Genomic DNA, 115,343 nt, shown 5'->3' with positions numbered 1-115,343 from the left:
ACATTTAATTTAAGAACCCAATATAAAATTTCTAATGCAACAACTATTATTGCTTCTTTAGAGAATATTACAGACCAACGTTACAGAACGTATTCCTCAGGAATAGCGGCTCCTGGAAGAAATCTAATTTTAGCCTTCAGATATAGTTTGTAAGCATGTAAAACAAAAAAGGTTTTAGTATAAACCAAAACCTTTATCTTATAGTGAGCCAATAAATTTATTTCCTTTTTATGGCTTTTTTTGTAATTACTTGTCCGTTAGAAAGTGTCACTCTAGCAACGTATGCAGATTGACTTAATCGCGATAAGTTATAAACTTCAACATTGTTATTTCCGTTTAATTCATACACTAGTCTTCCTAGCGTGTCTATAATATCAACGTGCTTAATAATTAGGTTGTTTCCAACTGAAAATTTCACATCGCCATCACCTTGTTCTACAATAATTAAGTCATTAGGGTCAATATCGTTTTCGCTTACAGATAACGCTTCAGCTTGAAATACAATTTCAAAACGTGCATTAAATTCACCAACCTCTGAAGTAAATACATAGTCATTCGAACTTAAATCATGAACAACATTTAGTAAGTTATCTTTTAGATAAACTGTATTATCATTCATAAAGTCACCTTCTAATTCGGCAATTGATAACGTATAAAGAGTTGCTTCGTCAATAATAGTAGAGAAACCTAATGGAATAATTTCCTCAAGTGTTAATGTACTAGGTGCTTTACCTTGAATTGCAAATTTCCTATCGCTTGTTTCATTGATAAGTGAATATAAAACAGCATTGGCATTAATTGATAACGTTTTATGAGCATCATAGTACATGCCGTCATAATCGTTAGTTGCTCCATCTACATAACCTACTAAAATCTGATTGAAAACACCATTATCCGATGTTAAATTTAATCGTATTTTGTTGTATACAGAAGAACTTGCGGTTCTAAAGAATTGCGCGTTATTACCCGTAACCCTCATGCTGTTATTAAATACAATGTCTGTTGTTCTAATGGTTCCACCTGCAGAAGTAGAAGTTGCGGCATCATCCATCGATACAAAGAATCCTTGACCAGATGGAATAAAGCGATCAGGAACAACCATATCCCCACCAGCCGTTTGACCAGTACCATTTATAATAGCATAATCACTTTGAGAATAGTTGAGCACTTCGTTACCATTAGTATTTCCATCGGCAGGAGTATTATGCGACCAGAAGAAAATGGCGCCACTAGTTGCGCCAACAGTTTGGTCAATACTTCCATTGGCAGCTAAAAATAAATCAGCATTGATAGCAGAAGGATAGGGGTTGCCTATAAAATTCCAGTTATTATCGTTAGTTTCTGCATCATTTCTATAAATAGGAACAGTAATGACCCCGTTATTAAATGGTCCATTGAAAGTATAAATATATTGCGCTGGACCAACAAAGCCAATTCCACTATGAGTTGACGCATAACCTACACCAGGTTGCATTACAATAGTTGGTCCTGAGGCATCCGTCCAATCATTTGCATCGTCGTCAATGTCATCTTGACCAGCAACTGCGGTATTATCGTTATTCGTTTCTTGTGTAGAGTCTCTAAAGTTTTGCCCGTTATACCAAAAACGTCTTGTTGGAGAGGCTTCGGACAGGCCGTCATTTACAAGTTCACCAAAAACAGGAGAGCTCCAATACGTGTACTCTTGATAAGTGGCCAAAAATGCAGTTTCTTTTTCTACAGTAATTTTACTTCTTGTAGTTGTAACAGCGCCATCAACAACGGCTGCATCATTTACTTGAACAAATGCTCCATCAGTTTTTACTACCAATTCACCATCAACAGTAAGATCATTTTGAACTCTTACATAAGTATTATTTTCAATACTTAAAGTATGTCCTGTATTCACAATTAATCGGCAAGCTTCAAAACTTGTTTGACCGTTGGTTCCAATACTTGTATCATAATTAGCGTTTATAATAGCTGCCGTGTTTATATTTGGAAGGCCATTACTCCATTCTAGAGTCCCAGCGTTATTGTACCAAATAGTACTATTTACACTAAATTGAACTGCTTCAGTTGCCTGAAAACAGGTCGTGGAATTTTCTCTAACTTCACAATAATATTGGTATCCATCTAAAGCATATCCATTATTAATAGTAAGAGTAGGTGAGTTGCTAGCAAAAGTATAGACAGGGCTATTAGGAATTGGTAACCAAGTAGAGGTTCCAGGCGCATTATAATACCAGAAATAAATCAAATTTAATCCATTTGGGACGCCTTCGGAAGCAGTAAAAGTGAAAACCCCAGAGATAGAATTACAATTAGCCATTATAGACGATGGCTGCGTGTCTACCGAAGGAGGAGGGTTGGTCAAAGAAGGTGCAACACCTACTACTCTGCATTCTGAAGCGGTTAAAGTATCTGTATTCCAAAATGATGCATTGTAAGGATCTGAAGGATCTAACGTTCCAGCATTACGTTTCATATAATAGCCAGTGTAATTTGGGGTTAAAACTTCATCAATTACAGAGTTGTCAAGAAGTCTTAATTGGACTCCATCGTTAGCGTTAAATCCGGTAAAAAAGATTTCATTATATGGGGTAGTATAAAAAGCATCAGAACATGCACTTGTCCCTATTTTTAATCTAAAAACCTCTCCTGGAGCCAAATTACCAGATGGTAAATACCAATTTTCAACATAAGGGAAATTGATTAAGTCGGAATAATTAGTAGTTCTAGAAATTTTATAATTGCTAAGGTCTTGAATAGAGTTCGTGCCATTATAAATAGTAACCATTCCACCATTACCTGGATTCTCGTCATATATCTCATATAAAATTAGATCTGACGCAGGAGTAGAGCCTTCACAGTCTCCAAATACAGAATCTATGATTGTAAAATAATTGGTACTTGTACACCCACTATCTGTTAATAAAATTTCCCCACTTACAGACGCAGTAGGAATTGTAACTTCTAAAGTGTTAGCATCAATAAATGTAACAGGTAATGAGTTACCCCCAAAGTCAATTGTTGTAGAGCCATCAAAATTATTTCCAGTTCCGCTAACCGTTACAATAGTACCAGCTGGTCCAGATTCAGGAAATAAAGATATGCTTGTAGTAGAGCATGTTGCATCTCCTTGAACTCGAAATGTATATGTGGCTTCAGACGTGTCAGGATCATTACTTAGTATAATTACTTCATCAGTTTTGGTGCCTACGGGATTAATAGGAGCAAACTCAACTTCAAATGAAACTGGTGAATCTGAAGGAGAAAGCGTGAATGGAAGCGTTGGAAGCCCAACTAAATTAAAATTAGTATCTGTACTTAAACTGATACTTGTTACATTTAAATCTGCTGTGCCTTCATTTCTAATATAATAAGTTTTTGGAAGTGAGGTACTATTAACCGGAGTTTGAGCAAAAATAGTATTGAAGCCATTATCAGCTGGAGATCCATCTGGTATCGTAGCAAAGGTGTTTCTTTCTACATCTATATCCGGAATAGGAGTTGTGCCAACACCCTGTAAATTAATGTTACAAGCTGCTTCATTAGCATCATTATTAGTAACTCTTAAAAAAGAAGTTCTGTTACCAGTAGCTGTTGGAGAAAATCGTACAGTCACAGTTTGTGTATTACCAGAAGTGATTATCAATGGAACTGTTATTATAGGAGAAACAATAGAAAAATCTCCAGGATTGGTTCCTCCAATAGGTAAAGAGGTTATAACCAAATCTAATGTACCTTCATTTACTATATCAAAAGTTAAGTCGGTATCAAATCCTATAGCCTGAGATCCGAAATCTATTGTAAAGCCCCCACATGCTTGATCTACTCCAGAACTGTCTTTGATTTGAATTTCAGGAGCAGAACATGGCGATATTAACGTATTTAATTTAGGAGAACCACCATCCATAACTTCTTGCCAGTTGACTCCTGTATTTGAGTTGTCTATAGTACCGTTTACGACATGAAGTGAGGCACCATTGCCATCTGCACCGTCTGCATCATCATAATTTACGCTATCAGCGATCGAAACACCATCTGAAGCAACAAGTTCAATATCTACACCAGCTGCGGAAGGACTGTTTGGTAGTATATTAGTTCCAGAAGGTGATCCGTAATCTGGTGTAAAAGTACATTCTGGAGAAGATGAACCATCATCCCCAATTAATACAGTAATACAAGAATTTGCAGGTATAGATGTACTTGCAGGGAATGTATATCTTACAATTCCATTAACGTCAACCGTATAGTTACTGATATCCTCTGCAGTACCATTAAGGTTACAAATTTCTATCCATTCATAATCATTGCCAGGTGTTGGCGTGTTGTACATAATTTCAGTAATAACGACATCAGCTAAAGGTGGATTATTAATAATTAATATTCCAGAATTGTTAACTGTAGCGTCCCAGAAATTTCCAAAATTATCAGATTGTATTCCACCATAACTATAATCACTACCATTCAATTGAAAACGACTCGCATAGTAATATGTTCCAGCGGGTAAAGATGAACCAATTTCAGCAACATATTGATCGTTATTTGCAAAGTCAGAATCATACGTAGCCGGAACCCATGTCCATCCTGCGCCTACGCTTGGGTTGTTATCGGTAGTATTATAACCAATCCACGCTAAGAGGTTAGCCCCTTGACCAGCAGAATCGGTTACACCAGGTTCGTATGCCTGAGCATATACATTGTGGTTGTCACCTACTGTAATGGTCGCTGTTTTTGGGAAATCAACATTGCAGAAGTTAACTTGATCAGGTTCAACAACTAATTCTACAGAGTCGTTACTCCAAATACCTCCAGTGCCACCATAGACATAGCCACAGCTATTAAGTTCAAATCGACTGGCATAATAGTATGTTCCAGGAACAGTAATTGCGGCACCTAAATCGGCTTGATATTCATCGTTATTACCTCCAATGTTGTTGTAGGTTGCAGGTACCCAAGTCCATCCTGCAGAACTTGGATTATTGTTAGTAGAGCTATATCCAATCCAAGCATTTATGCCAGCACCTTGGTTAAACGGTGTATCTGTAACTCCTGGCTCGTAAACTTGAGCATATACGTCAAAAGTATTTCCAACGGTTATGGTTTGCATCGTGTTAGGCGACTGAATGTTTGCAAAATCAACAGCATCTGTACATGATGAATTTACAGACCCATTAACGACAATATCATCTCCCGTACCTTCAAAACCACCTGATCCTCCTGTAGATTCAGCCCAACCGTATATTCTGTAAGTCACTGCCACAGCGTTGTTGGTTTGATTAACTGTAAAAGTAAAAGATTGAGATGAAGTGTTATCGGTAATTGCTTTTTCAGTATCAATATTAGCAGCATAGCCATCAAGAGAACTTCTTAAAGCGATACCTCTGGTTCCTGTACCTGAACGCTGAAAAATTACATCTATCGTTGTAACATCGAATGTATAAGATGCGTTAGGCGTTATCGTAAATTCCATATAATCATTACCCGAAATAGCATTAGCTATATTGGTAACGGCCCATGAGGTTGCATTGAATCTATTTCCATTATTAGATGCGGTTAAACCAGCTCCTCTTGTAATAGTTGAATTACTAAGGTTTGCATTATTGAAATTTGAATTAGCTGAAGCTTCGTTGCCGGCAAGACCATTAAAATCAAAAGTTAGGATTTGACTATAACTTGATATAACAAAGCATAAGCATGCTATTAAGATTAGGGAGTAATTCTTTTTCATAGGGATGAATTAATTTAAATACATTTTGCTCAAAAAGCAAACGTGCGAATTTACACAAAAATACTTACAAATGAGCGCTTTAAGGTACGGTATTTATTAACAAAAAGTTATATTTTCGCACAATGAATCTATCAAAAACATATACTTTCGATGAAGCGCAAAAAAGAATGGAACGCTATTGTGCTTATCAGGAACGTTGCCATAAAGACGTGACTCAGAAATTGTATGAAATGAGAATGATTCCAGAAGCTAGAGATCAAATTATTGTGCATTTGCTTCAGCACAATTTTCTAAATGAAGAACGGTTTGCTAGAGCCTTCGTGAGAGGAAAATTCAGAATTAAAAAATGGGGAAAGCAACGATTACAATTAGAATTAAAACGGAGAGATATCAATAAAACCTTAATATCTATTGCTTTAAATGAAATTGATGAGCAAGATTATTATGATACTTTTCATGCATTGGCAGAAAAAAAAGTAATGACAATTAAAGACTCTAACGTACAAAAAAAAAGAAAGAAATTGGCTGACTATCTTCTATATAGAGGCTGGGAAAGTCATCTTGTCTATGAGAAAATTAGAACATTAATTCCATAAAAAAACCACCTCTATAGAGGTGGTTTTTTTAGTTTAAAATGTTATTTGAAGCATCCTTTAAAGGTTAAATGATGCACCAATATTTATAGCAAATTGGTTGTGAATAAAATTTGCCAATTCTAATTTATTTTCGTCATACTTTGCAAGCGGAAATGTAGCTTCGGTGAATACACCAAAACCATCAGTAAAGAAGTAACGTGCTCCTACATGACCTCCGAAATTCTTTAAACTAAGACTTAAACCTGGGTATACATCAAAGTTTTCATCAATATTTAATACGTTACCGAGGTTAGCATTAAAGCGTGCTTTTAAATCGAAACGATCACCGAAATCGGCATCTAAAATATCATCAACTCCTAAAGCATAGGTTGAAGATACACCAATTGAGATGTTTTCACCTATTCCATAGTCATATGTAATATTGATTCCTGTTGCTTCGTCCTGAATACTAGCGCCAACTTGAAATTTTTGGTCTCCTTTTCCTTTATATGCTTGAGCATTTACAAATGAAACCGAAATTAAAGCGATAAATAATAGTAGTTTTTTCATAATCATCATTCTAAAATTTGAGACAGCAAATATATTATAAGTTTTTAATACAGAAGGGTTTTTATCAAAAACTCTTATCGGTTCTTGTAACAGCTTCTGCATTTTTCCAGTCAATCCATTTCTGACCTTTTATGCGTCTCATGAGGTTGTCAAAGTGACGCATAATTAGGACGTTGTATATTGCCTTTCCTAAGTTTTTTGGGTGCCTAGCTATAGCACGAAGGCTCATAGAAAACCCTGGTGTTAGGTATTTCATATAATGCCAATAACCTTCTGGCATATACAGCACTTCGCCATGGTTTAATTCACATTGCCAACCTTTGGCTTTTTTTAGCGCTGGCCATTTTTCGAAATCTGGATTAGAAAAATCGATATCTTCTCTTGTGATTAACGAATGTGGAATTTTATATAGATAATCGCTTTGTTTTTGATCAAATAATATACATAGCTTTTTACCTTCAAAATGAAAGTGGAAAATATTGGCTAAATCAATATCATAATGCATAAATGTATGTGAGTTTCTTCCGCCAAAAAATAACATGGGAAGACTTTTCATTAGTTTCAAACCAAAATCAGGATAGGTGTAATCTTTTTGTAATTGAGGTATTTCCTTTAGAACATTCCAAAGAAAAATGCGGTATTTAGTTGGTTTGCTTTTGAGTAAATCAACATATTCACTCATTTTCATTTTTGCATGCGGCTCATTAAATCCATCTTTATAATCTACTGGTCTGTCGTCATAAAGAGGCACAATTTTGTCGCCCGCTACGTCTTTCATGTAATCTAAACTCCATTTGGTGTACGCAGGCCAATCTTCTATAAATCGTTCTATTACCACAGGCTTTTGTGGTTTGAAGTAGTTTTTTATAAACTCCTCTTTGGAAATGTTTTTAACACGAGGAATATCTTGAAGATTGAGTTTCAAATGTCAAAAATTTTAGGTTTCAAAGTTAAGAAAACGTTATGAAACGGAAATAATTGTTTGTTAAAATTTCGTTAGTAGGGATTAGTTGTTTTTATCGATTTTGAATTTTCCAGAATTAGAAACGATTAATAAATATGGTAATCCAATCCCAAGGGCTCCAAAAAGAACATAGGATTCAAACTCTTGGCACCCCAACAATTTTAAAACAATGTAACCTATAATCATGATTAGAGCCATACCAAACATGGCATTTCTAAAAACACTAGCAACACCATCAATATCATACTTAGCTTGTTCTTCTTTTGACATTGTATTATAGCCTGCAATAAGAAAATATAGTTTACCATATTTTATGGCAATACCCAGCAGAATAAAAATAATGGCAACGAGAATCAGCATAACTTATTTAAGCGCTTTTGCCTTTTGCTTGGCATCTTCGTTACGCTCTATTTTATGTTCAGGTCGCGTCCATTTAGGTTTTTCACCTAATGCTTGGTATTGAGAGTCTTGAGCTTCAACCGTTTCTGGTTGCATTTTTTTGATGAATGGTTTTTGCGGATTTAAACCTAACAGTTTAAACATTTCCATATCTTCATTAACATCTGGATTAGGAGTCGTTAAAAGTTTATCACCAGCAAAAATTGAATTTGCTCCAGCAAAGAAACACATAGCTTGACCTTCACGTGTCATTTCGGTACGACCAGCACTTAATCTTACTTGGGTTTCGGGCATAACAATCCTTGTTGTTGCTACCATTCTCACCATATCCCAAATAGATACAGGTTTTTGATCTTCTAGTGGCGTGCCTTCTACAGCCACTAAAGCATTGATTGGAACAGACTCTGGTTGTGGATTTAAAGTAGATAGAGCAACCAGCATTCCTGCTCTATCTTCAGTTTTTTCTCCCATACCAATAATACCACCAGAACACACGGTTACATTGGTTTTTCTGACATTATCAATGGTTTCTAAACGATCTTCATAACCTCTGGTAGATATGACTTCTTTATAATATTCTTCAGAAGAGTCTAAGTTGTGATTATATGCATATAAACCAGCTTCAGCTAAACGCTGTGCTTGATTTTCGGTAATCATACCTAAAGTACAACACACTTCCATTTCCAGTTTATTGATGGTTCTTACCATTTCTAAAACCTGGTCAAACTCTACGCCATCTTTCACATTTCGCCATGCAGCTCCCATACAAACACGAGAACTTCCAGATGATTTTGCTCTTAAGGCTTGAGCTTTTACCTGCTGAACAGACATTAAATCATTACCTTCAATATTTGTGTGATATCGAGCTGCTTGCGGACAATATCCACAATCTTCTGGGCAGCCACCTGTTTTTATTGAAAGTAATGTTGATACCTGAACTGTATTAGGGTCGTGATGTTTCCGATGAATGGTTGCGGCATCGTATAACAACTCCATTAACGGTTTATTGTATATTCCTAGAATTTCTTCTTTGGTCCAATTGTGTCTTGTTTCATTCATAGATCAAAAATAAAATATAAAATGATACTATAATAAAAAGTATGCTGTAAATATGAATAGTTTTTTAACAATTTTAAATTCAAAAAAGCCCGCTATATAACGGGCTTTTTTATGGTTAATTTTTATCATCTTCTTTTTTCTCTGGAAGTGATTTTGGTTCTTCAGGTTTGGTCTTGTCTTTTCCTTTTAAGTACTCAGGTAAGTCCATACCAGCCATGTTAAACATGTCTTGTAATGGAGGAACAGATTTGTACATTCCTGATAAGAAATTGGCTGTAGATGACTTTCCATCTTCTCCATTTCCACCATTTTCCCAAACAGTGACTTTATCAATTTTGATATTTTTAATAGCTTCCGCTTGTGTTTTTACAAGCTCAGGCAATTTATCTGCAATTAATAATAATACAGCATCTTTACTACTATTTCCGGCAGCTTTAACAATTTCTTGTAAACCTGCAGCTTGCTTCGTTAAGACTTCAAATTGTCCTTGTGCTTCAGCTTGTGCCTTAAATAAAATTGCATCTGCTTCACCTTTAGCTCTACGACGAATCATTTCAGCTTCGGCTTCGGCATCAATTTCTACTTTTCGCTTGTCAATTTCAGCAGGAACAATAACATCTGCCATTTGAGAAGAACGCTCGCGTTCTGCTCTCGCTATTTCGGCATCTTTTTCAGCAGCATAAGATTCTTCCAAGGCTTTTGCACTTTGTACTTTTTCTGCCGCGATTGCAACACGTTCTGCTTCGGCCTCTCTTTGACGACGTAGTGAATCTGAGTTTGCAACAGCTATTTTTGCCGTGTTTTCTCCTTCTACTGCTTGTGCGTTTGCAGCAGCAACTTGTGTTCTTTCATCTTGCACTGCATTAGCTTCACCAATAGAACCATCTCTTGTTTTTTCGGCAACCGACTTACGTGCGGCGTTAATTGCATGTGCGGCTGCTTCTTTACCAAGTGCTTCTATATAGCCAGATTCATCAACGATATCAGTAATATTTACGTTAATAAGTTTAAGACCTACTTTCTTTAATTCGGACTCAACACTTTGAGAAATATTGGTTAAGAACTTATCTCTGTCACTGTTAATTTCTTCGATATCCATTGAGGCTACTACCAAACGTAATTGACCAAAAATAATTTCTTTAGCTAATTCTTGAACATCTTGTTGTGCTAAACCTAATAAACGTTCGGCAGCATTTTGCATAACGCCAGGTTCAGTAGAGACACCAATAGTAAAGCGAGAAGGAACATTAACACGAATATTTTGTTTTGATAGTGCATTAACTAAGTTAACTTCTATTGAGATTGGTGTTAAATCTAAGAATTCATAATCCTGAATAACAGGAAATATAAAGGCGGCTCCACCATGGATACATTTGGCCGATTGACCTCCACCTACTTTTCCATAAACCACTAAAATACGGTCGGAAGGGCAACGTTTATAACGTTTAATAAGAATAATTAGAAAGACAAATACAATAAGTATCGCAATAACGATAACTATTGGAAAGCCTAAATCAAAGTTTTGTTGTGTCAGAAGGTAGTTCATGTGTTTCTGTTTTAATTGGTTCTATAGGTTTCTTTGTTTGTTCGACTATTAATATGCCATTGGAGGTAACATCAACGACTTTAATAAGTGCCCCTGATTTGAGTTCTACAAGAGAATCTGAAAGTGCTTCAAGTTCACGTAATGAGCCTTGAACACGTACACTAACTTTTCCCATTCTTGTTCGGTTTGCACCAACGGTAAGATAAATTTCTCCTATGGCTCCTATCGCATTTTTGTAATCCAAGGTACCACTGTCTGCCAATTTCCGCATAGAAAAAAACATGGCAGCCATGATTGCCATCATAATTAATCCGCAAACTGTAGCAATGATAACACTTACAGATTTAGACATGCCAGCATTAAGACATGCAATACCTGTCCATCCAAAAATGGTAAAGAAACCTACGAGGTTTTTAAAAGTTATAAATTGAAATCCAATTCCTGTATCGGCATCGATATCAGAGTCTACATCTCCTATGTCGTCACCTCCATCAATACCTGCAAAGGTTGTGATAATAACGAACACAAAAAGTAACGAGCCAATGAGCGCAATAATCCAGAAGAATTGTGAGAATCCATCTAAAGCTGAAAACCATTCCATAATAGGTTAGTGTTAAAAATTAATACTGAAATATAAGACCTTTAAAAGAGTCTTACAATATATATCAAATGTTATTTTGACAATAAGATAGATACGGCATTTCCGCCAAAACCTACGGCATTAACCAGTACGTTTTTGATGCGTTGAGGTGTTTTGGCTTTTAGGTAAGGTATTGAAATAAACATCTCGTGTTGCAACATCATTATTGCCATTTCAATATTTAAAAGTCCGGAAGCACCAAGGCTGTGACCTATCTTCCACTTATTAGTAGTTAATGATGGTGTTTTGTTACAAAAAATTGTATTGATAGCATTTATTTCGGCCAAATCGCCTTTAATTGTTCCTGGAGTATGCGTAACAATAACATCAATATCATCTGGGTTTAAACTACCTATAGCCATAGCCATAGATTGTTGAAAGCAAAGTGCATTTGTTGATAGTGAGGCACTATGTTCTAAGATTTCGGTAGCATAACCCATTCCAATTATGGTGGCTATCGCATTTGGCGCGTTACCAGATTCCAAACATGCCATTGCCGCGCCTTCTCCAAGGATCATTGTATTGTCTTTTTTGTTAATATTAAGAGACTGGTTTGGATAGGGGTTGATATTGGTTTTTGCGTAAATTTTTAAGGCTTGCATTTGGGCAATAGTAAAAGGAGTTAAAGGCGCTTCGCTTCCTCCAACTAAAAATTTATCGCATAGTCCAGCACTAATCCAAGCAATGCCATTAAGCATGGCATGCAAAGCAGTGGAACACGTAATTGAATGCGAAATTTCTGGACCTTTTGTTTGTAAATCATGTGCAACCCATGAAGAAATATTTCCTAAAGTAGTTGTTGGAGAGGTTAAAGTATTTGCTTTTTTATTTTTAATAAATCCTTTATGATATTTTTCGAATAGGGCTGTAGCACCACGAGAAGAACCAATATTAATTCCGAAGTTATCACTCGACTTCCAGTTGGCTTTTTTTATAGCTTCTCTCGATGTATGAATGGCAAATAATACGGTATTGTCTAAATTTTTGTATTTAACGTTGGACTGCTTTAGCAACTCAATTTTCTGTTTAGTTTCAGAATCAATTTTAGCTATTAGTACATCTTTTTCTTCTATAAAAAAATGATTCTTGTTTATATAGTTTTTCCAAATCTCATCGGGATGTGATCCCAAAGGAGATATTGAAGAGATAGCTGTTATAGAGATTGGTTGTTGCAAGGGCAATTAAATTTTATGCAAAAATAGGATATTGTATATTTATGTAAACATAAAATGATGATAGTTTAAGTAACAAAACAGAATTAAATGATACCTATCAAATAAATCAATCATAATTATGGAACAAATACGTCAAAAAAGTTGGTTTGGCAGAAACTGGCTTTGGGTTTTACCTGTAGGAGGATGCCTAGGAGTTATATTGCTATTTATATTTGGAATAGGTGCGGCAATTTTTGGCGTGTCTAAAATTATAAAAGAATCTGCACCTTATGAATATGCCGTTGAATCTGCTAAAGACAATAACGAGGTTCAATTGGCTTTGGGAGAATCTATTGATACGGATGGTCTTTTTCAAGGCAATATTACCATTAATAATAGTACAGGAGAGGCCGATTTAAAAATCCCTATTAAAGGAGAAAAAGGAGAAGGAGTTATTGTTGTTCTTGCCGAAAAAGACAATGAAGGATGGCAATACGAAAAACTTTATGTAGTTATTAAAGACACTCAGGAAAAAATTAATTTATTAAAAAAGACTATGGAAGGGGATTAACCCATTATAAAATATCTAATACACCCTCAATAACTCGATACACTGTGTCTAGTTCCTTTTCTGAAATCACATAAGGCGCTAAGATGTAAATGGTATTTCCTAATGGTCTCAGGCATACACCATTTTGCATAAAGAAGTTGAAAAGTTTATCACGCAAATTTCCATAACGTTCCATTTCAATTTGAAGATCTAAAGCAAATATAATTCCAGTTTGCCGAGTAGATGCTACTTTTGGGTGTGTCTTGATATGATTATCGAATGCTTGATGAGATGTTATGATTCGTTTTATATCGTCTTGAATCTTATCAGAAGTTAATAATTCAATCCCTGCTAATGCAGCTGTACAAGCTATTGGGTTAGCAGAGTATGTATGGGCATGAAATAAACCTTTGCCAATCTCGTCACTATAAAATGCGTCATAGATGTTTTGAGAACAACTCGTTATTGCCATAGGTAATAGGCCAGCGGTTAGTGCTTTACTTAAGCAGATGACGTCTGGTTTGGTTTCCATATAGTCTGAAGCAAAATAGCGTCCTGTTTTTCCAAAACCAGTCATCACTTCGTCAGCAACAGTAATGATTTGATTTGATTTGCAAAACTTTAAAATTAATTCTAATCCATTGGCATCATGCATCTTCATGGCCGCTGCTCCCTGTACTAAAGGCTCGTACACAAAACCTGCTACCTTATGATTAGCTGTGATGTCTTCCAGTTGCTTTAAAATAATATCATGGTTATGACCATTAGGCGTTGGAATACGTTTAACGTCTAAAAAAAAATCTTCAAAAGGACCATTATAAACTGATAAGCCGGAAACACTCATTGCTCCAAATGTATCACCATGAAATCCGTCTTCAAATGCAATTAAAGTATGTCGTTTTTCACCTGTGTTAAAATGATATTGCAGTGCCATTTTAATTCCTATTTCGACAGATGTTGAGCCATTGTCACTAAAAAAAATCTTGTTTTGATTTTCTGGGAGAATAGCAATTAGAGCTTCTGAAAGTTGAACAGCAGGTTCATGGGTGAAACCACTAAATACAACCTGATCTAGTCTATTCATTTGTTCTGAAACCTTATTGACGATATCTTGATTGCAATGCCCATACATACAAGTGTACCATGAAGCAATTGCATCAATGTAGGTATTACCATCTTCATCAGTTAAGGTGCAATCTTTAGCTTTTGTGATAGCAATAGCTTCGGGATGCAATTTATGTTGAGTTAATGGATGCCAAATGTGTTTTTTATCTCTTTCTTTTAAGCTCATAATTTATCTTTAAATGTTTCGGCATATGCTTTTACTACATTTTTATCAAAATAAGGTTCTTCATTTATGCGTCCAATTACATTGACTTTGGTCATTTTTATAATGATATCTTCGGTTGTTTTGTGCTCATTTCCGCTGAAAATAACAGAAACATCAAACCCTTTTTCTAACAACAAATTAATAGTGAGCAAGGAATGGTTAATACTGCCCAAGTAATGCCTAGAAACCACAATAACTTTATAATTTGGTTTAATGAGATCCAGAATGGTATTGCTATGGTTAATTGGAACAAGTAGACCTCCTGCGCCTTCAATTACCAAATGGTTATCTGTTTGAGGCGGTTTTATGTTTTTTAGTTGTATTGAGACACCATCAATATCTGCTGCTGCATGTGGGCTCATTGGTGTGTGCAGAGCATATGTGTTTTTGTGAAAATGTGATTTAGAGTTAGAGACATAAGATTGTACTTTTTTAGTATCACAATGTTCTAATTCTCCAGCTTGTATTGGTTTCCAGTAATCAGCTTCGAGTGCTTCTGTGAGTATTGCTGAGGCTACGGTTTTGCCAACATCGGTTCCTATTCCTGTGATAAAGTATGTGTTCATTTTTGTTTAAATTCTGTACTACAAGTTTCGCATTTATATTTATAGCGCGTATGAAATGGAAGTGTTCCAAATAAAAATCCAACTAAAAAGGAAAAAAAGGACTTAAAATCTGTAATCGTAGAAAATAATTCTATTTTTTCGCTATTACAATTAGGGCAATGAATGGTATTTCCTTCATCGTCTAAGGAGTACCTTTTAATAGTACTCAAAATATGTTGCGCTTTCATGGCGTCTTCAGATAGCACTTTCAATTTTACGCCTCCAATAGCGTTGCTTACTAAGGGATCTGTATCAATTGTGAGATGATCTTGTAAAAAGACTTTTATGCCTTCAGCTTCCAACCGTCCTTTAATAATTTGAGCTTCAGTTGTGTATTGAAATCGTGCTATGGTTTTAAATTTCTGACTCATTTAGGGTTAAAACATGCGCTGTTCACAATGTTTTTACAAAGGTAGTAAGTATGCGCAAGACTTCCGATATTTCTTTTTCAGTATTAAAGGAATGTATGCAAAATCTTAAACGTTCTTTCCCTTTTGGAACAGTAGGAGATAAAATGGCTTTAACATTGAATCCTTTTTCATGCAACAGATTGGATATATGTTTAGCGTTATCATTTCCGGGGATGACGCAACATTGAATAGCAGAGTTGCTGTCTATAAAATGCTCTTGCATCTTTAGCAGAGCGATTTCAGATGTAAAGAACTTAATATTATTATGAAGTCTAAGTATATCATTAGAATGTAAAGAGGATGTATCAGATTTATGGTTTTGTAGCGTATCGTAGGCAGCTTTTATTAAGGCTAAAGTGTGTGGTGGAAGCGCAGTGGTATAAATAAATGGTCTTGAAAAATTGATAAGATAGTCTCTTAGTTTTTGACTACATAAAATGGCAGCGCCATGAGCCCCTAAAGCCTTTCCAAATGTTACAATTCTAGCAAAAACATGAGTTTCAAGTTGGTGTTGAGCAATGAGACCATTACCATTATTTCCAAAAACACCAATAGCATGTGCTTCGTCAACAACAAGGTGAGCATGATGTGCTTTGCAAAGTTGAGATAGATTAATTAAATCTGGAGCGTCCCCATCCATTGAAAATATAGATTCTGTAACAACATAAATACTGTTTTGAGATTCTGAAACAAACCGAGAATGCTCGTTAATAAGTTGCTCTAAATTTAAAAGATCATTGTGCTTAAATTTGTAGGCTTTAGCGTGGCTCATTGTGATACCGTCTCTAATTGAAGCATGGCAGTATTCGTCATAAAGGATAATATCATGTCGTTGAGGCACACAAGAAAAGAAGCCCAAATTAGCGTCATAACCAGAGTTGAAAATAAGGGCACTTTCAGCATTATGAAATGTACTTATATGTTGTTCTACTATGTCATATAATGGATGATTTCCAGATAAAAGTCTGGATCCTGTTGCACCGTTTTGAACAGTATGTTGTGTTTTTAAAATGTTTATCGATATGTCGTGTAGAGCTTTTGATTTCGAAAAACCTAGATAATCATTTGACGAAAAATCAATAAGATTAGCAGACGAACCTAGGGTTCGAAATGCGTTGTCTTCTTTTCGCTTATTAAGTTTATGCTGAAGTTTTTTAGGTAACATCATGTACAATTAATCGATATAAACTAGTTCTCCTTTTTCTCTTAAAATATCTTTGTTTACCCATTTGTAATCGCCTTTTTCTGTGGCGTCTAAAAGATCAATTATTAAGGCATCTGCAATATGTGATGCAACATTGAAAGCGTCTTTGACATTTTCAGTTTTGTAAACAGTTATTTTTTTATTTCTTTCATAAAAGAGGTTTAAAACTATTATTGGTAAAGAATTTGTTGTTTCTGCGGTAAGTGCTCTTAATGTGATGTCTTCGGTTGTATTAAAAACTGAGATGTATTCTAGGTTTTCTAATGTTCGCCAAGTACCAAAACGAATACCCAGAAATGAAATGGTTTTTCTGTAGGTATTAGATTTTAAATTAATGTCTGAGCCTTCCGTTTTTAAAAGAACTAAACCGAATAAAATGGGAACTAACATTCGAAGGTCTAATTTAATCAATCCATAAAGTCCAACCAATATTGCAGCAATTCCTGCTATAATCTTCCAAATAGGAACTTTTCTGGTGTAAGTAATAATTGAATCCATAAGGACAAAGATAGCTAATGAAATAGTTAATAAAGAGTGAATTAAAGAGAATAAAAATTGTCTTTTTTAAATAAAAAATTATTGTTTATCAATAATTTTTATATATTTGTTATCGTTAAACGATAATAAAATAGATTGTAATGAAAGATAATACCAACCTTTTAACTGTAATTACATGGGGTGTTTTGCTTACATCAATTTCGGTATTACTTAATGATATGCGCGAGTTTGACTTTAATCAGTTTAAAGAATTTCAAAATTGGGCGAAATCTGCAAATAAAAACGAAACTTGGCTCACGTCACAAAATGCCATTAAATGGAGTTATTATACTATTAGTGCAGGGATATTTTTTTGGAAAGGGTATCTCATTTATGGATTTTCCTATTTTTTATCTATTCTGAAAGAGATAGATAATGGGCATTACTTTAGTGATAATAATATTAGATATTTTAAAAAAATAGGAAACATCTTTATTCAATATACAATTAGTGTTTTGGTCTTGAGATTTCTATTAGCTGCCGTTGGAAAATCTACATTCGACTTTTTCGATGAACTCAAGACTGAGTTTATGTTCCTAATTCCTGCGGGTTTAGCATTTTACGTTCTTGCCGAAATTTTTAAACGCGGAAAACAGGCAAAAGAAGAAAATGATCTAACCATTTAAAATGAAATTTGCTATGGAAAGTGTTAAACATCAAAAAACGAATTGGAGTATCATAGATAAAATCGCTTTTAGAGTCTTTTTTTCGTATGTTATATTGTTCATTTTGCTGTTGTTTACAGCACTATTATTTGAAGGGTTTTTGAGATGGTTTGCTGATATTTTTCTAGGTTGGGGTTCAGATTTCAGTACGGAAAGCACAGGAAGTGGTGATCGCTCTTTCGACTATGTTCGCTTTGCTTTAAATTTAGTTTTGGCATTACTCGTAAGCATAATTTGGACTGTTGCTGATCGTAAAAGGCACTCGTATAACACACTTTTCTATTGGTTTCAAGTTATTCTTAGAGTGGCGTTGTTTATTGCGATGCTTTTTTATGGTCTAGCTAAAGTTTTTAACGGCCAATTTGGAAGCCCTAGCTTAGAATTATTAATGCAACCTGTTGGAGAAATGTCTCCTATGGGATTAGCATGGACGTTTATGGGTTATTCTCTGGCTTATAGTATTTTTATTGGTTTTATAGAAATTCTTGGAGGCGTTTTACTTCTTTATCGTAAAACACAAACAATTGGGAGTCTCATTATTGTTGGTGTAATGACCAATGTTGTTGTGATGAATCTTATTTATGATATTCCTGTAAAATTATTTTCAATGCACCTTACATTGATGGCTATTATACTCCTATGGCCAGATAGGTATCGTATAATTAATATGTTCTTTAAAAATAAAACGGTAGAAAAGATTGAATTCTATAAACCTTTAGCTAATGGAACTTTAAAAAAAGTAATACGAGGAGGTAGAGGGTTTGTTGTCGTCTTGCTTACATTAATTCTAATCGTTCAATGTTTCGTTCAATTTGAACTGAGGGAACAATTAAAATCGAAATCTGAGTTTTATGGTATTTGGGAATCGCAGTTATTTATAAAAAACAAAGACACAATACCACCACTTCTAACAGATACTTATAGATGGCGATATTTAATAGTAGATCTTAAGAAAAAGGCAGCGATAAAAAAGATGAACGATTCCATAGATAGATATCAATTTAAATTCGATACTGTACAAAAGAAGATTGTTTTTAATCGCGAAGCAGATTTAATTCCACAACATTTTTTTTATAATTTGAATGATGATACAACCTTAGAATTAAAGGGTGTTCTAGACGGAGATTCGCTACAAGTTTATTTCAAAAGAAAACCTGAATCTGATTTTAGACTCATCAATCGGAAGTTTCATTGGGTAAATGAATCTACTTATAACTATTAATACAATTGTAGAAATGACTATTGTTTATACATGCAACATATGAAGAAAGTTAAATTATTATACCGATTACTAATTTTTATAAACCTTGCAACGTTTGTTTTAATTGTGACGCAAATTTTTGGACTGGTAATTCCAGATATTGTTAATTCTAGTCAAACTAAAAATCATGTCTTAGGTGCGTTTAATAATCTTATTTTAACGGGGCTTTTAAGTGTTATTTTAATGGGGTCTTTTAAGATTCAACAAGGCATAAAACATATCATAAAAGATGGCTTTTTTAATCGTATTAGTGAACTTAAATTTAGAAAGGCAGGTTTAATTTTTGTGGGCTTTGCATTACTTAGGACTGCTTATATTATTTTAGCTAGAAACGAATTTAAATTGAACGAATTGATAAATAGTTTTATTATGGCTTTTTTGGTAGTTTTAGTTGGAATGGGCTTGTTAATCTTTTCTGATTTTATTAAAAATGGAGGCGTTATTAAAGAGGAAAACGATTTAACTATTTGATTATGAAAACAGGAACAGCACTTGCCGATATACTATTTTTGATATGTAGTATCTCGTTTTATTTATTAATTATCGCTTTTGGCTTTGCATTAGTTACCGAGGTCTTTACTGACGATGGTAAAATGGGTAATTTTTCTCCGAAATTTAATAGCTCACATGGGTATGAAATGCCTGTTAAGTTTGAAGTAAGACCTAAAAGCCCGATGTTTAATAATATACTTTTTACTAATTATGAAGAAGAGATTGATACTAATGGGAAGAAAAGATATTATACGATACCTCAATATGCTACTCCAATAACTATAAAGGATTCCTTAAATTTTAAGACTATTATAAGTATCAATAATTATGGAATGGAAGATAATTTCGAACTAACTTCTAAAGTGCTTAGGGGAGATGGTTATATACGTATAAAACCTAAAACAGCATTCGATAAAGTGCTTATTGTGCTTAGAACTTATATGGATTTTGTCATTTTAATATTTGTTTTCTTCTTTCTTAAGAATATATTTAAGATGCTAAGAATCGATATTCGGTTTTCTCAAAAGCTATATAGATTAATACAAATATTAGGAGTAATAATGATTGTTAAGGTGTTACTCTCCATAATAATTAATTCTGTTCTGGGGAGAGCATTAAAAGAGATTCGTATAACCCCTTTAGATGATGCCTTAAAATATATGGATATAACGATGAGTTCGCATTTAGGTTTTGATTTTTCATTCCTTTTAGTAGGACTTTCGCTTATTGTTTTGAGCGCGCTATTAAGGTCTGGGAATAAAATGCAACGAGAAAACAATTTAACCATCTAATTATGCCAATAGTTGTTAATCTTGATGTAATGCTTGCTAAGCGAAAAATGAAAAGTAAAGACTTGGCTGAGATTATTGGTATTACTACAGCAAACTTGTCGATCTTAAAATCTGGAAAAGCCAAGGCAATTAGGTTTTCTACTTTGGAAGCTATTTGCGAAGCTTTAGAGTGTCAACCTGCCGATATTTTAGAGTATGTCGATAACTGATATTACATATCATAGAGTAAAAACGGATGATGAATTAAATGCTATTTTAAGACTTCAAAGCGATAACCTGCCCAAAAGAATAACAGTTTCAGAACAAGAAAAAGAAGGCTATGTCACCATTCATCATTCCTTTGATATTTTAAAACGCATGAATGATTCTTGCGCGCATATTATTGCAAAACACGATGGTCATATTGTTGGGTATGCCTTATGCATGACTAAACAATTTAAAGATGAAATTCCTATATTAATTTCTATGTTTAACGAGATTGAGTCTATAATACCTAAGCGGCTAAATTATATTGTAATGGGACAAGTTTGTGTTTCTAAACCATATAGAAAACAAGGCATTTTTAGAGGATTGTATAGGTTTATGTCCAACGTTTTAAAGCCAGATTTTAAAGCTATAATTACCGAGGTTAATGTCAAAAATGTACGTTCGTCTAAAGCGCATCAAGCTGTAGGTTTTGAACTTTTAAAAACCTATGTTTCAAACAATGAAACTTGGGAACTTATTAGTTTACCAATTTCATAGATTTAAAATGACGATTTTATTATTGTCTTCTATTAGCCAATAGAGGAGGGGGTTCTCCTGTGAAAGGATTCCACCTACTAATAGATTTGGCTTCCATTCCTGCTGCATTAATGACTGCTCGATCGCCATAACGTTCTCGCATTTTATCTATGGCCTGACTTAAATGTAATAGCTTTTCGTCATCTTCAAATAAATGAATTTGATGACCACCTTCTACTAAATGGCTAAATTTCACACCAACTAAACGTACTAATAATCTACGGTTATAAAGTTTTTTGTATAAATCTAATACTACAGGAATAATAGAATGATCCATTGCGCTATACGGAATACGTTGCTGTTGCGTATAGGTTTGAAAATCAGAATAACGTATTTTAAATGTTACGCAAGCTGTTAATTTATTTCCACGACGTAATTGATATGCTAAATTTTCTGCCATAGCAATAACAATACCTTTAAGTTTTGAAACATCAGTTGTATCTCTATTAAAAGTACGTTCTGTAGAAATTGATTTGCGTTCATGATATTGAACTACTGGGCTATTATCTATACCGTTTGCTTTTTTCCATATAGAAAGTCCGTTTTTACCTAGCACTTTATGCATGAGTTCCATAGGCATATCTTGTACAGTTTTAATCCGTTTCACACCTAAATCACATAACGCTTTGTAAGTGACATGTCCAACCATTGGTATTTTTTTAACTGAAAGAGGAGCTAAAAATGGCTTTTCTGTTCCTGAAATAACACGTATTTCATTATTAGGTTTTGCTTCACCTGTGGCAATTTTGGATACAGTTTTATTGAGTGATAGGCCAAATGAAATAGGTAAACCTGTTTCTTTAATAATGCGTTGACGTAATTCTGAAGCCAATTTATGACACCCAAAAAACTTATCCATTCCGGTGAGATCTAGGTAAAATTCATCTATAGAGGTTTTTTCATATAACGGAACGGTTTCTTTTATTACCTCAGTTACATTTTGTGAGAATTTGGTATATATTCCAGAGTTTCCTCTTAGTATGATTGCTTCAGGGCATAGTTGTTTCGCCATACGCATGGGCATGGCAGAGTGTATGCCATATGTTCTAGCTTCATAGCTGCAAGATGCAACAACACCTCGATCACTTGTACCACCAATAAGCACAGGTTTTCCATTAAGCCTACTGTCTAAGAGTCGCTCGCAAGACACAAAAAAAGTATCTAAGTCCATATGTACTATAGATCGATTGTTACTCATAGCGTACTTTTAAATCTTCAAAATTTCTTTTCTTTTGGAATGTTGGATTTGAAGAGTCTATTGCATAACGCGGGTCTTCTATAATTGCAAGACGTTCCATGTTAGAGACTTCAATGTTAACGCATCCAAATTCTAGTATTACTTTTCCTGTAATCGAATAAATACCGTTGCCTCTAAATGGATATTTTGCAGCTATAGGAGGAAAATGAACGGTGTCTATAAAATCACCATCGTAATCCAAAAAAGTGCCAAAGTACATGCGTTTTCCATTTGAGGTAGTTGTGTTTTTTGTTGTAATTAGATAGCCTTCAATAGTGATTGTTTTATGTTGAAAACCTATTAAATGTTTAGCACGTATATGTGTTAAAGACGGTTTGTTTAGTAAATGAAATGGGTTACATAAAGGAAAGCCTAAGAGTTCTATTTCATCAAAAGCATTTTCTAAATCTGTACTTGACAGTTGAGGTGTTTTATAACTTATTTTTTCTGTTTTAAATAAGGTCATAATATGCTCCTGAATTACAGTTTTACTAATTTTTAGATGTGCTTCCCAAAGCAATTCTCGCTTATTTGTTTTAGTAAACCTAAACGCATTAATTTTAATTAAGATAGAGATTTGTTCTACGGAAATAGGAATGCGTTCAATAAAATCATCAAGAGTTTTATAAGTCCCATGTTGCTCACGTTCTGCAATGATTTGCTTCATAAGTTTAGATTCGAATGATTGCAAAAACATAAACCCTAAATATATGGTCTTGGCTTTAATAATAGCTTGAGTAAAACTTGTATTGATACATGGTGGCTTTATAATTCCTCCATGCATTCTTGCTTCATGTACATAGAGTTCGGTTCTGTAAAACCCTCCAAAATTATTAATGGTGGCTGTCATGTATTCTAATGGGAAATAGGCTTTTAAAAAAAGACTTTGATAGCTTTCTACTGCATAAGATGCAGAGTGACCTTTTGCAAAAGCATAGCCAGCAAAACTTTCAATTTGTCGCCAAACATCTGCAGTAAATGCTTCTGGTTCTCCAGCTGTTTTACAATTATCAAAAAACTGTTGTTTCACCTTCAAAAATTCTTCTCGTGAACGGAACTTTCCAGACATCCCTCGTCGTAACATATCGGCTTCTCCTAAAGTGAGTCTGCCAAAGTGATGAGCTACTTTAATAACATCTTCTTGGTAAACCATAACACCATAAGTTTCTGGCATAAGTTTAGATAGTACAGGGTGTGCTTCTTTGCGCTTTTCGGGATAACGATACCTTAAAATATACTCACGCATCATTCCGCTTTTGGCAACACCAGGACGAATTACCGAACTTGCTGCAACCAATCCTAAATAATTGTCAACCTGTAACTTTTTTAGAAGCATACGCATAGCTGGTGATTCTACATAAAAACAACCAATTGCTTTAGCATTCCGAAGTAAATATTTAATGCGTTCGTCTTTTTTAAAACGTTTTATATCATGAATATCTATTGGTGGTAATTGAGGGCGATTATATCTAACAATGGCAACAGCATCCTTTATCTTTCCTAGTCCGCGTTGACTTAAAATATCAAACTTATATAAGCCAATATCTTCAGCAACTACCATATCAAACTGTGTCGTAGGAAATCCTTTAGGAGGCATAAATGTAGCACCATAATAATGAATGGGTTTTTCTGAAATTAATATACCTCCAGCATGGATACCTAAATAATTTGGAAAACCTTCAATATAAGTACTGTATTTAATAACGAGTTGTGACAATTGATCGAGCTGATTGATATTATACTTCCCTCTAGTGAGTATATCCATTTCCGATTTAGGTAAACCAAAAACTTTACCTAATTCTCGAACCGATGCTCTAAATTTAAAAGTATTATAAACTGTTATAAGTGCTGTGTTTTTAAAAGTTTTGAAAATGAATTGGGTAATATCATCACGGTCTTTCCAGGAAAAATCAATATCAAAATCTGGTGGGTTTTGCCGAAAGAGATTAATAAAACGTTCAAAATATAAATCGAGTTCTATAGGATCTACATCTGTAATACGAAGTAGGTAGGCAATAATACTATTGGCCCCACTACCACGACCAACATAGAAATAACCTTTACTACGTGCGTATTTTAAAATTTTCCAATTAATTAAAAAATAGGATACAAACCCTTTTGCATTAATAATAGAAAGTTCTTTTTCTATACGTTTAAAAATAGTTGTATCTGGATCTTTGTAGCGATAGTGTAAACCTTCATAGGTGAGTTTTTTTAAAAGTTTAAAATCTAGAACTTCGCTATTAGTGTATGTTTTTTGATTGTTTGGTATTTGTTGCGAGAAGTCAAAATTAATAGAACATTTGTCCATTAACTGTTTTGTGTTTTCAATAAGTGTTGGAAACTCTTCATAGGTACTGCACAGCTGTTGGTAAGGCATCATCGTATGATTAGAATCTCCTTCTTCGGTCTTAGGAAGTTTACTTAGTAAAGTATTATTGTCAATAGCACGCAACAAACGATGAGTGTTGAATCCTTTTTTATTTTGAAAGGAGACTGTTTTTAAAATCACTAATTGATGTTGCAGTGTATTCCAACGAGAAAATTTAAGGTTATTAAGGTCTTTAGGGGTAACCCCTAAAAATTCATCGGTTTTTAAATTATAATCTACTCCTTTTAGATATGGATAAATGACATAACAGTCATTGATTTTTGTTTCTGGTCGGTCAGGAATTTTTAGCTCTTGATTGTATAAATGTTTAGATAAGTAATGATTAATATTTTGAAAACCATTATTGTTTTTAGCAATTAAAATAAATTGCTGTTCTGTACCATTTCTAAAATCTACGCCAAGAATTGGTTTAATATTATAGTTGCTAGAAAGACGTACAAAGTCTAAGCATGCAGAAGTATTGTTAATATCAGTAAGTGCTAAAGTATTTAAATTGTTTGCAAAGGCCATAGCAAGCAATTGTTTTGGTGCAATTGAACCATAACGTAGACTGTAATATGTGTGACAATTAAGATACATGACAAGGATTAACAAAATTAACTACTATTTGTAGTAATTGTTGCTTATATTTGTAGTAAATACTGTTAAAGTCATTTTAATAATGAAAAATATACAAGCAAATATTAGGCATTTACGTTCCTTGAAAAAGTTCTCACAAGAACGTTTTGCAGAAGAATTAGGTTGGTCAAGATCAATGGTAGGATCTTATGAAGAAGGACGTTCTGAGCCTCCAATTGAGCGATTAATTGAGTTATCTCGCTATATAAATATACCCATAGATATCTTAGTTAAAAAAGATTTAAGACAAGCCAAAGACACATCATTTATACAAATAGGAAATAAACGTGTACTATTTCCTATCACAGTTAATGAAGATAATGAAGATTTGATTGAAATTATTCCAACAAAGGCATCTGCAGGTTATCTTGAAGGTTATGATGATCCAGAATATATTGAGCAATTGCAAAAAATTAAACTGCCTTTTTTACCAACAGGAACACATCGTGCGTTTCCTATAAAAGGAGATTCTATGTTACCAGTAAAGGATGGAGCATTTATTGTTGCAAAATTTGTTGAATCTATTGATGAAGTTAAAAACGGAAGAACCTATATTGTATTAACAAAGAATGATGGTTTGGTATACAAACGTGTTTATATACCGAAAGACGATGAGGTTAATCTATTATTAAGTTCAGATAATACATCTTATGAACCGTATTTGGTTAGAAAAGAGGCTATTTTAGAGCTTTGGGAGTTTACGTGTTGTATTAATACGCAGGAGTATGATGAAAAGGAATTAAAGATGAGTAATATTATGGCCATGTTTCAAGAGTTACGCGTAGAATTAGAAGCTATAAAGCAGATGTAAGGATATTTAAGTGCTTACAGTGATTAACAAAATTTATATCCATATGAAAACACAAAACACAGAACATTTAGACTTCTTTATACCAGAAGTTATTGAAGGTGCGGCAGCACAATTATTTGATGCAGGAATTTCGGCTGGTTTTCCATCGCCAGCAGAAGACTTTAATGAGCAGCGTTTGTCATTAGATGCAGAGCTAGTCAAAAATAAGGACACTACTTTTTACGCTCGTGTGAGTGGGCAATCTATGATTGGTGCAGGATTAGAGGATAATGATTTATTGGTTATTGATAGAAGTATAGAACCAGCTAATAATAAAATAGCCGTTTGTTTTTTAGATGGAGAGTTTACAGTGAAACGTTTGCGGGTTTCAGATAATCAAATGTGGTTACAGCCCGAAAACCCAGATTATCCTATAATACATATCACCGAAGCGAATAACTTTGTGATTTGGGGTATTGTCACTAATGTGATAAAGAAAGTTTAAGAATATGCGCATAAAAAAACGCCAAACTAAAAGTTTGACGTTTTATATATGTGTAAATAAATATACTGTCTTAGTCTGCTAAAACAATAACTTTATTATCTTTCATTTCAATTGTTCCAGAAGTAATTGGTAGCCAAAATCCTTTATCTGTTTTATTGAATAAGGATTCAACATTTTCTTCTAAAGTAATGTTGCCGTTAATTTTCACATGACCTTCTTTTAATAAAGAGATAATAGGCGCGTGATTATTTAACATTTCAAATTCACCCATCACACCTGGTACTGTAACGCTAGTTACTTCTCCGCTAAATAGTGTAGCTTCTGGTGATACAATTTCTAAAAGCATGTTTTTATAATTTTAGATTAAGCTTCTGCAAGCATTTTTTCTCCAGCTTCAATTGCTTCTTCAATAGTTCCTTTAAGGTTAAATGCTGCTTCTGGTAAGTGATCTAATTCACCATCCATAATCATATTAAATCCTTTAATAGTTTCTTTAATATCAACTAATACACCAGGAATACCTGTAAATTGTTCTGCTACGTGGAATGGTTGAGATAAGAAACGTTGTACACGTCTTGCTCTACCTACAGCCATTTTATCTTCTTCAGATAATTCTTCCATACCTAAGATGGCAATAATATCTTGTAATTCTTTATAGCGTTGTAATAACTCTTTTACACGTTGTGCACAATCGTAGTGATCATTACCTAAAATATCGGCAGTTAAGATTCTTGATGTAGAATCTAATGGATCTACCGCAGGATAGATACCAAGCTCAGCAATTTTACGAGATAATACTGTAGTTGCATCTAAGTGAGCAAACGTTGTAGCAGGAGCAGGATCGGTTAAATCATCTGCAGGTACGTAAACCGCTTGTACAGAAGTAATAGATCCTTTCTTTGTTGATGTAATACGCTCTTGCATTGCACCCATTTCTGTTGCTAATGTTGGTTGGTAACCTACCGCAGAAGGCATACGACCAAGTAATGCAGATACCTCAGATCCAGCTTGTGTAAAACGGAAGATGTTATCTACGAAGAAAAGAACATCTTTTCCTTGTCCATCACCAGCTCCATCACGGAAATATTCTGCTATAGTTAATCCTGAAAGTGCTACACGAGCACGAGCTCCAGGAGGCTCGTTCATTTGTCCGAAAACGAAAGTTGCTTTAGAGTCTTTCATTGCAGATTTATCAACTTTAGATAAATCCCATCCACCATCTTCCATAGAGTGCATGAAATCATCACCATACTTGATAATTCCTGATTCTAACATTTCACGAAGTAAATCATTACCTTCACGAGTACGTTCACCTACACCAGCAAATACTGAAAGTCCACCATGTCCTTTTGCAATATTATTAATCAACTCCTGAATTAATACAGTTTTACCAACACCTGCACCACCAAATAAACCAATTTTACCACCTTTTGCATAAGGCTCAATTAAATCGATTACTTTAATACCAGTAAATAAAACTTCTGTAGACGTTGATAAATCTTCAAACTTAGGCGCTTGTCTGTGAATTGGTAAACCGTTATCGCCAGATTTTGGTAAATCTCCAATACCATCAATGGCATCACCAATTACGTTGAAAAGACGTCCGTAGATATCTCCACCAATTGGCATTTGAATTGGAGCACCAGTTGCAGTAGCTTCTGTTCCTCTACTTAAACCATCAGATGAATCCATTGCAATAGTTCGTACAGTATCTTCACCAATGTGAGACTGTACTTCTAATACTAATATAGAACCATCAGCTTTTTTAATTTCTAAAGAATCATAGATTTTTGGAAGTTCAGAACCAGCTCCGAATTCTACATCGATAACTGGACCAACTATTTGTGCAACTTTACCTGTAACTTTTGACATTACTTATGTGTTTAATGTTTAGATATAAATTTGATGCGAAAAACACCTGTTTTTTCGCGCTGCAAATATACAGGTTTTAATTTAAACTTAAAGCAAATTTTTACGGCTTTTTTATGTATAAAAAAACACCTTCATTTTCAAACGTTAAATGAAGGTGTTTTCTAATTAAATGTGTCTTTGTTTTTATTGTAGTGCAGGCGAATAGTTCGTTGGAAAATCCCCAACATTAACAAAATTACCTGAAGCCTCGAAGTTCGATCCGTAAGCGGCATCAATAGCTTTCATAAATTCATTTGCAATTAGAGCATATCCTCTAGCATTTGGATGAACACCATCTAAAGAGAATGCACCTCCAGTCACTAAGTCATCTGTTAAAATGAAATCGCCTGTAGCAATACCTCCATTAGCTAATTGATTAAGTAAGGCATTGGCATCTACAAATGCTAAACCAGCTTGAGTAGCACTAGCAGCAATAGTAGCATTATAACCAGAAGTAGCTTGTGCAATTTCAGCTTGTTCTGTAGGTAATAAAACCCATTTATCTTCTAAAGGTAACGATACACCTTCTACAGCAAATTGTCCAGCTAAAGTAGGTGGTAAGCCTTGTGTTCCTAAGAATGCAGCGAAATCTTCGTTAACTGTTCCAATAACTGCTGAACTAGGTAGTACCATTAAATCATTAGCATTAGCTTGTCTAGCTTGTCCATAAACAAATCCTAATAAACCAGCTACTTGCGGCGCAGCTGCAGCAGGTAATCCAAACGACTGAACAAATGCAGGGAAAGTTGGACTAGCAAGTAATACTCCAGTAATTTGAGTGGATAAATCTGCTAAACTTTCATCTCTAATAACAACTGCACTTGCTGCTGTTTCAGAAAATACAATTTGTCGTTCTGTAGCATTTGGAACCCCTTGCGTTTCTAAGAAAGCAAATACTTGATTCAATTGCCCGAAAATACCATTAAGTGTTGGTATCTGAGGTCCAAAACTAGGATTAGATGGATCAAGAGGATTATGAGGTACAGTGGTAAAGAATGGTATAGATGTTACATCAGGAACATTGGCAATAATACCTTGAGCACCTTGAGATGTCAGCGTTGTAATTAGCGTACCATAAGCAAAGTCAAAAGTTCCTTGGTCTGTTAAACCGCCAGAAGCTCCACCAGAAGTGGCATAACCTAATACATCATTATTTCCTATCCATAGTGAGAAAAATGAAGGCGACTGTGCCATTGCTAATTCTAACATAGAAGCATCTGTGTTTCCTGCAATTCTAATAGCATATGGATTAGCAGCAGCAGGAAAGTTTGCCAAACTGCCATAGCCGTTTGCTAGTAAATGAAAACTTGCAGCTCCAGGAACCCCTAGGTTATTAAATGGTCCTGTAGGATTATTTAAAGCAAAATCTGTAGTTGACATTGCCAATGGATTTAAACTTTCTAAAGGCACAGGACTTGAACCATTAAACACTAATCTAGGCGCAAATAAACGTTCGCCAGTTACAGGGTTTAGAACAGGATTTCCTGCTAATAAAAGGCCTCCAACATTATCGCTTGTTAATGGCTGTGTAAAATTTCCACCACCAACTAATGCGAATTTTTGAGATAAAGTGTTTGGATATGAGTTTTGCTGACCAGCAATAAACAATGCATTATCTGTAAATCCAGCTGTTAATGAGTTTCCTAAAGCAACGTAATTAGAAAAGTTTGCAGATCCAGCTGTTAAGGCTGGTAACTCAACGGCCGCTTCTGTTGTGTCGAAGTCTTCTTCATCATTACATGCCGTAAATCCAATAAGGATCGCAGACAATAGAATATATTTTATAGTTTTCATTATTGTAATTTTTATAAGTTATTAATTGTCCAAGATACATAGTACATAGATCCAATAAATCCAGTACCGAAGGCAGTAAAGTACTCCTTACCAGTTAAGTTCGTAGCACCAGCTTTAAAAGATGATTTTAAACTAGGAACTCTATAGTTTATTTGCGCATCTAAGACATGGAATTCAGGAACAACACCTTCTCCAAAGGTAGCTTCCCAGAAATAGTCATCACTAAACCTGTAAGCAATATTAAATCCAAAGTTTTTAAACAATTCGGTATTTCCAAATGATGCTTTAAATTTATGCTCTGGTGTATTAAAGTTTGTCATGAAATCTGGATTAGCTTCTTGATCAAAATCTTGTTTAGTGAATGTATAACTTCCGCCTAAATCAAAATTACCAAAAACTTTGGTCGATAAACCAAGAGAAGCTCCGTATGAATTTACATCGGCATCAGAATTTGTATACGTACTGTACGCTTGAGAGTCTCCATTTGCAATTGCAGCAACAGATAACGATCCGTCTCCTACAGTTCCGTAAAGTGGAGAAATAACAACTTCTTGAGAAATGAAGTCTTTGTATTTGTTATAATAAGCACTAAAGTCTACAATTAATTTATTGAACTTTCCTCTATATCCAGCTTCAAATGAAATTACCTGTTCTGGTTCTACTAAACTAGGATTACCTACTTCTAGTGCTGTTGGATCTCCTGTTTCTTGTAAAGCTAATACAGAGCTCAATGTATAAGAATTATTATAAGCTGCAGCTCCAGTTTGATTTACTGTAGCAGGTATTCCTAATGCTTGACCTGCGGCACTAATGCCATAGTCTCTTGTATATCTTTCTAAGTTGTCAGGAGCAGCACCAACTAAAATGGCTCTACCAGCATCTAAACCAATAAATAAATCTTGAGTTGTTGGGTTTCTAAATCCTGTTTGTACAGAAGCTCTAATATTATGATTTTGATTCACTGTAAGTCCAGCAGATAATCTTGGTGAGAAGAAACCATCAAAGAATTCAGATTTATCGTAACGAACAGATCCTGTTAGTTTTAAATCCATAGTTTCATTCAGCTCAAATTCTTTTTGTATTTGTGTGTAAATACCAAATTCTGAATAGTTAATAGGACCATCGGTATCTGTATATATTGTTCCTCCTGAATTTAGACTATAACGTCTGTAAGAACCACCAACTTGAATATTAGCAAAATCTGTTAGGTGACTAAAATTGTAGTTACCATCGGCGTGATAGTATTTAGAAGCATCTTGAAACTTTGATCCCGTCGTTAAATCTGGGTCGTTAATACTTCTATCAAATGCTGCTTGAAATTCTGGAGATCCAGGTTCGAAACGACCAGATTCTGCTTGAGCTCTTGCCGCAGCATGTGCCTGAGCGTCGGTAGCACCTCCTAATGTTTGTGCTACATAAGTGCCAATGTATTCCCCGAACCATTGTTCATCACTTTTCCATGCTCTGTTAATGTTAATACCAGTAAATACCATATCATATGAGTCTCCTGCTTTATCAGCAACTACATAACCTCTTAAGAAGAAATTGTCGTTTCTAACTTCTAGTTTGTGTTGCTCTTGGAAGAACCCATTAATATTATACCTATTTGTTCCTTGGTAAATTGTAGATCCTGTTCCTACTTTACCAACATAAGATAATTCTAGGCTATTGCCTTCAATTGGACGATAGTATAATCCCCAATCTGCTTTTACACTTTCGGCATTATAGTTAGTTAAGTCACGCTCGTTATAACCAGTTCTACTTACTTCAACATCTGGAACTATACCAACGCCTCCGGCTAATCCTCTAATGTTAGCAGAAACTTCATCTCCATATACATTAATACCATTATAGTTTATATTCGTTGCTCTTGTGCCTCCAACAAGGTCATTATCAACCTCACTAGTTGCTGCCCAATCGGTTCCTTTTAAGTAACCAAAATTAACTTTCGCTGCAAACTTATCGCTAAACTTATATGCTGCACGGAAGCCTAAATCTGTATAGTTATTATCTCCAGCGGCCTCTTGAGAGGTGATACCAGTTTTAATGTATCCGCTAATACCTTGATGGTCAAAAGGATTTTTACTTCTCATGAATAAAATACCATTAAATGCATTTGCTCCATATAGTGCAGAAGACGCACCTGGTAGAAGTTCTACACTCAACACATCGGTTTCTGTCATACCTACTAAGTTTCCAATAGGGAAATTTAATGCAGGCGTAGAGTTGTCCATTCCATCAACTAATTGCATAAAACGTGTATTAGCAAATGTGGCAAAACCTCTTGTGTTTATAGATTTAAAAGTTAAACTGTTAGTGTTAACATCAACACCTTTAAGGTCTTCTAATCCACCATAAAAATCGGCTGATGCTGTGTTTTTAATTTCTTTTAAACCAAAACGTTCAACCGTTACGGGAGATTCAAAAATACGTTCTGGAGTTCTAGATGCAGAAATAACAACTTCATCAAGTGATGTTCCTTCAATCATAGTAACATCTATGGTTTGAGGATTAGTTGTCACTTCTTTGGTAACGGTATCAAAACCAACACTACTTATTTGAATAGAAAAAGGAGGGTCTTGATTTACTACTAAGGTATAGTTACCATCAAAATCTGTAATTGCACCAGTCGTTGTTCCTACAACAAGAATATTGGCTCCTGCTAAGGGAATACCATTATTGTCAACGACTTTACCTTTAACTGTTGTTTGCGCAAAAGCAAATGCACAACAAAACAGCATCATAATCTTAAAAATTGTCTTCATTTTAGGGAATTAGTTAAATTTAGTAAAGCAATATAAATAATTATATGATACTGAAATGAAAAAAATCACAAAAATTATGCATGCATAATAGTTTTTAACTAAAAAAAGGGGTATTATTTGAATATTCCGTAAAAATAAAAAGCTGAAAATGTGAATTTTACATTTTCAGCTTCATTTATTAATGAGTCTAATGATAATCTTATTCTACTGTAACGGCCTTAGCTAAATTTCGAGGTTGGTCTACATTTTTTCCAAGCATTAAGGCAATATGATATGACAGTAATTGTAAAGGAATTGTTGTTAATAAAGGTGTTAGAGATTCAATAGTTTCAGGGACTTCGATAACATGATCTGCTAAACCTTTTACTTGTTTGTCACCTTCTGTAACAATACCAATAATTTTCCCTTTACGCGATTTTATTTCTTGGATATTACTTACAACTTTTTCATAATGGCCTTTTTTAGTAGCAATAACAACAATTGGCATATTTTCATCAATAAGCGCAATTGGACCATGTTTCATTTCAGCAGCAGGGTAACCTTCGGCATGAATGTATGAAATTTCCTTTAGTTTTAAGGCGCCTTCAAGGGCTACAGGAAAGTTATAGCCTCTTCCTAAGTATAAAAAGTTATGGACATCTTTATAAATAGATGCAATTGTTTTTACGTAAGCGTCAGATTCTAGAGCTGTTCTTACTTTTTCAGGAATAAGTTCCAATTCTATTAAGTGATGTCTATAATCTGTACTAGATATTGTTCCCTTAGCACGAGCCAAACGAAGTGCAATAAGTGTTAATACTGTAATTTGCGTGGTAAATGCTTTGGTAGAAGCAACTCCAATTTCGGGACCAGCATGTGTATAGGCTCCAGCGTGAGTTTCTCTTGCAATAGAAGAACCAACAACGTTACAAACGCCAAATACAAATGCGCCTTTAGATTTCGCTAATTTAATAGCCGCTAATGTGTCTGCTGTTTCACCAGATTGAGATATTGCAATAACAACATCATTCTCAGTTATTACAGGGTTTCTGTATCTAAATTCAGATGCATATTCAACTTCCACCGGGATTCTAGCTAAATCTTCAAAAATATATTCTGATACTAATCCAGCATGCCAAGATGTACCACAAGCCACAACAATAATGCGATGAGCATTGAGGAACTTTTTCATGTTGTCTTCAACACCAGCCATTTTTATAATGGCCTCATTGGTTAAAAGTCGCCCTCTAAAGGTGTCTAAAATAGCACTTGGCTGCTCGTATATTTCTTTTAGCATGAAATGATCATACCCTCCTTTTTCTATTTGTTCAAGATTTAATTGAAGTGCTTGAACGTAAGGGTCTACCAAAGAATCATCTTTAATTTTTCTAATTTTAACACCTTTATTCCGTCTTACTATAGCCATTTCTTCGTCTTCAAGATAAATAGCATTTTTAGTATATTCTATAAAAGGAGAGGCATCACTAGCTATAAAAAATTCATCTTCACCAATACCGATGGCAAGTGGACTTCCTAAGCGTGCTACAACAATTTCATTAGGTTTGTTTTTGTCGAAAACGGCAATGGCATAAGCACCTACCACTTGATTTAATGCGATTTGAACTGCTTTACCAAGTTTGATGTTTTCGTTTTTTTTGACATCTTCAATGAGATTAACTAAGACTTCGGTGTCAGTGTCTGATTTGAAGATGTAACCTCTTTTAATTAATTCTTTTTTTAGAGATTCATAGTTTTCAATAATTCCATTATGGATAATTACTAAATCTCCAGAATTTGAATAATGAGGATGAGAATTGACATCATTTGGGACACCATGTGTTGCCCAGCGTGTATGACCAATACCAAGAGAACCATGTGTTGAAATTTCATTTTCAAGCCTCGTCTCTAAATCGGCAACTTTGCCTTTAGTTTTAGATAATTTAATGTCTGTTCCGTCGTAAAGAGCAATACCAGCACTATCATAACCTCTATATTCTAATCGTTTTAAACCTTTTAGAATAATAGGATAAGCTTCACGATGCCCTATGTAACCAACAATTCCGCACATATTGATTTAGTTGTTTGGTTCAGTAAAAAATATTTCTAAATATAACTTTTTTTCCTCATTAGAAGTATTATTACCAAAAAGAACTGTACCTCGAGGTGAGATGATAGAACTAACAGGAACACCTTCAACAGCCTCGGTTCCATCTAAAACATCAAATAAAAACGTATTGTTTTCTAAATTTATGTTTCCAGATACAGATAAACCAAGTCTTACATTGGTAGAATCCCTTAACAGTAAATTATTTATGTGTTCTGTTATTTTGATTTTGTACTTAATACCGTCTTGGGTTGGATCTTCATCAACACGTTGTAATCTCCCTAGGTGGTTGATTCTCGAAAATGAAGGAAAAGCTGTGTTAGCATTATCTAGGAAATAATCTGTTAATGGTGTTCTGTTTTCTGCGTCGTACATATATAGACGATCGGGTTCATCACCATCCACTTGAGATTGGTCAACGAAAAACACAAGATTAGCTTCATTAACAAGTTTTTTACTACTTACAAATTTACCATCTGCATCTGTGACTACAAATTCATTTTTGAAAGTTTCGAAAACATTATCATTGGTGTCATCATCATCAAGGTCATCACCATTAAATAGTTTGATTTCGGCCACAGAGCCTTGACCTCCTTTTAAAATAAGGTTCTCATCACCTGTAGTTTCATTTCCATTTGGAATTGTAAAACTGTTAGAAATAAAATTCACGCGATTATTTCTAAAGTTTAATACATAAGTGGCACTCACAGGGTCGGCATCTTCAACATCGCTATCTCTTTTATAAAAAATGGTAATGTTAGCAGCTGGTGCTGTAATGTTTAATAGAGAAAGGTTTCCATTATTGCCAATAGCCTCTGCTTTGAAATAAATACCTCTAAAATAGTCATTAAAGTTATTGGCATTACTCAACTCTGGCTCTCCTTCCTTGTCAATAATTTTTTCACGCCAATATGTTGTGTCAAGTCTAGCTCTTAAAGCCGGCACAAGTCTACCTGTTAATTCACCAGCTTCATCTGTTAGTTTTATTTGTAGTGGGCTAGGAACAAAATTATTGAAATCTAAATCTGTTTCACCGTCGTCATCCACTAATAAGTCTATTGGAACAGCTTCTAATTGACTTTGATCAATAAAATCTAATCCCGTACTCATGTTGGCGTAGTATAATTGTGGATCATTAATGTCTCCTGAAGGGTTGAAATCTCTTAAAAAATAGTTGCTTTCAAAAAGTGATAATTTTATTCCAGAGCCACCAAATACCGAATCTAATTCGTACAACGTTCCTCCATCTTCTTCTAGTTCGGTAGGTGTACTAAAATAAGGAATGTTTAATACTACCGAATCAATAACAACATTGTTTCCAAATGTTGGATTAATAAGTGTAGATTCAACTTCTGTTACAAAACTAGAGGTTGTTAAGCCATTATTAATTTCGTCTTTATAAACCCCTAATAAATTAACGGGTAAACCATTTGTTTGAACGGGATCTAAGGATTTTGTGTACGCAATAACGTCAAAATCTCTAGATGTCGTATTAAAATGTGTTGCATTATCGTCATTGATAATATCAGAATCGATATCAGCAAAGTCTTTATCACAAGCTATAAAGCAGCTAACTAAAAAGCTTAGTACTGCTAAATTTCTTAGAGCAATTTTTCTATTTTTCATAAATTATGTTTACTAATCTAAAACTTTAGTATTGTAAAATTCTGTGTATTGGTCTGCGAAATCTTCTAATGGATAGTAGTCTAAAACAGGTTTGTCTGTAGCCCCAAGATAATCATCAAGCTCTTGTGGTAAATCGCTCGACCCTTTAATTAATGCATCTGAATGGTCTATAGCAATCTTCATAAGATTGTTATATGTCGGGTTAACCAAAGATTCTATCTTGCTTTCATCCACATTATCAAATTTCACTTTATTAATCATGTTCTTATCTAACGTTCCATCAAAACTTTGATTGTATACAGAGGTCACAATTTTACTTTCCGTAAATAAAGGTTCGTTTTTATAGAATTCTTTAAGGTACAATGGAAGCAATGATGCGAGCCAGCCATTAACATGAATAATGTCTGGAGACCAGTTTAGTTTCTTTACGGTCTCAATAACCCCTTTGGCAAAAAATATGGCACGTTCATCATTATCATCGAATAACTTTCCATCTTCGTCTGTTAACGTTGCTTTTCTTTTGAAATATTCTTCGTTGTCAATGAAGTAAACCTGAATTCTTTCCTTTGGGATCGATGCCACCTTTATAATTAATGGCATATCTAAATCGTTGATTACTAAATTAATTCCAGATAATCTAATCACTTCATGAAGCTGATGTCTCCTTTCGTTAATATTTCCATAACGAGGCATAAATATTCTTATCTGTCCTCCTTGTTTGTTTACCATTTTTGGAGCTTCAAACGACATTGAAGAAATCTCAGTTTCTGGTAAATATGGTACAACCTCAGATGACACATACAATATTCTCTTATCTTTCATAAATCTTGCGTTTTTGGAATTAAAAATAAAAAACATGCAAAATTACAAAAATTTATGCAAATTGCCAGTAAAATATTAAGTTTGCAGGCTGTTAAACTTTTGTTATTGTATGACAATTTTTAAAAATAAAACAGACCTAATAGCATATGTAGATACTATTAAGTCTAATAATAAAACACTCGGTTTTGTGCCAACTATGGGTGCATTACATGATGGACATGCCTCTCTAATTATTGAAGGCTTGAAACAAAATGACTTTGTTGCAGTTAGTATTTTTGTGAATCCAACTCAATTTGATAAGCAAGAAGATCTAGTAAAATACCCAAGAACTTTAGATAGCGATGTGGGCTTATTGTCTAAGATTTCCGAAGATGAAATCATTGTTTATGCCCCAACTGTAGAAGATATTTATGGAGATAATGTAGTTTCAACTTCGTTTTCATATGATGGTTTAGAGCATGAAATGGAAGGCAAATTTAGGGATGGGCATTTTGATGGTGTAGGAACGATTGTAAAACGTCTTTTTGAAATTGTTAGACCAGATAACTCATATTTTGGAGAAAAAGATTTTCAACAACTTATGATTATTAAAAAATTGGTTGAAAAATATGACATTCCGGTAAAAGTTAACGGTTGTAAGATTCATCGTGCTGAAGATGGCCTAGCCATGAGTTCTCGAAATATGAGATTAAAGCCAGAGTATAGAAATGCCTCACCATTTATCTATAAAACTTTAAAGTCTGCAAAAGAAAAGTTTGAGACAAAAAGTGCTAATAAGGTGACAGAATGGGTGAGCAAACAATTTGCGAAGCATGAATTATTAGAACTAGAATATTTTATCATAGCAGATGCTGAAACCTTAAAAACGGTAAAACGAAAATCAAACAAATCTTCATACAGAGCATTTATTGCAGTTTATGCAGATGATATTAGACTAATAGATAATATCGCTCTAAATTAATTATCTTTGCCACATGCAAATTCAAGTCGTAAAATCTAAGATTCACAGAGTAAAAGTAACGGGAGCAGAACTTAATTACATTGGTAGTATCACTATTGATGAAGATTTAATGGAGGCTGCGAATATTATTCAAGGTGAGAAAGTTCAAATTGTTAATAATGATAATGGAGAACGCTTAGAAACATATTGTATTCCTGGACCACGCGGTAGTGGTGAAATTACTTTAAATGGAGCAGCAGCACGTAAAGTTTCTGTTGGCGATACACTTATTTTAATCACTTATGCGTTTATGGACATTGAAGACGCGAAAGTATTTAGGCCTTCATTGGTGTTTCCTGATGAGGCAACTAATCTTTTAAAATAGACTTTTGGATAAAAAGACGAGTAAAATCCTGAAAATAACACTGCCTTTATTATTAGGAGTGGCTTTGGTTTGGTATTCTCTGTCTAAAATTTCAATTGAAGAACTCGTAACCTATTTCAAGAATGCCGATTATGGTTATATAGGATTAGGTCTATTCTTTGGCTTTTTAAGCCATTTGTCTCGTGCATATCGTTGGAAGTTTATGATAGAACCAATGGGGTATACGTTGAGATTACCCAATAGTATAATGGCTGTATTTGCAACTTACCTAGTTAATTATACCATCCCTCGCGCTGGAGAAATTACTCGAGCCACTATCTTAACAAATTATGAAGGTGTTCCTTTTGAAAAGGGATTTGGAACTATTGTTGCAGAGCGTATAGCCGATATGGTTGTAATGCTAGTGATAATTGCAGTAACATTGTTTTTGGAGTTTGATTTTATCTATCAGTTTTTTGTTGAACGCTTTGATCCTTCTAAAATTATAATTGGAATCATAGGTCTTATCATTTTTTGGGTCTTATTATTTTTATTCATTAAAAAAAGTCAGTCCAAATTTGCAATTAAAGTACGCACATTTTTAAGTGGTTTACTTGAGGGTATATTGAGTATTTTTAAAATGAAACACAAGTGGGCGTTTATTTTTCACACACTATTCATTTGGACCATGTATGTCCTTATGTTTTATATAACCACTTTGGCTATTCCTGCAACTTCCCATTTACCATTAGCTGCAATTTTAATTGGTTTTATTTCTGCAAGTTTTAGTATTGCCGCAACCAATGGTGGAATTGGATCTTATCCAGTAGCCGTATACGCGGCATTTTCAATTTTTAATATTGCTAAAGAACCAAGTATTGCTTTTGGTTGGATTATGTGGTCTTCGCAAACATTTATGATTATTGTACTAGGTGGTTTATCTTTAATTTATCTGCCAATTTACAATAGAACTAAATAATTTTTTACCTTGCTTTATTATTAAACCTAGCTTGTCATGAATAAAACTATACTATTTATACTCTGTGGCCTGTTTTTTCAAATAGCGTCTTCTCAGGTCATTTATGAGACTATTGAATCGTCTAAACTAGGAGAATCTAGAGAGATAAAAATACAATTACCAAGAAATTATGACCCCGAGGGAGACATTTTATATCCCTTAGTTGTTGTGTTGGATGGCGATTATTTGTTCGAGCCTATGATTGGTAATGCAGATTATCATTCTTATTGGGGAGATATGCCAAGGTCTATCGTTGTTGGTGTTAATCAAGCTAAGTCACGTGATTCTGATTTATCTTATAGTGACGAATTTGGTTTCCCTTCTGATGATGGAGGTGCGCAGTTTTTTGAGTTTATAGGACAGGAATTGATACCTTATATCAATGATAATTATTTAACGTCGGATTTTAGAATTATGGTTGGCCATGACCAAAGTGCTAACTTTATAAATTATTGGCTGTTTAAGGATAAACCATTGTTTAGAGGATATATCGCATTTAGTCCAGACTTAGCGCCAGATATGGCTACTCGTTTACAAGAAAAACTGTCAACAACCACAGAAGATACCTTCTATTATTTAGCAACTGCCGATAACGATGTTAAAAGCCTTAGAGAAGATATTTTAGAATTCAATACAGCTTTGGCTGGAATTGAAAACGATAAATTGCATTATAGATTTGACGACTTCACAGATGCAGATCATTATTCACTTGTTGGTTTGGGTATCCCTAAAGCTATCAATGAGATTTTTGGATTGTATAAGCCTATTAATAGGAAAGAATACAAAGAAAAAATGCTCACTTATGAAGGAAGTCCTTACGATTACCTCATGAAAAAGTATGAGGATATTGAATTTTTCTACGGGTTTGAGAAGAAAGTTGTAGAAAATGATTTAAGAGCTGTACTTGCTGCGGCCAAGAAGAAAAATGACGTTGAAGCGCTTAAGAATTTATCAAAATTGGCTCGTAAAGAATATCCAGAATCCATGATTAGTGCCTATTATGCTGGGCAATATCATGATATGAATGGTAATACAAAAAAAGCACTGCAAAGTTACCAGTCTGGTTTATTGCTGGAAGAATCTGAATTTATTTCTAAGGATATGTTGCTAGATTTAATCTATGACATTCAAGACCAAAATTGATTAATTTGTGCATTTCGTCGAATAAATTGGCATTTTAACTTAATTTAGGTATATTTACATTCCCTAAATTAACCTACTTAAGATGAAAAATGCCTTAATTTTTGTCTTCTCTTTATGTTTTTGTGTCCAATTATCTGCACAAATCGTTTATGAGAAATTTGAATCAAGAAAATTAAACTCTTCTAGAGATTTAAAAATCAAACTTCCCGATAGTTATGATCCTGAATCAGAATTAAAACACCCTGTTATTATTGTGTTTGATGGAGAATATTTATTTGAACCTGTATGTGGACAAGTAAGTTTTCAAACACATTTTGATGAAATGCCAGAATCTATTGTTGTTGGTATCGTTCAAGGCAAAGAACGCTTTTATGATAGTTATTTTGATGAGGTATCTGGACTTCCATTTGAGTCTGGAGATCGATTTTATAAGTTTATTGAACAAGAGTTAATCCCTTATATCGATGCTAATTACAATACCAGTAAGTTTAAAGTTGCAGTAGGGCATAACCTCATGGGGAATTTTATCAATTCATTTTTATTCCATGAAGAACCTGTGTTTCAGGCATACATTAATTTAAGCCCAGATTTTAAAGGTACTATGAGCCAAAATGTTGCTACGCGATTAGAATGGTTGGACGATGATATCTTTTATTATATGGCCACATCTGATAGGGATATTAAATCCATTAGAGATATCGTTAGAAGTACTGATCAAAGTTTAAAAACTATTGATAATCAAAAATTAACCTACTATTTTGATGAACTTAAAGGTGATTCTCATTATCAATTGGTGACTGGGGCGTTGTCAAAAGCAATGGATAGAATTTTCGAATTATATAAACCACTTGATGATAAAGAAATCAAAGAAAAAGTAATGCCATATGATGGAACACTAGACGATTACATTGTAGATAGATATAAACGTATCGATGATTTGTTTGGCATTTATAAACCTATTTCAGAAGAAGAACTGCAACAGCTTATAATAGCAGCTGAAGAACGCGATGATCTCGAATCAGTTTATAAAATTGGAAAACTTGCTAATAAACTAAACCCGAATTCATCATTTGGTACTTACCATATGGCTTTATACGCCGAGAAATTGGGGAAAACAAAAAAAGCACTAAAATTGTACGAATCTGCCCTTACTTTAGAAGATATGGCACATATTGATAGAGCGTTTATCATGTCTCATGTTGAAGGATTAAAAGTGGTTGATGACGATACAGAAACAGAAGAGGACGATGAAGAAAACTAAAATAAGTATATACTCGACAGACTATTTTTTTGAGTGGTTATATCGTAAAATAAAACACTTTTTATTTTCAAATATGCCTTCAAAAGTGATTGCTTTAAAAATAATGGCTCTAGCAAGTTGGTTTAAAGATATCAATTAAAATAGTTTAATTTAGCTGAAATTCTAATTTGAACCTTTCCGTTTTTCGCGGAAAAATAAATATGGCTAAATTAAAAACGACTTTTTTTTGTCAAAACTGTGGCTCCCAATATGCCAAGTGGCAAGGACAATGCACTGCATGTAAAGAGTGGAATACGATCACAGAAGAAGTAATTCAAAAACCCGAAAAAAGTGATTGGAAAACACCTTCAGATACTTCGAAACGTGTTTCAAAGCCGCTTAAAATTAATGATATAGATACGTCTCAAGAGGCGAGGCTTAACACCCTAGATGAAGAGTTTAATCGTGTTCTTGGAGGTGGTTTGGTTCCTGGGTCTCTAACACTTTTAGGTGGTGAACCTGGCATTGGAAAAAGTACTTTGCTATTACAAGTTTCGTTAAAATTACCTTTTAAAACATTGTACGTATCAGGTGAAGAGAGCCAAAAGCAAATAAAAATGAGGGCTGAACGTATTAACCCGAATACAAACAATTGCTACATCTTAACCGAAACAAAAACCCAAAACATTTTCAAACAAATTTCAACGCTTCAACCCGATGTTGTTATTATAGATTCTATACAAACCTTGCATAGTGATTACATTGAGTCATCATCTGGAAGTATATCACAAATAAAAGAATGTACAACAGAACTAATTAAATTTGCAAAGGAAACGGCTACACCTGTAGTTTTAATAGGGCATATCACAAAAGATGGGCATATTGCAGGTCCGAAAATATTAGAACACATGGTAGATACTGTTTTGCAGTTTGAAGGCGATCGTAATCATGTGTTTAGAATTCTAAGAGCACATAAAAATAGATTTGGTTCTACTAATGAACTCGGTATTTATGAAATGCAAGGTTCTGGACTAAGAGAGGTTTCTAATCCTTCTGAAATTTTAATTTCAGCCAAAGACGAGGAACTTTCTGGTAATGCTGTTGCGGCTACTTTAGAAGGAATGAGACCCTTAATGATAGAAGTGCAGGCTTTAGTGAGTACTGCGGTTTATGGAACGCCGCAGCGAAGTGCAACAGGTTTCAATGCTAAACGATTAAATATGCTTCTTGCTGTTTTAGAAAAGCGTGCAGGATTTAGACTGGGAGCTAAAGATGTTTTCTTAAATATAACAGGAGGTATTAGTGTTGATGATCCTGCTATTGATCTTGCTGTAGTTGCAGCCATTTTATCTTCTAACGAAGATGAGGCCTTAGAGAAGGATGTTTGTTTTGCTGCTGAAGTTGGTTTGTCTGGAGAGATAAGACCCGTTCAACGCGTGGAACAACGTATTTTAGAAGCCGAAAAGCTAGGCTTCTCAACTATTTTTGTGTCGAAATACAATAAAATTTCATTAAAAAATACCGTTATAAAAGTCCAACTTATTTCTAAAATTGAAGATTTGGTAGAGTTCATAGTTTGATGCTTGATTCTTTTTTTATAATTTTATAAACGTTATATCGAAAATTAACATATGTTAATTCATATGTAAAGAATACTGGTTAGGTTTGCAACTCCAGTTAATAACTAAAAATAATCCCTAATTAATAGCAAACTGAAAAGAAGCAAGCGTCTTAAAGGACCTTGCTTTTTTTAATTTATAATATCGCCTAAAAATTTATAACTTGGAGCAATTGAAACACGTTAATCGAACTTGAATGAAAAAGAAACATAAAATTTCAGAATATATTATTCAACTCACTTTAGTAGTGCTTGGTGTCTTCCTTGGTATTTTAGCTTCAGAGTGGAACGCTTCAAAAAATCTAGAGAATAATCATAAAGAGGTTTTAAAAAATATAAAATTAGAAATAAAATCTAATTTAGAAATTGTAAAAAACGCAAAGAAAAACAGAATTAAGTTTAATAAATCTCTTGACAGTTTACAGCCTTTACTAACTAATGATTTACTTAATGAGAATTTATTTGATAGAGAGTTTAATGAACGATTTCCTAATTGGAGAGGTGTAGGAAGTGGCGAATTATCTAATGCCATGTTCGAAATGGCAAAATTTAGCAATATGCTGTCTAGTATGGATGTTGCTGTCGCGACGCAATTATCTAGAACGTATGCAGCTCAACAAGGATTGAATAAAACAAGAGATACGTTTTTAAGTAAGTTTTTTGATTTTAATTCAACCGCAAAATATTCAGATGCCTTGCGTTTGATGTGGTCAATACGGCAAGAATTAGGTAGTTATGAAAATATGCTTATAGATGAATATACTAAAACTTTGGAGATGCTATAAATCTAAATTTACTCCAATAGGGATGTGACTTTTTAAAACTTTAGTGTCTAAATACTGAACACGAATTTCGTATGTATTTCCAATGAAAAACACTAAAAGAGTCTTATCCTTAATAGCATTATTAATTATTTTTAAGGTGGTGTTTTTTTAGTTGAATTTTATAGAATGCATCAGTATAAGATAACATCTTATCAAACTACAAGTATTACAGTCTCTTTTTTGCTTACAATAAACTTATAATTTTCTCAAAATTCCTTAATTTCGCGACTCGATTAGAATATTGATACTATGAGCGCTAACTTTCCTGAATATAAAGGACTTGACTTACCAAAAGTTGCAGAAGACATCCTCAACTATTGGCAAGAGAATGACATCTTTGAAAAAAGTATCTCTACTAGAGAAGGCAATACACCATTTGTCTTTTTTGAAGGGCCTCCGTCTGCCAACGGATTGCCTGGAGTACACCACGTTTTAGCACGTGCTATCAAGGATATTTTTCCGCGATATAAAACCATGAAAGGTTACCAAGTGAAGCGTAAGGCGGGCTGGGATACTCATGGCTTACCTATAGAACTTGGTGTAGAAAAAGAACTCGGAATTACCAAAGAAGATATTGGTAAAACCATTTCTGTTGAAGATTATAATGCCGCTTGTCGTAAAGCTGTAATGCGCTATACAGACGTATGGAATGACCTCACCCAAAAAATGGGCTATTGGGTAAATATGGACGATCCGTATATTACTTATGACCCAAAATATATGGAAAGTGTTTGGTGGTTATTAAAGCAAATCTACGATAAGAGTTTACTCTACAAAGGCTATACCATACAACCGTACTCGCCAAAAGCAGGTACAGGATTAAGTTCGCATGAGCTTAATCAACCTGGAACATATCAGGATGTGACTGATACAACTGTAGTTGCTCAGTTTAAAGCAAATGCAAATACGTTGCCTGACTTTTTACAAGATGAAGGTGATATCTATTTCTTAGCTTGGACGACGACACCTTGGACATTACCTAGTAATACAGCTTTAACGGTTGGACCAAAGATTGATTATGTGTTGGTTGAAACCTATAATCAGTATACATTTCAGCCAATGAATGTGATTTTAGCTAAGAAATTGGTTAACTATCAATTCTCTGGAAAGTTCAATTTGGTAGAAAACAAGGCAGATTTATTAGCCTATAATTCGGGTGATAAGAAGATTCCATATTATGTTGTGAAAGAATTTAAAGGCACAGATTTAGTTGGAATTACTTACGAGCAATTATTACCGTACGCACTTCCTAATGACAATCCGGAAAATGCCTTTAGAGTGATTTCAGGAGATTTTGTAACGACCGAAGATGGTACAGGAATTGTACACACAGCACCAACTTTTGGAGCCGATGATGCCCTTGTTGCGAAGCAAGCTACACCAGAAGTACCACCATTATTAGTAAAAGACGAGAATGGTAATTTAGTGCCTTTAGTAGACTTACAAGGTCGTTTTAGACCAGAATTAGATGAGTTTGCTGGTAAATATGTAAAGAGCGAATATTACAGTGATGGTGAAGCGCCAGAGCGCTCAGTTGATGTAGAACTTGCTATTAAATTAAAAGAAGAGAATAAAGCCTTTAAGGTTGAAAAATATAAACACAGTTATCCAAATTGTTGGCGTACTGATAAACCTATTTTATACTATCCGTTAGACTCTTGGTTTATCAAAGTGACAGATGTAAAAGATAGAATGCATGAGTTGAACAAAACCATTAATTGGAAACCTAAATCAACTGGTGAAGGGCGTTTTGGAAACTGGTTAGCAAATGCAAACGACTGGAATTTATCACGATCTAGATATTGGGGAATTCCGTTGCCAATTTGGAGAACCGAAGATGGTAAAGAAGAATTATGCATTGGCTCTGTTGCAGAGTTAAAATCTGAAATGGCAAAAGCCGTTCAAGCTGGGGTACTTTCAAAAGATATCTTCGAAGATTTTAAAGTTGGTGATTTTTCCGAAGAGAACTATGCTCATATTGATCTACATAAAAATATTGTTGATGAGATTATTTTAGTTTCTGAAAGCGGTCAACCTATGACCAGAGAAAGTGATTTAATTGATGTATGGTTTGATTCTGGGTCAATGCCTTATGCGCAATGGCACTATCCTTTTGAAAATAAGGAACTCATTGACGATAATAAGTCATTTCCTGCAGATTTTATCGCCGAAGGTGTCGATCAAACAAGAGGATGGTTCTATACATTACACGCTATTGGAACGATGGTATTCGATTCTGTAGCGTATAAAAATGTGGTGTCTAACGGATTGGTATTAGATAAGAACGGACAAAAAATGTCTAAACGACTTGGTAATGCAACCGATCCTTTTGAAACCCTAGGTAAATATGGTGCCGATGCAACACGTTGGTATATGATTATGAATGCCAATCCATGGGATAATTTAAAGTTTGATTTGGATGGTATCGAAGAAGTGAGACGTAAGTTTTTTGGAACCCTTTATAACACATATTCGTTCTTTACATTATATACAAATTTAGATAAATTCACCTATAGTGAAGCCGATATTCCATTGGCAGAAAGACCTGAAATTGATCGTTGGATTTTATCAGAGTTACATACATTGATTCAGAAGGTAGACGATTATTATGCCGAGTATGAGCCAACTAAAGCAGCAAGAGCTATTTCAGATTTTACACAAGATTACTTAAGTAATTGGTATGTGCGTTTAAGTAGAAGACGTTTCTGGAAAGGCGATTATCAATCTGATAAAATTTCGGCATATCAAACATTATATACATGTATGGAGACCATTGCAAAGTTGGGAGCGCCAATAGCACCTTTCTTTATGGATCGTTTATATATGGATCTTAATTCGGTAACACAAAAAGAGACATTCGAGAGTGTGCATTTAGCAGAATTTCCAAAATACGATGCGTCTTATGTTGATAAGAGCCTAGAACGTAAAATGGAAAGTGCTCAAACAATTTCTTCTCTTGTATTGTCGTTAAGAGCTAAAGAAAAGATAAAAGTAAGACAGCCGTTACAGAAAATTATGATTCCTATTGACAGTCAAACTCAAAAGGATGAAATTTTAGCGGTTTCAGATTTAATCAAGTCTGAAGTTAATGTTAAAGACGTTGAGGTTTTAGAAGATGCTTCAGATATATTAGTGAAACAGATTAAGCCAAACTTTAAAGTTTTAGGACCTCGTTTTGGTCAGGATATGAAGGCTGTTGCTCAGGTAGTTAACGAATTTACAGCAGAAGATATCAAAAAAATCGAGCAAAACGGCGTTTTAAACGTTGAAGTTAATGGAAAAAACATTACTTTAGAACAATCTGATGTTGAGATTACCTCTAAGGATATAGAAGGATGGCTTGTGGCAAGTTCAGGAGCATTAACCGTAGCCTTAGACGTTACTCTAACAGAAGATTTGAAAAAAGAAGGTATTGCTAGAGAGCTAGTCAATAGAATTCAAAATTTAAGAAAAGATTCTGGTTTTGAACTCACTGATAGAATTGCAGTACAGTTTAAAAAAGACGAACAAATTATTAACGCAATAAACACAAATTTAGAGTATATAAAAACCGAAACTTTAACCGAAAAATTAGAGATTTTAGATGACTTAAATAATGGTATAGAAATTGCTTTCGATGATGTAAATACCAAATTGTTTATTAAAAAAATGTAGAAATTATGCCTGATAAAATAAGATATTCAGATAAGGATTTAAACGAGTTCAAAGGACTTATTCAAGAAAAAATAGATAAGGCGCAACATGATTTAGAATTGATTAAAAGTGCCTATATGAACGATCATAATAATGGTACTGATGATACATCACCAACCTTTAAGGCGTTTGACGAAGGTAGTGCTGTTATGAGCAAGGAGTCAAATTCCCAGTTGGCAATTAGACAAGAAAAATTTATTCGCGATTTAAAAAATGCGCTAATTCGTATTGAAAATAAAACCTATGGTATTTGTCGTGTAACAGGGAAGCTAATAAACAAAAAACGTTTAGAATTAGTACCGCATGCTACGTTGAGCATTGAAGCTAAGAATATGCAAAAATAAATAGCATAAACTATAAATAAAACGTCTCATTCGAGGCGTTTTTTTATATATAACAATTGTATGGCCTCATTAACGTTAACAATAATAATACTATTTTTGTGATGCCTAAACCTAAGCAATGTCTTTAAAAAAAGCCACTTTACTTATCGTAATTATTTTACTTATTGACCAGATAAGTAAATTCTATATTAAAACACATTTTGCACTCAATGATAAATTAGAAATATTTAGCTGGTTTCAAATTGCATTTGTAGAGAATGAAGGTATGGCTTGGGGAACAAAAATTAGCGATTTTATTCCTTCAATTTCTGATAGAACGGCAAAAGTTTGTTTGACTGTTTTTAGAATTTTAGCCGTTATCGGAATAGGGTATTGGCTCAAAAAATCTATAATGAATAAGAACTCCAGAATTTTGATTTTTGCTATTGCTCTTATTCTGGCTGGCGCATTAGGGAATATTATTGACTCTGTATTCTACGGTGTGATTTTTGATTCCAGTCACGGTCAAATTGCTACTTTTATGCCAGAACAGGGTTATGACTCTTTATTTCATGGTCATGTGGTAGATATGCTTCACTTTCCTATGTGGAGTGGTGTATTACCAGATTGGATTCCGTTTTATGGAGGGCAATATTTTACCTTTTTTGACCCAGTTTTTAATATTGCAGATATGGCCATTAGTACAGGTATTGGGATATTAATTTTCTTTAATAAACGCGCTTTTAAATCTTGAGCCCCTTGAAATCACTGGAAGTTTGAGTTCTTGAGAAAGATTCTAATGAGGTGTCATCAAAACAAATTGAAATACTTCTTCTAAAAAATATTATATACACGCAACCTTTTTACAAAGCAAGAGTCTAGTAAGTGTAATGCTTATAATATTAACGGTTTTCGTTGTATTTTTCTAAAGTATGGTTGTTTAATTATGTCATTTTTATTATCTGAATGTAGGTTAAAGAAAAGAAAGATGGAGCTTCTTTTTAAAAAAGTAGTGCCTCTTATTTTCGTGCTTTTTTCTTCTTTGGTGTGTTCTCAGAATGAAGCGAATATTTGGTATTTTGGTAAATATGCAGGACTAGATTTTAATAATGGAAGTCCAGTTATTTTATCGAATAGCCAAATGAATGCTCGAGAAGGTAGTGCAGTGATGTCTGATTTTGAGGGTAATTTGTTGTTTTATACAGATGGTATTACAGTGTGGAATAGAGCACACGACATAATGTTTAATGGAGAAGGTTTAAAAGGTGGTTTAAGTAGTTTTCAATCGGCTATTATAGTACCTAACCCACAAGACACAAATATCTATTATATTTTTACCATCGATCATGAAACTGAACCTAATGGCCTGCAGTACTCTGAAGTTAATATGACACTAGATGATGGACTTGGTGGCGTAACATCAGCAAAAAATATTTTTTTACATAGCCCAACCCCAGAAATGATTACAGCCACTAAAAGTTCAACGTCTAATGAATATTGGATAGTGAGTCATAAATGGGATGCTAATGAGTTTATAAGTTATAATGTGTCGGCAGCAGGAGTAAATCACACTGCTGTAATCAGTCCGGGTGGAGCAAATATTGGAGCAAATGATCATTCTAATGCTTTTCAAGGATCAATGAAAATCTCTCCTGATGGTACTAAACTGGCAATAGGTAGTGTGCATTTAGCACTTCAGTTATTTGATTTTGATGCCTCAACAGGAGCGGTTTCTAACCCTATTACATTAGATAGTGACGACATTTATAGTGGCGTTGAGTTTTCTCCAAATAGTAAGGTACTATACTCCGTAGCAAATAGCTTTATATATCAGTACAATTTACAAGCGCAGCCTACATCTGGTATTATTAGCTCTAAGTTTCAACTTAATACAGATCAATTCATGTATTTTGGTGCTCAATTGGCTCCAGATGGTAAAATCTATATCGCCAATAGAGATAGTCCATATCTTTCAGTTATAGAATATCCAAATAATTTAGGTGGAATAGGTGCTAATTTCATAAGTGATCATTTATATTTAAATGGAGCAATCTGTAAGGAAGGACTCCCTAATTTTGTACCAACATTTTTTTTAGATCGTATTCGATTTGACCCAGCTTGTTTTGGTTCAAGTACGCAGTTTTCTTTAACAAATAATAGAGCGTTTGACACCATTATTTGGAACTTTGATGACCCAGCCTCAGGTGCTAATAATATATCAACAGATGTGACGCCTTCGCATGTTTTTTCTGCACCAGGAACTTACGAAGTTTCCGTTAACCTAATTAATGGTACTCAAACTTTATCGTTATACCAAACCGTCATCATATATGATACTCCTGTAGCACATCACGCAGAGGATTTATATGTTTGCTATGGCCAAGACATTGATCTAAGTATTCAAAATACATCTATTCTAAACGGACAGTCACCAACCGCAACTACCCTTACATATCACTTATCACAAATTGAGGCTGACAATAATACCAATCCTATTGGCACTAGTTTTGTAAACACTTCAAATCCGCAAATTATATACGCTAGATTAGAACTTACAGGTTTTCCATATTGCTATGATACGACATCGTTTCAAGTCAACGAAGTGGGTGATTTTTCTTCTTTATCAATGGCAGACACGTGGTATTTGTGCGAAGATGGTAGTGTAGAAATTATTGCAGATGATGGATATGATAGCTATTTGTGGTCAACGGGAGAAATAAGCTCATCAATTATAGTAGATGCTCCAGGTAACTACACGGTAACTGTTTCAAATAATTATGGAGATGTTATTTGCAATACAATGAAAACTGTAACAGTCATTGCCTCTAATGAAGCAACCATAACAGAAATAGAAACAATAGATTTAACAAACGGAACGAATGCAATTATCGTTAATGTTGAAGGTAATGGAGATTACGAATATTCTATAAATGGATTTGTTTTTCAGGACTCTAATACGTTTACCAATCTTAGCGCATATGACTATACTGTTTATGTAAGGGATAAACGAGGTTGTGGAATAGTGTCAGAATCAGTCTATCTCTTAGGATATCAAAAATATTTCACACCAAATGGGGATGGGTATCATGATACTTGGCAAATTATTAATGGATTTAGAGAGCCAATAAATAAGATATTTATTTTTAATCGATATGGTAAACTCTTAAAAGAGCTAAGTGCTACTGACATTGGCTGGGATGGCACTTTTAATGGGACGAAAATGTTAAGCAGTGATTATTGGTTTGTACTTGAAAGACAAAACGGGAAACGATATTCTGGGCACTTTACCTTGAAACGTTAAGTTATTTAAAAAGTGAAAATAGTATCGGCTGTCACGCAATAATCCAACCTAATATCATCTGGTGCAGTTTCAAAAACCTCAGTTTCAGCATCAAAAAAAGACAAGCCTATTTTAATCGTTTCAGGTTTACATTTGGCTAAAAATCTGTCGTAAAACCCTTTGCCATAACCAACACGATTGCCTAATCTATCAAAAGCTAATAACGGAATAAAGACGACATCAATTTGAGAAGTATCAATAGGAATACCGTTTATTGGTTCAGGAATATTCCATTCATTTTTTTTAATTTTTGTGTTATCGGTAAGTAAATAATGAGACATTTCTAGGGTAGAAAAATCGCTTTTAGAGATTACTATATGTTTGTCTTTACCAGCAAGAATGTTTAAAATATATGCAGTATTTACTTCCTTGTGTTCTTCAATAGACAAGAAAATGTGATAGAAATTAAAGTCCCAAATAGTCAAGGTAAGAAGTTGATTTGCAATTTGTAAACTTCGCTCCTCTATGTGTTCTTCTGAAAGTGTCTTCCGAAGTAATTTATATGTTTTTCGCAATTCGGCCTTAGTCATTCTTTAAAGCTGTTGAAATATGAAAAATAGCGTCCCCTTGATAAATAATTGGCGATTCGTTAATATTAAAGATATAGCCATCATTTGGTGCTTTGACGAAGTGATTAAAACTTCCATAAGGATCTGTAATATGACCAATAACATCTCCCTTAGAAACATGTGCGTTAATTTTCACTGAAGACTTAAACATTCCAGAGTAGTTAGCACGAATCCACTTACTGTTTGAAATAAATACACATGATTTTTTAGGCTCAGAAACCTTAAACTTGCTACTAAGCATATCTAGATGATTCAATACGCGCTTTGCACCATTAACACCAGTATTGGTAATAGTATTATCAATATTGAAGGACTTTCCTCCTTCAAAGAGTAAAACAGGAATGCCTAATTTGTAGCAGGTATTTCGAAACGATTTATTGAGGTTTTTAGAGTATAGAACAAAAGGAGCGCCAAATACTTGGGCTAGTTTTTTTAGATTCTTTTCACCTTTAATGATTCTTACCTGAGCAGCATTGAAGCGATCGGCTCCACCAGTGTGAAAATCCATTACCAAATCTGCATGAGGTAAAATTTCAGTGACTAATTTAAAGGCAACTCTACTGGCTAACGATCCTCCTTTTATTCCTGGAAATACGCGATTCAAATCACGACCATCAGGAAATTCACGATCCATATGTATAAACCCGAAAACATTAATAACAGGAACACAAATAATGGTTCCTCTTTTCGGTTTGTTAATCCCTTTAGCAATAATTTGCCTAACAATTTCAACGCCGTTAACTTCATCTCCATGAATACCAGCCGTAATTAAAACTGTAGGTCCAGGTTTTTTAGAACGCTCAATAATTACCGGAACATCAATGGTATTTTGTGTATGGAGTTTAGCCACATTGAAGCTAACTGTTTTACTTTTTCCTAAGGCAACATTTTCGCCTAAAATTTCTAATATGTCTTTGTCGCTCATTTATTTTCTATTACGTTCTATAAACGTGATGATGGCTCTAGCAATATTTTTTTCTGTTGCAGTTTCTATCCCTTCCAATCCTGGTGTAGAATTTACTTCTAATAGTAAAGGGCCACGTCCAGATTGCAACATGTCAACACCACAAACGGGTAATTTCAATGCTCTTGAAGCATTCATTGCTACGCGTAATTCATCGGTATTTAATTTTATGATGGAGGCAGTTCCACCACGATGTAAGTTTGATCTAAACTCACCTTCTTTTCCTTGCCTTTTCATTGCGCCAACTACTTGTCCGTCAACAACAAGTGCTCTAATATCTGCGCCTTTAGCTTCTTTAATATATTCTTGTACAATCACTCTAGCTTGGAGCCCATTAAATGCTTCCAAAACAGATTCTGCGGCATTTTTAGTTTCGGCTAATACAACTCCTAAACCTTGAGTACCCTCTAGAAGTTTGATAATTACAGGAGTTCCTCCAACATGCTCAATAACTTCTTCAACATCTCTAGAATAGTTAGTAAATACCGTTTTTGGCATCCCAATGCCTGCTTTGCTTAAGCGTTGCAGGCTTCTTAATTTATCTCGAGATCGCAATATTGCATCTGAAGTAACAATTGTAAAAACGCCCATCATTTCAAACTGTCGTACCAAAGCGCAACCATAAAAAGTAACTGAAGCACCAATTCGAGGTATGATAGCATCTACATAATCTAAATAACGATCTTTATAGTAGATGGTTGGCTTCTCTTTTTCAATAATAATATCGCATTTAAGAGGGTCTATAACCTCCATCTCGTGACCTCGATGTTCACCTTCTTTCACCAAACGTTGCGTAGAATATAACTGCGGATTTCTGGATAAAATAACAATATTCATAAGAGGTGTTTATAGTGTTTGACTTTTCGCATCAATCAAACTCAATTTACTATGTTGCAATATACTAAAATAGGTTAGTATTTAATTTTTACAGTAGGAGCTTTTCATTTACCTTTGAGTAATGCAAAAGCCTACATTAGAGATACAATTAAAAACCTTGCCTCACCAACCTGGTGTCTATCAATATTTTGATGCCGATGATAATTTGATTTATGTAGGAAAAGCTAAAAACATCAAGAAACGTGTGAGTTCGTACTTCACAAAAACTCACGATAATGGAAAAACGAGAGTTTTAGTAAAGAAAATAGCTAGCGTAAAACATATTGTTGTTGAAACAGAAACAGATGCTTTATTATTAGAAAATAACCTTATTAAGAAATACAAACCGCGTTATAATGTATTGCTTAAAGATGACAAATCATATCCATGGATTTGTATTAAAAAAGAACGTTTTCCAAGAGTGTTTTCAACGCGTCGCGTGTATAAAGATGGTTCGGAGTATTTTGGACCTTATACAAGCATGAAAACGGTTCATACCTTACTCGATTTAATTAAAGGACTATATCCATTACGAACGTGCAATTTTAATCTTTCTAAAGAAAAAATTGAAGCTGGTAAATATAAAGTCTGTTTAGAATATCACTTAGGAAATTGTAAAGGACCATGTGAAAACTTACAAACTGAAGAAGACTACAATAATAGTATTGTGGCCATACGAGAGATTTTAAAAGGAAATTTTAAAGATTCGCTGTCTCAATTTAAGTCCCAAATGAAACGGTTGGCTCAAGATATGCAGTTTGAAGATGCTCAACGCATTAAAGAAAAGATTGAGGTTTTAGAGAATTACCAAGCTAAGTCAACCATTGTAAACCCTAAAATTAGTAATGTTGATGTGTTTAGTATAATGAGTGATGAAAGCTATGCTTACATTAACTTTTTGCAATTATCTTATGGCAGCATAATTAGGTCACATACCTTAGAAATAAAAAAGAAATTAGACGAAACAGACAAAGAACTGTTGGAGTTATCGATTACTGAAATACGACAGCGATTTAACTCTAAATCTAAAGAGATTTATGTGCCATTTAAAGTTGATTTGGGAGATGAGATTAAAGTGACTGTCCCTAAATTGGGAGATAAGAAACACATTTTAGATTTATCGCTTAGAAATGCCAAGTATTATCGCATGGAACGTTTTAAGCAAGTAAAGATTATAGACCCAGATCGTCATGCTAATCGTATTATGGGCCAAATGAAATCTGATTTGCGTTTATCTGAAGAGCCTAGACATATTGAATGCTTTGATAATTCAAATATACAAGGAACCCACCCTGTTGCTGCCTGTGTAGTGTTTAGAGATGGGAAACCAAGTAAAAAAGACTATAGACATTTTAATATCAAAACAGTTGAAGGTCCAGATGATTTCGCATCGATGGAAGAAGTTGTGTTTAGACGCTATAAGCGTTTACTGGATGAGAAACAATCCTTACCTCAACTTATCATTATTGATGGAGGAAAAGGGCAACTATCTTCGGCTTTAAAAAGTTTAGATGCCTTAAAATTAAGAGATAAAATTGCCATCATCGGAATTGCAAAGCGTTTGGAAGAATTATTTTATCCAGATGACCCAATTCCGTTATATTTAGATAAAAAAAGCGAAACGCTTAAAATTATTCAACAATTAAGAAACGAAGCACATCGATTTGGTATTGAACATCACCGAAATCGTCGAAGTAAGAGTGCGCTTACAACAGAGCTCGAAACTATTCCTGGAATAGGAGAGCAAACGGTTGTAGCATTAATGAAGAAATTTAAGTCGGTAAAGCGCATTTCCGAAGCAAAAAAAGAAGATTTAGAAAAAGTTGTTGGTGTATCTAGAGCTCAAAAAATTATAGATTATTACAGTAAAAAGTGAAAAACATACTTGTTATCATATTCGTATTAGGTTTAGCGTTTTCAATGAAAGCACAAACTCACAATGAAACAGATAAACCAAAGATTGGTTTAGTGTTAAGTGGAGGTGGAGCCAAAGGGTTCGCTCATATTGGAGCGCTTAAAGTGATTGATAGTTTGGGTATAAAAGTAGATTATGTTGCTGGAACAAGTATGGGAGCAATAGTTGGGTCGCTGTACTGTGCTGGTTATTCGGGAAAGCAACTAGATTCTATTTTTGGAAGTCTAGATTTTGATAAAGTTATTAATGATAATTTACCACGATCGGCAAAGAATTTTTATGAACGAAATAATACCGAAAAATATGCCATAGCACTCCCTTTTAACAAGTTTAAATTAAAGTTGCCATCGGCCTTGTCGAGAGGGCAAAATGTTTTTAATTTATTATCTAAGCTAACACTTCATGTTAGTGAAATTGACGATTTTGATAATTTACCAATCCCATTTTTTTGTATTGCTACAAATGTGGAAACTGGAGAGCCAGTTATGCTCGATTCAGGAAATTTGCCACTTAATGTTACAGCGAGTGGAGCATTTCCGTCATTGTTTCAACCCGTAAATATTGATGGTCGATTACTTATTGATGGAGGAGTTGTAAACAATTATCCAATAGATGAACTTAGGGCAAAAGGAATGGATATCATAATAGGTGTCGACGTTCAAGATGGATTGGCCACACGAGAGGAGATGACCTCGGCTCCAGATGTACTTCTTCAAATCAATAATTTTAGAACAATTAATGATATGAAGTTGAAATCTAAAAAGACAGATATTTATATCAAACCCGATATTAAAGGTTTTTCGGTAGTCTCATTTAGTGAAGGAAAGAAAATTATTGAAAATGGAGAGGTAGCTGCTTTAGCACAATTAGAAGCACTGTCTACATTACCAAAAATGAGTTCGGAAGATAAAACAAAACAAGTTCGTGTAGTTAACAAGGATAGTATTCGCATTAATGATATCTATTTGAGTGGAAATAGTCAATATACACGCTCTTATATACTCGGAAAATTAAAGATAAAAGGAAATGAGAAGGTAAGCTATTCAGATTTTGATAGAGGCGTAAATAACCTTGTGGCTACAAATAATTTTGATGCCTTTCAGTATGATTTTAAAAAATCACCAAATAAAGAAGGCTATGATCTTAATGCTAAACTTGAAGAGAGTAGAGTATCTACGTTTTTAAAATTGGGTATACATTTTGACGATTTATATAAAAGTGCAGCTTTGGTTAATTTCACAAAGAAACGTTTGCTTTTTGACAATGATATGGCTTCACTTGATGTCATTTTGGGTGATAATGTGCGGTATAATTTTGAGTATCTTATTGATAAAGGATTTTACTGGAGTATAGGTATAAAGTCAAGATATAATCAATTTAAAAAAAGTATTAATGCCGAATTATTGCTAGATGACGCTCAAATAACGGCTACAGGAATAAATAAACTAGAAGTTAAATTACGAGATCAAACAAATCAGTTTTATTTGCAAACACTGTTTAGAAAAGATTTCGCGCTTAGCATTGGTGCCGAACATAAACGTCTAAATATTAAATCTGAAACTATAACAATAGATACCGAAACAGATGAGTTTGTCTTTGAGAATACAGATTATTTTAGTGTTTTTGGATCATTGAAATTGGATACTTATGATAATAAATATTATCCGTCAAATGGTATTTTTTTTAGTGGTAACTTTCATTCATACCTCTTTGCATCAAACTTTAATAAAGAATTTGACCGTTTTGCAATTGCTAAGGCCGAAATTGGATATGCTTTTAGCTTTTCAGATAAAATGAGTGTTAATCTTCAAACGAGTGGCGGTTTTAAACTAGGAGATAATTCTACGCAGACCTTAGATTTTGCCCTTGGTGGTTATGGCAATGACCTCATTAATAATTTTATTCCGTTTTTAGGGTATGACTTTATTTCGTTAACTGGAAATAGTTATGTAAAAGCATACGCGTGTCTAGATTATGAGGTGTTTAATAAAAATCACATAACACTAGAAGCCAATTGGGCCAATATGGATAATGATATTTTTGAATCGGGAGAATGGTTTACACTACCAGATTTTAGAGGTTATGGCGTGGGCTATGGAATTGAAACATTTTTAGGGCCAATCCAAGCTAAATTTAGTTATTCTCCAGAGCTACGTAAAAGTATTTGGTACTTTAATATTGGTTTTTGGTTTTAGAATATTAAGAATTTTCACGATATTTGAAACATGTCAAATCTATTCTTTAAAGATTTATTAAATTATCTTCATTTTCTTATCAAGAGAAATCCTGAATAAGCACACATATTTGTATCTTTATGTCAAGTCAAAATGTTTGAGACTTAGTAAACTCAAACCTTTAATTTCAACTATTTAATATAAATACGTATGCCTTTTTATCATAAATTAGGAAAAATTCCACCTAAACGCCACACGCAATTTCGAAAAGAAGATGGTAGCTTATATGCCGAACAATTATTTGGCACCATTGGCTTTGATGGGATGTCCACTAACAGTTATCACGAACAAAGACCAACACAGGTAAAAGCAATAAATAAACAGTACAGTGTTGCTCCAAAAATTGCAAAAGCAAATCACATACAATCATATCGTTTTAAAGGGTTTCAAGTCAAACCTGAAAACGATTATTTAGAGAGCAGAAAAGCAGTTTTAACAAATAGTGATTGTACAATTATTTTAGCGGCTCCAAAGCATTCTACTAGAGAGTACTTTTATAAAAACTCTGATGCTGATGAACTCATTTTTGTGCATAAAGGAACTGGAAAACTACGCACGCACCTTGGGAATTTAGATTTTAAGTATGGAGATTATCTTGTAGTACCAAGAGGAATTATTTACAAAATGGATTTCGATACCGAAGACAATAGGTTGTTTATTGTAGAATCTCGTAGGCCAATTTATACGCCTAAGCGCTATAGAAATTGGTTTGGGCAATTGTTAGAGCATTCACCTTTTTGTGAACGTGATTTACGTCAACCGCAAGAGCTTGAAACGTATAATGAAGCGGGAGATTTTTTAATTAAAGTTAAAAAACAAGATGATATTTTTGAAATGGTTTATGGATCTCATCCCTTTGATGTGGTAGGATATGACGGTTTTAATTATCCATATGCTTTTTCTATTCATGACTTTGAACCTATAACAGGTCGTATTCATCAGCCACCTCCTGTGCATCAAACCTTTGAGACAGATGCTTTTGTTGTGTGTAGTTTTGTGCCACGTTTATATGATTATCATCCAGATGCTATTCCAGCGCCTTACAATCATAGCAATATAGACAGTGATGAGGTGTTGTATTATGTTGATGGTGATTTTATGAGTAGAAATGACATAGATGCAGGTCATATTAGCTTACATCCAGCCGGTATTCCTCATGGTCCTCATCCAGGAGCTACAGAACGTAGTATAGGAAAGGTCAAAACAGATGAATTGGCTGTTATGGTAGATACGTTTAAACCATTACAAGTTACTGAAGAGGCTTTAAAAATAGCAGACGAAGATTATTTTAAATCTTGGTTAGAACACTAAAAAAGAGAATATGTCTTATAATAAATTACCCGCAGATCCAACTGCATTAATTTTAGGAATTGGAGCTATTTTAATTGGTTTTGCTGGTTGTTGTTGCTATGGTGTTTTTGCGATTGTACCGCTTGCACTAGGTATTATTGGGTTAGTTATTGCGAACAAGAGTTTGAAAGCATTTGAGCAAGACCCAGAAGCTTATAATCATCAAAGTAGAAGTAACGTGGCGACGGCAAAAATATTAAACATAATAGCTATTGCGTTTAATGCAGTGGTTTTACTGTTCTTTGTTGCAGCTGTTACATTTTTTGGAACCCTGTCTTCGCAAGATTTCTATGAAGAAATATTAAAACAACGTAATACAGACGATTTCGAATATGAATGGGAAAATGATACAATATATGATTATGAAGAAGATGATTACTATGAAATAGAAAGCGACTCGATTAATATAGATTCGATACAAATAAAAAATGAAAAACTAAATACGGCTAAAACCGCTCAAGATAGTTTAATTAACTAATAACAATGAACTCAAATTATATATTTGAGTCACTTCGACTAGAGAAGTATTAAAAATAAATATTATGGCAAAAGAAGTAAAAAGTGTCAATTATGGATTAGAGAAAATCTTTGAAGATGCTAAAGATTTTTTACCACTTTTAGGAACAGATTATGTAGAGTTTTACGTAGGAAACGCTAAGCAATCGGCTCATTTTTATAAAACCGCCTTTGGGTTTCAATCTTATGCATACAAAGGTTTAGAGACAGGATCAACAGATTCTGTTAGTTACGTTTTGAAGCAAGATAAGATAAGGTTGGTGTTAACAACACCTTTAAATAGTAAATCACCAATTAATGATCATATTGTTAAACATGGTGATGGCGTTAAAGTAGTAGCGCTTTGGGTTGATGACGCAAGAAAATCTTATGAAGAAACGACAAAAAGAGGTGCCAAATCTTATATGGAGCCTGTGGTAGAAACCGATGAGTTTGGTGAAGTTGTGAGAGCAGGAATTTACACTTATGGTGAAACCGTTCATATGTTTGTAGAACGAAAAAATTATAACGGAACATTCATGCCTGGATTCCAAAAATGGGAGTCAGATTATAATCCAGAATCAGTTGGATTAAAATATATAGATCACATGGTTGGTAATGTTGGTTGGGGACAAATGAACACATGGGTTAAATGGTATGAAGATGTTATGGGGTTTGTTAATTTCTTGTCGTTTGATGACAAGCAAATCCACACCGAGTATTCTGCGTTAATGAGCAAAGTAATGAGTAATGGAAATGGGCGCATTAAATTTCCAATAAATGAGCCTGCAAAGGCAGCTAAGAAATCTCAAATTGAGGAATATTTAGACTTTTATGAAGGTTCTGGTGTACAACATATTGCTGTAGCAACCGATGATATTATAAAAACCGTTGCTCAACTTAAGGCAAGAGGTGTAGAATTCTTACCACCACCACCTCAATCTTATTATGATATGATTCCAGAACGATTAGGAGTACATATGGATATGATGAAAGAAGATATTAAAGAGTTGCAAAGATTGTCAATTCTTGTAGATGCTGATGAAGAAGGGTATCTACTGCAAATTTTCACAAAACCAGTTGAAGATAGGCCTACACTGTTCTTTGAAATTATTCAAAGAATGGGAGCACAAGGTTTTGGAGCAGGGAATTTTAAAGCGTTGTTCGAGTCTATTGAGCGAGAACAAGCCAAAAGAGGAACCTTATAAATGATAATGTTTTAAACGCTGTCCTTTTTTGGATGGCGTTTCTTTTAAATCTAACAGAACTATAACACCTTTGTTTATAATGATTTCAATAAAATTTATATTTTTGGAATAGTAATTGTAATTCTTCTTAATGAACAATAAAATGTGATGCAGAAAGTTACATTTACAATACTATATATGATGAAAAACATACTACTTATAATTGGAATTCTATTTTGTTTGCAAACGTCTTCTGCCCAAAAGAAAAGTGCATTCAAAGATGGCGAATGGTTTAAATTTAGAATGAGTTATAGTGGATTTCTTAAAGCTGGAAATGCCACATTATCACTTAAAGAGACAACTTTGAATGGAAAACCCGTGTATCATGTGGTTGGAAAAGGATGGACTACAGGAGCAATTAAGTGGTTTTTTAAAGTAAAAGATAGATACGAAAGTTACTTTGATAAAGAAACAGGTGTTCCCTATAAATTTATTAGGAAAATAGATGAAGGAGGTCATACTAAAGATATTGTAATCAAATTCAATCAAGGCAAGAAAGAAGCCTTAGTAGAAAACAAAAAACATAAAACAAAGAAAAAAATTACGACTGAACAGGATGTTCAAGATATGGTATCGGCATTTTACTATCTCAGAAATAACTATGATACCGATAATATTAAAGTAGGAGAAGTTGTGTCACTAAATATGTTCTTTGATGAAGAGAATTATAACTTTAGGCTCAAGTTCTTGGGACGAGAAACTATTAAAACGAAATTTGGAAAAATAAAAACTCTAAAGTTTAGACCATATGTTATGGCTGGACGTGTTTTTAAGGAACAAGAAAGTCTAACGCTTTGGGTAAGTGCAGATGAAAATAAGATTCCTTTAAAAATCAAAGCAGATTTAGCCGTGGGGTCTTTAAGGGCAGATCTTGAAGATTATAAAGGGTTAAAACATTATTTTCCTATTCAATTTGACTAATCAACATGAATGACACTCAAAATTTTGACGAGATAATAAAACAACTTCAAGAGAAGTACACAAACATAGATCAAGATACAGATGATCACCTTTATGGCTTGCTTTATAGCAAGCCTATTACATATTGGGACTATATTCAAACTGATGCGTTACTCAATTTACAAATTCAACGAACAACGCTTCCAGATGAAATGGTCTTTATTGCATATCATCAAATAAATGAACTCATTTTTAAAATGATCTTATGGGAAATCCAACAAGTCGCAGAAAAAGAAGGCCTAACGGTCGAATTTTTTGAAAGTAAAATTATGCGTATTAGCCGTTATTTTGATATGCTCACAACGTCTTTTAATATTATGAGAGAGGGTATGGAGATAGAACAGTATATGAAGTTTAGATATACTTTAACTCCAGCGAGCGGATTTCAAAGTGCACAGTATCGTATGATTGAGTTTGCTTCAACTGAACTCATCAATCTTATAGACTATAGATTTCGAAAAACAATAGATCGTAATACTCCTTTCGAGCATGCCTTTGAACATTTATATTGGCAAGCAGCAGGAAAAGATTATGCAACTGGTAAAAAATCAACGCTTTTAGTCAATTTTGAAAAGCGCTATAAAGGAGATTTTATTCGATTCATGCAAACCTACAACACGAAAAACTTATGGACGCGCTTTAAAGAACTTCCTAAAGAAGATCAGCAAGACGAAGATTTAGTAAAAGCCATGAGACATTTCGATTACACCGTTAATATCACATGGGTTATGGCGCATTATAACGCTGCAAGACATTATATTGAAAGTGGAACAGGAGATGGTGAAGCAACAGGAGGAAGCGACTGGAAAAAATATATGCATCCAAAATACCAAAAACGAATATTTTTTCCTGAACTTTGGAGCGAACAAGAATTAGAAAATTGGGGAGAAAACATATAACAAATTAGCTTAATGCAACCAAAACAATTATTAATAGCACTTTTTATTTGTATTGGTTTTTTTTCATGTAAGGACGAGGAGAAAGAACCAAATTTAGAACAATTACAAACCTATGTTGAGCCAGAACCTCTAAAAGAATTTGGTTTTATACTTGAAGATTATATCGTTAAGAGGGATACGATAAAAAAAGGGGATAGTTTTGGGGAAATATTGGAACGTAACCACATTGGTTACCCAAGAATCTTCAATATTGCAGAAAAAATCAAAGATTCATTCGATATTGGAAAATTAAAAATTGGTAAGCCGTATACACTTTTTTGCACGAAAGACACACTTCAAACTCCAGAATACTTTATTTATCAACCTAACAGTATAGACTATGTGGTTATCAAAATGATTGATTCTGTGGTTGCATATAAAGAGAAAAAACCAATTACTATTGTTCAGAAGGAAGCCTCAGGAGTAGTGATGAATAACTTGTCTGAAACTATGGAAGCTCAAGGATTACCTTATCAATTAATTAATGATATGAGTGATATTTATGCTTGGACCATAGATTTTTTTAGACTACAAAAAGGAGATCGATTTAAAATTATTTATAATCAACGCTTCATTGAGGATACAATTTATGCAGGTATAGAAAGCATAGATGCGGCCTATTTTGAGCATAAAAGTGAGCCGTTTTACGCTTTCAATTTTCAGGTAGATAGCACTAAACAAATTTCAGATTACTTTGATGAAAATACAAAGAGTTTAAGACGTACATTTTTAAAAGCACCTGTTCAGTTCAGTCGAATTTCTTCGCGTTATAATCTTAATCGCCGTATCAAATATTATGGCTATAAACTAAGGCCTCACAGAGGAACAGATTTTGCAGCACCAATTGGAACGCCAATCTTAGCAACAGCCAATGGAACTGTTACAGAATCTACAAGACGAGGTGGAAATGGGAAATTTGTGAAAATAAAACACAATGGGACTTATAGCACTCAATACTTGCATATGAAAGCTCAAAATGTAAAAAAGGGTGATTTTGTAAAACAAGGAGATGTGATTGGATGGGTAGGAATGACAGGAAATACAGGAGGACCACATGTGTGTTATCGTTTTTGGAAAAATGGTAAACAAGTTGATCCATTTAGAGAAAAATTACCAGCAGCCGAATCTATTCCTGATTCACTTAAATCAAACTATACAGAGTTTATTAAACCTTTAAAATCTCAACTTGATAATATTCAATTTGAAGATAACAAAATACATTTACCAACAGAAGAAGATGTATTAACGTCCAAAATACAATAATGGCATTACAAACAGTCAACCCAACCACCACCAAAGCCTGGAGTAAATTACTAGCGCATTTTAAAACCATAGAGCATACGCATTTAAGAACATTGTTTGCAGACGATCTTGGCAGAGCCAGTAATATGACTGTGTCTTGGGAAGACTTTTATGTAGATTATTCTAAACAACGGATTTCAAAAGAAACAGTAGAGCTATTATTAGAACTGGCAGAGGAAGTAGGTTTAAAGGATGCCATAGATAAGTATTTTGGAGGAGATGTTATTAATCAAACTGAAGGCAGGGAAGTGTTGCATACTGCGTTAAGAGCATCTGAAAATGATGAGGTTGTAGTAAATGGAACTAATGTAATGCCTGAGATATTTCAGGTCAAAAACAAAATAAAAGATTTTTCTAATCGCGTTATTAATGGTGAACTTAGAAGTTATACTAATAAACCTTTTACAGATATAGTCAATATTGGAATTGGAGGTTCAGACCTTGGACCTGCTATGGTTGTAGATTCATTGAGCTTTTACAAAAATCACCTCAAAACACATTTTGTCAGTAATGTTGATGGTGATCATGTCAATGAGGTTATAAAAAATTTAGATCCAGAAACAACATTATTCGTTATTGTCTCTAAAACATTTACAACTCAAGAAACGTTGTCTAATGCCAACACCATTAGAAAGTGGTTTTTAGAGCAAGCCCCTCAAGATGCTGTATCAAAACATTTTGTAGCTGTTTCCACAAATATTGAAAAAGTAAAAGCTTTTGGTATTGATGAAAACAATATTTTCCCTATGTGGAACTGGGTTGGTGGACGCTTTTCACTATGGAGTGCTGTTGGACTTTCTATTAGTTTGGCCGTTGGGTTTAAGTATTTTGATGAGTTGCTTTTAGGAGCTCATAACATGGACATACATTTTAAGACTGAAGATTTCGAAAAGAATATCCCAGTAATTACGGCGCTTTTAAGTGTTTGGTATAATAACTTTTTTAATGCTGAAAGCGAAGCAGTAATACCATATTCTCAGTATTTAAATCAATTTGCTACCTATCTTCAGCAAGGTATTATGGAAAGTAATGGTAAAAGCGTTGATCGCAATGGCAATACTATTAATTATCAAACCGGAACCATAATTTGGGGAGAACCTGGAACCAATTCTCAACACGCATTTTTTCAGTTAATTCATCAAGGCACAAAATTAATTCCTGCCGAATTTATTGGTTTCGCAAAACCACTACATGGAAACCAAGATCATCATGACAAATTAATGTCTAATTTCTTTGCCCAAACAGAGGCGTTAATGAATGGTAAATCTGAGGGTACTGTAACTAAAGAATTACAAGATTTAGGACTTTCCAAAGAGAAAATAGAGGCATTAAAACCTTTTAAAGTTTTTGAAGGAAATAAGCCAACAACCACGATTTTAATTGAGAAATTAACGCCACAAAGTCTTGGGAAATTGATTGCCTTGTATGAACATAAAATATTTGTTCAGGGAATTGTTTGGAATATTTTTAGTTATGATCAGTTTGGTGTTGAGCTTGGAAAACAGCTTGCAAATACAATTTTAGACGAACTTCAAAATGAAAATGTTATTAACAATCATGACGAATCTACCCAAAACCTCATTAAACACTACCAAAACCTAAGATGAGGTTGTTAAATACTTATTGCTTTAACAACAGGTCAATTTCAAATTTTAAGAAAATTTTAAGTATTTTTAAAGGTTAACAAATCTTAACATTTTGGTAATATAGTATCCCTTTATCAGGTGTACTTTTGCCGCAAAATTAAAACTCTAAATAATTTTAAACAATGAAAAAAATTTCAAAATGTTTATTGGTATTTGTAGTCTTATTGTGCACTACAATTGCTTTTTCACAAAGCACAATTACAGGTAAATTAGTTGGTTCTGATATGAACGAACCATTACCTGGAGCAAATATCATTGAAAAGGGAACATCAAATGGTACCAACACCGATTTTGATGGAAATTTCACCCTTAAAACTCAAGCGTCGTCTGGAGAAATAGTAATTACTTTTGTGGGTTATAACTCGCAAACAATTACTTTTTCAGGAGATATGGATCTTGGGACGATTACTCTTGTTTCGAGCGAAGTAGGCTTACAAGAAGTTCAAATTATTGCATCTGTAGCAGTAGACAGAAAAACACCTGTTGCTGTATCAACGGTAAGAGCTGCAGATATTCAATTAAAATTAGGAACACAAGAATTTCCTGAAGTATTAAAATCTACACCTGGTGTTTATGCTACTAAAGCAGGTGGTGGTTTTGGTGATGGTCGTATTAATTTACGTGGATTTAATTCTGAGAATGTTGCCGTAATGATTAATGGTGTTCCAGTAAACGACATGGAAAATGGTCGTGTATTCTGGAGTAACTGGGCTGGATTAGGAGATGTTACTAGTTCAATGCAAGTGCAAAGAGGTCTTGGAGCAGCAAGAGTTGCCGTGCCATCTGTAGGAGGAACAATCAATATCTTGACTAAAACGACAGATGCTGAAGCTGGTGGAAACATTATGACAACACTTGCTAATGATGGGTACCGAAAATTTGGAGTAACGTATTCTACAGGTTTAATGGAAAATGGTTTCGCTGTTACAGTTTCAGCCGCTAAGACTGATGGTGATGGTTATGTAAGAGGAACACCTTTTAATGCTGTTTCATATTTTGTAAACGTATCTAAAGAACTTAATGATCAACACAAATTATCTTTTACCGCTTTTGGCGCAAAACAACGTCATGGTCAAAGACAAAACAGACATTTAATTGATACATATAGATTGAGTGAAGATGGTATCAAGTATAACTCAGATTGGGGTTATAAAAATGGTCAGTTAACATCTATTGAAGATAACTTTTATCACAAACCTCAGATCTCTTTAAATCACTATTGGGATCTCAATGATAAAACAAGTATCTCAACAGCAGCCTATGCGTCCTTTGGTACTGGAGGTGGAGGTGGAACTCTAGGAAGTGATGCCGAAACACCAGGATTTGAAGGTGATGGAAGATTTAAATTCACAAGTCCAGATTACCGTATAGGTGTACTTGGTCCTTTAGATTTCGACCGCATAGTTGATGAAAATATTGCAAATGGAGCAAATGGTTCTAGTGCTGCTTTAAGAGCATCACGTAACGACCACAATTGGTACGGAATCCTATCTACATTGAAATCGGATTTATCAGATGACTTAGTGCTTTTGGCTGGATTAGACTGGAGAAGCTATACAGGAAAACACTTTAGAGAAGTTACAGATTTATTAGGTGGTCAATTCATAATTAATGAGGATAACGTTAATAACCCAACAGGTATCGCAAGAGTAGGTGATAAAGTGGCTTATAATAATGACGGAATCGTTGGGTGGTTAGGAGCATTTGCTCAGTTAGAATATGATGTAAACGAAAACTTCAACACATTCATATCATTAAACGCGTCGAACACATCTTATAAGAGAAAAGATTACTTTAACTATTTAAATAGCGATCCTCTTCAAGAAACAGATCGTTTCAACTTCTTTGGTTTTGGAGCGAAAGGTGGTGCTAACTATCGAATCGATATGAACCATAATGTATTTGTTAACATAGGGTATTTTGAAAAAGCAGCTGATTTTGATGCGGTTTTCCCTAACTTTAACAATGATGAGATTAATGAAAATGCCGAAAATCAAAAAATAACAAGTTATGAAATCGGCTATGGTTTCAGAGGCGAACGTTTTTCTGCTAATGTTAACTTATATAGAACTGCTTGGAGAGATAGAACGGAAACATTGTCTTTTCAGTTAAATGAAGATGAAACAGGGTTTGCTAACATTTTAGGTGTAAATGCAATTCACCAAGGTATTGAAATTGATTTTGTATATAAAGCAACAGATAAATTAGACATTACAGGTATGGCATCTCTTGGAGATTGGAGATGGGAAGAAGATGTTACTGGAGTTAATATTTTAAATGAAGAGCAGGAAGTAGTAGATACAGTAAACTTGTTTATTGAAGATACACCTGTAGGTGATGCTGCTCAAACAACTATGGCATTAGGTGTTAACTATAGATTTGGAGTAAAGACAAGATTATCTGTAGATTACAACTATTTCGATCGTTTGTATGCAGATTTTGATCCAAGTGATAGAGGAACACAAGGTGCTCCAGATCCATGGGAAGTACCATCGTATGGCGTATTTGATGCTGCTATTACTCATGGTTTCTCGTTTGGAGATTTCGACGCATCGTTAACAGCTAGAATGAATAATGTATTTAATACAGAATATATCGCTGATGCCTTAGATGGTGCAGATTCAAATGCTGAAACAGCTTTAGTTTATTATGGTTTTGGAAGAACATTTAGTGTTGGAGCAAAACTTAAATTTTAAAAAATAGAACAATGAAAAGAATAGTTTATGTATTAGCCTTTATAGGCGCAATTTTCACAGGATGTAATCCTGTAGAAGATATTAATGATGATCTTGCCAATCTGGGCGACCCAATAATTGGTGTTGATGAATTTACATTAACATCAGATGATTATGCAGCTCTAGTTGATCAAGGAGACGATGAAGATCCTGATTTTTATGAAACGTTTGAAGCATTTAGCGACATAGAGGACGCTAAAGTTATCTTACCTCCGTTTTTAGCAGATAGATACCCTTTTTGGGGAGACGGTTCATCAGTTACTGTTAGCTTTAACTTAATAGATGGTAACCCAGAAGATGTAAGTGCGTTCACTAATGCAGATGTATATAGTTTGGGATCTAGTGATTATCCAACAAGTAATAGTAATGCATTTTTGCCTAGTGAGAATGCTGGAAATACATTAGAAAATGTACTAGCCGATCAATTCGCCAGTCCAACAGAAGGACAAGTAGTGAGATTAGGTTATAATAGATTTACAGCAGAGCCTGAAGTTGGTTTGGCTAGCGTTTACGAAGCATCATTTCCACTTGATTTTGGTAATTTTGAACTTGTAGAAGTATTAGATGACGGATTAGAAGGTGATGATGATAATTTAGGCTGGAGAGATGAAGCTGCTTATGCTGAAGGGTCTGGTTTTTCAGGTGGTGCTAATGCTACTGAAGAATGGCTAATTTCTCCTGAATATGACTTATCTGGTAGTACAGGTTTATCATTTCAAATTACTCAAGAGATTGACTTTTTAGGAGATGAAACCTTATTTGATGTCTTAGTATCTATGGACTATGCAACTGGTGGAGATCCTACGACTGCAACATGGACTGCTGTTGCTTTTGATAAAACAATGTTTGGAAGTATGACGACATCTGCTGATTTAGATTTTACTGCTTATGATGGACAAACTGTTCACGTAGCTTTAAAGTATAGCTCTACAGATTCTGATTCACCACGTTGGAGAGTTCAAGATTTTGCTATTAGAACTATCGGTTTTTCTGGCGATACCGAGTCATTATCTGCATATTACAAATATTCTGAAGGTGAATGGGATGAGGTAGATGGCGTGTACTATTTAAGTAGTGCTGATTATGATTCAATGGGTGAAGGTTCTGGTCAGCCAGGTGCATTTAATAACTTTAGTGGTTCTGTTTTACCAGAAAACTATTTACCACAGTTCTTAAGTATTAACTACCCGTTTGCTCAAGAAGGAGACGAACTATTTATAATCTATAGATTCTTTGGTGGTAGTGGTGTAGGTACTGTAACTAAAGGAAACTTATACACATTTAGTGGCGGAAACTGGTCACCTAGTATATCTTCTCTACAATTTGGTTTAGAAAATGGTATTTGGGTTCCAGATAATACAATTAGATATACCTTAACTGGTAGTGATTATACATTAGTAGCGTCAGAGTTAATAGCTGTTGAAGGTTTTGAAGCAGCGGCTGATAACTTAGATAACTTTGGTAACTTTAATAGAGCTGGAGGAAGTACTAACTGGACAGATGAGATGATAGTTACTGCATTAAATATTGTACTAGATAATTTGAATCCTTCTGCAGCAGATGGACAAAAATATATTGTTACAATAGCAACTTGGGCACCTGGAAATTCAACCGAAGATTTCTCGATGATTAAGAGTAGCGGTGAATGGGTTATTAATAACTAATTTTAGTAAGATTCATAAAAATAAAAATGCCTATCAGTTTTGATAGGCATTTTTTTATGTTTTAAATAGAATTTATTCTTTCCATTCTACAGATTCCATGATGCGCTTTATATCATTTTTTAAATATACTGCTGCTGGATAAATCGAATCGTAATTAGGTATGGCATGAAAGTATAAAGAGCCGCTTAAAAAATGTTTGGTACTATCGGTAACATAAAATTGTGATTGTGATGCTGCATTACCTCCAACTTCGTAAAACATTCCATATACATTTTGTTCGGGGTTTTCATAAAGAACACTTTCTATTTCATCGGCTTTAATTGTATGTTTCTGTGTTAACGTCTGTGCATCGCGAAGTAATGAATCTAAGTTGGTGGTATTAACTTGCTTATAAGTAAGGTAAATGGTGCCTTTCATGGCAGGATAATTTATATTCACACCAATAGAATTGTTAATGCCATCAAGTTTAATGTTCGAAATTTTATCGGCATTACTATTTTTTTCAAAAGTGAATGGTAAACGTACATCTACTTTTGTATATACAGGTTTTTTATAGTCCAATCTTAGCATAGCCTTTGGTTTTGGCAACGGATCATTTCCGCAGGAAAAACAAGCAATAGCAATTAATGGGATAACAAATTTTTTAATAGTCATAGAGAGGAGGCAATTTAGTCCAATATAGTAAATTTGATTTGTTTGATTCGCTTTTTGTCGATAGCTTCAATAGTAAAAACGTAATTTTTGAAATTTATTTTACTTTGACGTCTAGGGAATATGCCAGAAATTTCCAAAACAAACCCTGCAACAGTTTCGGCTTCACCTTTATGGTCTTCAAATTCTGATGTATCATCCAATTTCAGAATTCTATAAAAGTCTTTCAAGGTAGTCTTGCCTTCAAAGGAGTAGTTGCGGTCATCAATTTTAGTATATATCACGTCATCATCGTCAAACTCATCACTAATATCACCAACAATCTCTTCAATTACGTCTTCTAAGGATACCACACCAGATGTTCCGCCATATTCATCAACTACAACAGCTAAATGAACCTTTTTTTCTTGGAATTCTACCATTAAATCGTCCAGTTTTTTGTTTTCAGGAACGAAAAATGGATCACGCAAGAGTGTAGTCCAATCAAATTCTTTTCGATCTATAAATGGCAGTAAGTCTTTAATGTATAAGATTCCAATGACATTATCTATACTATCCTTATAAACAGGAATTCGAGAATACCCATTTTTGATAACCTCTGGAATGATTTCGTCATAGGTTAAATCTTCGTTGAGCGCAAAAATATCCATTCTAGGTCGCATGACTTGCTTCGTATCTGTATTTCCGAAGGAAACAATGCCTTCTAAAATCTTTTGTTCTTCATCTGTTGTGTCTCCATCAGAAGTTAGTTCTAGAGCCTGAGACAATTGATCAACACTAAGGTTTGATTTTTGCTTTCCTAATTTCTTATGAATACCCAATGTTACATTACGCATAGGTAAACTAATAGGTGAAAAAATAACATCTAAAACTTTAAGCGGTAAGGCCATGAATTTTGAAAACTTCATGCGATTTCTACTGGCATAAATCTTTGGAACAATTTCACCAAATAGTAAAATTAAAAATGTAATGATTACTACATTTAGGAAGAAAACAAGATCAACTTTAAAAAAATAAAAACTAATAGAAGCATCAACGCCTTTAAATAGAATATCGCTTAAGGAATCAAATAGTAAAACGATGCCAATGTTAATGAAGTTATTGGCTACTAAGATGGTTGCTAATAGTTTTTTTGGACGGTCTAATAGTTTAGAAACGATACTGAAATGTTTAGCGTTGTCTTCTAAACCCGAATCGATATCTGACTTTGATAATGAAAAAAGAGCGACTTCCGCACCAGAAATTAAAGCAGAGCAAAGCAATAAAATAAAAAGTAATACGAGCCCAGAAATTAAAGAAACGTTTACATTAAGCATTAAGACTATTAAACTCGCGGGTTCGGGATCCAAAGTAAATAATTTAGTTTAGGTTATTTAAAACGGAAGATCATCATTATCTTCTGTTATGGGTTTAGATACTGAATTGCTAGGTGTTTGCTCAGCCGCAGGCTGTGGATTGGCCGCTGGCGGAGTACCACCTTGATTTTCATTTTTAGTAGACAAGAAGGTAAAATCTGTACATTGTATTTCTGTTGAGTAACGATCTGCTCCTTTGTCGTCTTGCCACTTTCTGGTTTTAAGTCGTCCTTCAATATATACTTTATCACCTTTAGATAAGTACTTTTCACAAATTTCGGCGGCTTTATTGCGTACTACAATATTGTGCCATTCTGTATTAGTAACGCGCTCGTTGGTTTGCTTATTAGTATAAGTTTCATTAGTAGCTAATGGAAAACGCCCTACACAATTACCACCATCAAAATAATGCATCTTTACTTCATCTCCTAAATGCCCAATTAGCATCACTTTATTTAATGTTCCTGACATAATTATTGTTGTTTAAGACTACAAAATTAAGCATTTTAAAGTCTGATTATTAAAAGTATGAAAAATTTATGAGTTCTCTAAAATCAGAAATTGTACTGGTCTATAAAATTACTTATCAAAATTGGTGTTGGATAGGTTTCTATATCTGAAATAGAAATGCTTTTTGACGGAAATGTTTCAGGTTTGACAATCCAAAATTTGGTGTATAAATGCTGATGTGATAGTTTATGAATGATATCTGTTTCATTATATAAATAATGTTCCATAACATCGTCTATTAGAGGTGTGTTTCCCAAATTAAGAAGATGAAATTCATGGGCTTCCAAACTTCTATCTGATTCTAATAGAGGAAATTGATATAAATTTCGCCAAATTCCTTTATCCATTCTCTGCTCGAAAATCACTCTGTTATCCTGGGAGAGGATGACCAAAAAATTAAAATACTTCTTAGTGACCTTGGTTTTTTTTAATTTAACAGGTAATTGATCTATTGTTTTGTGTTGAAATGCTAAGCAACTATCTGTTAATGGGCAATTGCTGCAATTGGGGCTTTTAGGTTTGCATTGTGTGGCTCCAAATTCCATTATAGCCTGATTGTAGTCTCCTGGATGTTTGGTGTCAATTAGTGTTGTAGCGAGCTTTTTAAATGCCTTAATACCTTTAGTAGAATTAATAGGTGTGTCAATCGCGAAATATCGAGATAACACCCTATAAACATTACCATCAACAACGGCATGAGGTTCATCAAAACAAATAGAAGAGATGGCACTGGCTGTATAATCTCCTACACCTTTAAGTTTTAGAAGCGCTTCATATGTATTTGGAAATTCACCATTGAGATCATTAACAATGTATTGAGCAGAGGCATGTAAATTTCTAGCTCTAGAGTAGTAGCCTAAACCTTGCCAAAGCTTTAAAACCGCCTGTTCGCTGGCATTTGCTAAGTCGAAAACAGTAGGAAAATGGGTAACAAAAGCTTCATAATAAGGTAATCCTTGGGTAATTTGAGTTTGTTGCATAATAATTTCAGACAACCAAATGTGATAAGGATTTTTAGTTGTTCTCCATGGTAAATTTCTCTTATTGACTGAGTACCAATGCGTTAAAATTTCGGTAAAATTCATTTATATGACTAAATTTTTACAAAAATAAATCTTTACAAGGTTAAATTTTAATTAATTACGCTTGAAATATTGAAATTAAATTACCTATATTTGCATCCCTTATAATTAATAGATAACCCTAAAAATTAATAACAATGACAAAAGCTGATATAGTAGCGAAAATTTCTGATAAATTAGGAATTGAAAAAGGAGATGTTCAAGCAACAGTTGAAACATTCATGGAAGAAGTAAAATCTTCATTAGAAGGTGGAGATAATGTATATCTAAGAGGTTTTGGAAGTTTTATCGTTAAAACTAGAGCAGAAAAAACTGGACGTAACATTTCAAAAAATACAACAATCAAAATACCTGCTCACAATATACCTGCATTTAAACCTGCAAAAGTATTTGTTGAAGGTGTTAAGACTAACGTTGAAGTAAACTAAAGCATTAAAACAAATATTAATTTAAAAAAGACTTATTTATGCCAAGTGGTAAAAAAAGAAAAAGACACAAGGTAGCGACGCATAAGCGTAAAAAACGTAGACGCGCTAATCGTCACAAAAAGAAATAAATTAAGAAAAGTAGTTTTTTAACTACTTTTCTTAATTTTAAAAACAACGTTCTTTGATATAAAATTCATGAGTTTTATTACGTTTTACCTTCGTAATACATGAATTTGCTGGATTAAATATCCTGTGTCAAAATAAAGTAATATCCATCTATCTCGAAATGAATCGAGGTGGATTAAAATGAACAACATGGAAAAAGAATTGATTATAAGATCGAGTTCTGATATTGTTGATTTTGCCTTATTAAAAGATGGAAAACTTATCGAGTTACACAAAGATGAAGATGATAATAACTTCTCGGTTGGTGATATATTTATTGCCAAAATACGAAAAGCTGTTCCTGGTCTAAATGCTGCATTTGTAAATGTGGGTTATGAAAAAGATGCTTTTTTGCATTATCATGATTTAGGACCTAAATTACCTTCACTTTTAAAATTCGTTAAACGTGTAAGCACAGGTAGACATACCGATTTTTTACTGAAAAATTTTCAGTTTGAGAAAGATATTGATAAAAACGGAAGCATTGCTAATGTTTTAAAATCAAATCAATCTCTATTAGTACAAATTGTAAAAGAGCCAATTTCAACCAAAGGACCTCGTATTAGTAGCGAGTTGTCTATAGCTGGTCGTTATATAGTCTTAGTACCGTTTTCTGATCGTATTTCAATTTCTCAAAAGATTGAATCTAAAGAAGAAAAAGAGCGTTTAAAACGCTTGGTAAAGAGTATTACGCCTAAAGGTTTTGGTGTTATCATTCGTACAGTCGCAGAAGGCAAAAAAGTTGCCGAACTCGACAAAGATTTACAGAACTTGCTGAATAGATGGACAGCAATGTGTAAAAAATTAAATAAAGCACATCATCCTAGTAAGGTCTTGAGCGAAATGAACAAAGCCTCTTCTATATTAAGAGACATTTTTGATGATTCATTTTCAAGTATTACAGTAGATGACGAAGTGCTTTATGGACAAATTAAAGATTACGTGCAAGAGATTGCACCTGCTAAAGAATCCATAGTAAAGATGTATAAAAATGGCGTGCCACTCTATGAAAAGTATGGTATTGAGCGTCAAATAAAAACCTCTTTCGGTCGCACAGTGTCTATGGCAAAAGGCGCTTATTTGGTAATAGAACATACCGAAGCGATGCATGTGATTGATGTGAATAGCGGAAACAGATCTAACAAAGAAAAAAACCAAGAAGACACTGCTTTAGAAGTCAATTTAATTTCTGCTTCGGAAATTGCTCGCCAATTGCGTTTACGTGATATGGGAGGTATTATCGTAGTTGATTTTATTGATATGGGAAAGGCAGAGAATCGAAAAAAATTGTACAATCATCTTCGTGACGAAATGAAAGATGATAAGGCAAAACATAAGATTTTGCCACCTAGTAAGTTTGGTTTGATACAAATTACCAGACAACGTGTTCGCCCAGAACGCAATATTAAAACAAAAGAAGAAAATCCTAATGGTGGAGAAGGCGGAGAAATTGAAGCACCAATTGTAGTGATTCAAAAGATTACGCAAGACCTAGAAAGGCTTTTCAAAAAAGACTATAAAAAGATTACGCTAAATGCACATCCATTTATAGCAGCCTTTTTAACCAAAGGGTTTCCATCAGTACGTTCTAAATGGTTTATAGAACACAAAAAATGGGTAAAAGTTTTACCTAGAGATGCTTACACATATCTTGAATATCATTTTTATGACAAAAATGGTAAGGAAATTAAATAATATCTAAAACCCCCTTTTCACATCATGTGGAAAGGGGGTTTTTATTTACTCAAACATTATTAAAAAATCACTGTATTATGGTTTGTTTTTCTTTTTTGTAATGGTGTCTACTTTTATTTTCATATTTATCATTAAACTACTATCAATTTTTCTCATATATTTTTCAAGTTCTTCAAGCGATTCAATGTTCAATCGGCGATCTTTAAACTGATTTGTGCGATCAAAATCAAACTCTCCCTTCAATTTTAATTGATCGATATTTAAGGCCATTAACATTTCATCTTTCAAATAATTACCGCTTAAAAAAGAATCGATACGTCTATTTGTTGTATAAAATTTAACTTCTTTATCCATAGATTCAGCTATTTCATATAATATAGAATCTTGATGTTTAATTAGTTTGATTTCCTTTGGTGTTAAGTTAAACGAACTTTTAATCTGGCTTATCCTTTCTTTTTTCTCTTTAATACTTGAAAAAGGCTTATAAGAGGTACAGCTAATTATCAAAAAAAAGGATACGATGGTTACTAAAGATTTTGTTTTCATTAATGGTATGTTTAATTATTGGTGTTATGCCAGTAGCAGTAATTTTCATTGATTTCTGCTGTAGAATAATCATAGGTAATCACGACTGTAATTAAGTGTCTAAATCTAATAGGATAGTTACTTATGTTTAAGCCAACAAGCATTTCACCTTCAATAGAAATTTTGACACGATTTAAATCTTCATTGATTTCAACCAGAATTCCATCGCTATCATCGGGATCTTCGCTATCAAGTTGAGTCCAATCGAAAAATGTGTTATTCCCTTCTAATATAGTTCTTGCATTTATAACATTCAAATTTTCCAAAGTGTTATTGTTATTCGGAATCGCGATTTTAACCGTAGTTACCAAATCTGCTTGGGGAAAACTATTGAATTCCAGCGAATGTACATCCCTTCTAATTGAGCCATCTTGAAATGTAGAAGACATTGTGGTATAACTATTCCCATTTAAATTATCATAGTAGTCTTCGAACTCGTCAAAAGACCCAAAATTAAGTGTGTTGGTATTAATGTCATTTGAGGAGTTATGTTCAAAGCTAATACTTGGATTATTCATCAAAAAATTAATCATACTTATTGCAAAATCTAATGCCTCCTGCGATATTTCGGTCATTTGATTTGGGTTTAATCCGTCATTTTCTATGCCATCAGGAGAGGTGTTTTTGTCTTTAGATCTATTGGCATTTAAAAAGTTGGCAATAGATGTTAGCTGCTCTTGGGATGCCTGATTTAAAAGCCAATCAGCTTCTGGTAGTGCAACATGTTCCAGTTCTAAAGCCATAATGATAGAAAGTGCATTAGCACTAACTGTATTGTCTAGCCACCAAGGTTCTTCAATATTACCATTAGCACCTGCTGTACTATCATCTAAAGCTGGGATGCTAAACCCTGGATTTCCAAAGCTGGAATCATCAAAAGGTCCTCCTCCTGTGTTAGAATCTCCTACAGCAATGATTTCTACAAGGTCATTTTCAATAAATCCATTTATACCAAACCAATCACCACCAACCCAGTCTATAAGGCAACCTATACTATCAAAGGGACTTTCACAATCACCATCATTCGTTCGATTTAATGTGCTATTTACGAGGGAAGGGAGGCCCTCTGCAACGCGTTGACCATCTGTATATTCATAGGAATACTCAATTTGTCCATCTAAGTTGTAAATCATCATAAAACCAGAAAAAGCCCCGCTGTTTTCTGCTTGTTTATAGAGCAGTATAAATAGTTTAGATTGCATCTCATTATTAACTTCTACAGAGCCCACAAAACTTTTTGCTTTACCAGCTGTAGGTAAATAAATAGGTGTGTATAAAATGTCTAGAGATTCTTGAGGTTCATCTTTGTATTTTTTTGCCTTAGATAGATCCCAATCCGAATTTAGAAGACTTTCCCCATTCCTAAGTGAGCTGGATCCTAAAGAAGAAAGGTTAATATTATCATTAAAGTAGGCTTTGGCTGTTTCAATACTTGGTATGTTGTATTGATTGCTGTTCTCTAATGCATCATCATCTTTTTGACATGATACTGTTGCTAAAAATCCTCCTATGAGAAGAAAGCATACAAATTTTAAATTATGTTTCATTGTATTGTTGATTTATGTTAGTGTTCAATGTGAATAATTAATGTATAGAATATTTTCTGCATAATCAAATATAGAAAATATTCTATACAATTACAATGATGTATATGATTTTTATATTTTGAAAGATGATAAAACAAAAAAAACCTAAGCAGTGCCTAGGTTTTTAAGGTGTTTGTTTTTTACAAAAAAATGAGATTAGTAGTTATCAAGCTCCCGTTGCATGAGTTTGATCTTTAAATTGAGATATTTTATAAGTTTAAAGGCTATTGTAAATGAAATTACGATGACGCCTACTAGTATAAAAATATTAAAAAGAGACCACACAAATATATCGGATGAAACATTACTATTCATTGAATGTTTACTTTGTAGCAATAGATTATAGAGTGTCATGTTGGTTAGTTTAGTACAACTAATATAGAATATAATCGACAAACCACCAATTTTTTAAATTAAAATTTTAGCATTAGGGTGCTGGGTTTGGAATTTCGGCATGTACCTCGGCAATAGCCTTTAAGATATCATCACTTAATTCTATATCGATACTATCAATGTTTTCTTCCAATTGCTTTAATGTGGTTGCTCCAATAATATTACTTGTTATAAAAGGTCTATCGGTTACAAAAGCCAATGCCATTTGAGCTAAGGTCATACCATTATCTTCTGCAATTTGAAGGTAACGTTTCGTTGCTTCAGTAGCCTTATCTCCACTATAACGAGCAAATCTAGGGAACAGCTTTAATCGTGCATCATCTGCAGCTGTACCTTTAATATACTTACCAGAGAGTACTCCAAATGCCATAGGAGAATAGGCTAGAAGCCCAATATTTTCGCGAATAGCAATCTCTGCCATATCGCCTTCAAAAACTCTATTTAATAGAGAATAGGCATTTTGTATGGTAATCATTCTTGGTAAATCATGTAGCTTAGACTCTTCTAAATAACGCATTGTTCCCCATGCTTTTTCATTCGAAATTCCTACTTGACGCACTTTTCCGGTTTTCATAATCTCATTAAGATTATGTAAGATTTCATTAAAATTATCTGTCCAAGGATCGTTTGCATTATGGTTGTAATCTCTAACACCAAAAGTATTGGTATGTCGCTCTGGCCAATGCAACTGATACAAATCTATATAATCGGTCTTCAGGCGTTTTAAACTATTATTTACTGCATCGTTAAGCGCAGCTTTACTAAAACCGTTGGTTCTAATATGAGCGGTATAATCTCCAGGTCCGGCAATCTTGGTGGCTAAAACAACTTTGTCTCTTTGTCCGGTTTTTTCAAACCAATTGCCTATAATACGTTCTGTTTCAGCGTAGGTTTCTGCAGTTGCTGGGACAGGATATAATTCGGCAACGTCAAAGAAATTAACACCTTTATCTAGGGCTAAATCCATTTGTGCAAAGCCTTCATCTTGGGTATTTTGATTTCCCCAAGTCATCGTGCCTAAACAGATTTTGCTAACTTTTATATCGGTTTTTGGTAATGTGGTATATCTCATGATGTTGGTTTGGTGTTAAGACAAGCAAAGATAAGAAGACCTTTCAGCTTTTAAAAAACTGAAAGGTCTAAATCTATGTTAAGGTTTTAGAATTTGATGGTGTGCTTCAATATCGATTTAAATGTCGTTCAGCAATTTTGAAATCTCATCCAATTTAGGTGTTAGAATGACTTCTATACGACGATTTTTTGCTTTACCTTCAGCAGTGTCGTTGGTTGCAATTGGTGCAAATTCACCACGACCAGCAGCTGTTAGGTTTTCTGGATTGATAGACGAGTTTTCTCTTAGAATATTAACAATAGCTGTTGCACGCTTGGTTGATAAATCCCAGTTACCACTAAGTTGAGAGTTCCCTTTGTATGGAACATTATCGGTGTGTCCTTCTATTAAAATGGCAATTTCAGGATTGTCTGCTAAGACACTACCAAGTTGTTTAACGGCTTGTTTTCCTTGCGTACCTACAGCCCAACTTCCTGATTGAAAAAGGAGTTTGTTTTCCATAGATACGTAAACTTTACCATTACGCTGTTCTACTGTAAGTCCTTTCCCTTCAAAGTTAGTTAAGGCTTGAGAAATAGCATTTTTCAGTTTGGTCATTGCCGCGTCTTTAGAAGCAATTACATTTTCTAATTCGGCAACACGTTGCGACCTAGATTCTAATTCTTTTTTAATCTTTTCTAATCTTGCGTTTTCAGCGGCCAAGGCTTGCTCTTTAGCTTCCAGTTGAGCTAATAGTTCTCGGTTCTTTTTTGAGTTTGCTGCAATAGAGGCATTGCTGTTTTTTTCTAAAGCATCATAAGAGGCTTTTAAGTTATCGAGATTAGACTTGGTCGCGTTATAATCGGTTTGAAGTTTATTACGCTGCGCTAACGTTTTATCATAGTCTTGCTGAAGTTTTGATAAATCGTTTTGCGCCTTATTCAATGTTGTTTCTAGATCGCGATTTGAATCGGCTAATTTTCTGTTTTCTTTTTTAAGATTGGCGTATTTATCTTCTAAATCGGTATATATTTTTTTTGATACGCAGGACGTAGTTAATATTAGAGTTAGTGCTATTAATGACAATTTTTTAATCATACTATTTGGGTTATGTACTTAATAATTAATTTTCAATTTCTACTAAAATCGGACAATGATCACTATGAACCGCTTCCGTGAGGATAACGCTTCGTTTTATATTTTCTTGCAATGGTTGGCTCACCATGGCATAATCTAAGCGCCAGCCCTTATTATTTGCTCTAGCATTAGCGCGATAGCTCCACCATGAAAACTCTTGTTTTTCTGGGTGTAGATGTCTAAACGAATCGACAAATCCACTATTAATAAAGCTACCAAGCCATTCACGTTCTTCTGGTAAAAATCCAGAAACACCTTTCATTTTTGGATTATGAATATCAATGGCTTCATGACAAATATTATAATCACCAAGCACAACCAGGTTTGGAAATGATTGCCTTAAGGTGTTTAAATATTCATGAATCATGTCCATGTACTCAAATTTATGAGCGAGTCTTGCATCATTAGTACCTGATGGTAAATACATACTCATAACAGATAATCCATTAAAGTCTGCTCTAATGTTTCGACCTTCAAAATCCATAGATTCAATTCCGGTTCCATATTCAACATGGTCTGGTTCTGTTTTACTAAAGATAGCAACACCACTGTATCCTTTCTTTTGAGCGCTAAACCAATAATTGTATTTATAGCCAGCATTTTCAATGGCTTCTATATCCACCTGCTCCTTCATGGCTTTAATTTCTTGCAGGCAAATCACATCAGGATCTGCACTTTTAAGCCAATCAATAAAGCCTTTATTCATTGCTGCTCTAATCCCGTTGACATTGTATGAGATGATTTTCATTCTAGATAAGTTAAGATTTCAGCTAAATTAAATAATACTGTACTTTTACACTATTATTTTAACCCGATTTTAAGGATAAAATAATTTCCGCCTTTAGAAGTTTATATAGGGAATGAAAATTGCTATTTCACTAATATGTTTTATGATGTCTTTTTATGCTTTGGCACAAGAGGAGCAGTCTAACTATAGAACAAAGAAGGTAGCCGTTAGAGATTCGATTAAAGTGGATACTGTAAGTATCAACTCGAGTTGGTTTATACTTAAGCGTAAGGATAAAACAACGATAGATACCTCCTATTACAAAGTTGATTTTGCGAAAGCCTTGCTAACGTTTAAGAAACCCATAGATATAGATTCGGTAGAGATTAGCTATTTACGTTATCCCGATTTTTTAACGCGGAAATATTTCCAACTAGATGATAAGATTATTGTAGAAAACACAGATAACCTTCAACGTCTTTATAAACTCAACCAATCAAATATTGAGCAAAACTTCACACCCTTTGATGGTCTGAGTACCTCAGGGAGTATCTCTCGAGGTGTAACACTTGGAAACAATCAAAATTCGGTATTAAACAGTGAACTGGATTTACAAATTTCAGGAAAATTAAGCGATAAAGTCTCACTTAGGGCATCTATACAAGACGCTAACATTCCGTTGCAAGAAAGTGGCTATTCTCAGCGATTAGATGAATTTGATCAAGTTTTTATAGAGCTATTTAGTGATAAATGGAATATTAGAGCAGGTGATATTGATTTGGCAAATCCCAATAGTTATTTTGCCAATTTCACAAAGCGTGTACAAGGGCTTCAGGTTACGACAAATTTTGAGGGTGAAGCTTCTAAAACCAGCGTTTTTGCATCTGGAGCATTGGTTCGAGGTCAGTTTACAACGAGTCAGTTTGTGGCTCAAGAAGGAAATCAAGGACCTTATAAACTCACTGGACCAAATAATGAATTGTTTGTGCTTATTGTTTCAGGAAGTGAAACCGTATATGTTAACGGAATTCCTATTGAACGTGGCGAAAATAAAGATTATATAATCGATTATAACGCAGGTGAAATTATCTTTAATTCGACCTATCCTATTACTTCGGAAATGCGAATTACAGTAGACTATCAGTTTAGTGATAGAAACTTTTCGAGATTTACAGTATTTGGAGGGAGTACGTATGAGACTGAAAAATTAAAACTAGGTGTATCGGTCTATTCTGAAGCAGATGCTAAAAACCAACCACTACAGCAAAACCTTTCAGCCGAGCAGGTAGAGATTTTATCTAATGCTGGAGATGACCAATCGTTAATGGTAGCTCCTTCTGATGTGGCAGAGGCCTTTGATGATAATAGGATTTTATATAGGAAGGATATTGTTAATGGTACAGAAATATTTGTGTTCTCTAATAATCCTGACGATGAGTTGTTTAGTGTACGGTTTACGTTGGTGGGTGAGAATCAAGGAAATTATATAATTATAAACAGTAATGCTGTTGAAAATATTTTTGAATATGTTGAGCCTATAAACGGCATACCACAAGGAAATTATGAGCCCATTGTTAGGCTAATTGCACCCGAAAAATTGCAGATAGCAATAATTAATGGCGCCTATAGACCAAATGAGAATACCGATGTTTACTTTGAATTGGCTGGAAGTAAAAATGACGTCAATTTATTTTCTAATCTTGATGATAATGACAATGATGGCTTTGCAGCGAAATTAAAAGTAAATCAAAACATAATTAAGTCTGATAGCTTATGGAACTTAAATGCCTATGCCGATGCCGATGTTATTCAGAAGAATTTCAGAACAATTCAGCGTTTATACAGAGCTGAATTTAATCGAGATTGGAATTTAGAAAACCCGTTAGGAAATCAAATATTATGGTCTTCAGGAGTAGATGTATTACATTCTAAAAAAGGTTTAGCTAGTTATAAATTTGAACATCTTAACTATTCAGAAAATTTCAATGGAAATCGTCATAGTATCTTAGCAAACCTTCAATTGAATAAGTTTAATATATTTTCGAATTCGAGTTTTCTAAGTAATAAAAGTAGTACCTCCACATCCACGTTTGTGCGATCGTTTAATCGCGCTACCTATAATTTTGGTAAGCAATGGGTTGGTGCTAAAATAGCATTAGAGGATAGTGAACAACGAGAAAGAGCTACAGATTTATTGACAAATTTGAGTCAGCGTTTTAATTCCTATGAAGTGTTTACAGGTTATGGAGATAGCACGGGAGTTTTTGTTGAACTTGGTTATAAATATAGGGTAAACGATAGTCTTCGCACCAATGAAGTTACGCGTGTTAATACCTCAAATACCTACTATTTAAAATCACAGATCTTACAGAATAAAACAACTAATTTAGGGCTGTATGTCAACTATAGAGCCTTAAAAAATGAAGATGATACTATAGAAGACGAAAATTCATTGAACTCAAGATTAAATTTCAACCAAAGATTATGGAATAACTTGGTACTATGGAATACCGTTTTTGAGACCAATTCTGGGACATTGCCGCAACAAGACTTTACCTATGTTGAGGTTGAACCTGGTCAAGGTGCTTATACATGGATTGATTATAATGAGAATGGTATTCAAGAACTCAATGAGTTTGAAGTTGCTCAATTTACAGATCAAGGTAGTTTTATTCGCGTGCTATTGCCAAATCAGGTCTTTGTAAAAACCCATCAAAATAGGTTTAGTCAAACTTTAATTATAAATCCGAAACAATGGTCGACATCAGAAGAAAAAAGCAAAAAATTCTGGTCACATTTTTATAATCAAACCTCTTTTCTTATTGATAGGAAAAACAGGCGTGTTGATGATGGCTTTAACTTAAATCCATTTTCTACAGATGATGACAATCAACTTGCACTAAATAAAAGCATAAGAAATGTATTGTTTTATAATAGGGGGAAACAAGATTTCACAACGTCTTATACGTTTTTATCTAATACGAATAGGTCTACCTTGTCTGTAGGGTTTCAGGAAAATAAGTTGGAAAGTCACCAGGTTCAGTTTAATCATAAATTTTGGACAAGTTGGTTGATTAATTTACAGTCAAGTTTGGAAACTAATGAAAGTTTGAATGAAAATTTCACTACAAGAAATTATAAACTCGATGAGGTGAGATTTCAACCTAAGTTATCCTATATATTTAATGAAAACGCACGTTTTGATATGTTTTATCAATATACGTCTAAAGACAATGTAATAGGTAATATGGAGCAATTAACACAGCGTAATTATGGCCTATCATTTACATATAATAATGCCAATAAAATTGCCTTAACAGGAGAAGTTAACTTCTTTAAAAATGAATTCGACGGAAATGCTAATACACCAGTTGCTTATCAAATTCTGGAAGGATTGCAACCAGGAAATAATTTTACGTGGAATCTACTAGCTCAGAAAAAACTCACCAAGTTTCTGGATTTAAATTTGAATTACTTCGGAAGAAAAACAGAAACTAGTAAAACAATTCACACAGGAACAGTTCAGTTAAAGGCCTACTTTTAGAGCATAGACAAATAAGATATATTGTTTTGTACGCAACCTTTTTAGTTTAAGTGCATCTTCAATTGGTACAATTGTTGTGACAGTAAACCAAATTAACTTTAAACTAAATTATTTATGAAAAACTCTATTTTATGCACATTTCTGTTCTTATTTTCAATAGCATTATATGCTCAAGATGACCCAGTTAATAGCGATGTTAAACAGGCTTCTAATGAAGTAAAAGTTAATGCACTTTATATGGTTATTGGAGCCGTTGATGTCACTTATGAACGTTTACTAAATGAAGAATCTGGTATTGGTCTTAATGTGTTTTTACCATTTGATGACGATATAAAAGATGATATTGATTATTACATCTCACCATATTACAGACTTTATTTTGGCAAGAAGTATGCTTCGGGGTTTTTCTTGGAAGGTTTTGGATTGCTTAGTTCTGTAAAAGAAAATACTTTAGCTCTTGTTGGAGGTGATATACTCGTTAATAGAGAAGAAACGGTTACCGATTTTGCTCTAGGAATTGGATTAGGCGGAAAATGGGTCACTAATAATGGTTTTATTGGCGAAGTGAGTTTTGGTGTTGGCCGAAATTTATTTAATAGCAATGAGTTTAATAATGATTTTGTCGCGAAATTAGGGATTAGTGTTGGCTATCGATTTTAGAGATTATGTATAAATTAAAACTCCCAAAATATTTAAATATTTGGGAGTTTTCAAATTGTATATGAGATTTAAATCCTAGAAGAAACTACTCTTATAAGATCCATTTTTAGGTTCGTATGATCCAGAAATAATACCAATTAAATCAATAATGGCCCAAACACCTAAACCTCCTAATGTAAGGATGAATAGAATGTTCCAACCAACAGGACTTCCTAAATACCATCTATGACCAGCAAGACCACCTAAGAAGAACCAAAGAAGTAAGGCAACTCCTTGACTTTTTTGAGCAGCTTTAGCTGCTGGCGAGTAATAAGTTTCGTTGTCTTCGGTGTCAATATTGGTCACTACCTCTGCACTTGTTGTTTTAGCTTTTACAACCGGAAAAGAAGCATAACTTAAATTCATCGTTAGAATAATCGCTAAAAACGAAAGAATAATTTTAAATTTCATATGATCTAATTTATAAGTTTATATTTACAAGTATAATAATTAATACGATATTAATGAGAATTTTCCTATGTTTTTTATGTTCACTTATGTATTTCTTTTCTCAGGCACAAGCCAAGTCAGAATTTATGGGGGCCATAAAATTAAATGATACTTCGTTTATAAGTTATAGTGTGCATTTTTCTGAAAAAGAAGGTGTTATTGATGGTTATTCCCTGACTGATTTTGGCGGGCCACATGAAACTAAATCCATGATAAGCGGTTTTTTTAATGATAAAGAAAATAGAATTACATTTAAGGAACAAGGTATTGTATATACCAAATCTGAAGTTAATACCGATGATTTTTGCTTTGTTAATTTTAAAGGCTCATTAAAAAAACTAAACGGCAAAGGTGAAATTAAAGGTGATTTTAAAGGTTTATATGGCGATGGTCAAGAATGTATTAGTGGAGAGATTTTGATGGCAGATATGAAGAAAATTGACAAAAAAGCAAAGAAACTTGATAAGAAAATTGACAGGAGTATTTTTGTTAAAAAGGAGGTGAAAGAAAAGGTAAATATTGTTAAACTTGTAGATTCCTTAAAAACAACATTCATTTCTAAAGATGAAACACTTAATTTTTTCAGTAAGGATAAAAAAGTAACCATCGTGTTGTATGATGCTGGTCAAGAAGATGGTGATAAAATCAATCTTAAAATTGATTCTAAGATTGTGCTTAGAAACTATGTGGTGACTAAAGAGAAGAAGAAGATTGAAATCATTTTAGATAAACCCCAAACAACCTTAGAACTTGAAGCCTTAAATATTGGGAAGGTTTCACCTAATACGGTGTTTTTGGAAATAGAAGATTCTAAAAATAATTATAAGGCACTCACCAATTTAAAGGAGAAAGAAAAAGCAAAGATTACCTTATTGAAGAAATAAAAAAAAGAGCCTTGATATTATTCAAGGCTCTTTTTTTTTATGTGTATATGAGATTATTTCATTTTCATTAGCCAATGTTTAACATCAACTTCTTTTTTGATAATAGCTCTTAAATCTTCAATTTTAACACGTTGCTGTTCCATGGTATCGCGATGACGAATTGTTACAGTGTTATCATTTAATGTATCGTGGTCAACAGTAATACAAAATGGTGTTCCTGCTGCGTCTTGACGCCTATAACGCCTACCTACGGCATCCTTTTCATCATATATAACATTGAAATCCCATTTTAAATCTTCTATGATTTCTCTAGCGATTTCAGGTAAGCCATCTCTTTTAATCAAAGGTAATACAGCCGCTTTTGTTGGCGCTAAAACCGCTGGTAATTTTAATACAGTTCTAACACTTCCATCGTCTAAAGTTTCGTCTTCTAATGAATTTGAGAACACAGCTAAGAACATACGATCTAAACCAATCGAGGTTTCTAAAACATAAGGTATATAACTCGCATTATCTTCATGGTCAAAATATTGTAATTTCTTTCCAGAAAACTCTTCGTGTTGTTTTAGGTCAAAATCAGTACGAGAGTGAATGCCCTCTAATTCTTTAAACCCAAAAGGAAATTTAAATTCGATATCTGTAGCCGCATCTGCATAATGAGCCAATTTTTCATGATCGTGAAAGCGATAATTTTCATCACCCATTCCCAAAGATTTGTGCCACTTTAATCGTGCATCTTTCCAATGTTCAAACCATTCTTTTTGCGTACCTGGTTTAATAAAAAATTGCATTTCCATTTGTTCAAATTCACGCATTCTAAAAATAAATTGTCTTGCAACAATCTCATTTCTAAACGCTTTACCAGTTTGAGCAATTCCAAAAGGAATTTTCATACGTCCTGTTTTCTGAACGTTTAAAAAGTTTACAAAAATACCTTGGGCTGTTTCTGGACGTAAGTATAAATCCATAGCGCTTTCTGCACTGGCTCCTAACTTCGTTCCAAACATTAAATTGAATTGTTTGACTTCCGTCCAATTACGAGAACCAGATAGAGGGTCTGCAATTTCTAATTCCTCTATAAGCGCTTTGACATCTGCTAAGTCTTCTTTTTCTAAAGATTGTCCTAGGCGTTTTAGAATACTGTCTATCTTTTCTTGATAACCAAGAACTCTACCATTCGTGCTTACAAATTCTTCTTTGTTAAAAGCATCTCCAAAACGTTTTGCCGCTTTTTTGACTTCTTTTTCAATTTTGTTTTCAATTTTAGCGCAATAGTCTTCAACCAAAACATCTGCACGATAACGCTTTTTAGAGTCCTTATTATCAATTAAAGGGTCACTAAATGCATCAACATGACCAGACGCTTTCCATGTTGTAGGATGCATGAAAATTGCAGCATCAATACCTACAATGTTTTCATTCATCTGTACCATAGCCTTCCACCAGTAGTCGCGAATGTTTTTCTTGAGCTCTGCTCCATTTTGAGCATAGTCATATACTGCGCTTAATCCGTCATAGATTTCGCTACTTTGAAATACGTAACCATACTCTTTTGCGTGAGAGATTACTTTTTTAAATTGATCTTCGTTTGCCATGATGCAAAAATAAAAAACCGCTCCAATTAACAGAACGGTTTTTAAGAAATTATATAGTGTTGGTTATTTTAATCTAACTTCTGTATTGCCTAGTTTTCTGTCTTCATGAAAGATTGAGATATAATATGTACCGCCAACTAATGGTTGTTCATCAATATCTGCATCTACATCAATACATACTTCAAGAACTTTGTTGTCGTAATTCACAATTTTCTTGGCGCTGTAAATTAATGAAGAGTTGCCAAAATTAATAGCACCTTTGTCTGCAACAACATTATTTCTAGGGTTTAATATTTGAATGTATAACTCTTTCTCTCCTGCTTCGGTTAGTGAGTTCTCGGCAAGCGTAAAGCACACTTCAATACTTTCAACACGCTTTGCTCTATTACTTGAACGTCTAGCTCCAAAGAATTTTTCAAATCCTTTAGCTCGAAAAGAATTAGCTGTAAGCTTTGCTCCAATTTCTATACTTTTTTCAAGATTTTCATTTTCTTTTAATAGTGTAGAGTTTTCGCGTTTTTGCTTTCTAAGTTCATTATAAGCTAGAAGTTTTTCTTTTTCTAAGCCTTTATTGACTTCGTCTAAGGAGTCTACCGTTTTAAACAAAGATTTGTTTTTACTTTTTAAGTTGAATAACTGCTGCTTAAATTTTGATAATACAGATAGGTCACTACGAACCATCCTAAGAGAGTCCAAAGCTAATTGGGTATTTCTTTTAGCATCTTCCAGTTGGGAAGAAATCAGATCATTTGAAATTGAAACGTCATCATAGCGCGTGATCATTTGGGAGAGTTCACTTTCAACTAGCTTCTTTTCCTGTTCTAAAAATTGCTGGTGCGCCACAATGGATTGGTAACTTGTAAAACTGTAAACAGTTAAAACTGCGACCGCAACTATTAAAGAACCAATAATTAATCTGTAGTTAAATGATTGAGGGTTAACTATCATTATTAATATCGTTATTTTATCTTGCGAAACTAATTAATATGTTATCGAAAACTGATTTTAATCGTTGAAATGATAAAAAACTTGTTAAACTTATTTTTTCCGCAAATTTGTGGTGCTTGTAGTAATCAATTGTCAGACAATGAACTACATATTTGTACGAATTGTAGACATCAATTACCATTAACTAATTTTCACGATGACCCTGAAAATGCAGTCCATAAAATACTTTATGGACGGGTTAAATTACAACAGGCAACGGCATTATTACATTTTTCCAAAAAAGGAATGGTTCAGCAATTGATGCATAATCTTAAATATCGAGGGCAGGAGTCCATTGGCGAATGTCTTGGAGCATGGTTAGGAGAATCCTTGAAGGATATGGCGTCGTATCAAAGCATTGATGTTGTTGTGCCAGTGCCATTGCACAAGGCAAAACTAAAGTCTAGAGGTTATAATCAAGTTGATAAATTTGGACAAACTTTGGCAACGGCATTAAACGCAACATACAACACATCTGTATTGGTCAAAACAACAAATACCAAAACTCAAGTATTTAAAGATCGATTAAAAAGACAAACTGGCAACAACAGTAATTTTGAGCTTAAAAACGGCCATTTTTTAAAAAATAAACATGTTCTTTTGGTTGATGATATTATTACAACTGGAGCAACCATTGAGGATTGTGCCAGTCAACTTTTAAAAATTGAAGATCTAAAGCTAAGTTTAGCTACAATGGCAATTACAGATTAAAACGAAGTTAATTGTTTTGAGGATAAAGAGGTTTGTCGTTAATTTGCTGAAATTTCGTGTGATAATGCATAAAAATGTTTTACAAAGTTTAGTGCTAGTTATATTGGTGGCTATGTTGATTGGTTGCGCTAACAGAGGCACGCCATCTGGTGGGCCAAAAGACGTAGAGGCTCCTGTAATTATTAGATCAACACCTGAAAACTTTACGACAAATTTTAAAGGCAAAGAGATTAGAATTTATTTTGATGAATATGTCAAGATAAAAAACCTTCAAAAGCAACTTATCATTTCTCCTCCAATGGATGTAGAACCTACTGTGACCCCTTTAGGAACTGCAAGTAAATCGATTAAAATTATCATCAATGATACTTTAGAAGCCAATACAACTTACGCCTTTAATTTTGGGCAAAGTATTGTTGATAATAATGAAGAGAACCCTTACGATTATTATAAATATGTATTTTCAACTGGCGATTATATAGACTCTCTTTCTGTTAAAGGTAAAATTCTTGATGCCGAAAGTAGATCTCCAGATTCTTATATTTCGGTAATGCTATATGAAAAAGATTCTACCTATACAGATTCTACAGTGTTTAAGAAAAAGCCTAAATACATCACCAATACTTTAGATAGTATTACGACATTCAGTATTGACAATATTAAACCTGGAACCTATAAATTGATAGCTTTAAAGGATGAAAATGGAAACTTTACATTTCAGCAGGATAAAGATAAGATAGGTTTCTATGAAGGCTTTATAACAGCTCCATCAGATGAAGAATATACCATCAAATTGTTTAAGGAAGAATTAGACTTTGATGCTAAACGTCCAAAGCAAATTGCTGGGCAAAAAATTGCTTTTGGTTTTGAAGGCGATTATAAAACTATGGACATTGAGATGTTAAGTGCGAAGCCAACCGATTTTAAAACACGACGCACTAAAGATGAAAAATCAGATACTTTATACTATTGGTACAAGCCAAAGATTGAAGCAGATTCGGCCTTATTTCTTGTGAAAAATAAGACGTTTATTGATACCTTAACGCATCGATTTAGAAACTTAGAAAGAGATTCATTGGTTATAAAAGCTGTAACATCAGGAACTTTAGGGTTTAATGAGGATTTCGGTGTTTCTGCTAATATCCCATTTGAAACCATAAATGAAAAAGACATTACAATTTTAGATAAAGATTCTCTAAACGTACCTTTTAAAACTTCATATAGCAACTATGACAATATTTATAGTTTGCAGTTTGATAAAAACCAATCTAATACCTATAAAATAAGAATGCTTCCTGGTGCGCTTACAGATTTCTTCGGAAATGTGAATGACACACTTAATTATAATATAAAGACTAAAACCTTTGCCGATTATTCTAACATTCGAATAACACTCAGGAATGCGCAATACCCAATGATTATTCAGCTAACTAATGAACGAGGAGAAGTAAAATACGAACAATTTGCTGATCAGGAACAGTTATTTGATTTCAGAAATCTCAACCCAGGCAAATATTACATTCGTGTGATTTTTGATACTAATGGAAACAAAAAATGGGATTCAGGTAACTATTTAAAGCAACTACAACCAGAGCGTATTGCACACTATCCAGATTTAGTGGATGCTCGGGCTAATTGGGATCCCGTTATTGAAATTATTTTAGAGTAAACCCGTCTTTGTCATTTAAAAAGCCAAGCTTTCCTCTATATTTTGAAATATGTGCCTTATCAAGGGTAATAATGGCAATAGCTTCTTTACCATGAGGGATATCATCTAAGCGCTCCCCCAGAACATCATAAGCTGCAGAATGCCCAGAATATTCATAATTATTAAAATCTAAACCTACGCGATTAACGCCAATACAATAACTCATGTTTTCTATAGCGCGTGCTTTAAGAAGCGTATCCCAGGCAGAAATTCGCACTTTAGGCCAATTCGCAACATAAATTAAAGCATCATAATCTTCAGTGTTTCTTGCAAAAACAGGAAAACGCAAATCATAACAAACCAACGGACAAATTTTCCAGCCTTTATACGTTACAATTAATCTGTGGTTCCCAGACTCATAAACTTTGTCTTCACCAGCAAGGGTGAAGGTATGTCGTTTATCATAGCTGCTAATTTTGCCATTAGGTTCTACAAATAGTAATCGGTTATAGAATTTTTTATTGTCTTGTATAATACAACTCCCAACAATGGCAACATCTTTTTCTTTGGCAATATGTGTCATCCATTTAACAGTAACCCCGTCCATTGATTCGGCAATACTTTCAGGATTCATGCTAAAGCCTGTTGTAAACATTTCTGGTAATACGATAAGGTCTACAGATTCAGAAATTTCATCGATTTTGTCTCTGAGGTTAATACGATTTTGAATTGGGTTTTCCCAAACTAAGGTCGTTTGAATTAAAGCAACTTTTAAATGATTTTGCATGTCTTAAAATTACAAATTTTAAGCATAAAAAAAATCTATTTTAACTGGTAAATCACCAATCAAAATAGATTTCAAAACCTACTATAAACAATCGAGTTATAGTCTCTTTTCGGCTTTTTTAATATTTTCTCTCAAATCCTCAAGTTTTTTTAACCACTTGGCTTCTGCATTTGGAGATAATTTTCCTTTACGTTTTAGTTTATCATATTTTTTTTGAGCCGAACTTAGTTTCTTATTCGCTTTCTCAAATTTGTCTTGAGCTTTTTGTTTTTTCTTTAATGCTTTCTCGGCCCTTTTTGCTTCTTTTTCAGCCTTTTTTTGCGCTTTTTCGGCTTTTTGTTTCTCTTTTTCGAGTTTTTTGGCTTCTTTTTCTTTTTTCTTTTCGGCTTTTTCAGCCTCTTTTAAGGTCTTTTCTTCCATTTTTTCTTTTTCATCAGTAATAGCCTTTTTTTCTTTGCCCTTAGCTTTTCCATTATTATTACCTTTCCCTTTCATTCTTTCTGAAGTCATTGCTGCTTGCTTTAAAATGAATTCTTTCTCTTCTAATTTTAAGGTTTTAGTAACGTCCTTTCCATCAAGGAAGATTTTTTCATTTTTAACTTGGTATGTTTTACCGTCTATTTTAACTTTTTGAGCATTCATAGTTAAACTAAATGCCATAAAAAAAAGAATAATAATATATTTCATGTTATGTGTTTTTTGTTTGTTCCATTCATTAGAAACAAAAATACCTGAAAAGTCACTTTAATGAAGTTAAATTGAATTCAAAATTTTTGCTGCTGCCTCTAAAGTATCATCGGTTTTTGCAAAACAAAAACGCAGGACTTTATCATCACGTTGATGATCATTAAAAACAGAAAGAGGAATAGAAGCAATGCCATGGTCTATAGTAAGGTGTTTTGCAAAATCAATATCGCTTTCGGTGGTTATTTCAGAATAATCTAACACCTGAAAATAGGTGCCTTTTGATGGTTTGAATTTAAATCGAGAATCTTTAATGAGGTTAAGGAATGTATTCCTTTTTTCTTGATAAAAATGTGGTAATTCTAAATAATGTTTTGGTGTTTCTAAGTAATCGGCTAAGGCCTTTTGAGTAGGATGATGTACTGAAAACACATTAAATTGATGAACGGCTCTAAAGGCTGTCATCAAGTGTTTTGGAGCGCAACAATAGCCTACTTTCCAGCCGGTATTATGAAACGTTTTTCCAAATGATGCAGTAATGAAACTTCGCTCTTTTAAACCAGGAAATAAACATACACTTTGATGTTGTTCTTCGTCAAAAATGATGTGCTCATAAACTTCATCACTTAGAACCATGATATTAGTGCCATTGGTGAGTTCTTGAAGTTTAAGCATATCAGCTTTGCTCATAACAGTGCCACTTGGATTATGAGGTGTGTTAATAATGATTAGTTTGGTGTTTTTAGAAATGACTTGTTTTACTTGGCTCCAGTCGATGCTGTAGTTTGGAGCCTCCAAGGCAATCGCTATAGTTTTTCCTCCATTTAGCGTAATGGCTGGCTCGTAACAGTCATAAGCTGGTTTAAATATGATGACTTCATCTTGAGGTTTTACGAAAGTCGAAATAATGGTAAAAATAGCTTGAGTTGCTCCTGCAGTAACTGTAATTTCGGATTCTGGATGATAAGTGGTATCGTACAAAAGTTCTATTTTTTTTGAAATAGCATCTCGTAACGCTAGATGTCCAGGCATTGGAGCATATTGATTATAACCTGAATTCAAGGCCTTAGAAACCCCATCGATAAGTTGTTGGTCGCTTTTAAAATTTGGAAATCCTTGAGAGAGATTAATGGCATTATGCTTATGTGCTAAAGCGCTCATTACTGAAAAAATCGAAGTTGCTACGTTGGTAAGTTTTGGATCTATTTGCATCTTGTAAAGATACTAATGATAATAATTATACGAAAAAAGAGTTATATTCACTGTAATTAATACACCTAGCTATTAAACCATTTTTAGTCTTCATTATTCTGCTAAGTTTTTCCTGTAAAAAAGGAAATGAAACAATAGTTAGTACTAATCCAAATACCGAAGAAGTAGCGAAGACAATACCTAAGACAGATGAAAAGATAGCATCGTTAGATTCGGTAAAACTCGACATTAGTTTCAAACCAAAAGGAGACTACATTTCCATTTTAAGTGCTATTAAAAATGATAGAACTAATTTCAACCGTTTGTATCAAACCAATCCAGAAAAAGCAATTGACTCGGCCGCAAAGTATGTCTATTCTAAATTAGTGAATACTATAGTGCCACATTGGTACGGAACCGAGTGGGATTTTAATGGTCATACCAATACGCCAAATGAAGGTGAAATTGCATGCGGTTATTTTGTTTCAACCACATTAAAGCATTTAGGGTTTAACTTAAATCGATACAAAATGGCGCAACAGGCAGGTTTGACCGAAGCCAGAATGTTGCAACCAAGAGCCAATCTCAAGATTTTTTCTAATCTATCGTTTAAAGCCTTAAAAGAAAAAATTAATGCTGTATATACTGATGGTATTTATTTTGTTGGCCTCGATAATCATGTGGGTTATGTAATACTAAAAGATAAAGAACTTTACTTTTTACATTCAAGTTATTACGATGATAAGGTGATGATAGAAGATGCCGAAAAATCGCCTTGTTTTTCTTCAAACATTTATGTATTTGCTGAAATATCTACAAACAAAAAACTGATAAAAAGCTGGATTTTAAATGAACGTTTGAATGTACCTGCTCATTAGAATTACTTTGCGTAACTTTTTTATCTTTACAAACATTCAAATTTAAAATCATTGACTATGAGATTTCTAAAAATTATCTTCTTTTTTATTGCGTTTCAAATGACCGCCCAACAAGGTGGCATGTGGATTCCTTCATTGTTAGAAGGAATGAATGAAGATGAAATGCAAAGTTTAGGCAGTAAGTTAACTGCACAGGATATTTATGACGTTAATAATTCTAGCCTTAAAGATGCCATCGGACATTTCAATGGTGGTTGTACTAGTGAGGTTATCTCTCCTAAAGGACTACTCCTAACAAATCATCATTGCGGATTTAGTCAGATTCAATCACATTCATCATTAGAAAATGATTATTTAAGGGATGGTTTTTGGGCAATGACTTTAGAGGAAGAAATACCAAACGATGGTCTTTTTGTAGAATTCATAGTACGAATTGAAGATGTTACAGATGCGATGTTGGCAGGTGTAACCAATGAGATGAGCCCTAGAGCTAGGCAATCAAAAATTGATATTAATAGAAACGCCGTTGTAAAAGCAACACAAAAAGAAGACTGGCAAGGTATTAAAATTAGACCTTTTTATAAAGGTAATGCGTATTACTTGTTTGTAACAGAGCGCTTTGAAGATGTGCGATTAGTAGGTGCTCCTCCAAGTAGTATTGGTAAATTTGGTAGCGATACAGACAATTGGGTTTGGCCAAGACATACAGGAGATTTTTCAATGTTTAGAATCTATGCCGATAAAAACAATCGTCCAGCAAAGTATAGTAAAGATAATGTGCCTTATAAGCCTAAGCACTTCTTGCCTGTGTCATTAGATGGTATTGAGGAAGGTGACTTTACAATGGTTTTTGGATTTCCAGGTCGTACTAATGAATACTTACCAGCTGTGGCTATAGAGCAAATTACACAAAAAGTAAATCCATCAAATATTGCAATTAGAGAAGCTGCTTTAAAAGTAATTGATGCTAATATGAAAGCAGATGACCAGATTAGAATTCAGTACGCATCAAAGCAAGCACGAATTGCTAATGCTTGGAAAAAGTGGATTGGTGAAAACTTAGGAATTCAAAAAAGTGGTGCCATTGCCATTAAACGCAAATTTGAAAGTGATTTTACAAAGGCCTTAAAGGCAAAAGGTATGGAAACCGAATATGGAACTATATTACCAGAGTTTAGTCGTTTGTACAATGAATTTGAAGCTGTAAATGTAAAGCGAAACAACTTTATTGAAGTCTTTTTTAGAACCAATGAATTGATGCAAATGGCGTTTAGAGCTTTTCAAATGGAACAAGCTATTATCGCTAATCCTAACAATCTAGATAAAGCTGTAGAAAGTTTTAAAAACCGTTTGAAGCGTATACATAAAAACTATAACGTTAATGTAGATAAAGGTGTTTATCAAGCGGTAATGCCATTATATACGAGTACGGTTGATGCTTCAATTTATGATAAAACAGCTTTCACAGATATGGATAGCGCGTCGAAATTATTAGAGGGAACTGGTGATGAAATTCTTGAAAAATTAAATAATGATGCCGCTTACCAATATGCGAAACCTTTAATCAAGGAATTTTATACCAAATTAGAGCCAGAATTTCAGCAAATCAATACGCAGATTAATGCACTTCAAACGAAGTATATGACAGCTTTAATGAAAGTGATGCCAGAAGAACGCTATTTCCCTGATGCTAATAGTACACTTCGTGTGACCTACGGAAAAGTAAATGGGTATGCGCCTCGTGATGCTGTATATTATGATCCTGTGACGTATTTAGATGGTGTCATTGAAAAGTATGTGCCAGGCGATTATGAATTTGATGTACCTCAAAAGCTAAGAGATTTATATGACGCTAAAGATTATGGGCAATATGCTGATAAGAACGGAAAGCTCCCAATTTGTTTCTTAGGAACAAATCATACTACTGGAGGGAACTCTGGAAGTCCTGCCATTGATGCCGAAGGCAATCTAGTGGGATTAAACTTTGACCGCGTTTGGGAAGGTACCATGAGTGATATTTATTACGATCCTGAAATTTGCCGAAATATTATGGTTGATTTACGCTATGTTTTATTTATAGTAGATAAGTATGCTGGAGCTAAACGCCTTATTGATGAAATGAAACTAGTGCATCCAAAGAAAAAATAACAGCACGTACATAGTAAAGAAAAACCATTCTAGAAATAGGATGGTTTTTTTGTACTATACTATAAACTCCTATAATGACGTTCTTTATTTATGAAACCACTAGTACTCTTTATTTCTGTTCTATTATCATGGACTGCCTTGTCGCAAACCAATCCTAAAACCATTCATGTTTTTGTCGCTTTATGTGATAATGTTAATCAAGGTATTGTGCCTGTTCCTGCAAAATTGGGTAATGGTCAAGATATTAAAGGGAATTTATACTGGTCGGCATTATATGGTGTAAAAACCCACTTTAAGAATAGTAAAGATTGGACTTTACTGTCTTCGGAAAAAGATATAGGGAATCATATACTAGAACGCGTATTGTTTAAGCACAAAGCCACGAATACATATCTTTTAGCAGATGCTTACGACGGAAAGTACATTAAGCAAACCACAATCGATTTTTTGGAAGCCTCGGCAGGACGAAATCCTGTTAAGGTAAAACACAAAACAGAAACGCTCAAGTTTGGAGGTGATGCTCAGCTATTATCTTACATTGGTCATGATGGATTGATGGAGTTTGATGTTGAAGGAAATTTTAAACCTGCTAATGAACATAAACGCGATGCTATTATTCTGGCATGTATTAGTAAAGATTTTTTTAAACCTTATCTTAAGCAAACCAAGGCGAATCCCTTAGTTTGGACAACAGGTTTGATGGCACCAGAAGCCTATACCTTAAAATGGGCTATTGATGGTTGGATTCTAAATGAATCAGATACTCAAATTACTGAGCGTGCTGCAAAAGCCTATAATCATTATCAAAAATGCGGACTTAAAGGTGCGAAGCGATTGTTGGTTACTGGGTATTAACTTCTCGATACAATGACTCATACTTCGTCATCACTCGAAGTGACGACAAATAATTATAGAAGAGTTAAAATAACTTACGACGTCAGTTCGAGTGTCCCAACCAAAAGTTGGGATGTATCGAGAACTTCATAATTAAAAAACCCTCACATCGCTGTAAGGGTTTTAATATTTAATATAGAACTATTATTAGTATCTGTAATGCTCAGGCTTAAATGGTCCTTGAGGTGTTACACCAATATATTCAGCTTGATCTGGACGAAGTTCTGTCAACTCAACACCAATTTTTTCTAAGTGTAATTTTGCAACTTTTTCATCTAAATGCTTAGGTAACATATATACCTCATTTCCGTAGGCATCAACATTATTCCATAATTCGATTTGAGCTAAGGTTTGGTTTGTAAATGAGTTACTCATTACAAAACTTGGGTGACCTGTTGCGCAACCTAAGTTTACTAATCGACCTTCAGCTAAAATGATAATATCTTTACCATTTACAGTGTATTTATCTACTTGAGGCTTAATCGTATTCTTTGTATGACCATGATTATCATTTAACCAAGCCATATCAATCTCATTATCAAAGTGACCAATATTACAAACGATCGCTTTATCTTTTAATGCCTCAAAGTGACGTGCTTGTACTATATCTTTGTTTCCAGTTGTTGTAATAACAATGTCAGAGTTTCCAACAACAGTTTCTAATTTCTTAACTTCAAAACCGTCCATTGCAGCTTGTAATGCACAAATTGGGTCAATTTCAGTAACTGTAACAATACTTCCAGCACCTTTAAAAGAAGCAGCTGTTCCTTTACCTACATCACCATAACCACAAACAGTAACACGTTTTCCAGCAAGCATAACATCTGTTGCACGACGAATCGCATCTACAGCACTTTCTTTACAACCGTATTTGTTATCAAACTTTGATTTAGTAACAGAATCGTTAACGTTAATCGCAGGCATTGGTAAAGTTCCATTCTTAACACGCTCGTACAAACGGTGTACACCAGTAGTTGTTTCTTCAGATAAACCATTAATACCATCAGCTAACTCTGGGTATTTGTCTAATACCATATTCGTTAAATCACCACCATCATCTAAAATCATATTTAAAGGCTTGCGGTCTTCTCCAAAAAATAAAGTTTGTTCAATACACCAATCAAACTCTTCTTCAGTCATGTCTTTCCAGGCGTATACAGGCGTTCCTGCATCTGCAATAGCAGCGGCAGCTTGATCCTGTGTCGAGAAAATGTTACAAGAACTCCAAGTAACCTCGGCACCTAATGCTTGTAATGTTTCAATTAAAACAGCCGTTTGAATCGTCATATGTAAACATCCAGCTATACGAGCACCTTTTAAAGGTTGAGCGTTTTTATACTCTTCACGAAGACTCATAAGTCCTGGCATTTCAGCTTCAGCTAATTCAATTTCTTTTCTTCCCCAAGCAGCAAGAGACATATCTTTTACTTTGTAAGGCACGTAAGTCGTTGTTTTATCCATTTGTTTGTTTTTATTCTTTCTTAATTTTTAAAATACTTCACCTTTTAGAGATTAAAATTGGTTAAATTCGCTTGTCTAAAAATGTGAATTTCGCCTAAGGCGCTGCAAAGATAACCATTAAGTTTCAGATAATTAAATGCCACTTTATAAAACTATTCAACCAAACTCACAAACTACTGTTAAAATCTGGAAGATTACAGAGTCTTATGAGGCATTAATCAAACCCTTAGATCTAAAACTCAATAGCCTAAATCGTGTGTTAGGAATGAAAAGCGAATTGCATCAACGTGGGTTTCTAAGCGTGAGACATCTTCTAAGAGATTTTGGGTACACAGATCAGGATTTATATTATGACGACAATGGAAAGCCGCATTTAAAAGATGGTAAACATATTTCCATTACACATTCGTTTACATTTTCTGGTGTCATTATTAGTGATAATGCGGTTGGAATAGATATTGAAAAGCAACGAGAAAAAATTGCTATTATCGCCAAGAAGTTTGTGGATTATGAGTTCAAGTATTTGTCTGATTCAGATGACAACTACATTAAAAAGTTGACCATAATTTGGGGAATTAAAGAGTCTCTTTATAAGTTGTTTGCTACACCAGGCATGTTATTTAGAGAACATTTTTTGGTGATTCCGTTTATGCTAGAAGATGGAGAAACTATGGCGTGGATAGATTATGAGAATAAAAAATATAGATACAACACACGTTTCTTGGAGTTTGAAGGATTTACTTGTGCTTTTGTTACTACTTAAATGAAGGAGATTTATAGCAACATATTAAGCTCTATTTCTGAAGGTAAACGACTATTGGCTGTGCTCATTGATCCTGATAAAATGACGGTTGAAATGGCCTCTGGTTTTATTAAAAAAGTTAATGAATCTATAGCTACTCACATTTTTGTTGGTGGTAGTATTGTTGACAATCATGCTACCGAAAATCTTGTTGTTGAAGTAAAAAAATACACAGATTTACCTATAGTGCTTTTTCCTGGTGATGTGACTCAATTAACAAATTATGCAGATGCATTATTGTTCTTGGCACTAATCTCTGGTGATAATCCTGAGTACCTTATAGGAAAGCATATTCAAGCAATATCCAAATTAAAAAATTCTAATTTAGAGGTGATTCCCACAGGTTATATCTTGATTGAAAGCGGAAGACAAACAGCCGTTGAAAAGGTGACAAAAACGAAACCTTTGTCGAGACAAAATATTCTGCAAATTGTCGATACAGCTAAAGCAGGAGAGCTTCTAGGAATGCGATTAATTTATCTCGAAGCAGGTAGTGGAGCTCTCCATCCTTTGACAGCAGAAATGATTAGTTTTGTGAAACAAGAATTAAAAGTGCCACTCATTGTTGGCGGAGGGATTAAATCAAAACAACAATTGGAAACGGCATACAATAATGGAGCCGACCTCGTAGTTATTGGTACCGCTTTTGAAAACGATGTATCCTTTTTTAATGAACTAAGACCATAAAAAGCACGTGAAAATATCAGTAGAATTAACGCTAACACCATTGCATGACAACTATGAGCCTGCAATTATTCAGTTTATAACAAAGTTAAGAGCTTCAGGTTTAAAAGTACTTGAAAATCCGCTTAGTACACAAGTCTATGGTAACTATGATGAGGTGATGACCATATTGACGTCTGAAATAAAAGACGCTTTTAAGTTAATTGAACACGGATTATTATTTATGAAAATTGTAAAATCTGATCGCCACGATTATGAACCACATTTTTGAAGTTTTATTTGGACAATACAGTACATATTCAACTACTGATATTGTATTGGAGATTGTAGCAGTCTTTTTTGGATTCCTGTCGGTGTGGTTCTCTAAGCAAAATAAAATATTGGTGTTTCCAACGGGAATGATAAGTACTGCTATTTTTGTGTATCTATTGATAAAATGGGAGTTGTTGGGAGATATGATGATAAATGCCTACTATTTTATTATGAGCGTTTATGGTTGGTACATTTGGACTAGAAAAGTAGATGAAACTCATGTAACACCTATTTCTAGAACGACATTTAAGGAGAAACGTATAAGCGTTTTGATTTTTATAGCCACTTTGTTGTTCGTTTTTGTTATTTATAAATCTTTTGATAAATGGACAAGTTGGGTAGCTTATGTTGATACCATTACTACGGCTATATTTTTTGTTGGGATGTGGTTAATGGCAAGACGAAAATTAGAAAATTGGATATTTTGGATTATTGGAGATATTATTTCTGTACCGCTTTATTTCTATAAAGGTTTTACCTTTACAAGTCTGCAATATTTCGGATTTACTTTTATTGCCATTTTTGGCTATTTAGCATGGAAGAAACGTTTAAACAAATCAGTGGCCTTAACACAAAGTGTATAAAAATTGTGTTGTTTGGTCCAGAATCTACAGGTAAATCATCTTTGGTGGAAGCATTAGCCAAACACTACAATACGGTTTATGTGGAAGAGTTTTCTCGTAAGTATGCTCAAAAAAAAGCAGACAACAATGAGTTGCTTTCAAAAGACGATGTTTTACCCATTGCCATAGGCCAGATGCAATTGGAAAATGCACAATTGAAGAACGCAGATAAACTCCTTGTTTGCGATACCGATTTACTAGAGACTCAAGTATATTCTCAATTTTATTATGATGGATATTGCCCAGATATCATCAAAAAATATGCACTCGAAAATACTTACGATTTGTATTTTTTAACTTATATTGACACGGTTTGGGAGGCAGATGACATTAGAGATCAACCTCATAATAGATTGAATCTGTTTAATCGTTTTGAACAAGCCTTAATTGATGCTAAAAAGCCTTACATTGTGGTAAAAGGGAGGTTTGAAGAACGGTTAGAGACTTGTAAAAAACATATAGATGAACTTTTAAAAAAAGCAAATTGAATTTTTCTAAAAAAGACATAAAACAAATAGAGAATAAAGGATTAACCTTAGAAAAAGTACATCAACAAATTAAACTTTTTCAAAACGGACTCCCTTTTGCAAACTTGGTTTCTGAAGCCACGATAAGTAATGGAATTCTTAAAATAAATACGCAACATGCCGAAGAATATATAACATCTTTTGAAGCAAAAAAAGATGGTATTTCTATATTGAAATTTGTGCCAGCATCTGGTGCGGCAACGCGAATGTTTAAATTTCTTTTTCCTTTTTTAGAGGAGTATGATATTGAAAAAGAGAGTATCAATTCATATATAAACACACATAAAGGTAAAGATTTATCGATTTTTTTTATTGGTTTAGAAAAACTCCCTTTTTACAATATTGTTAGAGAAAGACTAAAGGAGGCCTATCCAAATTTTGATGACCTATCTATTGACGAACAAGGATTTAAATTTGTTCAAATGATGTTAGATAGCGATAAGTTAGACTATGGAAATTTCCCTAAAGGATTGTTACCTTTTCATGAGTATAAAAATCAGGTGGTTTCAACTGCATTTGAAGAACATTTATACGAGTCGGCATTGTACTCTTCAACAAATGAAGCTACGAAATTACATTTCACGATTTCAGAAAAACATAATCATAAGTTTGATGAAGAATTCTCGCGAATAGAGAAAAAAGTTGAAGATAAAACAGGTTCAAAGTTTGATATTTCGTTCTCTTATCAAAAAGAATCCACAGATACAATCGCTGTGACTCCCAAAAATAAACCCTTTAGAAATGATGATGGGTCATTGCTATTTAGACCTTCTGGCCATGGCGCTCTTATTGAAAATTTAAATGATTTAAATGCCGATGTTATTTTTATTAAAAACATAGATAACGTCGTAACTTATAAGTATAAGACCGAAGTTGCTAAGCACAAGAAGATATTGGCTGGGATTTTAATAGACATTCAAGAACAGGCCTTTAAATATCTAAACATATTAGAAAAGGAAAATCCTGCAGAAGATCAACTTATTGAAATAGCCGAGTTTCTAATCAATAGAATGAGTGTGAAAATTAGCTCTGAGTTTGAAAAATACTCTCTTAAATATCAAATTGAATATCTGGCTGAAAAATTGAACCGACCAATTCGAGTATGTGGTATGGTAAAAAATGAAGGAGAACCTGGAGGAGGTCCATTTTGGGTAAAAGATGAAAGCGGAAATGTATCACTTCAAATTGTAGAGTCGGCACAAATAAATAAAAAGAGTAAGCAGCAAAAAGATATTTTAAAGGGCGCAACACATTTTAATCCTGTAGACCTTGTTTGTAGCGTTAAAAACTATAAAGGTGAAAAGTTTGATCTAAGAAAGTTTGTTGACACCAAAGCTGCTTTCATTTCTATGAAAACCAAAACAGGGAAAGATTTAAAAGCTCTTGAACTTCCCGGATTATGGAATGGTAGTATGGCCAATTGGAATACAATTTTTGTAGAAGTACCGTTAATTACATTTAATCCTGTAAAAACGGTGAACGATTTATTAAAGGCGCCACATCAAATTAAATAAAATGTTTGATGAACAAGCCATATTGAATGAGTTGAGATTTAAGGCGATTAGAAGCTCTGGAGCTGGCGGTCAACATGTAAATAAAACGTCGTCTAAAATAGAATTGACTTTCGATTTAGAGCAGTCTCAAATTTTTTCGGCTGAACAAAAGGAACGACTTAAGATTAATCTTCAAACAAGACTGTCAAAAGATCATATATTAATTATGCAGTGTGGTGAAAGTCGAAGTCAATTTCGAAATAAAGCCATTATTATCCAGCGTTTTTTAGAATTATTAAAAGTAAACCTCCTTGAAGAAAAAGAACGCATTCCTACCAAAATACCTAAGGCTGTTATAAAAAAGAGGCTTTCTAATAAACGCAAAAATTCAGAAAAGAAGGCCAGTCGCAAACCACCGCAAATTGATTAATTAAAAAAAACAAAAATCTTGATTGGCAAATGATAAATCTATTTTATCTTTGCAACGTTCTCAAAAAAGGGGTGCCTATTATCGGCTGAGATCATACCCATTGAACCTAGAACAGGTAATGCTGTTTAGGAAGCGAGCGTAAAAAAGGTCTAGTAGACCTTTTTAGCGAGTGCAAAAGTGAAACTATGTTTCACGTAACAATTGTTTAATAGTATTAACCAAGAATAATGACCTCTTTTTATTCGATTATTTACGTATAGTCGTATGAAAAATTTATTCGCTTTTTTATGTCTTTTTGCACTGTCATCTGGTGCATTTTCTCAAGAAAAATTTACTGTCTCCGGAGTGGTTACAGTAGATACTCAACCTTTACCTGGAGTTAGTATTATAGTTAAAGGTACAACTACCGGAGTCCAATCTGATTTAGAAGGAAAATACCAATTACAATTAGAAGAAGGACAGTACATTTTGGTTTTTAGTTACTTAGGACCAAAACAGGTAGAACGATCATTTTATTTAAGTAAAGATCTGAGTTTAGATGTTGAACTTACTGAAGAACCACAAACGTTAGACGAAGTCCTTGTTAAAGCTGTTAGAGTAGTAGCTACGTCACCAATTACGCATAGCAACGTGACGAAAAAACAATTGGCTAAGCGCAATTTAGGACAAGACATTCCTGTGCTTTTAAACTATTTACCTTCTGTAGTTACTACTACAGATGCTGGAGCAGGAGTAGGGTATACAGGAATTCGTGTTCGTGGTATTAACGCCCAATCTACAAATGTAACGATCAATGGAATTCCATACAATGATGCCGAATCTTTAGGCACTTTTTGGGTGAATCTCGGTGATTTTGCCTCGTCTGTAGAAAGTTTGCAACTTCAACGTGGTGTTGGCACATCCACCAACGGTTCTGGTGCTTTTGGTGCCAGTATCAATGTATTAACAGATGCCGTTTCTACAACATCTAATGGAGAAATTTCTAACTCCTTTGGAAGTTATAATACAAGAAAACATACTGTAAAGTTTAGCACTGGGTTACTAAATGAGCACATCGAAATTGCTGGTCGCTTGTCAAATATCACATCCGACGGCTATATCGACAGAGCAGAAACCGATTTAAAATCATACTTCTTGCAAGGGTCTTATATTGATGATAACACCTTGATAAAGGCCATTACTTTTGGAGGGAAAGAAGTTACTTATCAGGCTTGGAATGGTATCGATGCCGAAACCTTAACTAATAACAGAACCTTTAACCCTTCAGGGATGTATACCGATGCCAACGGAAATACGCGTTTCTATGATAATGAGGTTGATAACTATAATCAAGATCATTATCAATTGCATTGGAATCAACGTTATAACAATAGATGGTCTACCAACATTGGTCTAAATTATACCTACGGAAGAGGCTATTTTGAGCAATATAGGGAAGATGAAGATTTTTCAGACTATGACCTGACACCTCTAGAGATTGGCGGAGAAACGGTTAACACAACCGACTTAATTAGACGTAGATGGTTGGACAACGATTTCTATGTGTTAAACGCAAGTGCAAACTATAAAAACAATGAGGTTAATTTAATATTTGGAAGCTCTTACAGCTTCTATGATGGAGACCATTTTGGTGAAATTATTTGGGCAGAATTTGCTAGTGATAGTGAAATAAGAGATCGCTATTATGAAGGAAATGGTCAAAAAACAGATTGGAGTTTGTTTACAAAAGCCACATATCGTGTTAATGATAAAGTGAGTTTGTATGGTGATCTACAATTACGATTGGTTGGTTATGAAACTTCAGGTTTAACTTCAGATAGAATTCCGTTTAATATTGATGAAAGCTATAGTTTCTTTAACCCAAAAGCAGGAATTACCTATAAAGTTAATGGAACTAATAGTTTGTATTTTTCTTATGCCAGAGCAAATCGAGAACCAAATAGAAGTGATTTTGAGAATAATGCAACGGTAAAACCAGAACAACTTAATGATTTCGAATTAGGTTGGAGACATAACGATCAGAAATTTAGATTGAACGTGAATGCTTACTACATGTTGTATAATGAACAGTTGGTTTTAACAGGTCAAATAGATACAACTGGAGATCCAATTAGAGCAAATAATGGTGATAGTTACCGATTAGGTTTAGAAGTAGATGCGGCAATTGCCATTACTGATAAATTTTCGGTACAACCAAACTTTACAATTAGTTCTAATAAAAACAAGGAAACCTTCGAATCTGTGAATGGTGTATTATTAGATTTAGGAAAAACAGATATTTCTTTCTCTCCAGAATTGGTTGCTGCTAACGCTTTTGTGTTTCAACCAAAGGAAGGTTTTCAAATGGCATTACTTAGCAAATTTGTTGGCGATCAATTTATGGGAAATACTGAAAACCCAGATTCTAAATTAGATAACTACTTTGTTAATGATTTAAATATTACCTATGAATGGAAGTCAAAATCAATATTTAAGTCGGTTGTATTCTCAGGTTTAGTTAACAATATATTTAACGAAAAATACGTGTCAAATGGCTATTTTGGATCGTTCGATTTTGATGATGCTTCGAGTCCAACAGGAACAACTACTGGATATTTCTCCGGATTTTATCCTCAAGCTACTACAAATTTTTTAATAGGTGTTACTCTGAAATTTTAAAACTATAATTGACTTTATAAAAAAACTCCCAATTGTTAATTGGGAGTTTTTTTATTGATTTTATATTAAACTTTGAATTAATTGCTAACCACCAAAGTATTACCAGAAACTGTGACACGGTATTCTTTAAGTCCGCAAGGTAAAGGATCTCCAATGGCCTGCCCTGTAAACAAACTGTACTCATTCTCATCAGCACAGCCGCAAGTTACATTTACACCATCTCTTTGTAAAAACGAGCAAGTTGAAGGCGCATGATTAGGGTCATAGGCGTCCCAGGCACGATAATTACCGTTTCCAACATTTGTTACATAAACCCCTCCATTTCCTTGATTAGGGATATATACCGAATTACTAATAAACATAAGTTGACTAAATTCTGGTAAGTTTAAATTAAGCGATGCATTAACACCAACGTTGAGTAAGAAATTACAATTATTTATTCTGTCGTCACTTCCGCAGTTCGTTATCAACAGAAGAGATAAAATGATTGATATTTTTTTTATGTTGTTCATTTATAAATAACTAATTTTAGATGCTATGGGTTTAATATGGGCTGCAAGTTACAATATTTTAAATGTTGAATTAAATATTTTGTATCTTTGTATTTCAATCTCGTGATAGCGAGATTTTTTTTATGCTGAACGAGTTTAGCTTATGCTAGTTCTTAGATTTCAGCATCTTTTTATTATTAAACGAATGAATTATGAGTAAAGTATCTTATTATACGGCCGAAGGTTTAAAAAAATTAAGAAACGAGCTGCAACAGTTAAAAGATATAGAACGACCTAAAGCATCTCAAGCTATTGCAGAAGCTAGAGATAAAGGTGACTTGAGTGAAAATGCAGAGTACGATGCAGCCAAAGAAGCTCAGGGTATGTTAGAAATGAAGATTTCTAAATTAGAAGAAACCTTAGCAGGAGCACGTGTTATTGATGAATCTCAAATGGATACATCCAAAGCCTTAGTACTATCTAAAGTGAAAATAAAAAACCAAACCAATGGAATGGAAATGACTTATACTTTAGTAGCCGACGGTGAAGCAGATCTAGCTTCTGGTAAAATTTCTGTAAATTCTCCAATAGGAAAAGGACTTTTAGGAAAGTCTGTTGGTGAAGTTGCAGAAGTACAAGTGCCTAATGGAATTATGAAATTTGATATTTTAGAAATATCAAGATAATAGATTAATCTTGTTAATATATAGATAAAAGATTCCTTCAAAAGAGGAATCTTTTTATATTTACATATACTCTAATACTTCAGTGCCATGGCATCTATCTTTACAAAAATAATTAGTGGCGACATCCCTTGTTACAAAATAGCAGAAACAGAAGATTATCTCGCCTTTTTAGATATTAATCCTAATGCTAATGGGCATACATTATGTATTCCAAAACAAGAAGTTGATAAAATTTTTGATTTAGATGAAACGGCCTATCTTGGGTTGATGGCATTTTCCAGAGAGGTGGCGTTGGCCATTGAAAAGGCTGTGCCTTGTAAGCGCGTTGGGATGACTGTTATTGGGTTGGAGGTTCCGCATGTGCATGTACATTTAATCCCACTTAATACTATGGAAGATGCACGATTTATTGATAAAACAGCTTTAACCAAAGAAGAGTTTGAAGCTACTGCAAATAAAATTGCGTCGTTTTTGTAGTTAAAATGATAACACTCCAGTCACAAAAAGAACCACAATAAGTATCAATAATGCGTCTGCAATAATTAAAATCCAAGCTAATTTTTTCAGTTTTGTAGATTGTGGTTTAGCTTTTATTGCGCGTTCTTGGTAAGCTACTACTTGCTCAATATCGTTGGTCCAACGTACAGGGAAAATGTTAGTATTACAAGTGTTGCAATACATTTCGTGAATGGTCTCTCCTGTTATTGCCTTGTAAAATGCGTTTTCAACAAAACGCTGCTTAAAGGTTAATTGCAGCCCTTCATTAGAATAACACTCTGGGCAATTGTTGTTGAGTTGAACTTCTTTTAATGTAAAATATTGTTGTGCTTTCATGGTCTACAACTAAGATAACAATTTCAATGAAATTTGCATTGTTGTTCCTTTACCAATTTCAGAATTAAGAACTTTAATCTTTCCTTTATGGTAATCTTCAATAATGCGTTTGGCCAAAGATAAGCCTAGTCCCCAACCACGTTTTTTAGTTGTAAAACCAGGTTGAAAAACCGAATTGAAATTTTGTTTCGAAATGCCTTTACCTGTATCTTTTACAGTTATTTTTACGTATTTATCATCATGAGATATCGCAAGTTTTAATGCGCCTTTTCCCTTCATGGCATCTATGGCATTTTTAACCAGATTTTCGATAGTCCAGCTATATAATTGCTTGTTTAGATTTACAGGAAGTTCTTTTTCCGGAGCTGTAATTTCAAAATCGATTAACTTCGACGATCGTGCCTTAAGATATTCAAAAGATTCTATTGTTTCTTGAACAATATCAGTTTTTTTAAGTGTTGGGACAGACCCTATTTTACTAAAACGATCCGTAATAGTTTGTAATCTTGTGATATCTTTTTCAATTTCAATGAGATAATCGGGATTGACGCTTTCGCTTCTTAAAATTTCAGTCCAGCCCACTAATGACGATAAAGGTGTTCCTATCTGATGAGCTGTTTCTTTTGCCATACCTGTCCAGAGTTTATTTTGATCTGCCGTTTTTGAACTCTTATAAAAGAAGTAAGCAACAGCAGCAAATAAAATAATAATTAACAATAGGGCCAGTGGATAATATTTCAGTTTATTTAATAAAGGCGAATTCCCATAGTAGATGGTTTTATTATTATTTTCAATTTCAATAGGTTTATTTTCTTTACCATATTTAGAAATGAGCATTTTTAAATTTTGATTTACATATTCAGATTCTTTGATGTTATGTATGGAATCAGCTTCAGTTTTTTTAATAATATTTCTAAAATTCACTAATATCGAATCTGCTTCAATAAGAATCATTGGTGTGGTGTTGTTGTTGTCTAAGACTTCAAAAGCAAGATCTAAATCGGCAAGCACATCATCACTATTATTCATGTCTGATTCTTCTAGAGCTTTAAATATGTCGCGCTGAGCAGATGAACTTATTTCCATTTTACTTCGTTCTTCTGCTTTAAAATTTTGGAAAAACACATACGTATTCCAGAGAATAAGAGAGATTATAATAAATGAAGTAACGATGATAATCCATCGTATCATATTGCGGTTTATGGTAACGGCCATTAACTATATTTTTGAATTTTAAATATAAAGGATTTATGTTAATAATATTGTGTTGAGATAGAGTGAATTCATTTTTATAACACTATCAATATGGTTACATTTGCATTTCAATATCTTGAAACGGCTACGTTTAGGGTAAAAACAATAACAAAATGGCATCTTTTAAACCAAAAGACATTTCAACAGGACGATTACATAGTTACTTATTAAGTGCTGTGGCGCCTAGACCTATTGCTTTTGCGAGTACAATGGATGCAGATGGCAAACCCAATTTATCACCTTATAGTTTTTTTAATGTGTTTAGCGCTAATCCGCCAATTATGATATTTTCTCCAGCACGTCGTGTGAGAAATAATACCATAAAACACACTTTAGAAAATGTTGAAGCGACAAAAGAAGTGGTGATTAATGTTGTTAATTATGATATTGTACAACAAATGTCGTTGAGTAGTACAGAGTATGCAAAAGGAGTTAATGAGTTTGATAAAGCTGGACTAACGATGTTAGCATCTGATATTGTAAAGCCATTTAGAGTTGCCGAGTCTCCAGTTCAATTTGAATGTAAAGTTAATGAAATTGTGCATTTGGGAACCGAAGGAGGAGCAGGTAATTTAGTGATTTGTGAAGTTGTAAAACTGCATATCTCTGATGAGGTTTTAGATGATCAAGATGTTATTATTCAAGAAAGATTAGACTTAGTTGCTAGAGCAGGAGGAAGTTATTACAATAGAGCAAGAAAAGGCTTTTTTGAAATCCCAAAGCCTATTTCGACTTTAGGAATAGGGGTTGATGCCATGCCACCTGCCATCAAAAACAGTATGATTTTAACTGGTAATGATCTTGGTATGCTTGGAAATGTGGAAGCCTTGCCAAAACAAGTTGAAATAGACGAATTTATAACTAATGTGAGTGAACGTTATCCAAATATTAAAAATATGTCTCACCGCGAAAAACATAAAATAGCCAGAAATTATTTGAGCTATGGTGATGTAGAGAGCGCTTGGAAATTGCTCTTGTCTTAAATATTAAAAACAATCTAAATTAAATATAAGTAAATACAAAATGGAAGTACAAGGAAAAATCAAAATGATTGGAGAAACTCAGACGTTTGGAAGTAATGGGTTTAGAAAGAGAGAATTGGTAGTAACGACAGAAGAACAATATCCACAGCATATTTTGGTTGAATTTGTTCAAGACAAAACAGATTTATTAAACACATATCAAGTTGGGCAATCTGTAAAAGTAAATATCAATTTAAGAGGAAGAGAGTGGGTAAACCCTCAAGGCGAAACCAAATATTTTAACTCTATACAAGGGTGGAGAATTGAAGCATTACAAGCAGAAGCTGGAAACATGCCTCCTGTGGCACCAACCGAAGCTTTTGAGCCTGCAACAAATTTAAATGAAGAAGATCACGATGATCTGCCATTCTAATTAGAGCTAATTCAAATATGGTGTTCATCACTATTAAACTAAAAAACCTCAATAAGCATTGAGGTTTTTTTTATAAAAAAAGTCCCGAAAATTTCGGGACTTAGTATTGTGGTTTTAGGTTTGACCTTTACAAACAAACTCAAAAAAAAGCAATGATGAACAAAATTTAATTCACAAAGGTCATTTCAAATATGGCGAAAATTGAATACTTTTCAAAGTTTAAAGCCAGATTTAACATACAAATAGATAATTACAACGTTATAGTAAGCACATGCATTTTCTTAATCAAGACATAGCGTTTCCAGATGTATCCGAAGCTACAAAGGAAGGGATTCTAGCAGTTGGCGGTGATTTGTCACCTGAACGACTACTATTAGCATACCAAAGTGGTATTTTCCCTTGGTTTGATGATGAAGAACCCATTGTTTGGTGGTCTCCAGATCCTCGTTTTGTCCTTTTTCCGCAGAACATAAAAGTATCTAAAAGTATGAAACAGGTATTAAGAAACACCAGTTTTGAAGTTACTATAAACAAAGATTTTGAAGCTGTTATAAGTAATTGTGCTTTAATGAAACGTTATGGGCAACAAGGGACCTGGATTTCGCCTAGTATGAAATCTGCTTACACCCAACTTCATACATTAGGGTATGCCATTTCGGTTGAAGTATGGTTAAATAATGAGCTTGTAGGTGGTTTATATGGGATAGATGTTGGTAATGGGGTGTTTTGTGGCGAAAGTATGTTTAGTAAAGTAAGTAATGCCAGTAAAGTTGCACTTATCATTTTTATTCAAAACTCTAACTACAAATTAATAGATTGTCAAGTATATACCAATCACTTAGATAGTTTAGGAGCAGAAGACATGCCTAGAGCAGAGTTTATGACCTATTTAAAATAAATCAAACCTCGTTATATCTAAAACAATTAACCTCGTGATCATTTACCATTCCGGTAGCTTGCATATGGGCATATATGACTGTCGAGCCCACAAACTTGAACCCGCGTTTTTTTAAGTCCTTACTTATAGCATCGCTAAGTGGCGTGTTAGCAGGTGCTTTTCTATAATCTTCAAAACGATTCTTTATAGGTTTACCATCTACAAAATCCCAAATGTATTTTGAAAACGAGCCAAATTCGTCTTGTATTTTCATAAAGGCTTGCGCGTTAGTAATTGTGGCATTTACCTTTAATTTGTTTCTAATAATACCTTCATTTTGAAGTAGTTTGTCTATTTTTTTCTGATTGTACTTGGCAATTTTTTTATAGTCAAAATGATCAAATGCTTTTCTGAAATTTTCACGTTTTTTTAAAACGGTTATCCAACTTAAACCCGCCTGAAATGTTTCTAATATTAAAAATTCAAATAAAGTGTCGTCATCATGAACAGGTACGCCCCATTCCTCATCGTGATAAGCCTCATAAAGTGTATTTCCTTCACACCAACCGCATCTGTGTTTAGTCATAATAAATTGTATTGAACTTTAAAAGTAGTAAGTTTTTTGTTAATAATACGTCTTATGTCTACACGATGTAATGTGCTTGAATAATTTCATGATTAAAATCATTTTTCATTGCATTTGTTTACTTTAAATTGCACAAATAAATACTATGACAACATTGGAACATATAACAGTAAAAGACATTATAACCGAGAGCTTGAAAAAAGGAATTTCGTATCAAGATTATCGCACACTCGTGCATCAATATGTTGAGGATGGCTCTACAAGCGGAAATGAGAAAACCGATGCATTGGTTAATTATACTATGCTTAACGATAGACGAATGAAACGTTGGGATAAAACGGTTAAAGTATCTGAAGAGATTAAAGAACGATTAGTCAAATTTGACGGACACGTGACTTGGTTAGTTATTACAGAGAGTTGGTGTGGTGATGCAGCGCACGTAATACCTGTACTAAATAAACTTGCAGACTTATCGGAAGGCATCGATTTAAAATTGGTATTTAGAGATGAGAATGAAGAATTAATGGATCAGTTTTTAACAAATGGTGGTCGTGCCATTGCAAAATTGATTAT

Annotated in this window: 102 protein-coding genes (2 of these 102 running past the window's edge); 57 read left to right on the top strand and 45 right to left on the bottom strand. The window is 33.9% G+C overall.

Annotated features, from left to right (window positions below):
* Window positions 1–153, top strand: the end of a protein-coding gene (locus Q0787_RS03435) for a TonB-dependent receptor (RefSeq protein ID WP_298900829.1). It extends 2,256 nt beyond the left edge of the window; only the last 153 of its 2,409 coding nucleotides appear in the window; the start codon falls outside the window, past its left edge; the stop codon is at window positions 151–153.
* Between the two features lie 64 nt (window positions 154–217).
* On the opposite strand, the gene Q0787_RS03430 is transcribed toward Q0787_RS03435, so the two are convergent.
* On the bottom strand, window positions 218–5,716 hold the full coding sequence (locus Q0787_RS03430; RefSeq protein WP_298900828.1) for a choice-of-anchor D domain-containing protein: 5,499 nt from the start codon (window positions 5,714–5,716) through the stop codon (window positions 218–220).
* Window positions 5,717–5,838: 122 nt separating this feature from the next.
* Here Q0787_RS03430 and Q0787_RS03425 point away from each other — a divergent pair, with 122 nt between their 5' ends.
* The gene (locus Q0787_RS03425; RefSeq protein WP_298900827.1) at window positions 5,839–6,312 is read left to right on the top strand and encodes a regulatory protein RecX; all 474 of its coding nucleotides are present in this window, start codon (window positions 5,839–5,841) and stop codon (window positions 6,310–6,312) included.
* 57 nt (window positions 6,313–6,369) lie between these two features.
* Here the strand turns inward: Q0787_RS03425 and Q0787_RS03420 are convergent, their stop codons facing one another.
* From Q0787_RS03420 to Q0787_RS03390, 7 genes are all read right to left on the bottom strand, one after another.
* Window positions 6,370–6,861 carry a DUF6646 family protein gene (locus Q0787_RS03420; protein WP_298900826.1) on the bottom strand — a complete coding sequence of 164 codons (492 nt, stop codon included), beginning with the start codon at window positions 6,859–6,861 and terminating at the stop codon, window positions 6,370–6,372.
* 64 nt (window positions 6,862–6,925) lie between these two features.
* The gene (locus tag Q0787_RS03415) at window positions 6,926–7,786 is read right to left on the bottom strand and encodes a cupin-like domain-containing protein (RefSeq protein WP_298900825.1); all 861 of its coding nucleotides are present in this window, start codon (window positions 7,784–7,786) and stop codon (window positions 6,926–6,928) included.
* Between the two features lie 81 nt (window positions 7,787–7,867).
* Window positions 7,868–8,185, bottom strand: coding sequence for a DUF3784 domain-containing protein (locus Q0787_RS03410; RefSeq protein ID WP_298900824.1), 318 nt, complete (start codon window positions 8,183–8,185; stop codon window positions 7,868–7,870).
* A 3-nt stretch (window positions 8,186–8,188) separates the two neighbouring features.
* Window positions 8,189–9,283 (bottom strand): biotin synthase BioB, encoded by a 1,095-nt coding sequence (bioB, locus tag Q0787_RS03405; RefSeq protein ID WP_298900823.1) that lies wholly within the window; start codon window positions 9,281–9,283, stop codon window positions 8,189–8,191.
* A 115-nt stretch (window positions 9,284–9,398) separates the two neighbouring features.
* Window positions 9,399–10,829 carry a flotillin family protein gene (locus Q0787_RS03400; RefSeq protein WP_298900821.1) on the bottom strand — a complete coding sequence of 477 codons (1,431 nt, stop codon included), beginning with the start codon at window positions 10,827–10,829 and terminating at the stop codon, window positions 9,399–9,401.
* Window positions 10,798–11,430: a hypothetical protein gene (locus Q0787_RS03395; RefSeq protein ID WP_366915874.1), complete on the bottom strand. Its 633-nt coding sequence runs from the start codon at window positions 11,428–11,430 to the stop codon at window positions 10,798–10,800. The genes Q0787_RS03400 and Q0787_RS03395 overlap by 32 nt, the downstream gene beginning before the upstream one ends.
* A gap of 71 nt (window positions 11,431–11,501) precedes the next feature.
* Window positions 11,502–12,644: a beta-ketoacyl synthase N-terminal-like domain-containing protein gene (locus Q0787_RS03390; RefSeq protein WP_298900820.1), complete on the bottom strand. Its 1,143-nt coding sequence runs from the start codon at window positions 12,642–12,644 to the stop codon at window positions 11,502–11,504.
* A gap of 118 nt (window positions 12,645–12,762) precedes the next feature.
* Between Q0787_RS03390 and Q0787_RS03385 the strand changes: the two genes are divergently transcribed.
* The gene (locus tag Q0787_RS03385) at window positions 12,763–13,194 is read left to right on the top strand and encodes a cytochrome c oxidase assembly factor Coa1 family protein (RefSeq protein ID WP_298900819.1); all 432 of its coding nucleotides are present in this window, start codon (window positions 12,763–12,765) and stop codon (window positions 13,192–13,194) included.
* Between the two features lie 4 nt (window positions 13,195–13,198).
* On the opposite strand, the gene bioA is transcribed toward Q0787_RS03385, so the two are convergent.
* From bioA to Q0787_RS03360, 5 genes are read right to left on the bottom strand one after another with little or no spacing between them, the layout of a single operon-like run.
* Window positions 13,199–14,464: an adenosylmethionine--8-amino-7-oxononanoate transaminase gene (gene bioA / locus Q0787_RS03380; RefSeq protein ID WP_298900818.1), complete on the bottom strand. Its 1,266-nt coding sequence runs from the start codon at window positions 14,462–14,464 to the stop codon at window positions 13,199–13,201.
* Window positions 14,461–15,069, bottom strand: coding sequence for a dethiobiotin synthase (bioD, locus tag Q0787_RS03375; protein ID WP_298900817.1), 609 nt, complete (start codon window positions 15,067–15,069; stop codon window positions 14,461–14,463). Before bioD ends, bioA begins: the two co-directional genes overlap by 4 nt.
* Window positions 15,066–15,479, bottom strand: a complete 414-nt coding sequence (locus Q0787_RS03370) for a DUF2007 domain-containing protein (RefSeq protein WP_298900816.1) — start codon at window positions 15,477–15,479, stop codon at window positions 15,066–15,068. Before Q0787_RS03370 ends, bioD begins: the two co-directional genes overlap by 4 nt.
* 22 nt (window positions 15,480–15,501) lie before the next feature.
* Window positions 15,502–16,686: an 8-amino-7-oxononanoate synthase gene (locus Q0787_RS03365; RefSeq protein WP_366915873.1), complete on the bottom strand. Its 1,185-nt coding sequence runs from the start codon at window positions 16,684–16,686 to the stop codon at window positions 15,502–15,504.
* 6 nt (window positions 16,687–16,692) lie between these two features.
* Complete coding sequence (locus Q0787_RS03360) at window positions 16,693–17,220, bottom strand: hypothetical protein (RefSeq protein WP_298900815.1); 528 nt, start codon at window positions 17,218–17,220, stop codon at window positions 16,693–16,695.
* Window positions 17,221–17,360: 140 nt separating this feature from the next.
* On the opposite strand from Q0787_RS03360, the gene Q0787_RS03355 reads away from it, so the two are divergent.
* From Q0787_RS03355 to Q0787_RS03330, 6 genes are read left to right on the top strand one after another with little or no spacing between them, the layout of a single operon-like run.
* Window positions 17,361–17,885, top strand: coding sequence for a DUF2975 domain-containing protein (locus tag Q0787_RS03355; RefSeq protein WP_298900814.1), 525 nt, complete (start codon window positions 17,361–17,363; stop codon window positions 17,883–17,885).
* Window position 17,886: 1 nt separating this feature from the next.
* Entirely contained in the window at window positions 17,887–19,146 is a 1,260-nt protein-coding gene (locus tag Q0787_RS03350; RefSeq protein ID WP_298900813.1) for a DoxX family protein, read from the top strand.
* 39 nt (window positions 19,147–19,185) lie between these two features.
* A complete protein-coding gene (locus Q0787_RS03345) occupies window positions 19,186–19,656 on the top strand; it encodes a hypothetical protein (RefSeq protein ID WP_298900811.1) in 471 nt (156 codons plus the stop codon).
* 2 nt (window positions 19,657–19,658) lie between these two features.
* Complete coding sequence (locus Q0787_RS03340) at window positions 19,659–20,468, top strand: DUF2975 domain-containing protein (protein ID WP_298900810.1); 810 nt, start codon at window positions 19,659–19,661, stop codon at window positions 20,466–20,468.
* Window positions 20,469–20,470: 2 nt separating this feature from the next.
* Complete coding sequence (locus Q0787_RS03335) at window positions 20,471–20,677, top strand: helix-turn-helix transcriptional regulator (RefSeq protein ID WP_298900809.1); 207 nt, start codon at window positions 20,471–20,473, stop codon at window positions 20,675–20,677.
* Complete coding sequence (locus Q0787_RS03330) at window positions 20,664–21,212, top strand: GNAT family N-acetyltransferase (RefSeq protein WP_298900808.1); 549 nt, start codon at window positions 20,664–20,666, stop codon at window positions 21,210–21,212. Before Q0787_RS03335 ends, Q0787_RS03330 begins: the two co-directional genes overlap by 14 nt.
* A 19-nt stretch (window positions 21,213–21,231) precedes the next feature.
* Here Q0787_RS03330 and dinB read toward each other — a convergent pair whose 3' ends face one another.
* Together dinB and dnaE are read right to left on the bottom strand one after the other, a co-directional pair.
* The gene (gene dinB / locus Q0787_RS03325; protein ID WP_298900807.1) at window positions 21,232–22,449 is read right to left on the bottom strand and encodes a DNA polymerase IV; all 1,218 of its coding nucleotides are present in this window, start codon (window positions 22,447–22,449) and stop codon (window positions 21,232–21,234) included.
* Complete coding sequence (gene dnaE, locus Q0787_RS03320) at window positions 22,442–25,459, bottom strand: DNA polymerase III subunit alpha (RefSeq protein WP_298900806.1); 3,018 nt, start codon at window positions 25,457–25,459, stop codon at window positions 22,442–22,444. Before dnaE ends, dinB begins: the two co-directional genes overlap by 8 nt.
* An 82-nt stretch (window positions 25,460–25,541) precedes the next feature.
* Here dnaE and Q0787_RS03315 point away from each other — a divergent pair, with 82 nt between their 5' ends.
* Both Q0787_RS03315 and umuD read left to right on the top strand, forming a co-directional pair.
* Window positions 25,542–26,309 (top strand): LexA family transcriptional regulator, encoded by a 768-nt coding sequence (locus Q0787_RS03315; RefSeq protein WP_298900805.1) that lies wholly within the window; start codon window positions 25,542–25,544, stop codon window positions 26,307–26,309.
* A gap of 43 nt (window positions 26,310–26,352) precedes the next feature.
* Window positions 26,353–26,793 (top strand): LexA family transcriptional regulator, encoded by a 441-nt coding sequence (umuD, locus tag Q0787_RS03310; RefSeq protein WP_298900804.1) that lies wholly within the window; start codon window positions 26,353–26,355, stop codon window positions 26,791–26,793.
* A 70-nt stretch (window positions 26,794–26,863) separates the two neighbouring features.
* On the opposite strand, the gene Q0787_RS03305 is transcribed toward umuD, so the two are convergent.
* The 7 genes from Q0787_RS03305 to Q0787_RS03275 form a co-directional block, all read right to left on the bottom strand.
* On the bottom strand, window positions 26,864–27,139 hold the full coding sequence (locus Q0787_RS03305; protein WP_298900802.1) for a F0F1 ATP synthase subunit epsilon: 276 nt from the start codon (window positions 27,137–27,139) through the stop codon (window positions 26,864–26,866).
* A 17-nt stretch (window positions 27,140–27,156) separates the two neighbouring features.
* Entirely contained in the window at window positions 27,157–28,665 is a 1,509-nt protein-coding gene (gene atpD / locus Q0787_RS03300; protein ID WP_298900801.1) for a F0F1 ATP synthase subunit beta, read from the bottom strand.
* Between the two features lie 183 nt (window positions 28,666–28,848).
* Window positions 28,849–30,498, bottom strand: coding sequence for a G-D-S-L family lipolytic protein (locus Q0787_RS03295; protein ID WP_298900800.1), 1,650 nt, complete (start codon window positions 30,496–30,498; stop codon window positions 28,849–28,851).
* A gap of 11 nt (window positions 30,499–30,509) precedes the next feature.
* Entirely contained in the window at window positions 30,510–33,263 is a 2,754-nt protein-coding gene (locus Q0787_RS03290; protein ID WP_298900799.1) for a TonB-dependent receptor, read from the bottom strand.
* Window positions 33,264–33,462: 199 nt separating this feature from the next.
* Window positions 33,463–35,310 (bottom strand): glutamine--fructose-6-phosphate transaminase (isomerizing), encoded by a 1,848-nt coding sequence (gene glmS, locus Q0787_RS03285; protein ID WP_298900798.1) that lies wholly within the window; start codon window positions 35,308–35,310, stop codon window positions 33,463–33,465.
* Window positions 35,311–35,316: 6 nt separating this feature from the next.
* Window positions 35,317–36,972, bottom strand: coding sequence for a DUF4270 domain-containing protein (locus Q0787_RS03280; RefSeq protein WP_298900797.1), 1,656 nt, complete (start codon window positions 36,970–36,972; stop codon window positions 35,317–35,319).
* 12 nt (window positions 36,973–36,984) lie between these two features.
* Window positions 36,985–37,794, bottom strand: a complete 810-nt coding sequence (locus tag Q0787_RS03275; RefSeq protein WP_298900796.1) for a glycogen/starch synthase — start codon at window positions 37,792–37,794, stop codon at window positions 36,985–36,987.
* A 109-nt stretch (window positions 37,795–37,903) separates the two neighbouring features.
* Here Q0787_RS03275 and panC point away from each other — a divergent pair, with 109 nt between their 5' ends.
* The 11 genes from panC to Q0787_RS03220 all read left to right on the top strand — a co-directional run bounded on the left by panC (window position 37,904) and on the right by Q0787_RS03220 (window position 52,258).
* A complete protein-coding gene (panC, locus tag Q0787_RS03270) occupies window positions 37,904–38,755 on the top strand; it encodes a pantoate--beta-alanine ligase (protein ID WP_298900795.1) in 852 nt (283 codons plus the stop codon).
* Window positions 38,756–38,768: 13 nt separating this feature from the next.
* Window positions 38,769–39,119 (top strand): aspartate 1-decarboxylase, encoded by a 351-nt coding sequence (gene panD / locus Q0787_RS03265; protein WP_298900794.1) that lies wholly within the window; start codon window positions 38,769–38,771, stop codon window positions 39,117–39,119.
* Window positions 39,120–39,123: 4 nt separating this feature from the next.
* Window positions 39,124–40,077, top strand: a complete 954-nt coding sequence (locus Q0787_RS03260) for a lysylphosphatidylglycerol synthase transmembrane domain-containing protein (RefSeq protein WP_298900793.1) — start codon at window positions 39,124–39,126, stop codon at window positions 40,075–40,077.
* 36 nt (window positions 40,078–40,113) lie between these two features.
* On the top strand, window positions 40,114–41,259 hold the full coding sequence (locus Q0787_RS03255; protein ID WP_298900792.1) for an alpha/beta hydrolase-fold protein: 1,146 nt from the start codon (window positions 40,114–40,116) through the stop codon (window positions 41,257–41,259).
* Between the two features lie 82 nt (window positions 41,260–41,341).
* Window positions 41,342–42,520 (top strand): alpha/beta hydrolase-fold protein, encoded by a 1,179-nt coding sequence (locus tag Q0787_RS03250; RefSeq protein WP_298900791.1) that lies wholly within the window; start codon window positions 41,342–41,344, stop codon window positions 42,518–42,520.
* A gap of 200 nt (window positions 42,521–42,720) precedes the next feature.
* Window positions 42,721–44,079, top strand: coding sequence for a DNA repair protein RadA (radA, locus tag Q0787_RS03245; protein WP_298900790.1), 1,359 nt, complete (start codon window positions 42,721–42,723; stop codon window positions 44,077–44,079).
* Window positions 44,080–44,314: 235 nt separating this feature from the next.
* Entirely contained in the window at window positions 44,315–44,902 is a 588-nt protein-coding gene (locus Q0787_RS03240; RefSeq protein ID WP_298900789.1) for a hypothetical protein, read from the top strand.
* 288 nt (window positions 44,903–45,190) lie between these two features.
* Complete coding sequence (gene ileS, locus Q0787_RS03235; RefSeq protein ID WP_298900788.1) at window positions 45,191–48,595, top strand: isoleucine--tRNA ligase; 3,405 nt, start codon at window positions 45,191–45,193, stop codon at window positions 48,593–48,595.
* Between the two features lie 5 nt (window positions 48,596–48,600).
* Complete coding sequence (locus Q0787_RS03230) at window positions 48,601–48,978, top strand: TraR/DksA C4-type zinc finger protein (RefSeq protein ID WP_298900787.1); 378 nt, start codon at window positions 48,601–48,603, stop codon at window positions 48,976–48,978.
* Window positions 48,979–49,096: 118 nt separating this feature from the next.
* A complete protein-coding gene (locus Q0787_RS03225) occupies window positions 49,097–49,711 on the top strand; it encodes a lipoprotein signal peptidase (RefSeq protein ID WP_298900786.1) in 615 nt (204 codons plus the stop codon).
* Window positions 49,712–49,945: 234 nt separating this feature from the next.
* Window positions 49,946–52,258 (top strand): T9SS type B sorting domain-containing protein, encoded by a 2,313-nt coding sequence (locus Q0787_RS03220; RefSeq protein WP_298900785.1) that lies wholly within the window; start codon window positions 49,946–49,948, stop codon window positions 52,256–52,258.
* Window positions 52,259–52,263: 5 nt separating this feature from the next.
* Here Q0787_RS03220 and Q0787_RS03215 read toward each other — a convergent pair whose 3' ends face one another.
* The 3 genes from Q0787_RS03215 to rimK are packed head-to-tail and all read right to left on the bottom strand — an operon-like array spanning window position 52,264 to window position 54,667.
* The gene (locus tag Q0787_RS03215) at window positions 52,264–52,827 is read right to left on the bottom strand and encodes a 5-formyltetrahydrofolate cyclo-ligase (RefSeq protein ID WP_298900784.1); all 564 of its coding nucleotides are present in this window, start codon (window positions 52,825–52,827) and stop codon (window positions 52,264–52,266) included.
* Window positions 52,820–53,791 carry a succinylglutamate desuccinylase/aspartoacylase family protein gene (locus tag Q0787_RS03210; RefSeq protein ID WP_298900783.1) on the bottom strand — a complete coding sequence of 324 codons (972 nt, stop codon included), beginning with the start codon at window positions 53,789–53,791 and terminating at the stop codon, window positions 52,820–52,822. Before Q0787_RS03210 ends, Q0787_RS03215 begins: the two co-directional genes overlap by 8 nt.
* The gene (gene rimK, locus Q0787_RS03205) at window positions 53,792–54,667 is read right to left on the bottom strand and encodes a 30S ribosomal protein S6--L-glutamate ligase (protein ID WP_298900782.1); all 876 of its coding nucleotides are present in this window, start codon (window positions 54,665–54,667) and stop codon (window positions 53,792–53,794) included.
* Window positions 54,668–54,788: 121 nt separating this feature from the next.
* Here rimK and uvrC point away from each other — a divergent pair, with 121 nt between their 5' ends.
* From uvrC to Q0787_RS03150, 11 genes are all read left to right on the top strand, one after another.
* Window positions 54,789–56,582: an excinuclease ABC subunit UvrC gene (gene uvrC / locus Q0787_RS03200; RefSeq protein WP_298900781.1), complete on the top strand. Its 1,794-nt coding sequence runs from the start codon at window positions 54,789–54,791 to the stop codon at window positions 56,580–56,582.
* A complete protein-coding gene (locus tag Q0787_RS03195) occupies window positions 56,579–58,816 on the top strand; it encodes a patatin-like phospholipase family protein (RefSeq protein ID WP_366915872.1) in 2,238 nt (745 codons plus the stop codon). The genes uvrC and Q0787_RS03195 overlap by 4 nt, the downstream gene beginning before the upstream one ends.
* 189 nt (window positions 58,817–59,005) lie before the next feature.
* The gene (locus Q0787_RS03190) at window positions 59,006–60,166 is read left to right on the top strand and encodes a homogentisate 1,2-dioxygenase (protein WP_298900780.1); all 1,161 of its coding nucleotides are present in this window, start codon (window positions 59,006–59,008) and stop codon (window positions 60,164–60,166) included.
* 10 nt (window positions 60,167–60,176) lie between these two features.
* Window positions 60,177–60,683, top strand: a complete 507-nt coding sequence (locus tag Q0787_RS03185; protein WP_298900778.1) for a CCC motif membrane protein — start codon at window positions 60,177–60,179, stop codon at window positions 60,681–60,683.
* Window positions 60,684–60,747: 64 nt separating this feature from the next.
* Complete coding sequence (hppD, locus tag Q0787_RS03180; RefSeq protein ID WP_298900777.1) at window positions 60,748–61,908, top strand: 4-hydroxyphenylpyruvate dioxygenase; 1,161 nt, start codon at window positions 60,748–60,750, stop codon at window positions 61,906–61,908.
* Window positions 61,909–62,088: 180 nt separating this feature from the next.
* Window positions 62,089–62,868: a DUF3108 domain-containing protein gene (locus tag Q0787_RS03175; RefSeq protein ID WP_298901515.1), complete on the top strand. Its 780-nt coding sequence runs from the start codon at window positions 62,089–62,091 to the stop codon at window positions 62,866–62,868.
* A gap of 5 nt (window positions 62,869–62,873) precedes the next feature.
* A complete protein-coding gene (locus tag Q0787_RS03170) occupies window positions 62,874–63,806 on the top strand; it encodes a tryptophan 2,3-dioxygenase family protein (protein WP_298900776.1) in 933 nt (310 codons plus the stop codon).
* Between the two features lie 12 nt (window positions 63,807–63,818).
* Entirely contained in the window at window positions 63,819–65,108 is a 1,290-nt protein-coding gene (locus Q0787_RS03165) for a peptidoglycan DD-metalloendopeptidase family protein (RefSeq protein ID WP_298900775.1), read from the top strand.
* The gene (pgi, locus tag Q0787_RS03160; protein ID WP_298900774.1) at window positions 65,108–66,754 is read left to right on the top strand and encodes a glucose-6-phosphate isomerase; all 1,647 of its coding nucleotides are present in this window, start codon (window positions 65,108–65,110) and stop codon (window positions 66,752–66,754) included. The genes Q0787_RS03165 and pgi overlap by 1 nt, the downstream gene beginning before the upstream one ends.
* 161 nt (window positions 66,755–66,915) lie before the next feature.
* Entirely contained in the window at window positions 66,916–69,489 is a 2,574-nt protein-coding gene (locus Q0787_RS03155) for a carboxypeptidase-like regulatory domain-containing protein (RefSeq protein WP_298900773.1), read from the top strand.
* An 11-nt stretch (window positions 69,490–69,500) separates the two neighbouring features.
* On the top strand, window positions 69,501–71,192 hold the full coding sequence (locus Q0787_RS03150; protein ID WP_298900772.1) for a choice-of-anchor J domain-containing protein: 1,692 nt from the start codon (window positions 69,501–69,503) through the stop codon (window positions 71,190–71,192).
* 72 nt (window positions 71,193–71,264) lie between these two features.
* Here the strand turns inward: Q0787_RS03150 and gldD are convergent, their stop codons facing one another.
* From gldD to mutY, 4 genes are all read right to left on the bottom strand, one after another.
* Window positions 71,265–71,846 carry a gliding motility lipoprotein GldD gene (gene gldD / locus Q0787_RS03145; RefSeq protein WP_298900771.1) on the bottom strand — a complete coding sequence of 194 codons (582 nt, stop codon included), beginning with the start codon at window positions 71,844–71,846 and terminating at the stop codon, window positions 71,265–71,267.
* Window positions 71,847–71,860: 14 nt separating this feature from the next.
* Window positions 71,861–73,192, bottom strand: coding sequence for a gliding motility-associated protein GldE (locus tag Q0787_RS03140; RefSeq protein WP_298900770.1), 1,332 nt, complete (start codon window positions 73,190–73,192; stop codon window positions 71,861–71,863).
* 24 nt (window positions 73,193–73,216) lie between these two features.
* Window positions 73,217–73,669 (bottom strand): single-stranded DNA-binding protein, encoded by a 453-nt coding sequence (ssb, locus tag Q0787_RS03135; RefSeq protein WP_298900769.1) that lies wholly within the window; start codon window positions 73,667–73,669, stop codon window positions 73,217–73,219.
* Window positions 73,670–73,752: 83 nt separating this feature from the next.
* A complete protein-coding gene (gene mutY, locus Q0787_RS03130) occupies window positions 73,753–74,793 on the bottom strand; it encodes an A/G-specific adenine glycosylase (protein WP_298900768.1) in 1,041 nt (346 codons plus the stop codon).
* A gap of 134 nt (window positions 74,794–74,927) precedes the next feature.
* Here mutY and Q0787_RS03125 point away from each other — a divergent pair, with 134 nt between their 5' ends.
* On the top strand, window positions 74,928–75,218 hold the full coding sequence (locus tag Q0787_RS03125; protein WP_028870804.1) for an HU family DNA-binding protein: 291 nt from the start codon (window positions 74,928–74,930) through the stop codon (window positions 75,216–75,218).
* A 315-nt stretch (window positions 75,219–75,533) separates the two neighbouring features.
* Window positions 75,534–77,078, top strand: a complete 1,545-nt coding sequence (locus tag Q0787_RS03120; RefSeq protein WP_298900766.1) for a ribonuclease E/G — start codon at window positions 75,534–75,536, stop codon at window positions 77,076–77,078.
* A 75-nt stretch (window positions 77,079–77,153) separates the two neighbouring features.
* Here Q0787_RS03120 and Q0787_RS03115 read toward each other — a convergent pair whose 3' ends face one another.
* The 5 genes from Q0787_RS03115 to Q0787_RS03095 all read right to left on the bottom strand — a co-directional run bounded on the left by Q0787_RS03115 (window position 77,154) and on the right by Q0787_RS03095 (window position 82,578).
* Entirely contained in the window at window positions 77,154–77,624 is a 471-nt protein-coding gene (locus Q0787_RS03115; protein WP_298900765.1) for a hypothetical protein, read from the bottom strand.
* Window positions 77,625–77,635: 11 nt separating this feature from the next.
* Window positions 77,636–79,210 carry a hypothetical protein gene (locus Q0787_RS03110; RefSeq protein ID WP_298900764.1) on the bottom strand — a complete coding sequence of 525 codons (1,575 nt, stop codon included), beginning with the start codon at window positions 79,208–79,210 and terminating at the stop codon, window positions 77,636–77,638.
* A gap of 466 nt (window positions 79,211–79,676) precedes the next feature.
* The gene (locus Q0787_RS03105; protein WP_298900763.1) at window positions 79,677–80,714 is read right to left on the bottom strand and encodes an aldo/keto reductase; all 1,038 of its coding nucleotides are present in this window, start codon (window positions 80,712–80,714) and stop codon (window positions 79,677–79,679) included.
* Between the two features lie 117 nt (window positions 80,715–80,831).
* Window positions 80,832–81,791: an OmpA family protein gene (locus Q0787_RS03100; protein WP_298900762.1), complete on the bottom strand. Its 960-nt coding sequence runs from the start codon at window positions 81,789–81,791 to the stop codon at window positions 80,832–80,834.
* Between the two features lie 25 nt (window positions 81,792–81,816).
* Window positions 81,817–82,578 (bottom strand): exodeoxyribonuclease III, encoded by a 762-nt coding sequence (locus Q0787_RS03095; RefSeq protein WP_298900761.1) that lies wholly within the window; start codon window positions 82,576–82,578, stop codon window positions 81,817–81,819.
* Between the two features lie 112 nt (window positions 82,579–82,690).
* Here Q0787_RS03095 and Q0787_RS03090 point away from each other — a divergent pair, with 112 nt between their 5' ends.
* Together Q0787_RS03090 and Q0787_RS03085 are read left to right on the top strand one after the other, a co-directional pair.
* Window positions 82,691–86,101: a hypothetical protein gene (locus Q0787_RS03090; RefSeq protein ID WP_298900760.1), complete on the top strand. Its 3,411-nt coding sequence runs from the start codon at window positions 82,691–82,693 to the stop codon at window positions 86,099–86,101.
* Between the two features lie 114 nt (window positions 86,102–86,215).
* Window positions 86,216–86,761 carry a DUF3575 domain-containing protein gene (locus Q0787_RS03085; protein ID WP_298900759.1) on the top strand — a complete coding sequence of 182 codons (546 nt, stop codon included), beginning with the start codon at window positions 86,216–86,218 and terminating at the stop codon, window positions 86,759–86,761.
* Window positions 86,762–86,836: 75 nt separating this feature from the next.
* Here Q0787_RS03085 and Q0787_RS03080 read toward each other — a convergent pair whose 3' ends face one another.
* On the bottom strand, window positions 86,837–87,211 hold the full coding sequence (locus tag Q0787_RS03080; RefSeq protein WP_298900758.1) for a TM2 domain-containing protein: 375 nt from the start codon (window positions 87,209–87,211) through the stop codon (window positions 86,837–86,839).
* A 53-nt stretch (window positions 87,212–87,264) separates the two neighbouring features.
* Between Q0787_RS03080 and Q0787_RS03075 the strand changes: the two genes are divergently transcribed.
* The gene (locus Q0787_RS03075) at window positions 87,265–88,134 is read left to right on the top strand and encodes a hypothetical protein (protein ID WP_298900757.1); all 870 of its coding nucleotides are present in this window, start codon (window positions 87,265–87,267) and stop codon (window positions 88,132–88,134) included.
* A gap of 53 nt (window positions 88,135–88,187) precedes the next feature.
* Here the strand turns inward: Q0787_RS03075 and Q0787_RS03070 are convergent, their stop codons facing one another.
* Entirely contained in the window at window positions 88,188–89,729 is a 1,542-nt protein-coding gene (locus Q0787_RS03070) for a glycine--tRNA ligase (protein ID WP_298900756.1), read from the bottom strand.
* Between the two features lie 63 nt (window positions 89,730–89,792).
* Window positions 89,793–90,677 carry a hypothetical protein gene (locus tag Q0787_RS03065; RefSeq protein WP_298900755.1) on the bottom strand — a complete coding sequence of 295 codons (885 nt, stop codon included), beginning with the start codon at window positions 90,675–90,677 and terminating at the stop codon, window positions 89,793–89,795.
* A gap of 69 nt (window positions 90,678–90,746) precedes the next feature.
* Here Q0787_RS03065 and Q0787_RS03060 point away from each other — a divergent pair, with 69 nt between their 5' ends.
* Window positions 90,747–91,427 carry a ComF family protein gene (locus Q0787_RS03060; protein WP_298900754.1) on the top strand — a complete coding sequence of 227 codons (681 nt, stop codon included), beginning with the start codon at window positions 90,747–90,749 and terminating at the stop codon, window positions 91,425–91,427.
* Between the two features lie 64 nt (window positions 91,428–91,491).
* Entirely contained in the window at window positions 91,492–93,096 is a 1,605-nt protein-coding gene (locus tag Q0787_RS03055) for an Ig-like domain-containing protein (RefSeq protein ID WP_298900753.1), read from the top strand.
* Here Q0787_RS03055 and Q0787_RS03050 read toward each other — a convergent pair.
* The 3 genes from Q0787_RS03050 to Q0787_RS03040 all read right to left on the bottom strand — a co-directional run bounded on the left by Q0787_RS03050 (window position 93,083) and on the right by Q0787_RS03040 (window position 95,758).
* Window positions 93,083–93,862, bottom strand: coding sequence for an amidohydrolase (locus Q0787_RS03050; protein WP_298900752.1), 780 nt, complete (start codon window positions 93,860–93,862; stop codon window positions 93,083–93,085). The two genes, Q0787_RS03055 and Q0787_RS03050, sit on opposite strands and share 14 nt — an antisense overlap.
* Window positions 93,863–93,958: 96 nt before the next feature.
* Window positions 93,959–94,549: a hypothetical protein gene (locus Q0787_RS03045; protein WP_298900751.1), complete on the bottom strand. Its 591-nt coding sequence runs from the start codon at window positions 94,547–94,549 to the stop codon at window positions 93,959–93,961.
* A gap of 66 nt (window positions 94,550–94,615) precedes the next feature.
* Complete coding sequence (locus Q0787_RS03040; RefSeq protein WP_298900750.1) at window positions 94,616–95,758, bottom strand: methionine aminotransferase; 1,143 nt, start codon at window positions 95,756–95,758, stop codon at window positions 94,616–94,618.
* Window positions 95,759–96,060: 302 nt separating this feature from the next.
* On the opposite strand from Q0787_RS03040, the gene Q0787_RS03035 reads away from it, so the two are divergent.
* The 3 genes from Q0787_RS03035 (at window position 96,061) to Q0787_RS03025 (ending at window position 99,618) form a co-directional block, all read left to right on the top strand.
* Entirely contained in the window at window positions 96,061–96,615 is a 555-nt protein-coding gene (locus Q0787_RS03035; RefSeq protein ID WP_298900749.1) for a hypothetical protein, read from the top strand.
* A 57-nt stretch (window positions 96,616–96,672) separates the two neighbouring features.
* Window positions 96,673–98,763, top strand: coding sequence for a S46 family peptidase (locus Q0787_RS03030; RefSeq protein WP_298900748.1), 2,091 nt, complete (start codon window positions 96,673–96,675; stop codon window positions 98,761–98,763).
* 90 nt (window positions 98,764–98,853) lie between these two features.
* Window positions 98,854–99,618 carry a hypothetical protein gene (locus Q0787_RS03025; RefSeq protein WP_298900747.1) on the top strand — a complete coding sequence of 255 codons (765 nt, stop codon included), beginning with the start codon at window positions 98,854–98,856 and terminating at the stop codon, window positions 99,616–99,618.
* Between the two features lie 186 nt (window positions 99,619–99,804).
* On the opposite strand, the gene ahcY is transcribed toward Q0787_RS03025, so the two are convergent.
* On the bottom strand, window positions 99,805–101,118 hold the full coding sequence (gene ahcY, locus Q0787_RS03020; protein WP_298900746.1) for an adenosylhomocysteinase: 1,314 nt from the start codon (window positions 101,116–101,118) through the stop codon (window positions 99,805–99,807).
* Window positions 101,119–101,254: 136 nt separating this feature from the next.
* Between ahcY and Q0787_RS03015 the strand changes: the two genes are divergently transcribed.
* From Q0787_RS03015 to Q0787_RS02980, 8 genes are all read left to right on the top strand, one after another.
* Window positions 101,255–101,881, top strand: coding sequence for a 4'-phosphopantetheinyl transferase superfamily protein (locus tag Q0787_RS03015; protein WP_298900745.1), 627 nt, complete (start codon window positions 101,255–101,257; stop codon window positions 101,879–101,881).
* Window positions 101,882–102,607, top strand: a complete 726-nt coding sequence (locus tag Q0787_RS03010) for a geranylgeranylglyceryl/heptaprenylglyceryl phosphate synthase (protein ID WP_298900744.1) — start codon at window positions 101,882–101,884, stop codon at window positions 102,605–102,607.
* 7 nt (window positions 102,608–102,614) lie between these two features.
* Window positions 102,615–102,875: a hypothetical protein gene (locus Q0787_RS03005; protein WP_298900743.1), complete on the top strand. Its 261-nt coding sequence runs from the start codon at window positions 102,615–102,617 to the stop codon at window positions 102,873–102,875.
* The gene (gene pnuC / locus Q0787_RS03000) at window positions 102,859–103,500 is read left to right on the top strand and encodes a nicotinamide riboside transporter PnuC (RefSeq protein ID WP_298900742.1); all 642 of its coding nucleotides are present in this window, start codon (window positions 102,859–102,861) and stop codon (window positions 103,498–103,500) included. Before Q0787_RS03005 ends, pnuC begins: the two co-directional genes overlap by 17 nt.
* Window positions 103,452–104,027 carry an ATP-binding protein gene (locus tag Q0787_RS02995; protein ID WP_298900741.1) on the top strand — a complete coding sequence of 192 codons (576 nt, stop codon included), beginning with the start codon at window positions 103,452–103,454 and terminating at the stop codon, window positions 104,025–104,027. The genes pnuC and Q0787_RS02995 overlap by 49 nt, the downstream gene beginning before the upstream one ends.
* The gene (locus Q0787_RS02990; protein WP_298900740.1) at window positions 104,024–105,580 is read left to right on the top strand and encodes a DUF4301 family protein; all 1,557 of its coding nucleotides are present in this window, start codon (window positions 104,024–104,026) and stop codon (window positions 105,578–105,580) included. Before Q0787_RS02995 ends, Q0787_RS02990 begins: the two co-directional genes overlap by 4 nt.
* A gap of 1 nt (window position 105,581) precedes the next feature.
* The gene (arfB, locus tag Q0787_RS02985; protein WP_298900739.1) at window positions 105,582–105,989 is read left to right on the top strand and encodes an alternative ribosome rescue aminoacyl-tRNA hydrolase ArfB; all 408 of its coding nucleotides are present in this window, start codon (window positions 105,582–105,584) and stop codon (window positions 105,987–105,989) included.
* Window positions 105,990–106,253: 264 nt separating this feature from the next.
* Entirely contained in the window at window positions 106,254–108,647 is a 2,394-nt protein-coding gene (locus tag Q0787_RS02980) for a TonB-dependent receptor (RefSeq protein ID WP_298900738.1), read from the top strand.
* A 77-nt stretch (window positions 108,648–108,724) separates the two neighbouring features.
* On the opposite strand, the gene Q0787_RS02975 is transcribed toward Q0787_RS02980, so the two are convergent.
* Window positions 108,725–109,159, bottom strand: coding sequence for a hypothetical protein (locus tag Q0787_RS02975; RefSeq protein WP_298900737.1), 435 nt, complete (start codon window positions 109,157–109,159; stop codon window positions 108,725–108,727).
* Window positions 109,160–109,350: 191 nt separating this feature from the next.
* Between Q0787_RS02975 and greA the strand changes: the two genes are divergently transcribed.
* A complete protein-coding gene (gene greA / locus Q0787_RS02970; protein WP_298900736.1) occupies window positions 109,351–109,824 on the top strand; it encodes a transcription elongation factor GreA in 474 nt (157 codons plus the stop codon).
* 87 nt (window positions 109,825–109,911) lie between these two features.
* The gene (locus Q0787_RS02965) at window positions 109,912–110,301 is read left to right on the top strand and encodes an HIT family protein (RefSeq protein WP_298900735.1); all 390 of its coding nucleotides are present in this window, start codon (window positions 109,912–109,914) and stop codon (window positions 110,299–110,301) included.
* On the opposite strand, the gene Q0787_RS02960 is transcribed toward Q0787_RS02965, so the two are convergent.
* Together Q0787_RS02960 and Q0787_RS02955 are read right to left on the bottom strand one after the other, a co-directional pair.
* Window positions 110,302–110,658 carry a hypothetical protein gene (locus tag Q0787_RS02960; RefSeq protein ID WP_298900734.1) on the bottom strand — a complete coding sequence of 119 codons (357 nt, stop codon included), beginning with the start codon at window positions 110,656–110,658 and terminating at the stop codon, window positions 110,302–110,304.
* A gap of 9 nt (window positions 110,659–110,667) precedes the next feature.
* Complete coding sequence (locus Q0787_RS02955; protein ID WP_298900733.1) at window positions 110,668–111,873, bottom strand: HAMP domain-containing sensor histidine kinase; 1,206 nt, start codon at window positions 111,871–111,873, stop codon at window positions 110,668–110,670.
* Window positions 111,874–112,025: 152 nt separating this feature from the next.
* Here Q0787_RS02955 and Q0787_RS02950 point away from each other — a divergent pair, with 152 nt between their 5' ends.
* The 3 genes from Q0787_RS02950 to aat all read left to right on the top strand — a co-directional run bounded on the left by Q0787_RS02950 (window position 112,026) and on the right by aat (window position 114,205).
* The gene (locus Q0787_RS02950) at window positions 112,026–112,895 is read left to right on the top strand and encodes a flavin reductase family protein (RefSeq protein WP_298900732.1); all 870 of its coding nucleotides are present in this window, start codon (window positions 112,026–112,028) and stop codon (window positions 112,893–112,895) included.
* A gap of 40 nt (window positions 112,896–112,935) precedes the next feature.
* Window positions 112,936–113,307: a DUF3127 domain-containing protein gene (locus Q0787_RS02945; protein ID WP_298900731.1), complete on the top strand. Its 372-nt coding sequence runs from the start codon at window positions 112,936–112,938 to the stop codon at window positions 113,305–113,307.
* A gap of 271 nt (window positions 113,308–113,578) precedes the next feature.
* Window positions 113,579–114,205, top strand: a complete 627-nt coding sequence (gene aat, locus Q0787_RS02940) for a leucyl/phenylalanyl-tRNA--protein transferase (RefSeq protein WP_298900730.1) — start codon at window positions 113,579–113,581, stop codon at window positions 114,203–114,205.
* Between the two features lies 1 nt (window position 114,206).
* On the opposite strand, the gene Q0787_RS02935 is transcribed toward aat, so the two are convergent.
* On the bottom strand, window positions 114,207–114,770 hold the full coding sequence (locus Q0787_RS02935; protein WP_298900729.1) for a DNA-3-methyladenine glycosylase I: 564 nt from the start codon (window positions 114,768–114,770) through the stop codon (window positions 114,207–114,209).
* A gap of 145 nt (window positions 114,771–114,915) precedes the next feature.
* On the opposite strand from Q0787_RS02935, the gene Q0787_RS02930 reads away from it, so the two are divergent.
* Window positions 114,916–115,343, top strand: partial view of a thioredoxin family protein gene (locus tag Q0787_RS02930; protein ID WP_298900728.1) — the 5' portion only. The gene runs 193 nt beyond the window's last position; only the first 428 of its 621 coding nucleotides appear in the window; its start codon is at window positions 114,916–114,918; the stop codon falls past the right edge of the window.

The organism is uncultured Psychroserpens sp. (genome assembly GCF_947492715.1).
Taxonomy (GTDB): Bacteria; Bacteroidota; Bacteroidia; order Flavobacteriales; family Flavobacteriaceae; genus Psychroserpens.
The sequence above is the reverse complement of the archived record's forward strand: the minus strand, read 5'-3'. Positions and strand labels throughout refer to the sequence as shown.

Excerpts from the sequence above, each read along its gene's own strand:
- Q0787_RS03225 (WP_298900786.1), top strand. The coding sequence starts at position 49,097 with ATGTCTTTAAAAAAAGCCACTTTACTTATCGTAATTATTTTACTTATT.
- rimK (WP_298900782.1), bottom strand. The coding sequence starts at position 54,667 with ATGAATATTGTTATTTTATCCAGAAATCCGCAGTTATATTCTACGCAA.
- Q0787_RS03215 (WP_298900784.1), bottom strand. The coding sequence starts at position 52,827 with ATGACTAAGGCCGAATTGCGAAAAACATATAAATTACTTCGGAAGACA.
- Q0787_RS02945 (WP_298900731.1), top strand. The coding sequence starts at position 112,936 with ATGGAAGTACAAGGAAAAATCAAAATGATTGGAGAAACTCAGACGTTT.
- Q0787_RS02965 (WP_298900735.1), top strand. The coding sequence starts at position 109,912 with ATGGCATCTATCTTTACAAAAATAATTAGTGGCGACATCCCTTGTTAC.
- arfB (WP_298900739.1), top strand. The coding sequence starts at position 105,582 with ATGTTTGATGAACAAGCCATATTGAATGAGTTGAGATTTAAGGCGATT.
- Q0787_RS03330 (WP_298900808.1), top strand. The coding sequence starts at position 20,664 with ATGTCGATAACTGATATTACATATCATAGAGTAAAAACGGATGATGAA.
- Q0787_RS03110 (WP_298900764.1), bottom strand. The coding sequence starts at position 79,210 with ATGAAACATAATTTAAAATTTGTATGCTTTCTTCTCATAGGAGGATTT.
- Q0787_RS03370 (WP_298900816.1), bottom strand. The coding sequence starts at position 15,479 with ATGAGTCAGAAATTTAAAACCATAGCACGATTTCAATACACAACTGAA.
- Q0787_RS03430 (WP_298900828.1), bottom strand. The coding sequence starts at position 5,716 with ATGAAAAAGAATTACTCCCTAATCTTAATAGCATGCTTATGCTTTGTT.
- Q0787_RS03425 (WP_298900827.1), top strand. The coding sequence starts at position 5,839 with ATGAATCTATCAAAAACATATACTTTCGATGAAGCGCAAAAAAGAATG.
- Q0787_RS03040 (WP_298900750.1), bottom strand. The coding sequence starts at position 95,758 with ATGCAAATAGATCCAAAACTTACCAACGTAGCAACTTCGATTTTTTCA.
- Q0787_RS03045 (WP_298900751.1), bottom strand. The coding sequence starts at position 94,549 with ATGAAATATATTATTATTCTTTTTTTTATGGCATTTAGTTTAACTATG.
- bioB (WP_298900823.1), bottom strand. The coding sequence starts at position 9,283 with ATGAATGAAACAAGACACAATTGGACCAAAGAAGAAATTCTAGGAATA.
- Q0787_RS03360 (WP_298900815.1), bottom strand. The coding sequence starts at position 17,220 with ATGGATTCAATTATTACTTACACCAGAAAAGTTCCTATTTGGAAGATT.
- Q0787_RS03095 (WP_298900761.1), bottom strand. The coding sequence starts at position 82,578 with ATGAAAATCATCTCATACAATGTCAACGGGATTAGAGCAGCAATGAAT.
- Q0787_RS03335 (WP_298900809.1), top strand. The coding sequence starts at position 20,471 with ATGCCAATAGTTGTTAATCTTGATGTAATGCTTGCTAAGCGAAAAATG.
- Q0787_RS03305 (WP_298900802.1), bottom strand. The coding sequence starts at position 27,139 with ATGCTTTTAGAAATTGTATCACCAGAAGCTACACTATTTAGCGGAGAA.
- Q0787_RS03365 (WP_366915873.1), bottom strand. The coding sequence starts at position 16,686 with ATGATGTTACCTAAAAAACTTCAGCATAAACTTAATAAGCGAAAAGAA.
- Q0787_RS03345 (WP_298900811.1), top strand. The coding sequence starts at position 19,186 with ATGAAGAAAGTTAAATTATTATACCGATTACTAATTTTTATAAACCTT.
- greA (WP_298900736.1), top strand. The coding sequence starts at position 109,351 with ATGAGTAAAGTATCTTATTATACGGCCGAAGGTTTAAAAAAATTAAGA.
- Q0787_RS02975 (WP_298900737.1), bottom strand. The coding sequence starts at position 109,159 with ATGAACAACATAAAAAAAATATCAATCATTTTATCTCTTCTGTTGATA.
- uvrC (WP_298900781.1), top strand. The coding sequence starts at position 54,789 with ATGCAAAAGCCTACATTAGAGATACAATTAAAAACCTTGCCTCACCAA.
- Q0787_RS03230 (WP_298900787.1), top strand. The coding sequence starts at position 48,601 with ATGCCTGATAAAATAAGATATTCAGATAAGGATTTAAACGAGTTCAAA.
- Q0787_RS03240 (WP_298900789.1), top strand. The coding sequence starts at position 44,315 with ATGAAAAAGAAACATAAAATTTCAGAATATATTATTCAACTCACTTTA.
- Q0787_RS03150 (WP_298900772.1), top strand. The coding sequence starts at position 69,501 with ATGAAAAGAATAGTTTATGTATTAGCCTTTATAGGCGCAATTTTCACA.
- Q0787_RS03055 (WP_298900753.1), top strand. The coding sequence starts at position 91,492 with ATGCATAAAAATGTTTTACAAAGTTTAGTGCTAGTTATATTGGTGGCT.
- hppD (WP_298900777.1), top strand. The coding sequence starts at position 60,748 with ATGGCAAAAGAAGTAAAAAGTGTCAATTATGGATTAGAGAAAATCTTT.
- glmS (WP_298900798.1), bottom strand. The coding sequence starts at position 35,310 with ATGTGCGGAATTGTTGGTTACATAGGGCATCGTGAAGCTTATCCTATT.
- Q0787_RS03120 (WP_298900766.1), top strand. The coding sequence starts at position 75,534 with ATGGAAAAAGAATTGATTATAAGATCGAGTTCTGATATTGTTGATTTT.
- Q0787_RS02935 (WP_298900729.1), bottom strand. The coding sequence starts at position 114,770 with ATGACTAAACACAGATGCGGTTGGTGTGAAGGAAATACACTTTATGAG.
- Q0787_RS03420 (WP_298900826.1), bottom strand. The coding sequence starts at position 6,861 with ATGAAAAAACTACTATTATTTATCGCTTTAATTTCGGTTTCATTTGTA.
- Q0787_RS03395 (WP_366915874.1), bottom strand. The coding sequence starts at position 11,430 with ATGGAATGGTTTTCAGCTTTAGATGGATTCTCACAATTCTTCTGGATT.
- Q0787_RS03070 (WP_298900756.1), bottom strand. The coding sequence starts at position 89,729 with ATGGCAAACGAAGATCAATTTAAAAAAGTAATCTCTCACGCAAAAGAG.
- pgi (WP_298900774.1), top strand. The coding sequence starts at position 65,108 with ATGGCATTACAAACAGTCAACCCAACCACCACCAAAGCCTGGAGTAAA.
- gldD (WP_298900771.1), bottom strand. The coding sequence starts at position 71,846 with ATGACTATTAAAAAATTTGTTATCCCATTAATTGCTATTGCTTGTTTT.
- Q0787_RS03155 (WP_298900773.1), top strand. The coding sequence starts at position 66,916 with ATGAAAAAAATTTCAAAATGTTTATTGGTATTTGTAGTCTTATTGTGC.
- pnuC (WP_298900742.1), top strand. The coding sequence starts at position 102,859 with ATGAACCACATTTTTGAAGTTTTATTTGGACAATACAGTACATATTCA.
- Q0787_RS03025 (WP_298900747.1), top strand. The coding sequence starts at position 98,854 with ATGAAACCACTAGTACTCTTTATTTCTGTTCTATTATCATGGACTGCC.
- Q0787_RS03125 (WP_028870804.1), top strand. The coding sequence starts at position 74,928 with ATGACAAAAGCTGATATAGTAGCGAAAATTTCTGATAAATTAGGAATT.
- Q0787_RS03220 (WP_298900785.1), top strand. The coding sequence starts at position 49,946 with ATGGAGCTTCTTTTTAAAAAAGTAGTGCCTCTTATTTTCGTGCTTTTT.
- Q0787_RS03175 (WP_298901515.1), top strand. The coding sequence starts at position 62,089 with ATGAAAAACATACTACTTATAATTGGAATTCTATTTTGTTTGCAAACG.
- Q0787_RS03015 (WP_298900745.1), top strand. The coding sequence starts at position 101,255 with ATGCCACTTTATAAAACTATTCAACCAAACTCACAAACTACTGTTAAA.
- Q0787_RS02955 (WP_298900733.1), bottom strand. The coding sequence starts at position 111,873 with ATGGCCGTTACCATAAACCGCAATATGATACGATGGATTATCATCGTT.
- Q0787_RS03100 (WP_298900762.1), bottom strand. The coding sequence starts at position 81,791 with ATGATTAAAAAATTGTCATTAATAGCACTAACTCTAATATTAACTACG.
- Q0787_RS03315 (WP_298900805.1), top strand. The coding sequence starts at position 25,542 with ATGAAAAATATACAAGCAAATATTAGGCATTTACGTTCCTTGAAAAAG.
- Q0787_RS03105 (WP_298900763.1), bottom strand. The coding sequence starts at position 80,714 with ATGAGATATACCACATTACCAAAAACCGATATAAAAGTTAGCAAAATC.
- Q0787_RS03295 (WP_298900800.1), bottom strand. The coding sequence starts at position 30,498 with ATGAAAACTATAAAATATATTCTATTGTCTGCGATCCTTATTGGATTT.
- Q0787_RS02980 (WP_298900738.1), top strand. The coding sequence starts at position 106,254 with ATGAAAAATTTATTCGCTTTTTTATGTCTTTTTGCACTGTCATCTGGT.
- Q0787_RS03115 (WP_298900765.1), bottom strand. The coding sequence starts at position 77,624 with ATGAAAACAAAATCTTTAGTAACCATCGTATCCTTTTTTTTGATAATT.
- Q0787_RS03080 (WP_298900758.1), bottom strand. The coding sequence starts at position 87,211 with ATGAAATTTAAAATTATTCTTTCGTTTTTAGCGATTATTCTAACGATG.
- Q0787_RS02950 (WP_298900732.1), top strand. The coding sequence starts at position 112,026 with ATGGCATCTTTTAAACCAAAAGACATTTCAACAGGACGATTACATAGT.
- Q0787_RS03165 (WP_298900775.1), top strand. The coding sequence starts at position 63,819 with ATGCAACCAAAACAATTATTAATAGCACTTTTTATTTGTATTGGTTTT.
- ileS (WP_298900788.1), top strand. The coding sequence starts at position 45,191 with ATGAGCGCTAACTTTCCTGAATATAAAGGACTTGACTTACCAAAAGTT.
- Q0787_RS03190 (WP_298900780.1), top strand. The coding sequence starts at position 59,006 with ATGCCTTTTTATCATAAATTAGGAAAAATTCCACCTAAACGCCACACG.
- Q0787_RS03050 (WP_298900752.1), bottom strand. The coding sequence starts at position 93,862 with ATGCAAAATCATTTAAAAGTTGCTTTAATTCAAACGACCTTAGTTTGG.
- Q0787_RS03400 (WP_298900821.1), bottom strand. The coding sequence starts at position 10,829 with ATGAACTACCTTCTGACACAACAAAACTTTGATTTAGGCTTTCCAATA.
- aat (WP_298900730.1), top strand. The coding sequence starts at position 113,579 with ATGCATTTTCTTAATCAAGACATAGCGTTTCCAGATGTATCCGAAGCT.
- bioD (WP_298900817.1), bottom strand. The coding sequence starts at position 15,069 with ATGAACACATACTTTATCACAGGAATAGGAACCGATGTTGGCAAAACC.
- Q0787_RS03355 (WP_298900814.1), top strand. The coding sequence starts at position 17,361 with ATGAAAGATAATACCAACCTTTTAACTGTAATTACATGGGGTGTTTTG.
- Q0787_RS03065 (WP_298900755.1), bottom strand. The coding sequence starts at position 90,677 with ATGATAGTTAACCCTCAATCATTTAACTACAGATTAATTATTGGTTCT.
- Q0787_RS03010 (WP_298900744.1), top strand. The coding sequence starts at position 101,882 with ATGAAGGAGATTTATAGCAACATATTAAGCTCTATTTCTGAAGGTAAA.
- Q0787_RS03030 (WP_298900748.1), top strand. The coding sequence starts at position 96,673 with ATGAGATTTCTAAAAATTATCTTCTTTTTTATTGCGTTTCAAATGACC.
- umuD (WP_298900804.1), top strand. The coding sequence starts at position 26,353 with ATGAAAACACAAAACACAGAACATTTAGACTTCTTTATACCAGAAGTT.
- Q0787_RS02995 (WP_298900741.1), top strand. The coding sequence starts at position 103,452 with ATGGAAGAAACGTTTAAACAAATCAGTGGCCTTAACACAAAGTGTATA.
- Q0787_RS02960 (WP_298900734.1), bottom strand. The coding sequence starts at position 110,658 with ATGAAAGCACAACAATATTTTACATTAAAAGAAGTTCAACTCAACAAC.
- ahcY (WP_298900746.1), bottom strand. The coding sequence starts at position 101,118 with ATGGATAAAACAACGACTTACGTGCCTTACAAAGTAAAAGATATGTCT.
- Q0787_RS03275 (WP_298900796.1), bottom strand. The coding sequence starts at position 37,794 with ATGAAAGATAAGAGAATATTGTATGTGTCATCTGAGGTTGTACCATAT.
- Q0787_RS03250 (WP_298900791.1), top strand. The coding sequence starts at position 41,342 with ATGAAAAATGCCTTAATTTTTGTCTTCTCTTTATGTTTTTGTGTCCAA.
- mutY (WP_298900768.1), bottom strand. The coding sequence starts at position 74,793 with ATGAATTTTACCGAAATTTTAACGCATTGGTACTCAGTCAATAAGAGA.
- dnaE (WP_298900806.1), bottom strand. The coding sequence starts at position 25,459 with ATGTATCTTAATTGTCACACATATTACAGTCTACGTTATGGTTCAATT.
- Q0787_RS03290 (WP_298900799.1), bottom strand. The coding sequence starts at position 33,263 with ATGAAGACAATTTTTAAGATTATGATGCTGTTTTGTTGTGCATTTGCT.
- atpD (WP_298900801.1), bottom strand. The coding sequence starts at position 28,665 with ATGTCAAAAGTTACAGGTAAAGTTGCACAAATAGTTGGTCCAGTTATC.
- Q0787_RS03170 (WP_298900776.1), top strand. The coding sequence starts at position 62,874 with ATGAATGACACTCAAAATTTTGACGAGATAATAAAACAACTTCAAGAG.
- Q0787_RS03410 (WP_298900824.1), bottom strand. The coding sequence starts at position 8,185 with ATGCTGATTCTCGTTGCCATTATTTTTATTCTGCTGGGTATTGCCATA.
- Q0787_RS03075 (WP_298900757.1), top strand. The coding sequence starts at position 87,265 with ATGAGAATTTTCCTATGTTTTTTATGTTCACTTATGTATTTCTTTTCT.
- Q0787_RS03060 (WP_298900754.1), top strand. The coding sequence starts at position 90,747 with ATGATAAAAAACTTGTTAAACTTATTTTTTCCGCAAATTTGTGGTGCT.
- Q0787_RS03385 (WP_298900819.1), top strand. The coding sequence starts at position 12,763 with ATGGAACAAATACGTCAAAAAAGTTGGTTTGGCAGAAACTGGCTTTGG.
- Q0787_RS03090 (WP_298900760.1), top strand. The coding sequence starts at position 82,691 with ATGAAAATTGCTATTTCACTAATATGTTTTATGATGTCTTTTTATGCT.
- radA (WP_298900790.1), top strand. The coding sequence starts at position 42,721 with ATGGCTAAATTAAAAACGACTTTTTTTTGTCAAAACTGTGGCTCCCAA.
- Q0787_RS03210 (WP_298900783.1), bottom strand. The coding sequence starts at position 53,791 with ATGAGCGACAAAGACATATTAGAAATTTTAGGCGAAAATGTTGCCTTA.
- Q0787_RS03085 (WP_298900759.1), top strand. The coding sequence starts at position 86,216 with ATGAAAAACTCTATTTTATGCACATTTCTGTTCTTATTTTCAATAGCA.
- Q0787_RS03340 (WP_298900810.1), top strand. The coding sequence starts at position 19,659 with ATGAAAACAGGAACAGCACTTGCCGATATACTATTTTTGATATGTAGT.
- ssb (WP_298900769.1), bottom strand. The coding sequence starts at position 73,669 with ATGTCAGGAACATTAAATAAAGTGATGCTAATTGGGCATTTAGGAGAT.
- panD (WP_298900794.1), top strand. The coding sequence starts at position 38,769 with ATGCAAATTCAAGTCGTAAAATCTAAGATTCACAGAGTAAAAGTAACG.
- Q0787_RS03185 (WP_298900778.1), top strand. The coding sequence starts at position 60,177 with ATGTCTTATAATAAATTACCCGCAGATCCAACTGCATTAATTTTAGGA.
- panC (WP_298900795.1), top strand. The coding sequence starts at position 37,904 with ATGACAATTTTTAAAAATAAAACAGACCTAATAGCATATGTAGATACT.
- Q0787_RS03350 (WP_298900813.1), top strand. The coding sequence starts at position 17,887 with ATGAAATTTGCTATGGAAAGTGTTAAACATCAAAAAACGAATTGGAGT.
- Q0787_RS03255 (WP_298900792.1), top strand. The coding sequence starts at position 40,114 with ATGAATAAAACTATACTATTTATACTCTGTGGCCTGTTTTTTCAAATA.
- Q0787_RS03280 (WP_298900797.1), bottom strand. The coding sequence starts at position 36,972 with ATGAAAAATAGAAAAATTGCTCTAAGAAATTTAGCAGTACTAAGCTTT.
- bioA (WP_298900818.1), bottom strand. The coding sequence starts at position 14,464 with ATGAGCTTAAAAGAAAGAGATAAAAAACACATTTGGCATCCATTAACT.
- dinB (WP_298900807.1), bottom strand. The coding sequence starts at position 22,449 with ATGAGTAACAATCGATCTATAGTACATATGGACTTAGATACTTTTTTT.